The sequence below is a fragment of the Nocardia sp. NPDC003482 genome, assembly GCF_053588115.1.
On the sequence record NZ_JBSFPI010000008.1, the window covers coordinates 218,086 to 313,250 of the forward strand.

General features: G+C 69.9%; 97 protein-coding genes and 2 tRNA genes. 67 read left to right on the forward strand and 32 right to left on the reverse strand.

The window, feature by feature from the left end; genetic code table 11:
- Positions 1 to 44 precede the first annotated feature (44 nt).
- The 8 genes from ACWDSJ_RS15045 (at position 45) to ACWDSJ_RS15080 (ending at position 8,118) form a co-directional block, all read left to right on the forward strand.
- Positions 45 to 134, forward strand: coding sequence for an Ms4533A family Cys-rich leader peptide (locus ACWDSJ_RS15045; protein WP_342773471.1), 90 nt, complete (start codon positions 45 to 47; stop codon positions 132 to 134).
- Between the two features lie 194 nt (positions 135 to 328).
- Complete coding sequence (locus ACWDSJ_RS15050; RefSeq protein WP_450032354.1) at positions 329 to 1,372, forward strand: sulfate ABC transporter substrate-binding protein; 1,044 nt, start codon at positions 329 to 331, stop codon at positions 1,370 to 1,372.
- Between the two features lie 79 nt (positions 1,373 to 1,451).
- Entirely contained in the window at positions 1,452 to 2,246 is a 795-nt protein-coding gene (gene cysT / locus ACWDSJ_RS15055; RefSeq protein ID WP_450032507.1) for a sulfate ABC transporter permease subunit CysT, read from the forward strand.
- Positions 2,243 to 3,052, forward strand: coding sequence for a sulfate ABC transporter permease subunit CysW (gene cysW / locus ACWDSJ_RS15060; RefSeq protein ID WP_387368809.1), 810 nt, complete (start codon positions 2,243 to 2,245; stop codon positions 3,050 to 3,052). Before cysT ends, cysW begins: the two co-directional genes overlap by 4 nt.
- Complete coding sequence (locus ACWDSJ_RS15065) at positions 3,049 to 4,044, forward strand: sulfate/molybdate ABC transporter ATP-binding protein (RefSeq protein ID WP_387368811.1); 996 nt, start codon at positions 3,049 to 3,051, stop codon at positions 4,042 to 4,044. The genes cysW and ACWDSJ_RS15065 overlap by 4 nt, the downstream gene beginning before the upstream one ends.
- 195 nt (positions 4,045 to 4,239) lie before the next feature.
- Positions 4,240 to 5,355 (forward strand): Hsp70 family protein, encoded by a 1,116-nt coding sequence (locus tag ACWDSJ_RS15070; protein WP_450032357.1) that lies wholly within the window; start codon positions 4,240 to 4,242, stop codon positions 5,353 to 5,355.
- A 185-nt stretch (positions 5,356 to 5,540) separates the two neighbouring features.
- Positions 5,541 to 6,542, forward strand: a complete 1,002-nt coding sequence (locus ACWDSJ_RS15075) for an AurF N-oxygenase family protein (RefSeq protein ID WP_387369020.1) — start codon at positions 5,541 to 5,543, stop codon at positions 6,540 to 6,542.
- A gap of 16 nt (positions 6,543 to 6,558) precedes the next feature.
- On the forward strand, positions 6,559 to 8,118 hold the full coding sequence (locus tag ACWDSJ_RS15080; protein ID WP_450032359.1) for an FAD-dependent oxidoreductase: 1,560 nt from the start codon (positions 6,559 to 6,561) through the stop codon (positions 8,116 to 8,118).
- A gap of 113 nt (positions 8,119 to 8,231) precedes the next feature.
- On the opposite strand, the gene ACWDSJ_RS15085 is transcribed toward ACWDSJ_RS15080, so the two are convergent.
- Together ACWDSJ_RS15085 and ACWDSJ_RS15090 are read right to left on the reverse strand one after the other, a co-directional pair.
- Positions 8,232 to 8,714, reverse strand: coding sequence for a DJ-1/PfpI family protein (locus ACWDSJ_RS15085; RefSeq protein WP_450032361.1), 483 nt, complete (start codon positions 8,712 to 8,714; stop codon positions 8,232 to 8,234).
- Complete coding sequence (locus ACWDSJ_RS15090) at positions 8,648 to 8,872, reverse strand: hypothetical protein (RefSeq protein WP_450032363.1); 225 nt, start codon at positions 8,870 to 8,872, stop codon at positions 8,648 to 8,650. The genes ACWDSJ_RS15085 and ACWDSJ_RS15090 overlap by 67 nt, the downstream gene beginning before the upstream one ends.
- Before the next feature lie 553 nt (positions 8,873 to 9,425).
- Here ACWDSJ_RS15090 and ACWDSJ_RS15095 point away from each other — a divergent pair.
- Positions 9,426 to 11,567: an Hsp70 family protein gene (locus tag ACWDSJ_RS15095; RefSeq protein ID WP_450032365.1), complete on the forward strand. Its 2,142-nt coding sequence runs from the start codon at positions 9,426 to 9,428 to the stop codon at positions 11,565 to 11,567.
- Positions 11,568 to 11,826: 259 nt separating this feature from the next.
- Here ACWDSJ_RS15095 and ACWDSJ_RS15100 read toward each other — a convergent pair whose 3' ends face one another.
- Positions 11,827 to 12,096 carry a hypothetical protein gene (locus ACWDSJ_RS15100; RefSeq protein ID WP_450032367.1) on the reverse strand — a complete coding sequence of 90 codons (270 nt, stop codon included), beginning with the start codon at positions 12,094 to 12,096 and terminating at the stop codon, positions 11,827 to 11,829.
- Between the two features lie 366 nt (positions 12,097 to 12,462).
- Complete coding sequence (locus tag ACWDSJ_RS15105) at positions 12,463 to 13,224, reverse strand: SDR family NAD(P)-dependent oxidoreductase (protein WP_450032369.1); 762 nt, start codon at positions 13,222 to 13,224, stop codon at positions 12,463 to 12,465.
- 134 nt (positions 13,225 to 13,358) lie between these two features.
- Here ACWDSJ_RS15105 and ACWDSJ_RS15110 point away from each other — a divergent pair, with 134 nt between their 5' ends.
- Positions 13,359 to 14,057, forward strand: coding sequence for a TIGR00266 family protein (locus tag ACWDSJ_RS15110; RefSeq protein WP_450032371.1), 699 nt, complete (start codon positions 13,359 to 13,361; stop codon positions 14,055 to 14,057).
- A 120-nt stretch (positions 14,058 to 14,177) separates the two neighbouring features.
- Positions 14,178 to 14,975, forward strand: a complete 798-nt coding sequence (locus tag ACWDSJ_RS15115; protein ID WP_450032373.1) for an HAD family hydrolase — start codon at positions 14,178 to 14,180, stop codon at positions 14,973 to 14,975.
- 7 nt (positions 14,976 to 14,982) lie between these two features.
- Here ACWDSJ_RS15115 and ACWDSJ_RS15120 read toward each other — a convergent pair whose 3' ends face one another.
- From ACWDSJ_RS15120 to ACWDSJ_RS15145, 6 genes are all read right to left on the reverse strand, one after another.
- Entirely contained in the window at positions 14,983 to 15,729 is a 747-nt protein-coding gene (locus tag ACWDSJ_RS15120; RefSeq protein WP_450032375.1) for a sirohydrochlorin chelatase, read from the reverse strand.
- On the reverse strand, positions 15,722 to 17,023 hold the full coding sequence (locus ACWDSJ_RS15125) for a sulfate adenylyltransferase subunit 1 (RefSeq protein WP_450032377.1): 1,302 nt from the start codon (positions 17,021 to 17,023) through the stop codon (positions 15,722 to 15,724). Before ACWDSJ_RS15125 ends, ACWDSJ_RS15120 begins: the two co-directional genes overlap by 8 nt.
- Positions 17,023 to 17,937: a sulfate adenylyltransferase subunit CysD gene (gene cysD, locus ACWDSJ_RS15130; protein WP_387368835.1), complete on the reverse strand. Its 915-nt coding sequence runs from the start codon at positions 17,935 to 17,937 to the stop codon at positions 17,023 to 17,025. The genes ACWDSJ_RS15125 and cysD overlap by 1 nt, the downstream gene beginning before the upstream one ends.
- Positions 17,934 to 18,650, reverse strand: a complete 717-nt coding sequence (locus tag ACWDSJ_RS15135; RefSeq protein WP_450032379.1) for a phosphoadenylyl-sulfate reductase — start codon at positions 18,648 to 18,650, stop codon at positions 17,934 to 17,936. Before ACWDSJ_RS15135 ends, cysD begins: the two co-directional genes overlap by 4 nt.
- Positions 18,651 to 18,665: 15 nt before the next feature.
- Positions 18,666 to 20,453: a nitrite/sulfite reductase gene (locus ACWDSJ_RS15140; protein ID WP_450032381.1), complete on the reverse strand. Its 1,788-nt coding sequence runs from the start codon at positions 20,451 to 20,453 to the stop codon at positions 18,666 to 18,668.
- Between the two features lie 130 nt (positions 20,454 to 20,583).
- On the reverse strand, positions 20,584 to 20,676 hold the full coding sequence (locus ACWDSJ_RS15145) for an Ms4527A family Cys-rich leader peptide (protein WP_387368841.1): 93 nt from the start codon (positions 20,674 to 20,676) through the stop codon (positions 20,584 to 20,586).
- Positions 20,677 to 20,801: 125 nt separating this feature from the next.
- Between ACWDSJ_RS15145 and hemW the strand changes: the two genes are divergently transcribed.
- From hemW to ACWDSJ_RS15170, 5 genes are all read left to right on the forward strand, one after another.
- Positions 20,802 to 22,085, forward strand: coding sequence for a radical SAM family heme chaperone HemW (gene hemW, locus ACWDSJ_RS15150; protein ID WP_450032383.1), 1,284 nt, complete (start codon positions 20,802 to 20,804; stop codon positions 22,083 to 22,085).
- 121 nt (positions 22,086 to 22,206) lie between these two features.
- Positions 22,207 to 22,413 (forward strand): hypothetical protein, encoded by a 207-nt coding sequence (locus ACWDSJ_RS15155; RefSeq protein WP_387368845.1) that lies wholly within the window; start codon positions 22,207 to 22,209, stop codon positions 22,411 to 22,413.
- A 162-nt stretch (positions 22,414 to 22,575) separates the two neighbouring features.
- On the forward strand, positions 22,576 to 23,610 hold the full coding sequence (gene hrcA, locus ACWDSJ_RS15160; protein ID WP_387368847.1) for a heat-inducible transcriptional repressor HrcA: 1,035 nt from the start codon (positions 22,576 to 22,578) through the stop codon (positions 23,608 to 23,610).
- 76 nt (positions 23,611 to 23,686) lie between these two features.
- Positions 23,687 to 24,835, forward strand: a complete 1,149-nt coding sequence (dnaJ, locus tag ACWDSJ_RS15165; protein WP_387368849.1) for a molecular chaperone DnaJ — start codon at positions 23,687 to 23,689, stop codon at positions 24,833 to 24,835.
- Positions 24,836 to 25,576 carry a 16S rRNA (uracil(1498)-N(3))-methyltransferase gene (locus tag ACWDSJ_RS15170; RefSeq protein ID WP_450032386.1) on the forward strand — a complete coding sequence of 247 codons (741 nt, stop codon included), beginning with the start codon at positions 24,836 to 24,838 and terminating at the stop codon, positions 25,574 to 25,576.
- Positions 25,577 to 25,812: 236 nt separating this feature from the next.
- On the opposite strand, the gene ACWDSJ_RS15175 is transcribed toward ACWDSJ_RS15170, so the two are convergent.
- Positions 25,813 to 26,559, reverse strand: coding sequence for an MBL fold metallo-hydrolase (locus tag ACWDSJ_RS15175; RefSeq protein ID WP_450032388.1), 747 nt, complete (start codon positions 26,557 to 26,559; stop codon positions 25,813 to 25,815).
- A gap of 70 nt (positions 26,560 to 26,629) precedes the next feature.
- On the opposite strand from ACWDSJ_RS15175, the gene ACWDSJ_RS15180 reads away from it, so the two are divergent.
- Entirely contained in the window at positions 26,630 to 27,235 is a 606-nt protein-coding gene (locus ACWDSJ_RS15180; protein WP_450032390.1) for a TetR/AcrR family transcriptional regulator, read from the forward strand.
- Position 27,236: 1 nt separating this feature from the next.
- Here ACWDSJ_RS15180 and mraY read toward each other — a convergent pair whose 3' ends face one another.
- Both mraY and ACWDSJ_RS15190 read right to left on the reverse strand, forming a co-directional pair.
- Positions 27,237 to 28,313 carry a phospho-N-acetylmuramoyl-pentapeptide-transferase gene (mraY, locus tag ACWDSJ_RS15185; RefSeq protein WP_387368857.1) on the reverse strand — a complete coding sequence of 359 codons (1,077 nt, stop codon included), beginning with the start codon at positions 28,311 to 28,313 and terminating at the stop codon, positions 27,237 to 27,239.
- A 33-nt stretch (positions 28,314 to 28,346) separates the two neighbouring features.
- On the reverse strand, positions 28,347 to 29,546 hold the full coding sequence (locus tag ACWDSJ_RS15190) for an MFS transporter (RefSeq protein ID WP_450032392.1): 1,200 nt from the start codon (positions 29,544 to 29,546) through the stop codon (positions 28,347 to 28,349).
- Positions 29,547 to 29,648: 102 nt separating this feature from the next.
- Here ACWDSJ_RS15190 and ACWDSJ_RS15195 point away from each other — a divergent pair, with 102 nt between their 5' ends.
- From ACWDSJ_RS15195 to era, 6 genes are all read left to right on the forward strand, one after another.
- Positions 29,649 to 30,536 carry a LysR family transcriptional regulator gene (locus ACWDSJ_RS15195; protein ID WP_450032394.1) on the forward strand — a complete coding sequence of 296 codons (888 nt, stop codon included), beginning with the start codon at positions 29,649 to 29,651 and terminating at the stop codon, positions 30,534 to 30,536.
- 169 nt (positions 30,537 to 30,705) lie between these two features.
- On the forward strand, positions 30,706 to 31,770 hold the full coding sequence (locus ACWDSJ_RS15200) for a PhoH family protein (RefSeq protein WP_387369022.1): 1,065 nt from the start codon (positions 30,706 to 30,708) through the stop codon (positions 31,768 to 31,770).
- Between the two features lie 51 nt (positions 31,771 to 31,821).
- Positions 31,822 to 32,376, forward strand: coding sequence for an rRNA maturation RNase YbeY (ybeY, locus tag ACWDSJ_RS15205; protein WP_450032396.1), 555 nt, complete (start codon positions 31,822 to 31,824; stop codon positions 32,374 to 32,376).
- Positions 32,373 to 33,743, forward strand: a complete 1,371-nt coding sequence (locus ACWDSJ_RS15210) for a hemolysin family protein (RefSeq protein WP_450032398.1) — start codon at positions 32,373 to 32,375, stop codon at positions 33,741 to 33,743. The genes ybeY and ACWDSJ_RS15210 overlap by 4 nt, the downstream gene beginning before the upstream one ends.
- Positions 33,730 to 34,113, forward strand: a complete 384-nt coding sequence (locus ACWDSJ_RS15215) for a cytidine deaminase (RefSeq protein ID WP_387368867.1) — start codon at positions 33,730 to 33,732, stop codon at positions 34,111 to 34,113. The genes ACWDSJ_RS15210 and ACWDSJ_RS15215 overlap by 14 nt, the downstream gene beginning before the upstream one ends.
- Positions 34,110 to 35,012 carry a GTPase Era gene (era, locus tag ACWDSJ_RS15220; RefSeq protein ID WP_450032400.1) on the forward strand — a complete coding sequence of 301 codons (903 nt, stop codon included), beginning with the start codon at positions 34,110 to 34,112 and terminating at the stop codon, positions 35,010 to 35,012. The genes ACWDSJ_RS15215 and era overlap by 4 nt, the downstream gene beginning before the upstream one ends.
- Here era and ACWDSJ_RS15225 read toward each other — a convergent pair.
- A complete protein-coding gene (locus ACWDSJ_RS15225) occupies positions 35,009 to 36,424 on the reverse strand; it encodes an amidase (protein ID WP_450032402.1) in 1,416 nt (471 codons plus the stop codon). The genes era and ACWDSJ_RS15225 overlap by 4 nt on opposite strands.
- A 177-nt stretch (positions 36,425 to 36,601) precedes the next feature.
- Here ACWDSJ_RS15225 and ACWDSJ_RS15230 point away from each other — a divergent pair, with 177 nt between their 5' ends.
- The 4 genes from ACWDSJ_RS15230 to ACWDSJ_RS15245 all read left to right on the forward strand — a co-directional run bounded on the left by ACWDSJ_RS15230 (position 36,602) and on the right by ACWDSJ_RS15245 (position 39,150).
- Positions 36,602 to 37,009 carry a hypothetical protein gene (locus tag ACWDSJ_RS15230; RefSeq protein WP_387368873.1) on the forward strand — a complete coding sequence of 136 codons (408 nt, stop codon included), beginning with the start codon at positions 36,602 to 36,604 and terminating at the stop codon, positions 37,007 to 37,009.
- Between the two features lie 42 nt (positions 37,010 to 37,051).
- A complete protein-coding gene (gene recO / locus ACWDSJ_RS15235; RefSeq protein ID WP_387368875.1) occupies positions 37,052 to 37,816 on the forward strand; it encodes a DNA repair protein RecO in 765 nt (254 codons plus the stop codon).
- Between the two features lie 231 nt (positions 37,817 to 38,047).
- A complete protein-coding gene (locus ACWDSJ_RS15240; protein WP_387369024.1) occupies positions 38,048 to 38,752 on the forward strand; it encodes an isoprenyl transferase in 705 nt (234 codons plus the stop codon).
- Complete coding sequence (locus ACWDSJ_RS15245) at positions 38,749 to 39,150, forward strand: hypothetical protein (protein WP_387368877.1); 402 nt, start codon at positions 38,749 to 38,751, stop codon at positions 39,148 to 39,150. Before ACWDSJ_RS15240 ends, ACWDSJ_RS15245 begins: the two co-directional genes overlap by 4 nt.
- Here the strand turns inward: ACWDSJ_RS15245 and ACWDSJ_RS15250 are convergent.
- Complete coding sequence (locus ACWDSJ_RS15250; protein ID WP_450032405.1) at positions 39,147 to 39,746, reverse strand: TetR/AcrR family transcriptional regulator; 600 nt, start codon at positions 39,744 to 39,746, stop codon at positions 39,147 to 39,149. The genes ACWDSJ_RS15245 and ACWDSJ_RS15250 overlap by 4 nt on opposite strands.
- Positions 39,747 to 39,849: 103 nt before the next feature.
- Between ACWDSJ_RS15250 and ACWDSJ_RS15255 the strand changes: the two genes are divergently transcribed.
- Positions 39,850 to 40,803: a hypothetical protein gene (locus ACWDSJ_RS15255; RefSeq protein ID WP_450032407.1), complete on the forward strand. Its 954-nt coding sequence runs from the start codon at positions 39,850 to 39,852 to the stop codon at positions 40,801 to 40,803.
- 115 nt (positions 40,804 to 40,918) lie between these two features.
- On the opposite strand, the gene ACWDSJ_RS15260 is transcribed toward ACWDSJ_RS15255, so the two are convergent.
- Positions 40,919 to 41,332: a Fur family transcriptional regulator gene (locus ACWDSJ_RS15260; RefSeq protein ID WP_387368883.1), complete on the reverse strand. Its 414-nt coding sequence runs from the start codon at positions 41,330 to 41,332 to the stop codon at positions 40,919 to 40,921.
- 3 nt (positions 41,333 to 41,335) lie between these two features.
- Positions 41,336 to 41,731, reverse strand: coding sequence for an ArsR/SmtB family transcription factor (locus tag ACWDSJ_RS15265; RefSeq protein WP_387368885.1), 396 nt, complete (start codon positions 41,729 to 41,731; stop codon positions 41,336 to 41,338).
- 169 nt (positions 41,732 to 41,900) lie between these two features.
- Here ACWDSJ_RS15265 and ACWDSJ_RS15270 point away from each other — a divergent pair, with 169 nt between their 5' ends.
- Together ACWDSJ_RS15270 and ACWDSJ_RS15275 are read left to right on the forward strand one after the other, a co-directional pair.
- Positions 41,901 to 43,292 (forward strand): glycine--tRNA ligase, encoded by a 1,392-nt coding sequence (locus ACWDSJ_RS15270; RefSeq protein ID WP_387368887.1) that lies wholly within the window; start codon positions 41,901 to 41,903, stop codon positions 43,290 to 43,292.
- Between the two features lie 9 nt (positions 43,293 to 43,301).
- Positions 43,302 to 44,204 carry a serine hydrolase gene (locus tag ACWDSJ_RS15275; protein WP_450032410.1) on the forward strand — a complete coding sequence of 301 codons (903 nt, stop codon included), beginning with the start codon at positions 43,302 to 43,304 and terminating at the stop codon, positions 44,202 to 44,204.
- 6 nt (positions 44,205 to 44,210) lie between these two features.
- Here the strand turns inward: ACWDSJ_RS15275 and ACWDSJ_RS15280 are convergent, their stop codons facing one another.
- Positions 44,211 to 45,161, reverse strand: a complete 951-nt coding sequence (locus ACWDSJ_RS15280) for a LysR family transcriptional regulator (RefSeq protein ID WP_450032412.1) — start codon at positions 45,159 to 45,161, stop codon at positions 44,211 to 44,213.
- An 84-nt stretch (positions 45,162 to 45,245) separates the two neighbouring features.
- Between ACWDSJ_RS15280 and ACWDSJ_RS15285 the strand changes: the two genes are divergently transcribed.
- The 12 genes from ACWDSJ_RS15285 (at position 45,246) to dnaG (ending at position 57,306) form a co-directional block, all read left to right on the forward strand.
- Complete coding sequence (locus tag ACWDSJ_RS15285; RefSeq protein ID WP_450032414.1) at positions 45,246 to 46,199, forward strand: MBL fold metallo-hydrolase; 954 nt, start codon at positions 45,246 to 45,248, stop codon at positions 46,197 to 46,199.
- Between the two features lie 67 nt (positions 46,200 to 46,266).
- The gene (locus tag ACWDSJ_RS15290; protein WP_450032416.1) at positions 46,267 to 47,187 is read left to right on the forward strand and encodes an NADP-dependent oxidoreductase; all 921 of its coding nucleotides are present in this window, start codon (positions 46,267 to 46,269) and stop codon (positions 47,185 to 47,187) included.
- Between the two features lie 96 nt (positions 47,188 to 47,283).
- Positions 47,284 to 47,598 carry a hypothetical protein gene (locus ACWDSJ_RS15295; RefSeq protein ID WP_450032418.1) on the forward strand — a complete coding sequence of 105 codons (315 nt, stop codon included), beginning with the start codon at positions 47,284 to 47,286 and terminating at the stop codon, positions 47,596 to 47,598.
- A 75-nt stretch (positions 47,599 to 47,673) separates the two neighbouring features.
- A complete protein-coding gene (locus ACWDSJ_RS15300) occupies positions 47,674 to 48,567 on the forward strand; it encodes an ABC transporter ATP-binding protein (protein WP_450032420.1) in 894 nt (297 codons plus the stop codon).
- A gap of 1 nt (position 48,568) precedes the next feature.
- Positions 48,569 to 49,318 carry an ABC transporter permease gene (locus ACWDSJ_RS15305; RefSeq protein ID WP_450032422.1) on the forward strand — a complete coding sequence of 250 codons (750 nt, stop codon included), beginning with the start codon at positions 48,569 to 48,571 and terminating at the stop codon, positions 49,316 to 49,318.
- 14 nt (positions 49,319 to 49,332) lie between these two features.
- Positions 49,333 to 50,532, forward strand: a complete 1,200-nt coding sequence (locus ACWDSJ_RS15310) for a sensor histidine kinase (protein WP_450032424.1) — start codon at positions 49,333 to 49,335, stop codon at positions 50,530 to 50,532.
- A 44-nt stretch (positions 50,533 to 50,576) separates the two neighbouring features.
- Positions 50,577 to 51,185, forward strand: coding sequence for a response regulator (locus ACWDSJ_RS15315; RefSeq protein ID WP_450032426.1), 609 nt, complete (start codon positions 50,577 to 50,579; stop codon positions 51,183 to 51,185).
- A 255-nt stretch (positions 51,186 to 51,440) separates the two neighbouring features.
- Positions 51,441 to 52,634 carry an alcohol dehydrogenase catalytic domain-containing protein gene (locus ACWDSJ_RS15320; RefSeq protein ID WP_450032428.1) on the forward strand — a complete coding sequence of 398 codons (1,194 nt, stop codon included), beginning with the start codon at positions 51,441 to 51,443 and terminating at the stop codon, positions 52,632 to 52,634.
- A gap of 23 nt (positions 52,635 to 52,657) precedes the next feature.
- On the forward strand, positions 52,658 to 53,353 hold the full coding sequence (locus ACWDSJ_RS15325; protein WP_450032430.1) for an MBL fold metallo-hydrolase: 696 nt from the start codon (positions 52,658 to 52,660) through the stop codon (positions 53,351 to 53,353).
- A 68-nt stretch (positions 53,354 to 53,421) separates the two neighbouring features.
- The gene (locus ACWDSJ_RS15330) at positions 53,422 to 54,114 is read left to right on the forward strand and encodes a YdcF family protein (RefSeq protein ID WP_450032432.1); all 693 of its coding nucleotides are present in this window, start codon (positions 53,422 to 53,424) and stop codon (positions 54,112 to 54,114) included.
- The gene (locus ACWDSJ_RS15335; RefSeq protein ID WP_450032433.1) at positions 54,111 to 55,385 is read left to right on the forward strand and encodes a deoxyguanosinetriphosphate triphosphohydrolase; all 1,275 of its coding nucleotides are present in this window, start codon (positions 54,111 to 54,113) and stop codon (positions 55,383 to 55,385) included. The genes ACWDSJ_RS15330 and ACWDSJ_RS15335 overlap by 4 nt, the downstream gene beginning before the upstream one ends.
- Positions 55,366 to 57,306, forward strand: coding sequence for a DNA primase (dnaG, locus tag ACWDSJ_RS15340; RefSeq protein ID WP_450032435.1), 1,941 nt, complete (start codon positions 55,366 to 55,368; stop codon positions 57,304 to 57,306). The genes ACWDSJ_RS15335 and dnaG overlap by 20 nt, the downstream gene beginning before the upstream one ends.
- Here dnaG and ACWDSJ_RS15345 read toward each other — a convergent pair whose 3' ends face one another.
- Entirely contained in the window at positions 57,307 to 57,552 is a 246-nt protein-coding gene (locus ACWDSJ_RS15345) for a hypothetical protein (protein ID WP_387368916.1), read from the reverse strand.
- A gap of 279 nt (positions 57,553 to 57,831) precedes the next feature.
- On the opposite strand from ACWDSJ_RS15345, the gene ACWDSJ_RS15350 reads away from it, so the two are divergent.
- Together ACWDSJ_RS15350 and ACWDSJ_RS15355 are read left to right on the forward strand one after the other, a co-directional pair.
- Positions 57,832 to 59,826 (forward strand): CocE/NonD family hydrolase, encoded by a 1,995-nt coding sequence (locus tag ACWDSJ_RS15350; RefSeq protein WP_450032437.1) that lies wholly within the window; start codon positions 57,832 to 57,834, stop codon positions 59,824 to 59,826.
- Between the two features lie 77 nt (positions 59,827 to 59,903).
- Positions 59,904 to 59,976: transfer RNA gene (locus ACWDSJ_RS15355), tRNA-Asn, on the forward strand.
- 63 nt (positions 59,977 to 60,039) lie between these two features.
- Here the strand turns inward: ACWDSJ_RS15355 and ACWDSJ_RS15360 are convergent.
- Complete coding sequence (locus ACWDSJ_RS15360; RefSeq protein WP_450032439.1) at positions 60,040 to 60,942, reverse strand: alpha/beta hydrolase family protein; 903 nt, start codon at positions 60,940 to 60,942, stop codon at positions 60,040 to 60,042.
- A gap of 127 nt (positions 60,943 to 61,069) precedes the next feature.
- Between ACWDSJ_RS15360 and ACWDSJ_RS15365 the strand changes: the two genes are divergently transcribed.
- Positions 61,070 to 61,645, forward strand: a complete 576-nt coding sequence (locus tag ACWDSJ_RS15365) for a TetR/AcrR family transcriptional regulator (RefSeq protein WP_450032441.1) — start codon at positions 61,070 to 61,072, stop codon at positions 61,643 to 61,645.
- Here ACWDSJ_RS15365 and ACWDSJ_RS15370 read toward each other — a convergent pair.
- The 3 genes from ACWDSJ_RS15370 to ACWDSJ_RS15380 are packed head-to-tail and all read right to left on the reverse strand — an operon-like array spanning position 61,637 to position 63,907.
- Positions 61,637 to 62,464: a hypothetical protein gene (locus ACWDSJ_RS15370; RefSeq protein WP_450032442.1), complete on the reverse strand. Its 828-nt coding sequence runs from the start codon at positions 62,462 to 62,464 to the stop codon at positions 61,637 to 61,639. The two genes, ACWDSJ_RS15365 and ACWDSJ_RS15370, sit on opposite strands and share 9 nt — an antisense overlap.
- Before the next feature lie 31 nt (positions 62,465 to 62,495).
- Complete coding sequence (locus ACWDSJ_RS15375) at positions 62,496 to 62,978, reverse strand: diadenosine tetraphosphate hydrolase (RefSeq protein WP_450032444.1); 483 nt, start codon at positions 62,976 to 62,978, stop codon at positions 62,496 to 62,498.
- Between the two features lie 8 nt (positions 62,979 to 62,986).
- Positions 62,987 to 63,907 (reverse strand): AraC family transcriptional regulator, encoded by a 921-nt coding sequence (locus ACWDSJ_RS15380; RefSeq protein ID WP_450032446.1) that lies wholly within the window; start codon positions 63,905 to 63,907, stop codon positions 62,987 to 62,989.
- Positions 63,908 to 63,988: 81 nt separating this feature from the next.
- Between ACWDSJ_RS15380 and ACWDSJ_RS15385 the strand changes: the two genes are divergently transcribed.
- Positions 63,989 to 64,660, forward strand: coding sequence for an NAD(P)H oxidoreductase (locus ACWDSJ_RS15385; protein WP_450032447.1), 672 nt, complete (start codon positions 63,989 to 63,991; stop codon positions 64,658 to 64,660).
- 49 nt (positions 64,661 to 64,709) lie between these two features.
- Here the strand turns inward: ACWDSJ_RS15385 and ACWDSJ_RS15390 are convergent, their stop codons facing one another.
- Complete coding sequence (locus ACWDSJ_RS15390) at positions 64,710 to 65,168, reverse strand: DUF6194 family protein (protein WP_450032449.1); 459 nt, start codon at positions 65,166 to 65,168, stop codon at positions 64,710 to 64,712.
- Positions 65,169 to 65,382: 214 nt separating this feature from the next.
- On the opposite strand from ACWDSJ_RS15390, the gene ACWDSJ_RS15395 reads away from it, so the two are divergent.
- On the forward strand, positions 65,383 to 65,910 hold the full coding sequence (locus ACWDSJ_RS15395; protein WP_450032451.1) for a hypothetical protein: 528 nt from the start codon (positions 65,383 to 65,385) through the stop codon (positions 65,908 to 65,910).
- On the opposite strand, the gene ACWDSJ_RS15400 is transcribed toward ACWDSJ_RS15395, so the two are convergent.
- Positions 65,868 to 67,262: a metallophosphoesterase gene (locus tag ACWDSJ_RS15400; RefSeq protein WP_450032453.1), complete on the reverse strand. Its 1,395-nt coding sequence runs from the start codon at positions 67,260 to 67,262 to the stop codon at positions 65,868 to 65,870. The genes ACWDSJ_RS15395 and ACWDSJ_RS15400 overlap by 43 nt on opposite strands.
- 170 nt (positions 67,263 to 67,432) lie before the next feature.
- Here ACWDSJ_RS15400 and ACWDSJ_RS15405 point away from each other — a divergent pair, with 170 nt between their 5' ends.
- Entirely contained in the window at positions 67,433 to 68,356 is a 924-nt protein-coding gene (locus ACWDSJ_RS15405; protein WP_450032455.1) for a TIGR03564 family F420-dependent LLM class oxidoreductase, read from the forward strand.
- Positions 68,357 to 68,570: 214 nt separating this feature from the next.
- A complete protein-coding gene (car, locus tag ACWDSJ_RS15410) occupies positions 68,571 to 72,098 on the forward strand; it encodes a carboxylic acid reductase (RefSeq protein ID WP_450032457.1) in 3,528 nt (1,175 codons plus the stop codon).
- 22 nt (positions 72,099 to 72,120) lie between these two features.
- On the opposite strand, the gene pnuC is transcribed toward car, so the two are convergent.
- Positions 72,121 to 72,756 carry a nicotinamide riboside transporter PnuC gene (gene pnuC / locus ACWDSJ_RS15415; protein WP_387368968.1) on the reverse strand — a complete coding sequence of 212 codons (636 nt, stop codon included), beginning with the start codon at positions 72,754 to 72,756 and terminating at the stop codon, positions 72,121 to 72,123.
- A gap of 138 nt (positions 72,757 to 72,894) precedes the next feature.
- Here pnuC and ACWDSJ_RS15420 point away from each other — a divergent pair, with 138 nt between their 5' ends.
- Positions 72,895 to 73,350 (forward strand): SRPBCC family protein, encoded by a 456-nt coding sequence (locus ACWDSJ_RS15420; protein ID WP_450032459.1) that lies wholly within the window; start codon positions 72,895 to 72,897, stop codon positions 73,348 to 73,350.
- A gap of 32 nt (positions 73,351 to 73,382) precedes the next feature.
- Here ACWDSJ_RS15420 and ACWDSJ_RS15425 read toward each other — a convergent pair whose 3' ends face one another.
- Entirely contained in the window at positions 73,383 to 74,882 is a 1,500-nt protein-coding gene (locus ACWDSJ_RS15425) for a PucR family transcriptional regulator (RefSeq protein WP_450032461.1), read from the reverse strand.
- A 143-nt stretch (positions 74,883 to 75,025) separates the two neighbouring features.
- On the opposite strand from ACWDSJ_RS15425, the gene ACWDSJ_RS15430 reads away from it, so the two are divergent.
- The 5 genes from ACWDSJ_RS15430 to ACWDSJ_RS15450 are packed head-to-tail and all read left to right on the forward strand — an operon-like array spanning position 75,026 to position 81,180.
- On the forward strand, positions 75,026 to 75,895 hold the full coding sequence (locus ACWDSJ_RS15430; protein WP_450032463.1) for an FAD binding domain-containing protein: 870 nt from the start codon (positions 75,026 to 75,028) through the stop codon (positions 75,893 to 75,895).
- Complete coding sequence (locus ACWDSJ_RS15435) at positions 75,895 to 76,365, forward strand: (2Fe-2S)-binding protein (RefSeq protein WP_450032510.1); 471 nt, start codon at positions 75,895 to 75,897, stop codon at positions 76,363 to 76,365. Before ACWDSJ_RS15430 ends, ACWDSJ_RS15435 begins: the two co-directional genes overlap by 1 nt.
- Entirely contained in the window at positions 76,366 to 77,724 is a 1,359-nt protein-coding gene (locus tag ACWDSJ_RS15440; protein ID WP_450032465.1) for an 8-oxoguanine deaminase, read from the forward strand.
- Positions 77,721 to 80,045, forward strand: a complete 2,325-nt coding sequence (locus tag ACWDSJ_RS15445; RefSeq protein WP_450032467.1) for a molybdopterin cofactor-binding domain-containing protein — start codon at positions 77,721 to 77,723, stop codon at positions 80,043 to 80,045. The genes ACWDSJ_RS15440 and ACWDSJ_RS15445 overlap by 4 nt, the downstream gene beginning before the upstream one ends.
- Complete coding sequence (locus ACWDSJ_RS15450; protein WP_450032469.1) at positions 80,038 to 81,180, forward strand: XdhC family protein; 1,143 nt, start codon at positions 80,038 to 80,040, stop codon at positions 81,178 to 81,180. The genes ACWDSJ_RS15445 and ACWDSJ_RS15450 overlap by 8 nt, the downstream gene beginning before the upstream one ends.
- Here the strand turns inward: ACWDSJ_RS15450 and ACWDSJ_RS15455 are convergent.
- Positions 81,131 to 82,099 carry an LLM class flavin-dependent oxidoreductase gene (locus tag ACWDSJ_RS15455; protein ID WP_450032471.1) on the reverse strand — a complete coding sequence of 323 codons (969 nt, stop codon included), beginning with the start codon at positions 82,097 to 82,099 and terminating at the stop codon, positions 81,131 to 81,133. The genes ACWDSJ_RS15450 and ACWDSJ_RS15455 overlap by 50 nt on opposite strands.
- Before the next feature lie 94 nt (positions 82,100 to 82,193).
- Between ACWDSJ_RS15455 and ACWDSJ_RS15460 the strand changes: the two genes are divergently transcribed.
- Complete coding sequence (locus ACWDSJ_RS15460) at positions 82,194 to 82,973, forward strand: enoyl-CoA hydratase-related protein (RefSeq protein WP_450032473.1); 780 nt, start codon at positions 82,194 to 82,196, stop codon at positions 82,971 to 82,973.
- Here the strand turns inward: ACWDSJ_RS15460 and ACWDSJ_RS15465 are convergent, their stop codons facing one another.
- Positions 82,974 to 83,711 carry an SDR family oxidoreductase gene (locus ACWDSJ_RS15465; protein WP_450032474.1) on the reverse strand — a complete coding sequence of 246 codons (738 nt, stop codon included), beginning with the start codon at positions 83,709 to 83,711 and terminating at the stop codon, positions 82,974 to 82,976.
- Positions 83,712 to 83,763: 52 nt separating this feature from the next.
- On the opposite strand from ACWDSJ_RS15465, the gene ACWDSJ_RS15470 reads away from it, so the two are divergent.
- The 5 genes from ACWDSJ_RS15470 to ACWDSJ_RS15490 all read left to right on the forward strand — a co-directional run bounded on the left by ACWDSJ_RS15470 (position 83,764) and on the right by ACWDSJ_RS15490 (position 88,462).
- Positions 83,764 to 84,111, forward strand: coding sequence for a winged helix-turn-helix transcriptional regulator (locus ACWDSJ_RS15470; protein WP_450032476.1), 348 nt, complete (start codon positions 83,764 to 83,766; stop codon positions 84,109 to 84,111).
- Between the two features lie 27 nt (positions 84,112 to 84,138).
- Positions 84,139 to 84,570 carry a hypothetical protein gene (locus ACWDSJ_RS15475; protein WP_387368990.1) on the forward strand — a complete coding sequence of 144 codons (432 nt, stop codon included), beginning with the start codon at positions 84,139 to 84,141 and terminating at the stop codon, positions 84,568 to 84,570.
- A gap of 105 nt (positions 84,571 to 84,675) precedes the next feature.
- A complete protein-coding gene (locus ACWDSJ_RS15480) occupies positions 84,676 to 85,581 on the forward strand; it encodes a metal-dependent hydrolase (protein WP_450032478.1) in 906 nt (301 codons plus the stop codon).
- The gene (locus ACWDSJ_RS15485; protein ID WP_450032480.1) at positions 85,578 to 86,687 is read left to right on the forward strand and encodes a PDR/VanB family oxidoreductase; all 1,110 of its coding nucleotides are present in this window, start codon (positions 85,578 to 85,580) and stop codon (positions 86,685 to 86,687) included. The genes ACWDSJ_RS15480 and ACWDSJ_RS15485 overlap by 4 nt, the downstream gene beginning before the upstream one ends.
- Positions 86,688 to 86,698: 11 nt before the next feature.
- Positions 86,699 to 88,462 (forward strand): SDR family oxidoreductase, encoded by a 1,764-nt coding sequence (locus ACWDSJ_RS15490; RefSeq protein ID WP_450032482.1) that lies wholly within the window; start codon positions 86,699 to 86,701, stop codon positions 88,460 to 88,462.
- Here the strand turns inward: ACWDSJ_RS15490 and ACWDSJ_RS15495 are convergent.
- Positions 88,459 to 89,472: a TerC/Alx family metal homeostasis membrane protein gene (locus ACWDSJ_RS15495; RefSeq protein WP_450032484.1), complete on the reverse strand. Its 1,014-nt coding sequence runs from the start codon at positions 89,470 to 89,472 to the stop codon at positions 88,459 to 88,461. The genes ACWDSJ_RS15490 and ACWDSJ_RS15495 overlap by 4 nt on opposite strands.
- 239 nt (positions 89,473 to 89,711) lie before the next feature.
- On the opposite strand from ACWDSJ_RS15495, the gene ACWDSJ_RS15500 reads away from it, so the two are divergent.
- Positions 89,712 to 90,683 (forward strand): zinc-binding dehydrogenase, encoded by a 972-nt coding sequence (locus tag ACWDSJ_RS15500; RefSeq protein ID WP_450032486.1) that lies wholly within the window; start codon positions 89,712 to 89,714, stop codon positions 90,681 to 90,683.
- A 1-nt stretch (position 90,684) separates the two neighbouring features.
- On the opposite strand, the gene ACWDSJ_RS15505 is transcribed toward ACWDSJ_RS15500, so the two are convergent.
- The gene (locus ACWDSJ_RS15505) at positions 90,685 to 91,110 is read right to left on the reverse strand and encodes a nitroreductase family deazaflavin-dependent oxidoreductase (RefSeq protein WP_387369002.1); all 426 of its coding nucleotides are present in this window, start codon (positions 91,108 to 91,110) and stop codon (positions 90,685 to 90,687) included.
- A 112-nt stretch (positions 91,111 to 91,222) separates the two neighbouring features.
- On the opposite strand from ACWDSJ_RS15505, the gene ACWDSJ_RS15510 reads away from it, so the two are divergent.
- Positions 91,223 to 91,296: transfer RNA gene (locus ACWDSJ_RS15510), tRNA-Ile, on the forward strand.
- Positions 91,297 to 91,922: 626 nt separating this feature from the next.
- Here ACWDSJ_RS15510 and ACWDSJ_RS15515 read toward each other — a convergent pair.
- On the reverse strand, positions 91,923 to 92,507 hold the full coding sequence (locus ACWDSJ_RS15515; protein WP_450032488.1) for a hypothetical protein: 585 nt from the start codon (positions 92,505 to 92,507) through the stop codon (positions 91,923 to 91,925).
- 222 nt (positions 92,508 to 92,729) lie between these two features.
- Between ACWDSJ_RS15515 and ACWDSJ_RS15520 the strand changes: the two genes are divergently transcribed.
- The 4 genes from ACWDSJ_RS15520 to ACWDSJ_RS15535 all read left to right on the forward strand — a co-directional run bounded on the left by ACWDSJ_RS15520 (position 92,730) and on the right by ACWDSJ_RS15535 (position 95,088).
- Positions 92,730 to 93,197, forward strand: a complete 468-nt coding sequence (locus ACWDSJ_RS15520) for a hypothetical protein (RefSeq protein ID WP_450032490.1) — start codon at positions 92,730 to 92,732, stop codon at positions 93,195 to 93,197.
- The gene (locus tag ACWDSJ_RS15525) at positions 93,181 to 94,008 is read left to right on the forward strand and encodes a hypothetical protein (protein WP_450032492.1); all 828 of its coding nucleotides are present in this window, start codon (positions 93,181 to 93,183) and stop codon (positions 94,006 to 94,008) included. The genes ACWDSJ_RS15520 and ACWDSJ_RS15525 overlap by 17 nt, the downstream gene beginning before the upstream one ends.
- 104 nt (positions 94,009 to 94,112) lie before the next feature.
- Positions 94,113 to 94,802 (forward strand): hypothetical protein, encoded by a 690-nt coding sequence (locus tag ACWDSJ_RS15530; protein ID WP_450032494.1) that lies wholly within the window; start codon positions 94,113 to 94,115, stop codon positions 94,800 to 94,802.
- Complete coding sequence (locus ACWDSJ_RS15535; protein WP_450032496.1) at positions 94,780 to 95,088, forward strand: hypothetical protein; 309 nt, start codon at positions 94,780 to 94,782, stop codon at positions 95,086 to 95,088. The genes ACWDSJ_RS15530 and ACWDSJ_RS15535 overlap by 23 nt, the downstream gene beginning before the upstream one ends.
- Positions 95,089 to 95,165 lie beyond the last annotated feature (77 nt).

Below are 95,165 nucleotides of genomic sequence, written 5' to 3' on the forward strand. Positions count from 1 at the left end.
CGGGTGATTCGCGAGGTTCGTGCCCGCTCTGTTAAGGTTTGCCCGTGTCATCGAGCGTTGTGCCGCAGGTCCGCCACGAATTGGCGTTGATCGCGGTGCGTTGTCTCGTGGTCGCCGATATCTACTGTCGCTGAATTCGCACCGGGTTCGGCTGCGCGTAACTCCCGTTAGAATTGGCGCGCACTTTCGCAGACCGAACCCGTTCCCGCGGCGTCAGCCGTAGCCGCGCCACTGCCGCACGACCCGTGCGGCGGATCCTCTCGGCATCCCCAACGTTCCGCCACGACTCTCGTATCCGTGCTGGCGGGCAGCAGGAAAGGTTCACCCGATGTCTCGCAGTTCCCGGCTCTTCTCGCGTCGACGTACCGCCGCCGTCGCGCTCACCGCGCTGGCGGCCGTCGCCCTGACCGCCTGCGGTGGCGGAGCCAGCGACACCTCCGGCGGCAACGGGGGCGGCAGCAGCAGCTCGCTGACGCTGTTCGCCTACTCGGTCGCCAAGCCCGGTTTCGACAAGGTCATCCCCGAGTTCAACAAGACCGAGGGCGGCAAGGGCGTCGGCGTGCAGGCGAGCTACGGCGCGTCGGGTGACCAGTCCCGCAAGGTCAAGGACGGGGCCGAGGCCGATGTGGTGAACTTCTCCGTCGAGCCCGACATCACCCGGCTGGTCGACTCCGGTCAGGTCGACGCGAGCTGGAATGCCGACGCGCACAAGGGAATTCCGTTCGGTTCGGTGGTCGTGATCGCGGTCCGCAAGGGCAACCCCAAGGGCATCAAGGACTGGGACGATCTGCTCAAGCCGGGCGTCGAGGTGGTCACCCCCAACCCGTTCAGCTCCGGTTCGGCCAAGTGGAACCTGCTCGCCCCGTACGCGGCCAAGAGCGAGGGCGGCAAGAACCCGCAGGCGGGCCTGGACTACCTGAGCCAGCTCATCTCCAAGGATCACATCAAGGTGCAGCCCAAGTCGGGCCGCGAGGCGACCGACACCTTCCTCCAGGGCACCGGTGACGTGCTGCTCAGCTACGAGAACGAGGCGCTGTTCTCCGAGCGCAACGGCGACCCGATCGAGCACGTGCTGCCGCCGACCACCTTCAAGATCGAGAACCCGGTCGCGGTGCTGAAGAACTCCAAGAACCTCGACAAGGCCGTGAAGTTCAAGGACTTCCTGTTCACCGAGGCTGGCCAGAAGGCGTTCGCGCAGGCCGATTTCCGGCCCGTCGACCCGAAGGTCACCAGCGAGTTCGCCAAGGACTTCCCGACGCCGGGCAAGGTGTGGACCATCGCCGACCTGGGCGGGTGGAAGCAGGTCGACAAGGACCTGTTCACCCCCAACACGGGCAGTGTCGCGGTGATCTACGACAAGGCCACCAAGTAGCGCAGGGACCACTCGGGAATACTCGACGATCGTGACCGACAGCAGTATCGGACAACGACCACGCCGCTCCTGGCTGCGGATGACCGGTTCGGTCGGGCCGCTCGGCATCGCCACCGCGGTGTTGTGGCTCAGCCTGATCGTGTTGCTCCCGCTGGCCGCGCTGACCTTCCACTCCTTCGACGAGGGCTGGTCGGGGTTCTGGGACGCCGTCACCGCACCCGCCGCGCTGGACGCGCTGCGGGTGACGGTGCTCGTCTCGGTGGTGGTGGCCCTGGTCAACGTCGTGATGGGCACCCTGGTCGCCTGGGTGCTCGTGCGCGACGAGTTCCCGGGCAAGGGCGTCGTCAACGCGCTGATCGACCTGCCCTTCGCGCTGCCCACGATCGTCGCCAGCATCGTGCTGCTGTCGCTCTACGGCCCGGAGAGCCCGGTGGGTGTGCACTTCAACGCCACCCAGCCGGGCCTGGTGGTGGCGCTGACCTTCGTCACGCTGCCGTTCGTGGTCCGCTCGGTGCAGCCGGTGCTGATCGAGACCGACAAGGAGGTGGAGCAGGCCGCGGCCTCGCTGGGCGCGGACAACCTCACCACCTTCCGCAAGATCGTGCTGCCCACGCTCGCCCCGGCGATCATCTCCGGCGGCGGCCTCGCCTTCGCCCGGGCCATCGGCGAATACGGTTCGGTCGTGCTCATCGGCGGCAACATCCCCCGCCACACCCAGGTGGCCTCGCAGTACATCCAGCAGCAGATCGAGGTGGACCGGCCGATGAACGCCGCGGCGGTGTCGGTGGCGCTGCTGGTGATCTCCTTCGCCACCCTGCTGGTGCTGCGGGTCGTCGCCGACCGGACGGCACGCAAGGAGCAGTCGACGCGATGAAACTGTCCACCCCGACCCGGCTCTCGCTGCGCGTGCTCGCGCTGGCGTACCTGTTCGTGCTGCTGGTGGCGCCGCTGATCATCATCCTGTGGCGCAGCTTCGAACGCGGCCTCGGCGCGTTCTTCGAATCCATCACCACCCCGGCCGCCATCTCCGCGTTCGATCTGTCGCTGCTGATCGTGGCGATCGTGGTCCCGCTCAACGTGGTGTTCGGCGTGATCACCGCGATCGCGCTGGTGCGCGGAAACTTCCCGGGCCGCACGCTGATTCAGGGCGTGGTGGATCTGCCGTTCGCGGTTTCGCCTGTGGTGGTGGGTGTTTCGCTGATCATGCTGTGGGGTGTGCACGGCTGGTTCGGCGGTGTGGAGAACCTCGGCTTCAAGGTGATCTTCGGGCTGCCGGGCATGGTGCTGGCCACCATCTTCGTGACGCTGCCGTTCGTGGTCAGCGAGGTCGTGCCGGTGCTGCACGAGATCGGCGACGATCAGGAACAGGCCGCGGCCACCCTGGGCGCGACGCGCTGGCAGACGTTCTGGCGGATCACCCTGCCCGCCATCCGCTGGGGCCTGACCTACGGCATCGTGCTCACCGTCGCGCGCGCCCTCGGCGAATTCGGCGGCGTGATCATGGTGTCCTCGGCGCTGCCCGGCATCTCGCAGACGCTGACGCTGCTGGTGCACGGCCGATACATCAACGACCACAACACCTTCGGCGCGTACTGCGCGGCGACCCTGCTGATGGGCCTGGCGCTCGTCACCCTGATCCTGATGACCCTCCTCGAACGCAAGCGGGGCACTGCGAAATGATCACCGTCACCAACGCGAACAAACGCTACGGTTCGTTCGCCGCCCTCGACGACGTGAGTCTCGAGATCCCCTCCGGCGAGCTGACCGCGCTGCTCGGCCCGTCCGGTTCGGGCAAGTCGACGCTGCTGCGCTCGATCGCCGGACTGGAATCGCTGGATTCGGGCCTGGTGGTCATCGCCGACCGGGACGTGACCCGGGTGCCGCCGCAGAAGCGCGACATCGGGTTCGTGTTCCAGCACTACGCGGCGTTCAAGCACATGACCGTGCGCGACAACGTGGCCTTCGGCCTGAAGATCCGCAAGCGGCCCAAGCGCGAGATCACCCGGCGCGTGGACGAATTGCTGGGCATCGTCGGCCTCGACGGCTTCCAGCACCGCTACCCCTCGCAGCTGTCGGGCGGGCAGCGTCAGCGCATGGCCCTGGCCCGCGCGCTGGCCGTGGACCCGCAGGTGCTGCTGCTCGACGAGCCGTTCGGCGCGCTCGACGCGAAGGTGCGCCACGATCTGCGCACCTGGCTGCGGCGGCTGCACGAGGAGGTGCACGTCACCACCGTGCTGGTCACCCACGATCAGGAGGAGGCGCTCGACGTCGCCGACCGGATCGCGGTGATGAACAAGGGGCGCATCGAACAGGTCGGCACGCCCGAGGACGTGTACGACCGTCCCGCAAACGATTTCGTGATGTCGTTCCTCGGCGCGGTCGCCAAGCTGAACGGACATCTGGTGCGCCCGCACGACATCCGCATCGGCCGCGATCCGAGCATGGCGCTGGCCGAACACGAGGGCACCGCCGAATCCGCCGGCGTCACCCGGGCGACGGTCGAGCGCGTCGTGCACCTCGGCTTCGAGGTGCGCCTGGAACTGCGCAACGCCGCCACCGGCGACCTGTTCACCGCCCAGGTGACCCGCGGCGACGCGGAAGCCTTGCGGCTCAACGACGGTGAGACCGTCTACGCCCGCGCCACCCGAATCCCGGACCTGCCCAGCGCCTGACACCCGCCCGGACAACCCCGTGTCCTCTGCTTGGCAAACCCCCAGCAAGGTGATTGCCTTGATACGGGTCACGGTTCGGTAAACGGCTTCTCGACGCGATCGCCTGCTACGGGTCACTTCGGGTAGACCGCTTCTCGGCGTGATCGGCTCCATACGGTCATTGCGGGCAAACGGCTCTCGAACGAGGTGGGTGTGATGACGGTTGGGCTCGGCGTGAGTATCGGCACGGTCAACACGGTCTGCGCCGTGACGGGCGGCGGTCGCGCCGAACGGAAGTCGCGCGGCGGCCCACCGCACACCTGGCGCACCACGCTCACCTTCGACAGCACCGGCGCCGCGCGGGTCGGGCGCATCCCGCGCCACGGCCGGGCCATCACCGAATTCGCCGATCTCACCGAGGGTTCGGCGGTCTCGGCCCGGGTGGGGCATCGCGCGCTGTCGGCCGCGGATCTGGTGGCCACCGTCGCCGACAGCGTCATCGCCACCGCGCTGGGCGCGAAAGGCGATGCGGGCGTGGGCATTACGATCACCCATCCGATCCACTACCCGCCCGAGCGGGTGGCCGACCTGCGCGCCGCGCTCGACGCGGCCGGACTGGACCGGGCCGCGCTGGTCGCCGAACCCGTCGCGGCCGCGGCCTGGCTCGAACACCGGCACGGACCGCTCATGCCGGGCCTGGCGCTGGTCTACGACCTCGGCGGGTCCGGGTTGACCGTCACCCTGGTACGGGTCGGCGCGGGCCGCCCGGACGATCCGATCGTCGGAGAGCCGTTGCGCTCCAAGGCATTCGGCGGCCGGGCGTTCGGCGACCTGATGGCCCGGCGGGCGCGCTGGCACGCCACCGACGCACCCACCCTGGTCGGGGTGCTGTCCGATACCACCATCACCGAACTGCGCGCCGCGCACATTCGTCGATCCCTGGGGTTGGTCTACGAATGTCTGCGCGTCGCCGACGTCACGATGGCCGACGTCGATCGGGTGCTGGTGGTGGGCGGGGCCGCGCGCCCGCCGGAGGTGGCCGGGGCGCTGGCGGACGCCCTGGCCCGTCCGGTCTTCGTCGCCGCCGATCCGGAGCGGACCATCGCCGAGGGCGCGGCGCTCCTGGCGTCCCGCGCGGCCGCCCCGCCGGACGCGGTCGCCGAACGCCGGGCCGCCCGCGCGGGCTTGCGGCGCCGATTCGCCCGCGCCGCGGTGACCGCCGCCGTCGCGGCCGGGGGAGCGCTGTTCGCGGCGACCGCGGTGGCCAGCGACGGGGCCGCCGCCGCGCTCATCGACGCGAACGGGATGTGCTTCGTCCAACCCGCGCCCTGACGCCGTTGTTATCTGTGACACACCCATAGCGGACCTACTCGCGGGTACCCCCAGTTCGGGTGTACGTCTGTGCACCGAACCTCGAAATCGGGCGCTCACCCTCCGATCGGCTAGTTGACGTGACTCGGTGTTGGTGTAACCATGGGACACAGTTACTAGTGCGAGATGGAGAGGCTGTGACGACGATGTCCGTTGCCGCGACGCCCAACGACCCCGTGGTCGCCCAGGCTCAGGAGTACGCCCAGAAGTTGATGCTGCTCTCGGAGGGCTCGGTCAACAAGCACTTCGATCCGTTCGACGACATCGACTGGGACAACCCCGATTTCGCGCCCGACGCCGGTGAGGAGCGGTGGGTGCTGCCCGTCTCCGGTGACGCCCTCGGCCGCCACCCCTGGTACCAGGCCCTGCCGCTGGAGCGGAAGATCGCCATCGGCAAGTACCGCCAGGCCAATGTCGCCAAGGTCGGCCTCCAGTTCGAGTCCATCCTCATCAGCGGCATGGTGACGCACAACTTCGGCCTGCCCAACGGCTCGCCCGAGTTCCGGTACTGCTCCCACGAGATGATCGAGGAGCACAACCACACCCTGATGTTCCAGGAGATGGTCAACCGGATCGGCATCGACGTGCCCGGGATGGGCCCGCTGGTCAGCAAGTTCAAGTACATCGGCGCGCCCGTGGCCGCGCTGTTCCCGAACCTGTTCTTCATGGCCGTGCTCGCCGGCGAGGAGCCGATCGACCACATCCAGAAGGCGATCCTGCGCTCGGGCGAAGAGGTGCATCCGATCATGCGCGGCGTCATGTCCATTCACGTGGCCGAGGAGGCGCGGCACATCTCGTTCGCGCACGAGTTCCTCAAGAACCACGTGCCGGAGACCAACGCCGCCAACAAGTTCGTGCTCTCGCTGCTGATGCCGGTCGTGATGTGGATCCTCGGCCGCTCGATCTACACCCCGCCGCGGTCGTTCTGGCGCGAGTTCGACATTCCGGACTACGTGCGCAAGGAGCTGTTCTACGGCACCAAGGAGGCCAAGCAGGACTTCGCCGACTTCTTCGGCGACGTGCGCACGCTGGCCAAGGAGATCGGCCTGATGAACCCGATTGCCCGCGGTGTGTGGAAGCTGCTGAAGATCGACGGCCACACCACCCGCTACCGCTCGGAGCCGCTGCGCGCCGTGCGGGCGCACTGAACGACGGCGGTCATCGATGCCCTACGTCGTCACCCAGTCCTGTTGCAGCGACGCCTCGTGCGTGTACGCCTGCCCGGTCAACTGCATCCATCCCACGCCCGACGAACCGGACTTCCGGACGGCGGAGATGCTGTACGTCGACCCGCAGGCGTGCGTGGACTGCGGCGCCTGCGCCACCGCGTGCCCGGTGGACGCCATCACCTCCTCGAAGAAGCTGACGCCGGAACAGCAGCCGTTCATCGAGATCAACGCCGACTTCTACCGGCAGGTCCGGCCGCGTCCGACGCTCGCCAAACCCATTCCGGCGCCGGAGGTTTCGCGCGAGCGCGGCCCGCTGCGAGTGGCGATCGTCGGTTCGGGGCCGTCGGCGATGTACGCGGCCGACGAGTTGCTCACCCAGCGTGACGTCACGGTGACGGTTCTCGATCGGCTCCCGGTGCCCTACGGCCTGGCCCGGCACGGTGTCGCCCCCGATCACACCCGCACCCGGCAGGTGAGCCGGTTGTTCGACGTCATCTCGGCCCAGCCCGGCTTCGGCTCGTATCTGAATGTCGCCGTGGGCGAACACATTTCGCACGCGGATCTGCTGCGGCACTTCCACGCGGTGATCTACGCCGTGGGCGCGTCGGCCGACCGCAAACTGGGCATCCCCGGCGAGGGCCTGCCCGGCAGCGTCTCGGCGACGGAGTTCGTGGCCTGGTACAACGGCCATCCCGACCACGCCGACCGCGAGTTCGACCTGTCGCACCGGCGCGCGGTGATCGTCGGCAACGGCAATGTCGCCCTGGACGTGGCCCGCATCCTCACCGCCGATCCCGAACTGCTCGCCGACACCGACGTCTCCCCGCGTGCCCTGGAAGCGCTGCGGCACAGCAAGATCGAGGAGGTCGTCATCGTCGGCCGCCGCGGCCCCGCCGAATCGGCCTTCACGGTCCCGGAATTCGTGGGCCTGCTCGGTTCCGACATCGACATCGTCGTGGAAGGCGAAGTCCCCGAACCGATTCCGGGTATGCCGCAGAAGGTGGAACACAAACTCCGCCTCCTCCACCAGGTCGCCGACCGCCCCGTCGGTTCCCGCAAACGCATCGTCCTGCGCTACCTGTCCTCCCCCGTGGCCCTCACCGGCACCGACCGCGTGACCGGAATCGAACTGGCCCACAACACCCTCGCCACCGACCCCGACGGCACCGTCCGCGCGGTCCCCACCGGCGATACGGAAACCCTGGACACCGGCCTGGTCCTGGCCTCGGTCGGCTACCGCGGCACCCCCCTCCCCGACCTCCCCTTCGACGAAGCCCGAGGCGTCATCCCCAATACAGACGGCCGAGTCGAACCCGGCACCTACGTCACCGGCTGGATCAAACGAGGCCCCACGGGCTTCATCGGCACCAACAAATCCTGCGCCCAGGAAACAGTCCGCCACCTGGTCGACGACTTCAACGCAGGCACCCTCCCCACCCCACCCGCCTCGCTGGCCGACTTCGACACCTTGATCACCACCCGCCGCCCCACCGCCATCCGCGGCGGCACCTCCAGCGAACCCTGGTGGAAACGAAAACTCCTCACCCGCACCTGACCCCAGCTACACGAACCCAGCCGCACCCTTTATCCGGATCCGCACCCCCTTCAGAGCCCTGAAGGGGGTGCGGATCCGAACAAGGGGTGCGGCTGGGTTCGTATGCCTGGGGGTCAGGTCCATGCGGAGTCGTCGGTGGTTGGGGGCCAGTCGGTGGCGGGTGGGGGGTCGGGGTCGTATTGGACTATGCGGCGGATCTGGCGGGCTCGTTGGGGTCCGGCGAGGCGTTGGATCAGGTGCAGGGACATATCCATTCCGGCGGAAACGCCTGCGGCGGTGATGATTTCGCCGTCGTCGACGTAGCGGTCGGAGGGGCGGGGCTCGATGGTGGGGTCGAGGGTGGTGAGGTGTTTCAGGGAGCGCCAGTGGGTGGTCGCGGGGCGGCCGGAGAGCAGGCCCGCGGCGGCGAGGACAAGGGAACCGGTGCAGACGCTGGTGATCAGGGGGGTGGCTTCCCGTTGTCGGCGTATCCAGTCGAGGTGGTCGGGGTCCTTGGCGAGGGCGCGGGTGCCCGCGCCGCCGGGATGGATCAGTACGTCGCGAGGCGGGGCGGATCGGAGGCTGTGGTGGGGGTGATCGTCATGCCCTTCGCGCATTCGACGGGCTCGGCCGTTGTGGCGAAGGTGAACACCTTGACGTCGTCGCCGGGGTAGTACTCGGCCCAGCTCGCCAGGATCTCCCAGGGGCCGATCGCGTCCAGCTCCTCGACACCGGGGAACAGGAGGATTCCGATGCGCTTCGTCTGATCGGCCACGGCCGGACCCCCATCGTTCAGCGGGGGCACGCCCCACGTCGCCCACTGATGGTTTCACGCTCGCCGTCCGCAGCGCGTGTTCGACGAGCCATCCAAGCCGAGCAGGGGTAACGGGCTGGGTTCATGAGTCGACTTCCGGTGTGGGGGAAGCGTTTTGCCGACCGAGTGGTATCGGGTGGGTGATGTGTCCGGAAAGACTGGCGCTGGTAGGTCTAGCTACTATCCAGCCATTTGGTAACGGTCGGTTGTTTTCGGGATCGGAGTGATCAACTCGGGGGTATGGCAGCGCACCGGTCGGTTTTTCGTGAGAATTACTGTGCGGTAGCTGGTTTCGGGGGTTAATGGTCGGTTGAGTGGGGATTTGGGGGTGGGGGATGGATGGAGATGGGCTTCTATCTGCGTATTCGTGATACGTACCAAAGGGTTTGAAACCTTTTCTCCGCATTCGGTATTCGTGATCGACAAGTGCCAGCTAACCTGAGTTCGCTGTTTGGTAAACGACCGCGACCACATGGCGCTATCCATGGGGCCGTGGTCTCGGTGCGTTGACGGGATGGCAATGACTGTTGGCTTCGGCATGAGCATCGGCACAGTGAACTCGGTGTGGGCGGCGGTCGCCGGGGAACGCGAGCGGCCCGCGGTGCGGGTGCGGCGGACGGCGGTCACGTTCGACAGCGCGGGTGGGCCGCGCATCGGGGGCGTGCCCCGATTCGCCCCTGTGGTCACCGATTTCGCCGATCTGACGCGCGATGTCGAGCCGGTGCTGCTGGCGGGGCGTATTTGGACGCCCGCCGATCTGGTGGCCGCCGTCGTCTCCTGTCTCGTCACCGCCAACGAACCCGCCGAAGGTCCGGTCGCCACCTATCCGGCCTGCTATTCGGAACGTCAAGTGACGTCGCTGCGGCACGCGCTGGACTGGGCGGGCGCGCCCGACGTCGTGCTCATGCCCGAACCGGTGGCCGCGGTGGAATGGCTCGACGCCGAGCACGGGGTCTCGGAGAACGGGTTGACGCTGGTCTACGATCTGGGCGGCAACTGCCTCGACGTCGCCGTCGTACGCACCGAGGCCGACCGCGAGGAGCGCGGCGTGCTCGGCGCGCCGGTGCGGTCGCACGACTACGGCGGCCGTCCGCTCGGCACGATCCTCGCCCGATACGCGCGGGCGCTGTCCCCGGGCGCGCCGTCGCCGGTGTCGAAGGTGGTGCCCGCCATCGACACTCAGCGCCTGCGGGTCTGGCATGTCCGCAATTCCCTTCGCGTCGTGCGCAATTGCGTGCGCGGAGCGGGGCTGACGCTGCGGGACATCGATCGGGTGCTGCTGGTCGGCGGCGCGGTCCGGCCCGGCGAGGTCGCCGAGGTACTCGCCGAACTCGACCGGCCGATCGTGATGGCCCCCGATCCCGCGCACACGGTCGCCGTCGGGGCGGCCCTCGCCTCGGCGCGACTCGCCGACAGCGGGGTGAGCCTCGGGCGGTACGCGCGGGGCGCGGCCGTATTATCCAGCGCCGCCGTGGTTTCCGCGGTGGCGATGTCCGCGGCCACCATGCTCGGCACCGGGCCGATCGGAACCGACGGTCCCGCATTGGAATTCGCGCCCGCGCTCGCGGGACCGGCCGATGGGGATCGGCAGGATCAGCGGGAGTTGGAGCTGTTCGACGGGTTGGCTCAGATGGCCGGGGTTCCGTCGAAGGCCGACGCATTGCTGACGCGGCTCACTCCTTATGTCGCGAAACAGCTGGTGTCGCAGTCGATCTCGGCTACGACGTCGATCGAGACGGTGATCCGCTCGCACGGCGCCGGGACCCGTTGTGATCCGCCCACCACCCGCGCGGTATACGCCGATCCTGCGCGCTTCCGCAATCCGCTGCCGTTCGCGCCGTCGGCCTCGCGCGTGTCCGGGCAGGCGGTGTCGGCGACGATTCCGTCGGTGAGCCTGCCCGGTCCCATCGCGATCCAGCCCGGTCAGTTGGATCCGATCGCGGCGACAGGGTCGATCGGCGCACCGGCTGAAGGTGTGCTCGCGGTGGGTGCGCCCGTTTCAGGGAGTGCGCCTGCTCCCGTGGGTGCGCCTGCGCCGGGTGCGGTTGGTGCACCCGCTTCTGGGGCGGCGGGTGCGCTCGCTCCAGGAAGCGCGCCGGGTTCGGTGGGTGCTCCCGGGGGTGTGCCGGGTTCCGTTAATGCGCCCGCTCCCGCGAGTGCGCCCGCGCCCGGTTCGGTCGACGCACCTGCCCCAGGAAATCCCCCCGCGCCGGGCTCCGTGGGTGCGCCTACCTCGGCTCCGGGGGCTGCACCCGCGTCGCCTGGCGCGCCCTCCGGCCCGGCCGCCTCTCCGAACGGTCCGTCCACCGCGGGCTCGTCGACGTCCGCTGGCTCCCAGCAGAACTCGCCCGGCGGTGCCGCGGGAGCGTCCAGTGGAACGAGCGGCCAAGCCAGCTCAACCGCGTCCGGTGGAACGACAACGGGCAATGGAATCGGCTCCGGGGCAACGAGTTCGGGAGCCGCGTCCACCGGGGGCTCGGCGGCCCAGGGTGGAACATCGATGTCGGGCCCGTCGAACGGCTCGGCCTCCGTGGGCGGTGCGTCCTCCGGAACTCGCTCGGGCACAACATCATCCGGCGGAATGTCGGGTGGATCCGGCGCGGGCAAATCGGGCGGCGGTTCCGGAGGCGGCTCGGGCGGCGGCAAAGGCCACTGAGGTCGCGCCTTTCCGCCGAGACGCCACCGGCTCGACACGCAGTAGCGAAGGCTCCCCGAAGCGGCAGGGGCCACTGCGGCCGTGCCTCTCCGCCCAGACGTCAGCGGCTCGACGCGCCGTAAGCGAAGACTCCCCGAAACCGACTGAGCCCGAACGAATACCCGGACGATTTCGTCGCGCCCGCTGACGAAACCGTCCCACCGCCCGACGACCTCGTGCCGCAAGATGAGGGGCGCCACGAGGTCGTCGGCCGGAGAGCTCAGCCGAGGCCCATGACTGACCGACGACGGGGACCGGGGGTCATGCCCGACCCCAAGGCCCGTGCCGCCGCCCTGCGCCCCGGGAAGATCCAGGTCGTCCCCTCGAGCGCTGGACCCTGCGGCGCGGGTGGCTGTCCCGGCGCTCCGGGGAGTTCCAGGTTGTCCTCGTCGAGCGCTGGGCCCTGCGGCGCGGGCGGCTGTCCCTGCGCGGCGGGCTGTCCCGGGGCGGGTAGCTGCTGCGCGGCCGACACCATCCCGACCGGCGGCACGAAGCCGAGCCCACATATTCACCATCATGATGTCGCGAATTTCACTGCGCCGCAGTGACTCTCGCGCAACTGGTGGTGCTCGCCGATGGACCATACGCAGCGATGCCGAACGTCCGGACGAAGGTGTCCAGCCCGAAGGCCGCACCCGGGCGAGGGGACGCCCGTCTACTGCGCGGCCGACACCATCCCAACTGGCGGCACGAAGCCGGGCCCACATGTTCACCATCATGCTGTCGCGAATTTCACTGTGCCGCAGAAACTCTCGCGCAACTGGTGGTGCTCACCGATGGACCATACGCAGCGATGCCGAACGTCCGGATGAAGGTATCCAGCCCGAAAGCTGGTCCCGGGCGATGGGACCCCCGTCTACTGCGCGGTGAACCCCCCGTCGATCGATACCACCGCACCGGTGATAAAGCTCGCCTCGTCACTGAGCAGATACGCACACAGCGAAGCGATCTCATCGGGCTTGGCGATGCGGCCGAGGGGATGCAGGGCGGCGACCGCGGCCGCACCCTCGGGCGTCGCACCCATCGAATTGCGGAAGGCAGGGGTGTCCACCGCACCGGAGGCGATGGCGTTCACCCGGACACCCTGGGCCGCGGTCTCCAGCGCCACGGCCCGGGTCAGGCCGACGACGCCGTGTTTGGCTGCCACATAGGGCGCCACCGAGCCCATCCCGACCACGCCGAGGTTGGACGCGTTGTTCAGGATCGCGCCGCCGCCCGAGGCCAGGATGGCCGGAACCTGATGGCGCAGACCGTGATACACGCTGTCGAGATTCAGTGCCAGATCCGCACGCCACCCGTCCTCGGCGATGTCCTGGACGGGGCCGAAGGCGTTGACCGCGCCCGCGTTGTTGAAGGCGGCGTCCAGGCGGCCGAATTCGGTCACGGCCGTGTCGGTCAGCCGGGCCACGTCGTCGGGCACGGTGACATCGGTCGGCACGAAGATCGCGCGGCCGCCCGCCGCGCGGATCCGCTCGACGATGCCGTCGCCCGCCTCCTTCCCGCGCGCGCCGAGCACCACGGCCGCGCCCTCGGCGGCGACCCGATGCGCCACCGCCGCGCCCACGCCCGATGTCGCGCCCGTGATCAGAACCACCTTCGAGTCGAACCGACCGGTCATCTCGTCCTCCATATCGTCTGTCGTGCTCGCCCTTTCGAGTCAACGCGACGGAAGGCGCTGCGGCTGGCGGAAACCGGACGTGTAATTGACGTGTCATCTATTGCCCGGGTCGGCTACGCGGGCACACTGGATTGATGGAGGCCAGAATCATCGGAACCGTGATGCCGGTGCTCGAGATCGGGCTCGCGCCGGGGGAGAGCGTGGTGGCCGAGGCGGGTCAGCTGTCGTGGATGACGGATTCGATTCGGTTGCACACGTCCTCGCGAGTGGGCGGCGGGATGTTCCGGGCGGTGAAGCGGGCCTTCGCGGGTACGGGTTTCTTCATGACCGAGTACGGGGCCGACCTGCGTCCGGGCATCGTGGCGTTCGCGGCGAAACTGCCCGGGCAGATCGTGCCGATCACCCTGGAACCGGGTGCGGACTATCTGGTGCACCGGCACGGATTCCTGTGCGGCGGCGGCGATGTCGCGGTGAGCGTGAGTTTCCAGCGGCGGCTGGGCGCGGGCATCTTCGGCGGCGCCGGATTCACCCTGGCCAAGGTGAGCGGCGCGGGTTACGCGTGGGTGGAGTTGTCGGGGGAGGTGGTGCAGTACGACCTCGCCCCCGGGGAAACCCTGCGCGTGCATCCCGGACACGTCGGAATGTTCGACGCCAGCGTCGATTTCGACATCACCCTCATCCGCGGCATCCGCAACATCCTCTTCGGCGGAGAGGGCCTGTTCCTGGCCGCCCTCACCGGCCCCGGCCGAGTATGGCTGCAATCACTGACCATCAGCAACCTCGCCCAAGCCCTGCTCCCGTACCTCCCGGTCCCGGAGCGCCACGAGCAATGAGTAGTGCTGCGCGGCAACCCCACCGCTCCCCGTGCGCAACGAGCAATGAGCCGGAACGAGTAGCCCACCGCTACCCATGCGCAACGGACGGGGTGTGTGTGCATCCGTAAGAATGGGCTGGTGGACACTGTACGCAGGCCCGAGTTGATAGCGCTGGATGTGGACGGCACGCTGCTGCAAACCGGGCAGCCGGTCTCGCCGCGGGTGCGCGCGGCGGTGCGTGCCGCGGCCGACGCCGGGGCGCACGTCGTGATCACCACCGGGCGGACGCTGCTCTCGACGCGGATGGTGGTGGAGGATCTCGGGCTCGGGGAGGGGCGGGCGTTGTGCTCCAACGGCGCTGTGCAGGTGGACATCTCGAATTGGCGGCCGTTGTCGATGCAGACCTTCGATCCGGAGCCGTCGGTCGGCGCGTTGCGGTCGCTGTTCCCCGACATCGTGTTGTCGGTGGAGAAGGTCGGCGTCGGGACCTGGACCACCGGGTACTTCCCGGGCAGTTTCCGGCTCGGCGAGTTCCGATTCGTGGAGGATCACGAGCTGAGCCTGGAACCCACCACCCGGCTCAGCGGCTGGTGGCCCGGCGGGACGCTCGCGGATATGGTGGCGCTGCTCGACGAGCTGGTGCTGCCCGGCGCGGGCTGGGTGCACGGGGAGTACGAACCCTTCCTGGTGGCGAGCAAACAGGGCGTCTCCAAGGGCTGGGCGCTCGAGCGGTTGCGGCGGCAGCTCGGCGTCGACCACGAGGCGACGCTCGCCATCGGCGACGGCTACAACGACCGCGAAATGCTCACGTGGGCAGGGCGTTCGGTGGCCATGGGCAATTCGGTGCTGCCCATCCTGGAGCTGGCCGACGAGGTGACCCTGGACGTTCGCGAGGACGGGGTGGCCGTCGTGCTGGAGCGGTGGTTCGGGAACTGAGGATCGCTCAGGCCGCGGCCGAATCGCGCCGCAGCCGCACCCGGGCCGAGGCGTAGCGGGCGAGAATCACATCGCCGACGAACGGATGGTCGCCGATCGGTTCGGCGTGGGTCGATCCCGGCGCGGCCGCCACCAGCCGATCGGTCAGCAACCCCGGCGCGAGGAACCACGGAGCGATCACGATATCGGTACACCCCCGCTCACGCAGCCGCGAAACCGCCTGGGGCACAGCCGGTTCGGTGGTGGCGAAACACACCGACGGACGCCAGGCCGTCCCCTCGGCGAGCAATCGGCCCACCCGCCGCGTGCGCCGATTGGCCGCCGCCGACGACGAACCGACCGCGGCCACCGCCACCCCCACCGACGGATCGAACGGATCGACGCCGGTGTCCCGAACCCGTTCCCGCAGTGCGGAAATCAGCCGCGCATCGGTACCGAGCACCTCGGCCTGCACCAACCGCAACCGCGGATGACGCCCCCGAGCCCGCGCCAGCAACCCCGGCAGATCGACCCGGGCGTGATACGCGCTCCCGAGCAACAGCGGCACCACCACCGCCTCGGTATGCCCTTGCGCCGCAACGGCGTCCACGACCTGCTCCACCGACGGCGTACTCAGATCGAGGAACGCCAGCCGGGCATCGATCCCCGGATGACGCGCCGCCAGATCCGCCACGACCGCCGAAACCGTTGCGGCGGAACGCGGATCGCGGCTGCCGTGGGCGACCGCGATCAGCGCCGGACCGGACTCAGACACCGGACCCGGAACCGACCTCGACCATGGTCAACACGTCGCCGACCAGACCGGCCGCCAGCGTATTGCCGCCCGCCTGATCGATGAGCAGGAAGCTGCCCGTGTGCCGGTTCACGCGATAGTCGTCGGCCACGATAGGATCAGCGACCCGGATCGAGATCCGCCCGATATCGTTGAGCGACAACGACTCCGGGGCCGGATCGGCGGCCAGGTTCTGTTCGTCGAAGCGCTCGACCAGCGCGCCGACGATGGCCTGCGTGGTGCGGGTGCCGTGCTTGAGCAGCAGGCGGGCGCCCGCGCGCAGCGGCTTGTCGCCGAGCCAGCACACCGTCGCGTCGAAGGCGTCGATCGGCTCGGGCGCGTCGGCGGCCGCGACGATGGTGTCGCCGCGGGAGACGTCCACGTCGTCGGCCAGCACCAGGGTGACGCTGCGGCCCGGCTGCGCGGTGACCAGTTCGCCGTCGGCGGTGTCGATCCGCTCCACCGTCGTGCGCACGCCCGACGGCAGGACCACCACCTCGTCGCCCTTGGCGACCACGCCCGCCGCGATCTGTCCGGCGTAGCCGCGGTAGTCGGGGTATTCGGCGGTGCGGGGCCGGATCACGTACTGCACGGGGAAGCGCAGGCCGATCGAGTGCCGACCCGAGCTGTAGGCGTCCACGGGCACCGACTCCAGGTGCTCGATGAGCGAGGGGCCGTCGTAGAACGGGGTGTTCGCCGAGCGGGAGGCGACATTGTCGCCGTGCAGCGCCGACACCGGGATCGCCACCACGTCGTCGCCGGTCCACCCGAGTTTCGTTGTCAGCTCGGTGAATTCGGTCGCGATCCGCTCGAAGACGCCCGCGGCGTCGTCCACCAGGTCGATCTTGTTCACGGCCAGCACCAGCTTCGGCACGCCCAGCAGCGCCATCACCGCGGCGTGGCGGCGGGTCTGCTCGATGACGCCCTTGCGCGCGTCGACCAGCAGGATCACCAGCTGCGCGGTGGACGCGCCGGACACCGTGTTGCGGGTGTACTGCACGTGGCCGGGGGTGTCGGCGAGCACGAAAGTCCGTGCGGGCGTGGCGAAATAGCGGTAGGCGACGTCGATCGTGATGCCCTGTTCCCGCTCGGCGCGCAGGCCGTCGACGAGCAGGGACAGATCGGGGGTGGCCAGGCCGCGGTCCACCGAGGCGCGGGTGACGGCGTCGATCTGGTCGGCCAGCACCGACTTGGTGTCGTAGAGCAGGCGTCCGACCAGTGTGGACTTGCCGTCGTCGACACTGCCGGCGGTGGCCAGTCGTAATAGGTCGGACATCAGAAATAACCTTCTCTCTTGCGGTCTTCCATCGCGGCCTCCGACACCCGGTCGTCGCCGCGGGTGGCGCCGCGTTCGGTCAGCCGGGACGCGGCGACCTCGGCGAGGATCTCCTCGTTGGTGGCGGCGGTGGAAAGCACCGCGCCCGTGGAGGATCCGTCGCCGACGGTGCGGTAGCGCACCGACTTGATCAGCAGTTCCTCGTCCTCGCGCGGGCCGCCCCAGGAGCCGGGGGTCATCCACATGCCGTCGCGCTGGTAGACCGGGCGCTCGTGGGCGTAGTAGATCGAGGCCAGATCGACGTCCTCGCGGGCGATGTAGCGCCAGATGTCGAGTTCGGTCCAGTTGCTCAGCGGGAACACCCGCACATGCTCACCCGGCGCGTGCCGCCCGTTGTACAGGTTCCACAGCTCGGGCCGCTGCCGCTTGGGATCCCAGCGCCCGAACGCGTCACGCAGCGAGAAGATCCGCTCCTTGGCCCGCGACCGCTCCTCGTCGCGCCGCCCGCCGCCGAACACCGCGTCGAACCGATTCGCCGCGATCGCGTCCAGCAACGGCACGGTCTGCAGCGGATTGCGAATCCCGTCCGGCCGCTCGGTCAACCGCCCGTCGGCGAGGTACTCCTCCACCGACGCCACATGCAGCCGCAGCCCGTACTTCGCCACCACCCGGTCCCGGAACTCCAGCACCTCGGGCAGATTGTGCCCGGTGTCGACGTGCAACAGCGCGAACGGCAACGGCGCGGGCCAGAACGCCTTGAGCGCCAGATGCAACAGCACCGTCGAGTCCTTGCCACCGGAGAACAGGATCACCGGCCGCTCGAACTCTCCCGCCACCTCGCGGAAGATGTGGATGGACTCCGACTCGAGGGCGGCCAGGGTATCGAATTCGGTATCGGTCACTGTGAGAGTCATGACTGGTGTAACCCGCATTCGGTCTTGGCGAGGCCGGCCCAGCGGCCGCTTCGCGGATCGGATCCCGGTTCCGGCTTCCGTGTGCACGGGGCGCAACCGATGGACGGATAGCCCTCCTCGACGAGGGGGTTGACGAGGATGCCGTGTTCGCTGATGTAGGCGGACATCTCGTCGTCGGACCAGGCGGCGATTGGGTTGATCTTGACCAGGCCGAATGCCTCGTCGAAGGAGATGAGGGGGGCGTTGGCGCGGGTGGGGGCCTCGACGCGGCGGATGCCGGTGACCCAGGCGTTGTAGCCGGACAGCGAGCGGGTCAGGGGGACGACCTTGCGGAGGCGGCAGCATTCGTTGGGCTCGCGGGCGAACAGGTCCTTGCCGAGGAGCCGATCCTGTTGCGCCACAGTGTGTTCGGGGGTCACGTTGATCACGTTCACCCCGTAGACGGCCTCGACCGCGTCGCGGGTGCCGATGGTCTCGGCGAAGTGGTAGCCGGTGTCGAGGAACAGCACGTCCACGCCGGGGCGGACCTTCGCGGCGAGGTGGACCAGCACCGCGTCCTGCATATTGGAGGCGACGATGTAGCCGGGGCCGAACGTCTCGTCGGTCCAGCGCAGCAGGTCGGTCGCCGAGGCGTCCGGGCCCAGCCGGGCCGCGCCGTCCGCGGCGATCTTGCGGAGTTCGTCCTCGGACAGCTTCTCCAAAGTGGTTGCCATAGCTCACATCTCCCGTTACCGAAGGTCGGCCTCGTCGGCGCGGACCGCCCACCGCGCGAACCGTTCGCCGGTGTCGCGGTTCTTGACGAAGTTGCGCACCACGCGCTCGATGTAGTCGCCGAGTTCGGCGCTGGTCACCTTGTGCTGGCGCAGCTTGCGGCCGAAACCGCTGTCGAGCCCGAGGCTGCCACCGAGATGAACCTGGTAGCCCTCCACCTGATTCCCCTCGCCGTCGTCGACCAGCTGCCCCTTGAAGCCGATGTCGGCGATCTGGGAGCGGCCGCAGGAGTTGGGGCAGCCGTTGATGTTGATGGTGATCGGGACGTCGAGCTGGGCGTTGATGTCGGCGAGGCGCTGCTCGAGTTCCGGCGCGAGCGCCTGCGAGCGCTTGCGGGTCTCCACGAACGACAGCTTGCAGAACTCGATCCCGCTGCACGCCAACAGGTTCCGCCGCCACATCGACGGCCGCGATTGCAGGCCCAGCGGCGCCAGCTCATCGATCAGCTGGTCGACCTTGTCGTCGGGCACGTCGAGCACGATCAGCTTCTGGTACGGGGTGAAGCGGATGCGGTCGGCCCCGACGCGCTCGACCGCGTCGGCGACCTTGGTCAAAATGGTGCCGGAGACGCGGCCCGCGATGGGGGAGAAGCCGACGGCGTTGAGCCCGTTGCGCAGGCGCTGCACGCCGACGTGATCGATCGGCCGCGCGGGCCGCTCCGGGGCGGGACCGTCGATCAGCTTGCGCTGCAAGTACTTCGTCTCGAGCACCTCGCGGAACTTCTCGATGCCCCAGTCCTTGATCAGGAACTTCAGCCGCGCCTTGGACCGCAACCGGCGATAGCCGTAGTCGCGGAACAGCGCGACGACCGCCTCCCACACCTCCGGCACCTCGTCGAGCGGCACCCACGCCCCGACCCGTTGGGCCAGCATGGGATTGGTGGACAGGCCGCCGCCGACCCACAGGTCGAAGCCGGGGCCGTGCTCGGGATGTTCGACGCCGACGAAGGCCACGTCGTTGATCTCGTGCACCACGTCCTGCTGACCGGAGATGGCGGTCTTGAACTTGCGGGGAAGGTTGGAGTACTCCTTCTTCCCGATGTAGCGGCGCACGATCTCCTCGATCGCCGGGGTGGCGTCGATGACCTCGTCGAGCGACTCACCGGCCAGCGGCGAACCGAGCACCACGCGCGGGCAGTCGCCGCACGCCTCGGTGGTCTGGAGGCCGACCGCCTCGATGCGCCGCCAGATCTCGGGGACGTTCTCGATCTCGATCCAGTGGTATTGCAGGTTCTCGCGATCGGAGAGATCGGCTGTGTCGCGGGCGAATTCGGTGGAGATCTGGCCGAGGGTGCGCAACTGCTCGACGTTCAGCGCGCCGCCGTCGCAGCGGATGCGCATCATGAAGTAGCGGGCCTCGAGCAGGTCGATGTTCTCGTCGCCGGTCCAGGTGCCGTCGTAGCCCTGCTCGCGCTGGGTGTACAGGCCCCACCAGCGGAACCGGCCGCGCAGGTCGGCCTTGTCGATGGAGTCGAAACCGCCCTTGGCGTAGATGTTCTCGATGCGGGCGCGGACGTTGAGCGGGTTGTCGTCCTTCTTGCTCTGCTCGTTGGGGTTGAGCGGTTCGCGGTAACCCAATGCCCACTGGCCCTCCGACCGGCGGCGTACGGGCTTGCCCGTGCGCTCGCGCGGGCCGGTGGGGGCCTCGCGGCGGGGGCGGTCGGGCCGGACGCGGCGCTCGGCGGCGGGACGCGCCGGGCGGGCGGATTCGGACGGGGTGTGACCGGCGTCGGTGCTCGACGTCATGGGGTCGCTCCTGCGGGTGGTGATCTGGCCTTGCGGCAGACGGGAGGGGCTGGCTCTCGCCTTCGGTATTCAGCGGCCGGGGACATCGGCGTCCGAAGAGGACGCCGGAACCGGGGGACGGGGGACCGAACTACCGGAGGCGTTCGGGCAGACAGCCCGCGCTGCACACACGCTTGAAGTCGACGTGGCGTCGCGCCACCAGTCGCACTCCAAGTCCGGTCATGAGAGTTATTGTGCCATGTCAGCGGGGTCCTTCCGACCGCCCGGGCGTATTTTCCGGGAAATCGAGGGAAATTCCCTGGACGCTCGACCTGATTTGTGAGATGGGTCATAGGTCAGACTGGAACGATGACGTCCACCGAGATTCCCGCCGCCGATGCCGCCGACGCGCGAGGGGTCCATGTGCGGGGACGGGCCGCCGACGCCGCCGCCGCGCGAGGGGTCGGCGTCACGGAGCGACCGCTGTTGCGGGACTTCGGGGGCGGGCCGTTCGGAATCTACGTGCACGTGCCGTTCTGCGCGACTCGCTGCGGCTACTGCGATTTCAACACCTACACCGCGGGGGAGTTGGGGACCTCGGCCTCGCCGCAGTCCTGGCTCGCCGCGCTGCGGGGCGAATTGGCCGAGGCGGCAAGGGTTTTCGGGGAGTTGCCGAGCGCGCAGCCGCCGGTGTCGACGGTGTTCGTGGGCGGGGGCACGCCCTCGCTGCTGGGCGGGGACGGGCTGGCCGAGGTGCTCGACGCGGTGCGCGAGCGTTTCCCGCTGGCCCCGGCGGCCGAGGTGACCACCGAATCCAATCCCGAATCGACCTCGCCGCGGTTCTTCGAACGGCTGCGTGCGGCCGGGTTCACCCGGATCTCACTGGGGATGCAGTCGGCGGCCGAGCACGTGCTACGGGTGCTCGACCGCACGCACACCCCCGGCCGGGCGGTGGCCGCGGCGCGGGAGGCGCGGGCCGCGGGATTCGAGCACGTGAATCTGGACCTGATCTACGGCACGCCGGGCGAACGTGACGAGGATCTCGACGCGAGCCTCGAGGCCGTGCTGGCCGCGGGCGTCGATCACGTCTCGGCGTACTCGCTGATCGTGGAGGACGGAACGGCCTTGGCGCGCAAGGTCCGTCGCGGTGAGCTGCCCGCCCCCGACGACGACGTGCTCGCGGCCCGCTACGAACGCATCGACGCGCGGCTGTCCGCGGCCGGGCTGACCTGGTACGAGGTGTCCAATTGGGCGGCGGGCGACGCCGCGCGCTGCCGCCACAACCTCGGGTACTGGGACGGCGGCGACTGGCTGGGCGCGGGGCCGGGCGCGCACAGCCACCTCGGCGGGGTGCGGTGGTGGAACGTCAAGCATCCGGCGCGCTACGCCGAGCGGGTGGCCGGGGGCGGTCTGCCCGCCGCGGGCTGGGAGGCGTTGACGGATGAGGAGCGGCACACCGAGCGCGTCATGCTGACCGCGCGGTTGCGCACCGGGCTGCCGGTAGCCGAGTTGACCGCGGCCGAACTGCGGGCCGTGGATCGCGTCGTCGCGGACGGGCTCGCGCTGCGCGCGGGAGATCGGTTGGTGCTCACGGCGAATGGCCGGCTGCTCGCCGACGGGGTCGTGCGTGAACTGCTGACCGCCGGAGGCTGACCGCCTCGGGACGAGATGTGATGGAAGTCGCATCGGCGTATCCTGACTCCCTTTTTGGCCGGGATACTCCCGCACGAGAGTAGTACTGGGCGTAGGGTCCGATGTGACCCCGAGGAGCCCCATGTTGCAGGCGCATCGCATCAGTCCCGTCCCCGACCAGAGCGAATTCGCCGAGTTGCGAGCCGCCGAGCGAGCCGAATCGGCTCGTTTGGGCGCGTTGGCCGCTCGTGCCGTCGCCAGTCACGCCACCGACGCCGAGGACTGCATGTCCCTGCTGGCCATGCTGGGGCTCGACGCCCGAGCCGGGCGGGACGCGTTCGACGTCTGAGGGTCCCAGCGGCCTTAGCACTGTTCCGGCACGTGTGCTAACGATTCGCCGTTCGCGCTCTAAACTGGAATCCGGATGACCCGGGATTCCGCGTAGTCGTGGCCGTACCGCGCCACCGCGCGCCCGGGCGGACCCGATGGCGAGCGAGGAGGTGTGGGACCGGTGTCGAGTACGGAGCAGCGGCGGCTCGAGGTCCTGCGTGCGATCGTCGCGGACTACATCGCGACCAAGGAACCGATCGGCTCGAAGACCCTTGTCGAGCGGCACAACCTGGGCGTGTCCAGTGCGACCGTGCGCAACGATATGGCCGTGTTGGAGGCGGAGGGCTACATCACCCAGCCGCACACCAGTTCCGGCCGGATCCCCACCGACAAGGGCTATCGCCAGTTCGTCGACAACATCGCCGAGGTGAAGCCGCTGTCCACGGCCGAGCGCCGGGCGATCCTCGAATTCCTGGAGAACGGCGTCGATCTCGACGACGTGCTGCGCCGCGGCGTGCGGTTGCTGGCGCAGCTGACCCGGCAGGTCGCCATGGTCCAGTACCCGACCGTGTCGGCCTCGACCGTGCGGCACATCGAGGTGGTCGCGCTCAACCCGGCCCGGCTGCTGCTGGTGGTCATCACCGACACCGGCCGCGTCGATCAACGCCTGGTCGATCTGGGCGCGGTGCTCGACGACGAGGATCTGGCCGTGCTGCGCGCGATGCTCGGCAAGGCGATGGACGGCAAGCGGCTCTCGGCGGCCTCGGCCGCGGTGGCCGAACTGCCCGAGCGCGCCCCGGCCCGGCTGCGCGAGGTGCTGGTCCGGGTGTCGACCGTGCTGGTGGAGACCCTCGTCGAACACCCCGAGGAGCGGCTCGTGCTCGGCGGCACCGCCAACCTCACCCGCAACGCCAACGACTTCGGCGTCTTCCCGGGCTCGCTGCGCGCGGTGCTCGAGGCGCTCGAGGAACAGGTGGTCGTGCTGAAACTGCTTGCGGCAGCGCAACAGCCGGGCATGGTCACCGTGCAGATCGGTGAGGAGACCCAGGTCGAGCAGATGCGCGGAACCTCCGTCGTCTCGACCGGGTACGGTGTGCCGGGCGCGGTTCTCGGCGCCATGGGGGTACTGGGTCCGACCCGGATGGACTACCCCGGGACCATCGCTTCGGTCGCCGCGGTCGCCCGTTACATCGGCGAGGTGCTCGCCGAACGATGAGCGACCAGCGGCATGGTTCGGCTGTGGAGCAGGGCAGATGCGATACACCTTCGGAACAGGACTAGAAGAGACACAAGTGGCACGGGACTACTACGGAATCCTCGGCGTCGGGCGCAACGCGACCGACCAGGAGATCAAGCGCGCCTACCGTCGGCTGGCGCGGGAATTGCACCCCGACGTCAACCCCGATCCGGACGCGCAGGAGAAGTTCCGCGATGTGTCGGCGGCCTACGAGGTGCTCAGCGATCCGGAGAAGCGGCGCGTCGTCGACATGGGCGGCGATCCGCTCGAAGGCGGCGGTGGCGCCGGCGGTTTCGCGGCCGGGTTCGGTGGTCTGGGTGACGTCTTCGAGGCGTTCTTCGGCGGCATGAGTTCGGCCGGGGGTTCGCGCAAGCCGCGCGGGCGGGTGCAGCCGGGAGCGGATTCGCTGCTGCGCACGCGACTTTCGCTGGCCGAGTGCGCGGTCGGGGTGACCAAACATCTGACCGTCGACACGGCCGTGCTGTGCGATGTGTGTCAGGGCGCGGGCACCAACGGCAACTCCAAGCCGGTGCGCTGTGAGACGTGTGGCGGCGCGGGCGAGATCCAGACGGTGCAGCGGTCGTTCCTGGGTCAGGTGATGACCTCGCGGCCGTGCCCGACCTGTCGCGGCGCGGGCGAGACCATCCCCGATCCGTGCCGCAAGTGCGGCGGCGACGGCCGGGTGCGCGCGCGCCGCGAGATCGCCGCGCCGATTCCCGCGGGTGTCGCCAACGGGATGCGGGTGCGGCTGGCCGCGCAGGGCGAGGTCGGTCCGGGCGGCGGCCCGGCCGGTGACCTGTACGTCGAGATCGTGGAGCAGCCGCACGACACGTTCGTGCGCGACGGGGACGATCTGCACTGCACGATCCGGGTGCCGATGGTCGACGCCGCGCTGGGCGCCACGGTCGTCATCGACACCATCCTCGACGGTCCCACCGAGCTGACCATTCCGCCGGGCACCCAGCCGGGGGAGGTGTCGGTGCTGCGCGGGCACGGCATGCCGAAGCTGCGGTCGAGCGCGCGCGGCGATCTGATCGCGCACCTCGACATCGTGGTGCCGACCAAACTCGACAGCAAGCAGACCGAACTGCTGCGCAAGTACAAGGCGTTGCGCGGCGGCGAGCGCACCGAGGTGCTGTCGGCGCAGTCCGAGCACAACAGCGGGTTGTTCGCCCGCCTGCGGGCCTCGTTCAGCGGGCGCTGAGTGGCCGCGACGGTCTTCTATCTCGACGAGATCCCGGAGCCCGGCGCGATCGCGGTCCTCGACGGCCCGGAGGGACGGCATGCCGCGACCGTGCGGCGGATCCGGGTGGGCGAGGCCGTCACGCTGTCCGACGGCGCGGGGTTGCTCGCCGCCTCGGAGGTGGTCGCCGCCGGGAAGGATCGGCTGGAGCTGAGGGTCCGCGATCGCGTTCGCGCGCAACTGGTTTCGCCGCCGGTGACGGTGGTGCAGGCGCTGCCCAAATCGGATCGCTCCGAGCTGGCCGTGGAACTCATGACCGAGGCCGGGGCGGACGTGATCGTGCCGTGGCAGGCGGCCCGGTGCGTGGCGAACTGGGAGGGCAAGGCGCGCAAGGGCGTCGACAAATGGCGCGCCGCCGCCCGGTCCGCGGCGCGGCAGTCCCGGCGCGCCTACATTCCCGAGGTCGCCGAGCCGCATCGCACCGCCGAGGTGCTCGAGTTGGTCCGGGAAGTGAAGGCGGACAACGGAATCGCGGCCGCATTGCACGAATCGGGGACAGCGCGGTTCGTGGACCTGCCGCTCGCGACGGCCACGCGGGTGGTGCTGATCGTCGGCCCCGAGGGCGGGTTGGACGACGCCGAATTGGACGCCCTGGCCGCGGCGGGCGCGGATATCGCCCTGCTCGGCCCGACCGTCCTGCGCACCTCCACCGCCGCGGCCGTCGCGCTGGGCGCGTTGGGGGCGTTGACGTCTCGCTGGTGATCCCGTCTCCCCGCGCGAATCCTGCTCGGCCCCTTCGGATCCCCGAGTCTCCTGGGATCCCACTGCCGACGGAAGGCCCGGGACGAGGGTGGGGATCGGGCGGCTGACACCGTCAGGGGCCGGCCCGGGACGAGGGTGGGTCGGGCGGCTCACCCGTCAGCGGCTGGCCCGGGGCGAGGGGGATCGGGCGGCTCACACCGCCAAAGACTGGCCCGGGACGAGGGGGATCGGGGAGCTCACACCGCCAACGGCTGGCCCGGATCCAGGATGTGGACCGTGGTGTCGGGGGCGTGGTCGGCGGTGGCGTCGCGGAACAGGTCGGGGCGGTTGCGGGTGGATTTGATCATGATGCGGTCGCCGAGCGGGCCCGCGGTGAAGGCGTAGTGGATCGGGACGGCCAGGCGGGGGCGGAGGATCGAGGTGAACTCGGCGGCCTCGGCGGCGTCCATGACCTCCTGGCGATTGCCCAGCGGGCGCACCCGCAGGCCGTTGACGGGCAGCAGCGCCAGATCGAATTCGCCGAAGCGGGACGGGATTTCGTCGAGATCGGCGATGCGGCGGGTGTCCGCGCCGAAATAGACGGTGTGCCCGTCGGATCGCAGGACGAAGGTCACCTCGGGGACGCCGTGGCTGGCCGGGGCGGCGGTCACCAGCACGGGGCCCAGCCGGGTCGACTCCCACGGGTCCAGCTCCACCACGTTCGGGAAGCCCGCCGAACGCACCTGCGCGGCAAGACCTTTCACGACCGCGAACGGCACGCGCTTGTCCGGATAGCTCGCCAGCGCGGCCAGATCGCAATGGTCGTAGTGGCCGTGGCTGATCACCACCCCCGCGAGCTCCGGCAGGTCGGCGGCGGTGGCCACGGCGCGCGGCTCGCCGGGGCGGTAGAAGGGACGCTCGGACAGCCACGGATCGGTGAGGATGCGGGCGCCGCCGAAATCGAGCAGCACGCTGGCGTGCACGACGCGGGTGACGGAGAGCATGGCGACTTCCTAACAAGACGGGCGTCTAGTGACAGATGTCAGTAGACGCCCGTCTTGTTATGCTGTCAAGGTGCCGGAGAAACAGAACGCGCGCAGCCGCAATCGCCGCGGGGAAGGGGCGCGGCTGCGGGCGGAGTTGGTGGCCGCGGCCAGCGCGCTGCTGGAGTCGCTCGACGGGCAGGAGGCGCTGTCACTGCGCGCGGTGGCCCGGCGGGCCGGGGTCGCGCCACAGAGCGTGTACTTGCATTTCGCCGATCGCCGGGCCCTGCTGACGGCGGTGTACCAGGCGCGTTTCGCCGAATTGCACGACGCGCTCACGACGGCCCGAGACGCCGTGCCCGGCAACGACTCCCGGGCCGCGCTGCGGGCGATCTGCCGGGCCTACTGCGGATACGGCGTGGCCCACCCCGGGCACTACCGCGTCCTGTTCGGGACCGCGGGGACGCCGGGCTGGGAGCCGGTCGAGGAGCAGCTGCCGGGCCTGCGCACGTTCGGCCTGCTCGTGGACGCCGTAACCGCCTGCGGCAGCGCCGATCCCACCGCCACCGCGACCTGTCTGTGGGCGGCGATGCACGGGCTGATCACGTTACGTCAGGACCGGCCGAGCTTTCCGTGGCCGGATCTCGACGACCTCGTCACGACCCTGGTGGACGCGCACCTCGCGGCCGTGCCGTGAATCATCCGATGGCAGCGAGGTATTCACCGTAGAACAGCGCCAACCCGAAGGCCGCGGCGATACCGCCCAATAGCCAGAACCGGATGATGACCGTGGTCTCGGCCCACTGCCCGAGTTCGAAGTGGTGATGGAACGGGGCCATCTTGAACAGTCGCCGCCCCGTGGTCCGGAACACCACGATCTGCAACAGCACCGACAGGATCTCGGCGAAGAACACCGCCCCGACGATCACCATGAGCAGTTCGGTCCGGGTGGTGACGGCCAACCCGGCCAGCAGGCCGCCGAGGGTCATGGATCCGGTGTCGCCCATGAAGATCTTCGCGGGAGCCGCGTTCCACCACAGGAATCCGATGCACGCCGCCGCGCCCGCCGAACACACCAGCGCCAGATCGAGGGGATCGCGCACCTGATAGCAGCCGACGCCCGGCTTGGTCGCGCACGCGTTGCTGTACTGCCAGAACGTGATGATGGTGTACGCGCCCAGCGCGAAACCCATCGAGCCCGCGGCGAGCCCGTCCAGGCCGTCGGTGAAGTTCACCGCGTTCGACCACGCGACCACCAGGAAGCACACGAAGATCAGGAAGAATCCGACCCAGAACGTGAGCGTGGCGTCGTCGCGCACGAACGACAGGTGACGGCTGCCCGGGGTCAGCCCGGTCGCGCCCGGAAACCGAAGGGCCAGAACGCCGAACACCACCGCGGCCCCCAGCTGCCCGAGGTACTTGCCCTTGGCGGTGAGCCCGAGATTGCGGCGCTTGCGCAGTTTGATGAAGTCGTCGAGGAAGCCGACCACGCCCAGCGCGGTGGCCAGGCCGAGGACCAGCAGGCCCGACGCGGTGACGCCCTCGGCGTCGTAGCGCAACCCGATCAGGTGCGCGCCCAGGTACCCCACCCACATGCCGACGATGATGGCGATACCGCCCATCGTCGGGGTGCCGCGCTTGGCCTGGTGGCTGGCCGGACCCTCCACCCGGATCTCCTGACCCATGCGGCGGCGCGCGAACAGTTTGATCAACAACGGCGTCAATGTGATCGAGACCGCCAGCGCGATCATCGCCGAGAACAGGATTAGCCTCATCGCCGTCGAATGATAACCAAGATCAGGCCGCGATCATCGGGCAGATGAGCTACTTCGGCCCAGCCGGATCGCCGCGACGGCCGCGGCCGCCACGAGAACGCCCGCGTAGGCGGTCAATCCGGCCCATCCGTGCCGGGCGTACCAGACGCCCGCCGCGCCGCCCGCGACCGAACTGCCGAGGTAGTAGAAGAACAGGTACAGCGAGGACGCCCCCGCGCGATCGTGCCGCGCCGCGGCCCCCACCCACGCGCTGGCCGTGGAGTGCGCGGCGAAGAATCCGACCGTGCACAGCAGCACGCCGACGAGCAGGACCGGCAACCGGTCGGGCAGGGTCAGCGCGAGACCCGCGGCCATCGTGACCAGCGCCGCGGCGAGCACCCGCCCGCGCCCGATCCGATCCGACAACCGGCCCGCCACGGTCGAGGACGCGGTGCCGCCCAGATACAGCACGAACACCGAACCCGCTGCGGCGGTGGACAATCCGAACGGCTCGCGGGTCAGCCGGTAGCCGAGGAAGTTGTAGACCGAGACGAATCCGCCCATCAGCACGAAGGCCAGCGCGAACAGCGCCGCCAGCGTCGGATTGCGCAGATGTCCGAGGAGATCCCGGATCAGGGCCGAGACCCGTAGGGGTTGCGCGACGAAGCCGCGCGAGGCCGGCAGCTCGCGCACGAACCAGACCGTGCACAGCGCGGCCGCGACGCCGAGCACGGCCGCACCCCACCGCCACGAGCCGCCCTCGAGCACGAACGCCGGGATCAGCCGCCCGGCGAGCCCGCCCACCGTGGTTCCCGAGACGTAGACGCCCATCGCCGCGCCGAGCCCGCCCGAGCCGATCTCCTCGGCCAGATACGCCATCGCCACCGCGGGCACCCCGGCCAGCGCCAGCCCTTGCAGGGCCCGACCGGCAAGCAGCACATCGAGCTTCGGGCTGACCGGCAGCAGCAGGCCCAGCACGGCGGCGGTCACGGCCGAGACGATCATCACCCGGGTCCGCCCGAACCGGCTCGACAGCACGCTCACCGGCACGATCGCCAGTGCCAGCGTGCCGGTGGTCAGCGACACCGCCAGCGCCGCGTGTGCGGGCGTGGCCCCGAAGGCCGCCGAGAGGGTGGGCAGCAGGGCCTGCGCGGAGTACATGGTGGCGAAGGTGGTCAGGCCCGCCGCGAACAGCGCCAGCGTGATTCTGCGGTCGTGGGCGGCGGTCTCGGCGGGGGCGGTCGCGACGGTCATATCGTCAGGATGGGCGCGGCGGGGCATCGAAAGGAAATGCATAATGGCTGAATTCGAAATGCGTATTCCGTATCAGTACTGGTCTCCGCGGGAGGTGGGCGCGTGCCGAGTGACGAGTGGCACTGGCTGCTGACCCTCGCCGAACTCGAGCACGTCGGGGCGGCCGCCGACCGCCTGGGCGTCTCGCAGCCGACGCTGTCGCGGACGCTGGCCCGATTGGAGGATCGGCTCGGCGTGCGGTTGTTCGACCGGCACGGAAAACGCCTGTCGCTCAACGACTTCGGCCGTGTCTACTACGAGCACGCGCGCCGCGCCCAGGCCGAACTCGACGCCGCGCGCCGGGCGCTGGCCGAGCTGTCCGATCCGGCCCGGGGCGTGGTGCGGCTGTCGTTCCTGCACTCGTTCGGGGCGCGGCTGGTGCCGGAGCTGATCGCCGCCTTCCGGCGCGGGTCGTGGCGGGTGGATTTCACCTTGAGCCAGGACGCGGCCGAGGCCGTCACGGCCCGGGTGCTCGACGGCGACGCCGATCTCGGCATCGTCTCGCCGCGGCCCGCGGCGGCCGGGCTCGGCTGGCGGACCCTGCTGCGGCAGCGGCTGGCGCTGGCCGTGCCCGCCGATCACCGGCTCGCCGGTCGACGTCAGGTGCGGCTGGCCGAGGCCGCCGACGCCGACTTCGTGACCATGCCCGCGGGCTTCGGCATGCGGCGCATCCTCGACGACCTCGCCGCGGCCGCCGACTTCCGCCCTCGCGTCGGGCTCGAGTCGAGCGATCTGGTGACGGTCGCCGGGCTCGTCGCGGCCGGGCTCGGGGTGGCGGTGCTGCCGCTCGAGGAAGGGCCCGTGCGCGGGCCGCGGCCCGGTCCGGCGCTGATCCCGCTCGCCGATCCGGGGGCCGCGCGGGCGGTCGGGCTGATCTGGTCCGCGGGCGCGCCCGCCGCCGACGCGGTCCGGCGGTTTCGCGACTTCGCCGCCGAGTGGGCGCAGCGCTGACCGGCACATGGCCGTGACCTGCGGGTTGCCATCTATTCACTGGGCGGTGTCGGTGCCGCGAGTTAAACTTTGTCCAACACACAGCACACGTTCGAGACCGGAAAGCAGGCCATAGGTCCTATTGCGAACCCAAGGTGAATTCGGCGACCCGACAACTCCCACGGCCGGCATCGGAGCCGGCGGCGACGCCTCGGGCCCCGCCGCACGGACCGTGCGTTCCAGCATCGAACTGGCCCCCGAATCGGTTTTCGGCTTCCTCGGCTCGGCCGACGAGAATCTGCGCGAACTCGAGCGACTGCTCGACGCGGACATCCACGTGCGCGGCAACTCCGTGACGCTCACCGGCAAGGCCGCCGACGTGGCGCTCGCCGAGCGGGTCGTCGAACAGCTGGTCGCGCTGACCGGGCGCAACCGCATGGTCACGCCCGAGGCCGTCCGGCACACCTACGCCATGCTCACCGAGGGATCCTCCGATTCCCCGGCCGAGGTGCTGAGCCTGGACATCCTGTCCCGCCGCGGCAAGACCATCCGGCCCAAGACGCTCAACCAGAAACGCTACGTCGACGCCATCGACGCGCACACCGTCGTGTTCGGCATCGGCCCCGCCGGTACCGGAAAGACGTATCTGGCCGTCGCCAAGGCCGTGCAGGCGTTGCAGACCAAGCAGGTCAACCGGATCATCCTCACCCGCCCCGCGGTCGAGGCGGGCGAGCGACTGGGCTTCCTGCCCGGCACGCTGAACGAGAAGATCGACCCCTACCTGCGCCCGCTCTACGACGCGCTGCACGACATGATGGACCCCGAGGCGATCCCGAAGCTCATGGCGTCCGGCGTGATCGAGGTCGCCCCGCTCGCCTATATGCGCGGCCGCAGCCTCAACGACTCGTTCATCATCCTCGACGAGGCCCAGAACACCACCCCCGAGCAGATGAAGATGTTCCTGACCCGCCTGGGCTTCGGCTCCAAGATCGTGGTCACCGGCGACATCACCCAGATCGACCTGCCCGGCGGCACCCAGTCCGGCCTGCGCGTGGTCAGCGACATCCTCGCCGACGTCGACGACATCCACTTCGCCGAACTCACCTCGAGCGACGTCGTCCGCCATCGCCTCGTCGCCGACATCGTCGACGCCTACGACCGCTACGAGGCCGAAACCCGCCCCCAGGTGGGCACGCCGCACTACCCGGGCAACCGGGCGCAGCGCCGCGCGGCCGGGCGCGGGGGGCGACGGTAGGACACGCCCACCGGACCCGTCCGCGCGACACCCGGCCGATAGGCTGACGGGGTGAGCATCGAGATCGCCAACGAGTCGGGTATGGACGTATCCGAGGAAGAACTGGTCAGTGTCGCGCGGTTCGCGATAGCGCAGATGGATGTGCATCCGGCCGCCGAACTGTCGATGGTGCTGGTCGATCTCGACACCATGGCGGATCTGCACATGCGGTGGATGGATCTGCCGGGGCCGACGGATGTCATGTCGTTCCCGATGGACGAGCTCGAGCCGGGCGGGCGGCCCGACAGCGCCGAGCCGGGGCCGTCGATGCTGGGGGACATCGTGCTGTGCCCCGAGTTCGCGGCGGGACAGGCCGAGAAGGCCGGGCATTCGGTCGATCACGAGCTCGCGCTGCTGACCGTGCACGGCATCCTGCACCTGCTCGGCTACGACCACGCCGAGCCGGAGGAGGAGAAGGAGATGTTCGGCCTCCAGGCGCGGCTGCTCGCGGACTGGTACGAGAGCCTGCGCGAGGCGCAGCGCCGCGCCGAACTCGCCGAACGCGACCGCAGGCTGCTGGGCAAGACCGGATTCACCGACGCCGGTGATCCGTTGGGCCCGGCGTGAATTCGCTGATCCTGCTGCTCCTGGCGATCGTGCTGGTCCCGGCGGGCGGCGTCTTCGCGGCCCTCGACGCGGCGCTGGTGACGATCTCCCCGGCCCGCGTGGACGATCTGGTGCGCGCCGACCGCACGGGCGCGCGGCGGCTCGCGCGGCTGGTGGTCGACCGGCCGCGCTACGTGAATCTCATGGTGCTGCTGCGGGTGGTGTGCGAGATCACCGCGACCGTGCTGCTGGCCGCCGTCTTCGTCGACGTGCTGCCCGCGGGCTGGGCGCTGCTGGTGACCGCGGTCGTCATGGTGGTGGTCGACTACATGGTCATCGGGGTCGGCCCGCGCACCCTGGGCCGCCAGCACGCCTACTCCATCGCGCTCGGGGCGAGCCTGCCGTTGCAGGCCATCGGCGCGCTGCTCGGCCCGGTGAGCCGGTTGCTGATCGTGCTCGGCAACGCCATCACCCCCGGCCGCGGATTCCGCAACGGCCCCTTCGCCTCCGAGATCGAACTGCGCGAGGTCGTCGACATGGCCCAGCAGAGCGGCGTGGTGGACTCCGAGGAACGCCGCATGATCCAGTCGGTGTTCGAACTCGGCGACACCGCCGCCCGCGCGGTCATGGTGCCGCGCACCGAGATGGTGTGGATCGAGGCGGACAAGACCGCCGCGCAGGCGATGTCGCTGGCCGTGCGGTCCGGACATTCGCGGATCCCGGTGGTCGGTGAGAACGTCGACGACATCCTCGGCGTGGTCTACCTGAAAGACCTTGTGCCGTACGCGGATCGGGGCAAGAAGGTGCGGGTGCGCGAGGTCATGCGCCCGGCGGTGTTCGTGCCCGACTCCAAACCGCTGGACGCCCTGCTCGACGAGATGCAGCGCCGCCGCAACCACATGGCCCTGCTGGTCGACGAGTACGGCGGCATCGCGGGCCTGGTGACCATCGAGGACGTGCTCGAGGAGATCGTCGGGGAGATCGCCGACGAGTACGACACCGACGAGATCGCCCCCGTCGAGGACCTCGGAAACGGCAAATACCGCGTGGCGGCGCGACTTTCGGTGGAAGATCTCGGCGAACTGTTCGACATGGACATCGATGAGGAGGACGTCGACACCGTCGGCGGCCTGCTCGCGCACGCGCTCGGCCGGGTGCCCCTGCCCGGCTCCAAGGCCGTCGTGCACGGCCTGCAACTGCGCGGCGAGGGCGGCGCCGACGCGCGCGGCCGGGTCCGCGTGCACACGGTCCTGGTGAAGCGGGCGCCGGAGAAGCGCGCGCCGGAGGACGGGTCGAGTGAGGCGGACGAGACGCCGGGCGGCGGGGAACGCGCGCCGGGCGACGAGCAGGAAGCGGTGGGTACCGAGGATGGAGATGGCGATGAGTGAACGCGATGCCGCCGGGCTGGACGCGGAGGACAACAAGCTGCTGGTGCTCGCGCGGGGCGCGCTGGGCCGCACCGGCGGCGCGAGCGGCGCGGCGGTGCGCGACACCGACGGGCGCACCTACGCGGCGGGGGAGGTGGCGCTGAAAGCGTTGCGGCTCACGGCGTTGCAGTCGGCGGTGGCCGCGGCCATGTCCAGCGGCGCGGAGGGCTTCGAGGCGGCCGTGGTGGTCGGCGCGCAGCTGCGCGACCCGGGAGTGGCCGCCGTACAAGAGGTTTCGTCGACCGCGCGGATCATCTTCGCCGACCGCAAGGGCGCGATCTACGACACCGTCGAGGACGGCTTCGGCGCCCGATCCGAGGTCGTCGAATGAGCGAGGAGTTCCGGTCCGGCTTCGTCTGTTTCGTGGGCCGCCCCAACACGGGCAAGTCCACGCTCACCAATGCCATGGTGGGCCAGAAGATCGCGATCACCTCCTCCCGCCCGCAGACCACCCGCCACACCATCCGCGGCATCGTCCATCGCGAGCACGCCCAGCTGATCCTGGTCGACACCCCCGGCCTGCACCGGCCCCGCACCCTGCTCGGGCAGCGGCTCAACGACCTGGTCCGCGACACCTACTCCGAGGTCGACGTCATCGCGATCTGCATCCCCGCCGACGAGAGGATCGGCCCCGGCGACCGCTGGATCGCCCAGCAGATCGAGCAGATGGCGCCCAAGACCACCCGCATCGGCGTGGTCACCAAGATCGACAAGGTGAGCCGCGACCGGATCGCCGAACAACTGCTCGCCGTCGCCGAGCTGCTCGGCCCCGACGCCGAGGTGGTGCCGGTGTCGGCGGTCGAGAACGAGCAGGTCGACGTCCTCATCGACGTCATCGCGTCGAAAATGCCGGAGGGCCCGGCCTTCTACCCCGACGGCGAGCTGACCGACGAGCCCGAGGAAACCCTCATGGCCGAGCTCATCCGCGAGGCCGCGCTCGAGGGGGTGCGCGACGAGCTGCCGCATTCGCTGGCCGTGGTCATCGAGGAGGTGCTGCCGCGCGAGGAGAGCGAGGGCATGCTCGACGTGCACGCCATCCTCTACGTGGAACGGCCGAGCCAGAAGGCCATCGTCATCGGCAAGGGCGGCAACCGCCTCAAGGAGGTCGGCACCGCCGCGCGCAAGCAGATCGAGAACATCCTCGGCACCCGCATCTACCTGCATCTGCATGTGAAGGTCGCCAAGGACTGGCAGCGCGATCCGAAACAGTTGGGGCGCTTGGGTTTCTAACGCTCCCACCAGGGGTCGGGGCGCTGCCGGTCCCAGCGCAGCTCCGATTCCAGTTGTGCCGCGAGCGAAACCAGCCGCGGTTCGGCGCAGGCCGGGCCCATGAGTTGCGCGCCGACCGGCAGGCCCGCGTCGGTGATGCCCGCGGGCACGTTCACGCTCGGCCAGCCCAGTACGTTCCACGGCCAGGTGTAGGGGCAGGCGGCGGTGATCAGCGCGTCGGTCGCCGAGACGCCCAGGCCCTGCATGGCCGTCACCGGCGGCGGCGGGGTCGCGGTGGTGGGGGCGAGGACGACATCGTAGTCGTCGAAGAAGCGGCCGATCCGCCTGTGCAGCAACGGTTCCACCGCGCGCGCCGCGAACAGCGCCGGACCGCCGAGCAGCAGGCCCAGGCGGGCGTTGCAGCGGGTGCGCGGATCGACTTGCGCCCCTTGCAGTTTCGCGAGCTCGGTGCGGATGCCGACCATGGAGCGGGGCAGGAAGCTCGCCCCGATCAGCAGGCCGTAGTGCAGATCGGCGACGGTCACCTCGTGGCCGAGGCGGCGCAGCGTGTCCGCGACGCCGCGCACGTGGGCCGCCACCTCGGGATCCAGCGCGGTTCGGGTGGCGGTGAACGGGATTCGCAACGACAGCGCGATGCGCAGCCGCCCCGGATCGCGGCCCACGGCGTCGGAGACGGTGAGCGCGGGCGGGGTGTGCCGGTCGCCCGGATGCGCGCCCGCCGCGACGTCGAGCAGCAGCGCCGCGTCGGCGACCGTGCGGGCCAGCGGACCGTGCACGGTCAGGCCGTGGAACGACTCGGGCAGCGGCCAGGTCGAGATGCGCCCGCGCTGCGGCTTGATGCCCACCAGATTCGTCCACGAGGCGGGTATGCGCACCGACCCCGCCCCGTCGGAACCCAGTGCGGCGGGCACCAATCCGGCCGCCACCGCCGCGGCCGACCCGCCCGAGGAGCCGCCCGGGGTGTGTTCGGCGTCCCACGGATTGCGGGTGTAGCCGAAGGATTCGGCGTCGGTGAACGGCCACTGCCCGATCTCGCAGGTGTTGGTCTTGCCGACGATCACCGCGCCCGCCGCCCGCAACCGCCGCACCACCTCGGCGTCCTCGGTCTTGGCCGGGAACTCGCCGCCGCAGCCGAAAGCCGTTGGCTCCCCGGTGATATCGGTGTCGTCCTTGATCGCGATCGGCACGCCCAGCAGCGGCGCCCGCTCCCCGGCGGCGACGCGCCGATCCGCCGCGGCGGCCTCGGCCAGGGCGCGTTCGCGGCGCACGATCCGGAACGCGTTGAGCGTGTCGCGGCTCGCCTCGACGCGGTCGAGCGCGTCGGTGGTCGCGGCCACCGAGGTGGTGTCGCCGCGCGTGATCGCGGCGGCGAGCTCGGCCAATCCGAGGTCACGGGTGGACGCCGTCGTCATGTGAGCTCCGTCTCGTCGGTCCTTGCCCCGAACGGTAACGCGGAGTTGGTCGGACGTCCACATCCGGCTTTCGAGGTGCGCTGTTTTCAAATTGTGATGTCCCCGGCCGCCGTTTTCCCAGGAGCGCGCCGGGTGCGCCCCGGCACGGACCGAGCGACCGGCCTACCATCCATTCGCGTGAAGTGGATGTCCCGGGCGTTCGGATCGAAAGAGCTACCGTTGCAATTGCGTTCGGCGCTGGAGTCGGACGGCATCATCGTCTTCGGTCCCATCAGCGGCTCGGTGGCCCGGCGCAGTTATCGCACCGCGCTGCACTACGCGTCCTCGAGCTGGACCGATATCGCGGCGGGCACGGTGGCGATGAGCAAGCGCCGACTGATCGTGTGGGGCAATCGCGAGGCGCTCGTGGACGTCCCGCTCGGACATCCGGCGGTGACGATGGAACTCCAGGGTCCCGAGCGGATGCTCGTGGAGGCCGACAACTTCGGCATCGATCGCACCCGCACCGGCTGGACCACGCTGCTGCTGCGCACGATTCACGCGCCGCGCATCGAGCAGCTCTACAGCGAGAATCGCGTGCGGTAGTGTTCCGGCCGCCGCGCGGGGCGGGCATGCGAGGATGGGTCCGTGCGTCTTTACCGTGACCATGCGATCGTGCTGCGCCAGCACAAGCTCGGCGAGGCCGATCGCATCGTCACGCTGCTGACCCGCCAGCACGGCCTGGTCCGCGCGGTCGCCAAGGGCGTGCGGCGCACCCGTTCGCGGTTCGGGGCCCGGCTCGAGCCCTTCGCCTACGTCGACATCCAGCTCTATCCCGGCCGCAATCTGGACACCGTCACCCAGGTGCACACGGTCGAGGCGTTCGCCGCCGACATCGTCGCCGACTACGGCCGCTACACCACCGCCTGCGCGGTCCTCGAGACCGCCGAACGCCTCGCCGGTGAGGAACGGGCGCCCGCGCCCCGGCTGCACACGCTCACCGCGGGGGCGTTGCGCGCCATCGCCGCCCACCAGCGTCCGCACGAGCTGATCCTGGACGCGTTCCTGTTGCGCGCCATGGGTTTCGCGGGCTGGGCCCCGGCGCTGGACGAGTGCGCGCGCTGTGCCACCCCCGGTCCGCATCGCGCCTTCCACGTCGCGGCCGGGGGAGCGGTGTGCGTGCACTGCCGCCCGCCGGGCTCGGCCACGCCCGCGGTGGGGGTGCTGGATCTGATGAGCGCGCTGAATCGGGGGGACTGGTCGGGGCTGGACGCGGTGCCGGAGGGGGTGCGGCGGCAGGCCAGCGGGCTCACCGCGGCGCATTTGCAGTGGCATCTCGAGCGGCAGTTGCGGACCTTGCCGTTGATCGAGCGGACCCGGCCGCACGAGGACGCGGATACGCGGGTGGGGTGAGTCGCGCGTCGGCGTGGCGTCGCGCTTCGGGCCGAGGTGCGGTGAGCGGAAGCGGAGTCGCCGGACCCGGAACCCGGGCGGAGGGGGCGAGAATTCCGGGTCGTGGTCACGGGCTCCGGCGCGTGATGCAGGATTGGGGGCGTGATCGGTAATCGCACCTCGACCGCTCAGGGCCGCACCGTTCGTCCGCCGTCGCCGCATCCGTCCGGGGCGCGGCCGCCCGAACTGCCGATGGAGTTCGTGCCCAGGCACGTCGCGCTCGTCATGGACGGCAACGGGCGCTGGGCGCAGGAGCGGGGGCTGCCGCGCACCGCGGGGCACGAGCGCGGCGAGGCGGTGCTCATGGACACCGTGGAGGGGTGCATCGAGATCGGCGTGAAATGGCTGTCGGCGTACGCCTTTTCGACCGAGAACTGGCGGCGCAGCCCCGACGAGGTGCGCTTCCTCATGGGCTTCAACCGCGACGTCATCCGCCGCCGCCGCGACGAGATGCACGAGATGGGGGTGCGGGTCCGCTGGGCCGGGCGGCGACCGCGGTTGTGGCGCAGCGTGATCAAGGAACTCGAGATCGCCGAGGAGCTCACCAAGGACAACACGGTGATGACCCTCACCATGTGCGTCAACTACGGCGGCCGGGCCGAGATCGCCGACGCCGCACGGGAAATCGCGCGCCTCGCCGCGGCGGGGGAGCTGAATCCGGAGAAGATCACCGAGGAGACCTTCGCCCGCTACCTCGACGAACCCGATATGCCGGACGTCGACCTGTTCCTGCGCCCCTCCGGCGAGTTGCGCAGCTCCAACTTCCTCATCTGGCAGTCGGCCTACGCCGAATTCGTCTACCAGCACACGCTTTTCCCCGATTTCGACCGGCGCAACCTGTGGGAGGCGTGCGTGGAGTACGCCAAGCGCGACCGGCGTTTCGGCGGGGTGAAATGAGCCCGACCACGGCCGAGGAGTTGCAGGCCCGCGCCGGTGCGTGCCTGACCGGATGCGATATCGCGGTGCGGGTCGAGGACGGCGGGCTGGGCTTCGAATTCGAGGGCGCGCTGTGCTCGTTGCGCGGGGTCACCCTCGCGGAGGGCCTCGATGTGCTCACGCTGACCTGCGTGCTGGCTTGGGACCGGCCGCTCAAACCGCAGTTGCACAAGCGGGTGGCCGATCGGAACAACGCGTTGCAGTTCGGTTCGCTCACCGTGATCGGGCACGACAAGCTGGCCGATGTGATCCTGCGCTATACCTTCCCGGCCGCCGGACTGTCGGACGCGGCGTTGACGACCATGCTGCTGCTGGTGTTGTCGGGTGCGGGGCGGGCGCGAAAAGGGTTGCTGCCCTAGCGTTTTCGAAAGTTAAACAGGAGTTCCATCCCGCGTGCCATGGCCTCGGGATCGGTGTCGCCGAGCAGCACGTGCTGGAGCAGGAAGCCGGGCATGATGCCGAGCAGGGTCTTGGCCACGGCGTCGGTGTCGGCGTCGGGGGCCAGCCACCCGGCCGCGCGCATCCGGTCGGCGTACTCGCGCCAGCGCTCGCGGAACATGCCGATGGCCGCGCCGACGTACGGGTGCCCCTCGGGATCGATTGCCGCGAGCGCCCACGCCTGCGGGGCCAGGCGCACCCGGCCGCTGGATTCGCCGATGCGCACGATCTCGCTGGTCAGGGTGCCGATGACCGCGCTCGGGGTGGGCAGCGGATCGCGCTGGACGAGTTCGGCCATGACACCGCCGATGAGCACCATGGCGTCGGCGGCGAGGGCGGCGATCAGATCGTCCTTGCTCTTGAAGTAGCGGTAGACCGCCCCCGCCGACAGGCCGGACTCGGCGAAAACGTCCTGCATCGAGGTGGCGTGAAAACCCTTGCGGGCGAAGCATTCCTGCGCGGCGTCGAGGATCTGGCGGCGGCGGCGCTCGAGGTGTTCCGCGCTGACTCGGGGCATGGTCTCCAAAATAAAACGAATGTTCGTTCTTGACAAGCTTCGACGGGAGGTGTCACGGTGGGAGCTCAAAGAGAACGAACCTCCGATTTTCTGGGGAGCCCTCATGAACGCCATGTCACGCGCGATCGCCGTGGGCCTGGCCGCGGCCGTCCTGCAAGCCGTCATGCTGATCGCCTTCGCCTGGCCCGCCGCCAACCTGAAGCCCCGCGACCTCCCCCTCGTCGTGACCGGCCCCCAGGCCGCCACCGTCGCGGACAAACTCACCCAACACGACCCCGCCGCCTTCGCCATCACCACGGTCCCCGACGAGCCCGCCGCCCGCTCGGCCCTGGAACACCGCGACGCCTACGGCGCGATCGTCACCGGGGGCGGCCAACCCCGCCTTCTGGTCGCCTCAGCGGCGAGTCCTGTTGTGGCGCAGTTGTTTACGCAGATGGGGCAACAGTTGGCAAGTGCCCCTGGTGGTCCGAGTAACCCCATCGAGGACATCGTCCCCGCCGACTCCCACGACCCCCGCGGCGCGGCCTTCGGGGCCATGGTCCTGCCCCTGGTGATGGCGGGTACCGCCGCGGGCGCTCTCCTGAGCCTGCTCATCCCCACCCTCGCCGCGCGAGTGGCGGGGTTGTTCACCTTCGCTGTGGCGGCGGGGCTGTTGAGCATGTCCGTGGTCCAGGGTTGGCTCGACATCCTCCCCGGCTCCTACCTGACTCTCGCCGCCGTAGCCGCCCTGGTCTCCTTCGCCGTCGCCGGTTCGGTGGTCGGGCTGGCGGCGGTCGTCGGTCGGCCCGGCATAGGCATCGCCGCCCTGCTCCTCCTCCTGATCGGCAACCCCTTCTCCGCCGCCACCTCCGCCCCCGAACTCCTCCCCACCTTCTGGGGCTCCCTCGGCCAATACCTCCCCCCGGGCGCCGCCGCCACCCTCCTCCGCTCGGTCGCCTTCTTCGACTCCCACGCCCTCACCACCCCCTTGACGGTCCTCTTCACCTGGTCCGCCGCCGCCCTCATCCTCATCACCCTCGCCACCCTCCGCCCCCAACCAGCCCCCACCCCCGCCTGAATCCCCAAGCACGGCAACCCAATCCGCACCCTTTATATGGATCCGCACCCCTTGCAGGGCTCTACAAGGGGTGCGGATTCGAATAAAGGGTGCGGCTGGGGTGCCGTGCCTGGGGTCAGGTGCAGCGGTGGCAGATGCCGAAGACTTCCAGGGTGTGGCTGATCTGGGTGAAACCATGTTGGGCGGCGATGGATTCGGCCCAGGCTTCGACGGTGGGGCCTTCCACTTCGACCGTGCTGCCGCAGTGGCGGCAGACCAGGTGGTGGTGATGGCCCTTGGAGCATTGGCGGTAGACCGATTCGCCGGTGTCGGTGCGCAGGACGTCGACCTTGCCCGCCTCGGCGAGGGATTGGAGCGTGCGGTAGACCGTGGTGAGGCCGATGCCCTCGCCGCGGCGGCGGAGTTCGTCGTGGAGTTCCTGGGCGGAACGGAACTCATCGATGTCGCCGAGCAGCGCGGCGATCGCGCTGCGCTGGCGGGTACTGCGAATACCGACCGTCTTTTCGGTTGTGCCCGTCTTGTCCGGCACGGATCACCCTTCCTCGGCGTGTGCGACGGCGTCGACGACGATGCGCGCCAAGTGGTCGTCGACCAGCTCGTAGATCACCTCGCGGCCGGTTCGCTCGCCACGCACCACGCCCGCCGACTTGAGGATGCGCAGATGCTGGCTGACCAGCGGCTGGGTCACGCCCAGCGTATCGACCAATTCGTGCACACAGCGCGGCGACTCGCGCAGCTGCAACACGATGGCGATGCGCACGGGCGCGGCCAACGCGCGCAGCAGCTCGCCCGCGTTGTCCAGAATCGCGCGCGGCGGAACCGCGGGTGCGCTCGGCGCGCGGTACGGGTACGGGTCGTGCGGAATCGGGGTGGGCGCCTCCACGGCGACGCGACTGCGACGAAGGGGGGCACCGCTGTCGGTGGTCATCGAACCAACTCCTTATTGGAAACCGATGCCATTATTGGTATGCACAGGTGCGCATGTCAATCTTGACCCCCGGTGTGTCGAACCGATACTGCTTCCACGCCCCCGCGCGCCCCTCGATAGGCTGGTTCGAATCGCCCACCACCCATCATCCAGAGGGAGAGCTTCAGCAGTGGCACCCAAGTCGAAGATCGACACCGTCGCCAACCTCGCCAAGCGTCGCGGCCTGGTGTACCCCAGCGGTGAGATCTACGGAGGTACCCGCTCGGCGTGGGACTACGGGCCGCTCGGCGTGGAGCTCAAGGAGAACATCAAGAAGCAGTGGTGGCGTGCCATGGTCATCAGCCGCGACGACGTGGTGGGCCTGGACTCCGCGATCATCCTGCCCCGGCAGGTGTGGGTCGCCTCGGGCCACGTGAGCGTCTTCAACGACCCGCTCGTGGAATGCCTCAACTGCCACAAGCGGCACCGGCAGGACCACCTGCAGGAGAACTACGCCGAGAAGAACAAGATCGACGACCCGGATTCGGTCTCGATGGAGGTCATCGCGTGCCCCGACTGCGGCACCGTCGGCAAGTGGACCGAGCCGCGCGATTTCAACATGATGCTCAAGACCTACCTCGGCCCGATCGAGTCCGAGGAGGGCCTGCACTATCTGCGCCCGGAGACCGCGCAGGGCATCTTCGTCAACTTCGCCAATGTGATGACCACCGCGCGCAAGAAGCCGCCGTTCGGTATCGCCCAGATCGGCAAGAGCTTCCGCAACGAGATCACCCCGGGCAACTTCATCTTCCGCACCCGCGAGTTCGAGCAGATGGAGATGGAGTTCTTCGTCAAGCCCGGCGAGGACGAGCAGTGGCATCAGTACTGGATCGACACCCGGCTGGCCTGGTACACCGACCTCGGCATCGATCCGGAGAACCTGCGGCTCTACGAGCACCCGAAGGAGAAGCTGTCGCACTACTCGACCCGCACGGTCGACATCGAGTACCGCTTCCACTTCCAGGGCAGCGAATGGGGTGAGCTCGAGGGTGTCGCGAACCGCACCGACTTCGACCTCAAGACGCACTCCGAGCATTCGGGCACCGAGCTGAACTACTTCGACCAGAACACCGGCGAGCGCTACACCCCCTACGTCATCGAGCCCGCGGCGGGCCTGACCCGTTCGCTCATGGCGTTCCTCATCGACGCCTACACCGAGGACGAGGCCCCGAATGCCAAGGGCGTCATGGAGAAACGCACCGTGCTGCGCCTGGACCGCCGCCTGGCCCCGGTGAAGGCCGCGGTCCTGCCGCTGTCGCGCAACGCCGATCTCTCGCCCAAGGCCAAGGACCTCGCGACCCGGCTGCGCAGGAACTGGAACGTCGACTTCGACGACGCGGGCGCGATCGGCCGCCGCTACCGCCGGCAGGACGAGATCGGCACGCCGTTCTGTGTCACCGTCGATTTCGACACCCTCGAGGATCAGGCCGTCACGGTCCGCGAGCGCGATTCGATGACGCAGGAGCGGATTTCGCTGGATCAGGTGGAGGGGTACCTGGCCCAGCGGCTGCTGGGGGCGTAGCGGGCGGCGGTGCGTCGAACCGAGTCCGAGGAGATCTTCGCGCGAGCGGGCGTGCAGGGCTGGTCGCACGTCCGCTGCCTGGAATGCGGAGCCGAAACCGGTTGGCGCGCGGACGAACTCGTGGTCCTGTCGTCGGTGGTCAAGGTGCCGCTGGTGCTCGAGCTGGCCCGGCAGATCGCGGCCGGGCAGCTGGACCCCACCGACCGGGTGCGCGCGAGCGCCGCGGACCGGCTCGGCGGCCCCGGCACCTCGGGCTGTCGCGACGACGTGGAATACAGCCTGCGCGACGCCGCCTGGCTCGCCCTGACCGTCAGCGACAACACCGCCGCCGACCTGCTGTTCGACCGCGTCGGCCTGGAGAATGTGCGCGCGCTGACGAGCGAGCTGGGGCTGTCGCGCACGAGAATCGTGGGCGCGCTGCGGGATCTGCTCGCGTCCATGGCCGAGGACATGGGCGTCGCCGACGCCGCCGAATTCGCCCGCCGCTATCGGGAGATGCCCGCCGAGGAGATCCTCGGGCTGCGCATCCTGGACCCCCGCCGCACGTCCGCGAGCACTCCCCGCGACATGACCCGTCTGCTGGAACTCGTCGCCCGCCACGAGGCCGCCCCGCCGCCCGCCTGCGCGTGGCTGCTCGAGCTGATGTCGGCCCAGCTCAACCACCACCGCATCGGCTCCGCCTTCGACGACGAGATCGCCGTGCGGGGCAAGACCGGAACGCTACCGGGCGTGCGCAACGAGATAGCCGTTGTGGAGTATCCGGACGGAACTCGGTATGCCGCAGCCGTTTTCACCCGAACCACCGATCTCGCCCATCGCCTGCCGCGCGTGGATCGGGCGATCGGCGCCGTCGCCCGCGCCGCCGTCGAATCCCTCGACCACCCCTGCCGATCGGGAATCACCGCCCACTGACGAGCATCACCGCCGCTCGACCAGCACCTGCCACGGCCGCACGTCGTCTCCTGCCGGTACTGGTCGCGAAACCCCGTCCGCGCCAAGGACTTCCACGATCAACTCCGCGAAACCCGATGCGGCAGGATGCGGCGCGGCCGTCGGCCAGGCGAGGGACAGGCGGCGGCGCACGGGTTCGTCGCGCAGCGGGCGCCACACCACCCGGGCCTCCTTGCGCGCGACCGTCCCCTGTTCGAACGCGACGCCGTGGCCCGAGAGAACCAGTCCCAGAACGAATTCCGGATTCCGGGCGTGCACCACCCGACCGGGCCGGAAGCCCTGTTCCCAGCAGATGCGCAGAATCGCGTCGTAGGGTCCGGGAGCGGCGGCGCGGGGCGGCATGACCAGGCCGTGCCCGGCCAGATCACTCAGGGCCAGTTCGGTTTTCGAGGCGAGCGGCGATTCGCGGCGGAGCACCACACCCAGCGGGGTGTCGATCGCCGGGCCCAGCCGCAGACCCGTCACATCCACCGGATGCTCCAGCAGCCCGGCGTCGAGTTGCCGCTCGGCGAGCAGGGCCAGTTGTTCGGTCGTCGTCAACTCCTGTAGATCCAGCCGCACCTCCGGACGCGCCCGCTCGAAGGCCGTCAGCAGCGCGGCCAGCGTCCGTCCGGCCAGGTCCGGCGGCACCCCGACGCGCAGCGCGTCCGTCTCGCCGCGATGCGCGCGGCCCACCAGGGCGACCGTCCGATCCCAGCGGGCGAGCAGGTCGCGGGATTCGGCGAGCAGGACCTGCCCGGCCTCGGTGAGGGTGACCGTGCGGCCGCGGTCGAACAGCCGTGCGCCCAGATCCCGCTCCAGTTCGCGGATGCGCTGGCTCAGCGGCGGCTGGGCGATGCCGAGACGTTCCGCGGCCCGGCCGAAATGCGATTCCTCGGCGACGGCGACGAAGTAGCGGAGCTTGCGCAGGGGGTCCACGCTGCGACGATATCGGTTCCGATATCGGAAGATCGAGCGGTTGATCTTGGACAGCGGCCCGGTGGCCGTGATGTCGTGCCCGGCATGAGCAGTGTGAGCAGACGAGGGTTGCTCGGCGCGGCGGCGGTGCTGGCCGCCGGATGCGCGGTCGAGCGCCGCGGACCGAGCGCGACGACCCCGGCACCGGCGGCCGGTTCCACGGTGACCGTGCGCTGGTGGGGCAACAACGGGTGGGAGATCACCGACGGCACGAAGACCGTGCTGATCGACCCGTGGCTCACCCGCTTCCACACCGGCACCTACACCCCGGCGGGCGCCGACCCGCGAACCCCGATCTCGGTCGACACCGCCCTGATCGACTCCTATGTCGACTCCGGCCGCCTGCGCGCCGACCACATCCTGGTCACCCACGGCCACTACGACCACCTCACCGACGTGCCCTACATCGCCCAGCGCACCGGGGCCACCGTGCTCGGCACCGAGACCCACCTGAACCTGATGGCCGCGCTCGGCGCGCCCGAGAAACAGCTCGCCCTGGCGACCGGCGGCGAGGACCTCGCCTTCGACGGCTACCGCGTCCGCGTGCTGCGTTCCCTGCACTCCATGACCGGCCCGCGCGCCCAGATCGCCTATCCCGGAACGAGACCCGGCCTCGGCGCGACGAATTGGCCACGGCCCCAGGTGATCAGCGATCTGGTCGAGGGCGGCACGCTCGCCTACCACGTCACCATGGGCGCGGTCGGCGTGCTGAACTTCGGCGGCGCCAACTACATCGAATCCGAACTCGCCGGGCTGCGGCCGGATGTGCTGTTGCTGCCCGCGGGCGGCACCCTGATCCGCGACTACGTGCCCCGCCTGCTGCGCACGCTCGGGAATCCGCGCTATGTGGTGCCGACGCATTGGGACGATTTCGATCTTCCGCTGAGCGAACCCGCCCGCGACGCCGGCGGCCTGGAACCGTTGCGCCGGGCCGTGACCGCGGCGAGTCCCGGCAGCCGCTTCGTCGTGTTGGATCATCTGGAGACTCTCACCCCCTGACCGGAAATATCCGTGTCGTCGCGGTCGTTCGCCACCGACAAAGAGTCCCGAACGGAAGAGGTGCGGTATGGCCCACGCGGTCCGGTTCGATGAGTACGGTGACGTCGATGTGCTGAACGTGGTCGAGGTGCCCGATCCGGCGCCCGGCCCGGGGGAGGTGCTGGTGGCCGTGGTCGCCGCCGGGATCAATCCGGGCGAGTCGAAGATTCGCGCGGGCCTGTTGCACGACCGCTGGCCCGCGACCTTCCCCTCCGGCCAGGGCACCGATTTCGCGGGCCGGGTGGCCGCGCTCGGCGACGGGGTGAGCGGCATCGCCGTCGGTGACGAGGTGCTCGGCTTCACCAACAACCGGGCCAGCCACGCCACCCACGTCGTGGTGCCCGCCGAGCAGGTCACCCCCAAACCCGCGGACCTGTCCTGGGACATCGCGGGCGCGCTGTTCGTCGCGGGCACCACCGCCTTCGCCGCGGTGCGCGCGGTGAGCCCCGAGGCGGGGGAGACCATCGCGGTGTCCGGCGCGTCCGGCGGCGTGGGATCGATTGTGGTGCAACTGCTTCGGGCTCGCGACGTCACCGTGCTGGGCATCGCCGGACCCGCCAAGCACGACTGGTTGCGCGCCCACGGCGTCACCCCGATCGCCTACGGCGAGGGCCTGGCCGAACGCCTGCGCACCGCCGCCCCCGACGGCATCGACGCCTTCATCGACACCTACGGCTCCGGCTACGTGGAACTCGCCCTGGAACTGGGCGTGAAACCGGACCGCATCAACACCATCATCGACTTCCCCGCCGTCGAGAAGTACGGCGTGAAGTCCGAGGGCAACGCCGCCGCCGACACCATCGACGTGCTCGCCGAACTGGCCGACCTGGCCGCCGCGGGCACCCTCGAGATCCCCATCGCGGCGACCTACCCGCTCACCGCGGTACGCGCGGCGTACCGCGAACTCGAACGCGACCACACCCACGGCAAGATCGTGCTGCGGCCCTGAGTTGTGGGACAAACGTTCACATCCAGGAAATGGATGAGCGTTCCTTCCGGGCGGTAGGGTGTCCGCGAAAGGTGTTGGCACGTCGAGGGAGTGGTGGTGCGTCGGCTCCTCGACTTCTGGGTCGCGCTGGCGGCGCTGGCGGGCATGATGCTCACCGGGGCCGCCGCGATCGCGGCCGCGCAGGCGGGAGCGTGGGCGTCGGCCGCGCTGTTCGCGCAGCCCGCGGTGGCGTGCCTGCTGGTCGTGGTCGTCAACATCCTGGCCGAGATCGCGACGGCCGTGCTGAATCTGCTGGCCGCGCTGGCGGCCCCGCTGCTGGCGATCCCGCCGGTGCGGCGGCGGGTCCGCCGGGCGCGGTTGCGGCGCAACGCCTCTCGGGGGCAGCTGGTCGGGGGTAGGTGGGAGGCGTGACCGTGACAGTTGTCATGGTCGCATCGTGACGCTTGAGCGAGGCGTGCCCAGCCGCGACGCGCGAGAGTCGTAGGCATGACATCAGCCATCGAGATACGAGGGCTCACCAAGGCGTTCCGCACCCCGGCCGGAATCGTGCGGGCGGTGGACGGCCTCGACCTGACCGTGGCGCCGGGCGAGGTCGTCGCCTTCCTCGGCCCCAACGGCGCGGGCAAATCCACGACCCTCGACACGCTGCTGGGCCTGCTGCGGCCCGACTCCGGACACGTCGCGCTGTTCGGCGGCCCGCCGGACCGCGCGATCGCCGCGGGCCGGGTCTCGGCCGTCCTGCAATCGGGTGGGCTGCTGCCCGACCTCACCGTCGCCGAGACGGTGCGGCTGGTGGCCTGCCTGCACGCGAACCCCCGCCCGGCGCGAGAGGTGTTGCTGCGCGCGGGAATCGACGACATCGCCGAGCGCATGGTCGGCAAATGCTCCGGGGGACAACAGCAACGGCTGCGGTTCGCGCTGGCACTGCTGCCCAATCCGGATCTGCTCGTGCTCGACGAGCCGACCACCGGTATGGACGTCGAGGGCCGCCGCGACTTCTGGAACGCCATCCGCGCCGACGCGCGGGCGGGCCGCACCGTGCTGTTCGCCACCCACTACCTGGACGAGGCCGACGCCTACGCCGATCGAATCGTGTTGGTGCGCAACGGAACCGTCGTGGCGGACGGCAGCGCCGCCGAGATCAAGAACCTCGCCTCCGGCCGCGTGGTGAGCGCCACCCTGCCGGACGCGGACCGCGAACGGCTGCTCGCGCTGCCCGGGGTGGATTCGGTCGAAACGAGGGGTGACCGAATCCTGGTGCACACCAAGGACTCCGACGCCGTCGCCCGTTATCTGCTGCACGCCACCGCGGCCGTCGACCTGGAGGTCACCGGCCGCAATCTCGAGGACGCCTTCCTCACCCTGACCGGAGGACACTGATATGCACACCGCGCTCGGCGGCTTCAGCACCGAATTCCTCGGCCTGGAGCTGCGCCGGATGTTGCGCAACAAGCGCACCGGCATCTTCGCCCTGATCATGCCCGCGGTGGTGTTCGTCGCCGTGGGCACCAACTCCTCGTATCGCGGCGAGGCGTACGGGTCCGGCAATCTCACCGCGTATCTGATGATCTCGATGGCCGTCTACGGCGCGATGTTCGCCACCGCGTCGGGCGGGGCGATCGTCGCGGTGGAGCGCGGGCACGGCTGGAACCGGCAGTTGCGGCTGACCCCGCTGCGGCCGGTCACCTATGTGGCCACCAAGGTCATGGTCGCCATGGTGCTCGGATTGCTCTCCGTGACAGCGGTTTTCACGCTCGGCGCGATCTTCGGGGCGCGGCTGACGCCGGTGGCGTGGGTGAGTTGTTTCGTGCTGTCCTGGGTGGGGTCGCTGGTGTTCGCGGCCTTCGGTCTGTTCCTCGGCTATCTGCTGCCCGCGGAGAACGTCATGCAGCTGCTCGGGTTGGCGCTGGCGGCGCTGGGCTTCGGCGGCGGGTTGTTCGTGCCGCCCAGTGGCTGGTTCGAGACGGTGTCGCGGATCTTCCCCACCAATGGCATCGCCACGCTCGCGCGGCTGCCGATGGGGCAGGAGAGTCTCGGGTCGATCGGGATCGCGCTGGTCAATGTCGTGGTGTGGACGGCCGTGTTCGGCGGGGGAGCCGCGTACCTGTTCCGCCGCGACACGGCGCGCTGAGGTAGCGTCCGCTCGTGACCGGCCGATCATCCCTCGACCCCCGCGGGCTGGAACGCGTCCATGTCCTCGATGTCGTCTCGCGGCTGCTGGATCGGGCCGCCGCCGACCCGGTCCGGCCGAGCCGCTGGCGGCGGGCGGGGTGGGGGGCGTTCCTGGCGGTGGCGTGGCTGGTGTACCTCATCGGGCCGATCAGCGGTCACCTCGGCGCCGGGCATCGGGTGCGCGGCGGTGTGGCCGCCGCGGCCGCGATCGCGCTGCTGGCGCTCATCGTGATCACCTTCGCGCTGTTCCGTCGCGCCGACGACGACGTGCTGGCCGAACCCGATCCGGTGGACCACCGATTGTGGCTGCTGCTGGCGGCGATGTCGGTGCTGAGCGTCGCGTTGCTGACCACGTTGGGGCCCACCGCCTTTCCCACCACCATGTACGTCGCCGCGGTGGCCATCATGGTGCTGCCCAGCCGGCAGTCCGGCTACGTGGTGCTGATCGTGGTGACGGCGACCGTGCTGCTGGCCGTGACCGTGCCGGGCCTGCACATCGGCGGCGGCCTGCTGCTGGTGTGCCTGGTGCCCGTGGGCATCTGGTTCGGTCGCGAGATCGGCCAGCGCGGCAAGCGGTTACGCGAGCTGGCCCGTCGTCAGCAGGGTGAACTGGCCATCGTCGAGGAACGCAATCGCGTCGCCCGCGACGTCCACGACATCCTCGGTCACTCACTCACCGTCATCACCGTGAAAACCGAACTGGCCGGGCGCCTGGTCGACCTCGACCCCGCCCGCGCCAAGGCCGAGATCGCCGAGGTCGAACGCCTCGCCCGCGAAGCCCTCGCCGGGGTCCGCGAAACCGTCGGCGGTCTGCGCGAGATGTCGCTGGCGGCCGAACTCGCCACCGCGCGAACGGCCTTGCACGCCAGCGAAATCGACGCCGACCTCCCGGACTCGGTCGACGTGCCGCCGCGCCAGAGCATCCTGTTCGGCTGGGTCCTGCGCGAGGCCGTCACCAATATCGTCCGCCACAGCCAGGCCCACCACTGCACCGTCCGCGTCACCCCCACCACGATCGAGATCACCGACGACGGCGTGGGCCTGCCCGACACCACCCCCTCCGGCAACGGCCTCGCGGGCCTCCGCGAACGCGTCCGCGCCGCGGGCGGCAGCCTCGAAATCACCACGCGGTCCGGCGGAGGTGTGCGCTTGCGCGCAACCCTCGCCCCCTGAGCCGTGAGCGCGACTGCCGGGCACGCCGCTATCGTCTGTGGGCGATGACGATCAAGCTGTTGCTCGCCGATGATCAGGCGCTGGTGCGTGGGGCGCTGGCCGCGTTGCTCGGGTTGGAGTCCGATCTCGAGGTGGTGGGCGAGGTGGGGCGGGGGGACGAGGTGCTCGCCGCGGTGGAGCGGACCGGGCCCGATGTCGTGCTGTTGGATGTGGAGATGCCGGGGATGGACGGGATCGCGGTCGCGGGGCAGTTGCACGCGGCGCACCCGGGTGTGCGAATCCTCATGGTGACCACCTTCGGGCGCCCGGGCTACCTGCGGCGCGCCATCGATGCCGGGGCCGACGGTTTCCTCGTGAAGGACACGCCCGCAAGGGAATTGGCCGACGCCGTCCGCCGCGTCCACATGGGCCTGCGCGTGGTCGACCCCGCGCTGGCCACCGAAACCCTCACCTCCGGCACCTCCCCCCTGACCGCCCGCGAACGCGAGGTCCTCTCCGCCGCCGCCGACGGCTCCACCGCCGCCGCCATAGCCGCCCGCCTCCACCTCTCCGAGGGCACCGTCCGCAACCACCTCTCCGCCGCCATCGGCAAAACCGGCACCCGCACCCGAGCCGAGGCCGTCCGCACCGCCGAACGCCTGGGCTGGCTGTAGCGCCCCCGCACCGAGGCAATGCACGCCGAACCCCTGCGCTGGCTATAGCTCCGCGCGGCGAGGCAGTGCGGGTCGAACCCCGGCCTGGCTGTGGCTGGCCCCGCCGAGGTAGTCGCGTCGAACACCGGGGCCGGGCATAGCGCCCCTCGCGCCGAGGCCGTCCGCCCGCCGAACGCCTGGGCTGGCTGTAGCCCGCTGTTTTCCTCTCCGCCCGCCGGGTAGTGCGCAGGGACAACCCACGGATGAGGAGTGCGTATGCGGGCAGTGACGTGGCAGGGGCGGCGGAAGGTGTCGGTCGACGAGGTTCCCGATCCCAAGATCGAGGAGCCTACGGACGCGATCATCAAGGTGACCTCGTCTGCCATCTGCGGGTCCGATCTGCATCTGTACGAGGTGTTGGGGGCCTTCATGAGTGAGGGCGACATTCTGGGGCACGAGCCGATCGGGATCGTCGAGGAGACGGGGCCGGGCGTGACCGATCTCGCCCCGGGGGACCGCGTCGTCGTGCCGTTCAACATCAGCTGCGGCCACTGCTACATGTGCGGCACCGGGCTGCCCAGCCAGTGCGAGACCACCCAGGTCCGCGAATACGGTTCGGGCGCGGCGCTTTTCGGCTACTCCAAACTCTACGGCCAGGTGCCCGGCGGGCAGGCGGAATACCTGCGGGTGCCGCACGCGGACTTCACCCACGTCAAGGTGCCGCACGGCCCGCAGGACACCCGCTATCTGTTCCTGTCCGATGTGCTGCCGACCGCCTGGCAGGCCGTGGAATACGCCGCGATCCCCGACGGCGGCTCGGTGACCGTGCTCGGCCTCGGCCCGATCGGCGATATGGCGGCCCGGGTCGCGCGGCACCGCGGGTACCGCGTCATCGGCGTCGACCTGGTGCCCGAACGGCTGGCCCGCGCGGCCGCGCGCGGCGTGGAGATCGTGGACCTGTCGGCCGTCGACGCCCCCGTCGGCGACATCATCCGGGAGATGACCGACGGGCGCGGCACCGATTCGGTGATCGACGCGGTCGGCATGGAGGCGCACGGCTCCCCGATCGCCTCGGCGGCGCAGCTGTCGGCGTCGCTGCTGCCGGACGCGGTGGCGCGCAAGGTGATCGACACCGCGGGTGTGGACCGGATGGCTGCGCTGCACAGCGCGATCGACATCGTGCGCCGCGGCGGCACCATCTCGCTGTCGGGCGTCTACGGCGGCATGGTCGATCCGATGCCGATGAAGGTGCTGTTCGACAAGCAGATCCAACTGCGCATGGGCCAGGCCAACGTCAAACGCTGGATCGACGACATCCTGCCGCTGCTCGACGACGACGATCCGCTCGGCGTGGACGACTTCGCCACCCACCGGCTCCCGATGGCCGCCGCGCCCGAGGCGTACGCCATGTTCCAGCGCAAGGCCGACGGCGCGGTGAAGATCGTGCTGGATCCCGCCCTGGCCACCTGACGCCGGGACCCGTGTCGGTGCGCATGACTACCATCGAAACCGTGATCACGATCGATCGTCCCTACACCGGCCACGTCGCACCGGGCGAGAACCCCCAGCAGCGGGACGTGCCCGGCGCGCGCATCGTGAAGATGTCGGTCGGCCCGATGGACAACAACGTCTACCTCGTGCAGGACACCGCGTCCGGCGACGCGGTGCTGATCGACGCGGCCAACGAACCGGACCGCATCCTCGAGCTGATCCGGCAGGAGACGCCGGACCGGCTGCGCCTGATCCTCACCACCCACCAGCATTTCGACCACTGGCAGGGTCTGGAGAAGGTCGCCGCCGAGACCGCCGTGCCCACCGCCGCGCACGGCCTCGACGCCGAACCGCTGCCGGTACGGCCGGAACGCGTTCTGGCCGAAGGGGATTCGGTGCGCGTCGGCGAACTCGACCTCGAGGTCATCCACCTGCGCGGGCACACCCCGGGTTCGGTGGCGCTGGCCCTCACCGACGGCGACGGCCGGGTACACCTGTTCACCGGCGATTCCCTGTTCCCCGGCGGTGTGGGCCGCACCACCTCGCCGGAGGATTTCGACTCGCTCTACACCGACGTGACCGGCAAACTGTTCGACCGCTTCGGCGACGACACCGCCGTCTATCCCGGCCACGGCGACGACACCACCCTCGGCGCCGAACGCCCGCACCTGGCCGAGTGGCGGCAGCGCGGTTGGTGACCACCGGTCGCGGATCGCGCCCGGATCACCGCAATCCCGGCGTGACCGAATCCTGGCAGACTCGGGTCATGTCGTCCGCTCCGACCCGACCCGTGCCTGTCCGCAGCGCCGCATCCGGCTCGACCCGGCCGGGATCGCCGGTGCTGCGCTGGATTCGCCGGTTGATCGCCGGAACCCTCCTGTTCGGCGTCGTGGTGGTGGGCGGCACCGCCTTTCGGGTATGGCAGGTGGCACGGATCAACGACTACTCGCACGCCGACGCGATCGTGGTGCTCGGCGCGGCGCAGTACGACGGCACGCCCTCGTCGGTGTTCGAGGCCCGGCTCGCGCAGGCGTACCACCTGTACACCAAAGGCGTTGCGCCGCTGGTCATCACGGTCGGCGGCAAACAGGTCGGCGACAACTACACCGAGGCCGCCTCGGGGCGGAACTACCTGCGCGATCGCGGCGTGCCCGCCGACCACCTCCTCGCGGTGGAGACCGGATCGGACACCTTGCAGAGCATCGAGGCCGTGGCCGACGCCATGCGCGCCCGCGACCTGTCCTCCGCCGTGCTGGTCAGCGACCCCTGGCATTCGCTGCGCACCCGAACCATGGCGCGGGACGCGGGATTACAGGCGTGGACCGCACCCACCCGCACCGGCCCCGCCGTCTACACCCGCGAATCGCAGGCGCACGGGATCGCGCGCGAAACCGGTGCGCTGCTGTGGTATCAGATCACCCACGTCTCCGCCGACTTCAAATACACCGCGGAGCAATGACTTTGGCCGACTACATCGACCAGGACCGCGAACGCATGGTGCCGGAGAACTCCGACACCGCGGGCCTGAGCTGGTCGCCCTGTCCCGCCCGGCGCAGCGACTACGCCCGCGACCGCGCCCGCGTGCTGCATTCGGCGGCGCTGCGCCGACTGGCCGACAAGACGCAGGTCATGGGTCCGCGCGAGGGCGACACCCCGCGCACCCGGCTCACCCACTCGCTCGAGGTCGCCCAGATCGGCCGCAGCATCGCCGAGGGGCTGGGCTGCGACCCGGATCTGGTGGATCTGGCCGGGCTCGCCCACGACATCGGGCATCCGCCCTACGGCCACAACGGCGAACGCGCGCTGGACGAATTCGCCGACGCGCACGGCGGATTCGAGGGCAACGCCCAGAACCTGCGTATCCTCACCCGGCTCGAACCCAAGGTGTTCGACGCGACGGGCGAGAGCTTCGGACTCAACCTCACCCGCGCGGCGCTCGACGCGTGCGTCAAATACCCGTGGGGCCGAACCGAATCCGCGACCAAATTCGGCGCGTACGAGGTGGATCTGGAGCGGCTGGGCTGGGTGCGCAAGGGCGCGCCGGACCGGCGGCAGTGCCTGGAATCGCAGGTGATGGACTGGTCCGACGACGTCGCCTACTCGGTGCACGACGTCGAGGACGGCGTCATCGCGGGCCGAATCGACCTGCGCGCCTTGGCCGATCCCGCCGAACAGTCCGCGCTCGCGGCGCTCGGCCACGCCCAGCATCCGGGGCTGACCATCGACGATCTCGTCGCCGCGGCCGAACGGCTGTCCGGGCTGCCGGTCATCGCAGCGGCCGCCGGATACGACGGCACGCTGCGCGCCTCGGTCGCGCTCAAGCGACTCACCAGCGATCTGGTCGGCCGGTTCGCCACCGCCGCCGTGGAGGCGACCCGGCAGGCGTGGGGCGGTCGCAGCCTGTGCCGCTACGGGGCCGACCTCGAGGTGCCGCGCATCGTGGCCGCGGAGGTCGCGGTGCTCAAGACCGTCGCGCTGCGCTACGTCATGTCCGATCCGGAACACCGCCAGCGCCAAGCCGATCAACGCGACCGCGTCCACCGGGTCGCCGCGCACCTGCTCGCCGTCGCGCCGGACGGGTTGGATCCGGTGCTGCTGCCCTGGTGGGAGGAGGCGGGCGACGACACCGCGCGAGTGCGGGTGGTGGTGGACCAGATCGCCTCCTACACCGAGAGCCGCCTCGAGCGGGTGGCGGCTAGACTCGGTGATCGTGGCCGGACGACTCCCTGATCGCGATATCGCGGCAATTCGTGAACGCGTACGCATCGAGGACGTCGTGGGTGAGTACGTGGCGCTCAAGCGCGCCGGGGCCGACTCGCTGAAGGGCCTGTGCCCCTTCCACGACGAGAAGTCGCCCTCGTTCCATGTGCGCCCGAACCACAGCCACTTCCACTGCTTCGGCTGCGGCGAGAGCGGCGACGTCTTCGCGTTCCTCCAGAAGATCGATCACATCGGCTTCGTAGAGGCGGTCGAGCAGCTGGCCGACCGCATCGGATACAAGATCAATTACGAGGGCGGCGGCACCTCGGTGCAGCGCGATCGCGGCACCCGCTCGCGGCTGGTCGCCGCGAACGCCGCCGCGCACGAGTTCTACGTGGCCCAGCTCGCCGAGCCAGAGGCCGCCGCGGCGCGGAACTACCTGACCGAGCGGAACTTCGACGCCGCCGCGGCCCGGCACTTCGGCTGCGGTTTCGCCCCCGGCGGCTGGGACAGCCTCACCAAGCATCTGCTGCGCCGCGGTTTCGACATCAAGGAGCTGGAGGCGGCGGGGCTGTCCAAACCGGGCAGACACGGGCCGATCGACCGGTTCCATCGCCGATTGCTGTGGCCGATCCGCAATCTCAGCGGCGATGTCATCGGCTTCGGCGCGCGGCGGTTGTTCGACGACGACCAGATGACGGCCAAGTACATCAATACGCCGGAAACGGTGCTGTACAAGAAGTCTCAGGTGCTGTTCGGGCTGGATCTGGCCAAGCGCGAGATCGCCAAGAGCCATCAGGCGGTGGTGGTCGAGGGCTACACGGATGTGATGGCCATGCATCTGGCGGGTGTGAAAACCGCTGTGGCGTCCTGTGGTACGGCCTTCGGCGACGAGCATCTGGCGGTGCTGCGCCGGTTGCTGATGGACGACACGTGGATGCGCGGGGAGATCATCTACACCTTCGACGGCGACGAGGCCGGGCAGGCCGCGGCGCTCAAGGCGTTCTCCGGCGATCAGCGCATCGCCATGCAGACCTACATCGCGGTCGCGCCGGACGGTCAGGACCCGTGCGAACTGCGGCAGCGGTCCGGCGACACCGTGCTGAAGGATCTGGTCGCGCGGCGGGTTCCGTTGTACGAGTTCGCGATTCGCGGCATCGTCGAGAAGTACTACGACGATCCGGTGCGCAAGGACATGGGCCCCGACAAGCAGGTGCAGGCGCTGCGCGAGGCGGTGCCGCTGGTGGCGCAGATCAAGGATCCGGTGCACCGCAAGGCCTACGGGCTCAAGGTCGCGGCGCTGGTGGGCTGGCCGGACGAGCATCAGGTGGTGCGCCGGGTCGGCGAGGAGGCGCGGCGGGTGCGCAACGGCGCTCCGGCGCGGCCCGCGCGGTCCGGTGCGCCGGACATGTTGGACGGCAAGGCTTCCGAGCACGTCGCCGCGCGGCCCAATCCGAAGGATCCGGTGCTGCTGCCGCAGCGGCAGGCGCTCGCGGCGGCGTTGCAGTATCCGGCGCTGGCCGGGCCGGTGTTCGATTCGCTGGATCGGGAGGCGTTCACCCATCCCGCCTATGTCGCGGTGCGCTCGGCGATCCTCGAGGCCGGGGGGACGGCCGCCGGATTGGGTGGGGCGGAATGGGTTTCGCGGGTCAGCGATCACACCGACGATCTCACGCTGCGCGCGCTGGTGTCCGAGCTGGCCGTGGAGCAGTTGCCGGTGAAATCGCTCGACGACATCCGCCGGTTCGTCTCCGGTGTGCTCGCCCGGACCCAGGAGGCGTGGGTGGGTCGCCAGATCGCGGAACTGAAGTCGAGGTTGCAGCGGGTGTCCTCGACCGAGGAGCCGGACGCCTACATGGCGCTGTTCGGCGATCTGGTCGCGCTCGAGCAGTACCGCAAGAGCCTGCTCGCGCAGGCCATGGGCAACTCGGACGACTTCGCGCCCGCCTGATCAGCGGCGCAGCTGATCCTGCGGCACCAGCACGGTGGTGCGCTCGTCGATGGGTTCCATCGGCTCGAGCCGCGGCTGCGTGCTCAGCCGGTCCGACAGCTTCTGCCGGCCGACCATGACGAGTTTGCGAGTGACGGGACTGCTGGTGATCGCGCGGGTGGTCTTGCTGATCTGCTCGTAGCGGGCGCGACCCGCCTTGGCTCCGAGCACGTAACCGGCTGCGACGCCGATGATCAACCGCAGCATATTCTTGGGCTCCTCCCAGTAGCTGTCCGCGCCGTACATCCTGCCCGACGCGTGCGCGGGCTGTCGATTCAGGCCCCGGGTTCGCCCCGGGTTTCCGAGGATGCCAGAGGGGTCCGACAGGTGCCGTGACGCCGGAGATATGCACGGTGCACGAAACCCGTCGGCCGGATTCATGAGTTTGGCGATGGACGCCGCCGGGTCCTGTGCTGTGTGCTGAATCACGTTCGGGTGTCGACGGGACTGGAGGCCAACGTGATTCGCGGACGAGGACTCGCCGGTGTGGCGATCGCTATCGGCGTGTTGCTGTCGACGCCCGCGGCGGTGGCGGTCCCGCTGATCGGTCCGCCGGCGACCGCGCCCGCGGGCGTGGGGATTCCGGCCGGCTACTCGCCGCCCGCGCCCGCGTACGGGATCGGTGTGGATCCGGGACAGGTCGTGCCGCTCGCGGACGGGACGCGGCTCACGGCGACCGTGCGCTACCCCACCGATCCCGTGACCGGGCAGCGCGCGGCGGGACCGTTCCCGGTGATCGTCGACTACACGACGTATGTGGGATTGAACGGTGTCATCACCGCGGCGGTGCTCGGCGCGGTGCGCGGCGCGTTGGACAGTCTGGGGGTGCGGCTGCCGGACGAACTGGCGGATCTGAATCGCATTGCGCACCAAGGGATGAGCACCCAGGACGAATTGGTGCGGCGCGGGTACATCGAGGTGATCGCCGATGTGCGGGGGACGGGTTCGTCGACGGGGGAGTGGGATCCGGCCTCACCGCGCGACGGACAGGACGGTGTGGAACTAGTGGACTGGGCCGCGCGGCTGCCCGGTTCGAGCGGGGCCGTGGGCATGTTCGGGTACTCGTTCCCCGGTGTGTCGGGGATGTTGACCGCGGAGCGCAGCCGTCCCGGGTCGCCGTTGAAGGCGATGATGATGTTCACGGTGCCCAACGACGTGTTCAAGCACGTCGCGAGTCATGACGGCATGTTCAGCCCGATTCTGTTGACGGCGATCATTCCGGCCGTCGAGTTCCTGGGCGTGCTGGGACCGATGTTGAATCTGCCGCTGACACCGCAGGTGGCCGTGCAGGCGTTGTTCGATCACCTGCGGGCCGCGCTGGCCTCGCCGGACAGTCCGCTGGCGAAGCTCGTGGAGGGGTACGGGAACGGGACGTACGCGCACAAGGATTCGTGGTGGACCGCCCGCGACTTCGGGCCGGGCCTCCATGCCTTGGTGGACAACGACATTCCGACGTACTTCGTGGACGGGATCTGGGATCTGTACCAGGACGGCGCTTTCCAGAACTACGCGCAGTTGCAGAACCTGGCCGCCGGGCGCCCGCAGTACGGGCCGATGACGGCCGGGGCGCCGACCGATCCGCGGTTCCAGGTGTTGATGGGGCCCTGGTATCACGTCGGAATGGGGGCGGGCCCGTACGCGCGGCTCGATACGGATCCGGTGACGATCGCGTGGTTCGACCACTGGCTCAAGGGCGTCGACAACGGGATCGATCGGCCCGAGGGCACATTGCATGTGCTCGATCAGACCGGGGCCGGGGCGAACACCGACGCCTACCCGTTCGGGTTCGCGCGGCCGACGAGTCTCGCGCTGGGCTCCGGGACGCTGGGCGGCTCGCCGTCCGGTGAACCGGACCGGCTCCCCTACTCGCCCGTCGAGAACGTCTGCAACAGAGACAATTTCGAACAGTGGACGGCCGGGGTGCTGCAACTGGTGTTGAACCTGTTCGACGTGAACGACCCCTGCGCCGCCGGACAGGTCGGCCCCGCGTCCGGCATCGCCTACGTCGGCGAACCCGTGGCAGCGGACACCCTCGTGGCCGGGCCCGGCGCCGTGCACGCCTACCTCCGCTCCAGCGCCCCCGAGGCGGCCCTGCAAGCCCACCTGGACGACGTCGCCCCCGACGGCACCTCCGCCGAGATCACCGGCGGCGCCCAACTGGGCACCCTGCGCACCCTCGACGAAGCCAAGACCTGGCGCACCGACGACGGCACCGTCTACTCCCCGGAACACGACCTCTCCTCGGCCGCGGTGACCCCCTTCCCGCCCGGCGAGATCATCGAGGTCGACCTCCGCCTCCGCCCCACCTACTACCGCCTCCTCCCCGGCCACCGCCTCCGCCTGCGCCTCACCACCGGCAACTTCCCCTCCACCCTCGCCCCCCTCCCCGCGATCCCCACCCTCCTGGGCTCCACCCTCGACATCCTCCACGACCCCACCCACCCCACCACCCTCACCATCCCCCTGCATTCCCCCAGCTAGACCCCCGATTTGGGCCCCTCCCGCCCGATACGCTAAAGTTTCACCTCGGCCCGCCCGGTACGGAACGGGCCAGGCAGTCCCCTATAGCTCAATTGGCAGAGCAGCCGACTGTTAATCGGCAGGTTTCTGGTTCGAGTCCAGATGGGGGAGCGTCATACGGCCCCCTACCAGTGCGCATGGTAGCGGGCCGTTCGTATTTCCTTGGCGTTCCAGCTATTTCGAGTCGATTCGGCCCAGGGGGTCGTTCGTTTCCCTCAGGCTCGTTCGAAAGTCCTGCCACGCAACCTCATTCACGCCCAACGCTGTCAAAAGGTATGCCGCCGTGGCTTGTTGGACCAGGGCGACGCGCGCCGGGCTCTCGTCGGTGGTTCGGGTGTCGTGAGCGCCCTGGATGCCGCCGAGGCCGTGTTCCGCGCCGAACAGGGTGAGCAGGTCGGTGGCGCCGGGGGCGAGGTGGTAGCCGTCGGTGAACCAGTCCGGGCCGCGCACGGTCAGTGGTGATCGGTCGTGGTCGCCCGCGACGATCAGGCTGAGGGTCTTCAGGTCTGTGAAATCGGGGTTCATGAACGGGAAGTGTTCGGCGGCCATGGGGGAGAGGTCGGGGCCGCCGGAGCCGGGGAGGCTCAGCAGGACCGCGGCCGATACGCGGGGGTCGGTCATGCTCTCGCCCGGTGTGCCGTCGGTGACGACCCGGGCGCCCGCGACGGTGCTCGCGGTTTGCGCGCCCCACGAGTGTCCGGCGACCGCGATGCGTTCGTGGTCGACGCGACCGCTCAGGCCGGGGACCGTGGCCTCGATGGTGTCGAGGTTATCGAGGACGGTGGTCAGATCGTCTGTTCGGAGACGCCAGACGAGGGGAGCGCGGGGGTCGTCCGGGGCGAGACCGAGCGAGTCGAGGTGGGTGGGCTGGATGACGACGAATCCGTGTGCGGCCCAGAATCCGGCCAGTGGGGCGTAGTCGTCCATGGTCATGGTCATGCCGTGCGAGAAGACGATCAGCGGCAGTCGGTCGCCGGACAGCGGGGCGGTGACGCGGACCGGGATGGTGCGATCGGGGGTGGTCACCGTGATGGGCGCGACCGAGATGACGGGCGATGCGGGGGCGAGGGGATTCATGGGCGCGTGCCCTTCCTGGCGGGGTGCTGGTGAGATCGGGCGGCGGTCTGGGAGAATAGTTCCGGAGCGCCGCTCCGCTTCAAACATACGGAGCGTTGCTCCGCTTGGCAAGGTGGGAGGTTGCGTCATGTCATCGGCCGATGCGGCGCGGGACGGGGACGGTCGGCGCAAGCGATCCGACGCGCGCCGGAACGCGCAGACCCTGCTCGACGCGGCCGCGACCGTCTTCGCGCGCAGCGGCGTCCACGCTCCGGTGCGGGATATCGCGGCCGAGGCGGGGGTCGGCATGGGGACGGTGTACCGGCATTTCCCCACCCGCCCCGATCTGGTGGTCGCCGTCTTCCGGCATCAGGTCGACGCGCTCGCCGAGCCCCCCGAAGCCGCCGCGACCCCCGACGAGGCCCTGCGGTCCTGGGTGGACCGGTTCACCGAATTCCTCGTCACCAAGCACGGTCTGGCCGAGGCATTGCACTCCGACCAGGCCGGATTCGAAAGCCTGCACGCCGAATTCGTGGAGCGCCTGGTGCCCGTCCTCGACCGACTGCTGCGCGCGGGCGTCGACGCGGGCCGCATCCGCGCGGACGTCCGAGCCCTGGACCTGATGGTCGCGATCGGCAACCTGTGTATCGGTGCCGACACCTTTCCCGACTACCGCGCTCGGCACATGGTCGGCGTGCTCCTCGACGGCCTCAGCTCACCGTAGTCGCCAGCATTGAGCGCGGTCGGCGAGATTCCACCAGGAGACGAAGTCCGAATCCTCGGCCGCCAGTTTCCAGCGCCGCGCGAGTCCGTCGAAGAAGGCGTCGTCGGCGGTCTTGCCGCCCTTGGGTTCTCCGATGTAGACGAGGGTGTGGCCGCCGGTCGATTCGAACTCGGCGAGGGCGCGGGAAGCCATCGGATTGCCCCAGCCCGGGGGCCAGCACAGGAACAGGACGTCGTCCGGGCCGGTGCGGCCGAGTCGGTCGAGGCCGTCGACCGGGTGCCAGACGTCCGGTTGGTCCGGCGCTCCTCGGAACGAGAGGTTCTCGGCGCGGTCCGGAGGCTCGGCATCGAACGCCGCGACCGCCACCCCCGCCGCGGCCAACTGCGTGGCCCAATACCCTCGCCCGGCACCCAGTTCGACGACCCGTCGCCCTCGACAGAGGCCCGCGACCCAGCCGATGGTTTCCGGCGCAGGGATGGCATACGCGTACGCCCCTTGCAGAACGGTCTGCGCAAACCCAAGCCGCGCACTGCCATTCGCGCGTCCTCCATCGACCACCCGCCGCTCCCTTCGGTCGGAAACCGAAGCCTCCACAATCTCCCAGTACGGGTTCGCACTCACCACCCGACCACCGGTCATAAAGTGCACCAACCGAAGGTCGAACGCCCTATCCGCCCGATCGTCCCCCGTCCCCGGGAGCATCGACGCCGTATCCAAATACTCTGCGACCGTAGGAAATTCACCCCGAAGCCGATCCTGGTCCTCGAGCAGCGCGGCCAGTTCCTCGCGCCGCTCCGCCGTCAGCATCAACTCAGCCATGCCTCGATTCTCGATGATGCGAGCGGTCTCTTCAGCCGGTTCCGCGCACCCGATCCAGTGCTTCCGCTATGGCGTGTCGCAACGTGTCGTGCTCGGGGCCGAGGGCGTACTGCGGGTCGGCCCAGTCCGCGCACGGGCGCAGCCACACCGGCAGGGTGCGCAATTCCGTTGGCTCCCAATCATATCTGGGCCAGATGTGTGCGTGGAGGAAGTGATCGGCATTGCCCAGGATCTCCAGGTTCACCCGACGGAAAGCCGGGTCCAGACTCGCGCAGGCGTGTTCCACGGCCTGGCCGAGGTCGTCCATGTCGTTCAGGTAGGCGAGTCGTCTGGCCTTGGGGAGGTCGGAGAGGCGTTGAACGGCGGGGTCGTCGGCGAGTAGAACGCAGTAGCCGGGCAGGAATTGCACGTCTCCCATGACGGCGAAGCCCGCGGTCAGTCTGCGGAGGACGGTCGGGTTCTCGCCGCGCAGGGCGCTGCCGATTCGGTCGGCTCGGAAGTCGCTGGGCATCATCGAGCCGTTCAGGCGGTGAGTCGAAAAGCGCTGGGACTGTGGCCCTTCCAGCGTTTGAATGCCGCGCTGAAGCCGAAGGGGTCCGCGTAGCCTACCGCTCGTGCGATCTGGGCGATGGTCATGTTCGTGTCGAGGAGCAATGTGGTCGCTTCCTCCATGCGGAGTTCGGTGAGGTAGGTCAGTGGAGGTTGGTTCATCAAAGCGGTGAAGCGTTTGGCGAACAGGGCGCGGGAGACTCCGGCGTGGGCGGCCAGGGAGGCGACCGTCCAGGGGGAAGAGGGGTGGGCGTGGATGGCCTCGAGGGCCGGGCCTACTACGGGGTCGGTGAGGGTTCGGATCCAGTCGGGGGCGTCGGGGCCCGCGAACCAGGTGCGGAGGGTGCAGACGAGGGCCCAGTCGAGGAGGCGGTCCATGAGGGCTTGGGAGCCGGGGGTGCGGGTGGTGGCGTCGGTGGCGGTGGATTCGAGCCAGTCGCAGATCTCGGGGTCGTCGGTGACGGTCAGGATCGGGGGGAGGGCGCGCAGGAGGCGGTCGGGGCGGTGGCCGGAGGTGCGGTAGGCGGCGACGATCAGGGCGGTGGTGTCCTCGGGGGCGGCGCCCCAGTGGATGCCGTCGAGGTGGTGGGCGGTGCAGTCGGGGTCGTCCACGAAGCAGGAGATCTCGTACGCTTCGTGCGGGCCGGTCAGGGAGGCGGGGCTGTCGGCGAGGTGGAAGGGGGAGGGGCCGCGGACCACGGCCGTATCGCCTTGGCGGACAACGTGTTCGGTGCCATCGGCGAGGATCAGGGTGCCGCCGCCGTGCAGGACCGTCACCATGGTGAGGGGTGCGCGGTCGGCGAAGCGGAGGGTCCAGGGGGCGCGCAGCACGGCGTGGCTGGCCACCGAACCCTCGGCGCGCAGGCCGTTCAACAGGGAGCTCAAGGGATCCACCGCGTCCAGCGTAGACGAACTCCTATGCATCGGAGCTTTTCTCCCATGGATCGTCCACGCGGGGCTCGCTGTACTGGACACATGGAGAACAACGGAACCGCGCTCGTCGTACTCGCCCATCACCGGTCGGACTCGCTGACCGCGCACATCGCCCGCCGCACGGTCGCCCGCCTGGAGGCCGAGGGCTACCGCGTCGACCTGCTCGATCTGCATCGGGAGGGCTTCGATCCGCGCATGACCATCGAGGACCAACCCGATTGGGGGAACCGGGAGAAGGTCTATTCCGCCGAGGCGCGGGAGCACATGGCCCGGCTGCTCGCCGCGGATCGGGTGGTCGCGGTGTTCCCGGTGTACTGGATGAGCGTGCCCGCGGTACTGAAAGGCTGGATCGACCGGGTGTGGAACTACGGGTTCGCGTACGGGCGCAGCAAGCCTCGGCTCGCCGGGAAGCGGATCCTCTGGCTGGGCCTGGCGGGGGCCACCGCCGCGGACGCCGTCGTCGAGCCCATGCGGCACGTGCTCGAGAACCAGTTGAACGACGGCATCGCCTACTACTGCGGATTCGAGCGGTCCACCGTGGGTCTGCTGCCCGACGCGGAGGAACGGCCGCAGACCCTCGCCGCCGACGGCACCCTCGTGGTGGGCGACGCCGTGGCCGGGGCGGAACGCGACGCGCACTACGCCGAATTCGACCGGCGCGCAGCCGAAATCGTCGACGAGTTCCTCGCCACGCCGCTCCCCGCCCGAGCGTGACCGTCCATCAGCCTCGCCGCGCCGCTCCCCGCCCGAGCGTGACCGGTCCTCAGCCCCGCCGCGCCTCCCGATTGGCGTGCTTGCGGGCGGCGAAGTCGTACGCCTCGGCCACGAGCGCCAGGGCCGAATCCAGCGTCGCCGCATCGGGATTCACCACCGTCACCCAGTTCTGCCCGGCGTACACCGGGTGCGGCATCAGCACATCTCGGGCGGCGTAGTCGAAACCCGTGTCGTAGACGCCGTTTTCGTCCCGGTGGCCGGGGGCGGGGCCGAACAACGCGATGTACCGGTCGCGGGGCAATCCGAGATTGAGCCGGTACGAGCCGTCGCCCAGCGCGGAGACGGCGTCGTAGTTGTCCCCGGTCACCAGGGTCGCGAACGGCATCTGCAAGTTCGGGGGCAGGTCGCCGTCCGGGTCGAAGATGAAGAAGGTGTCCCCGAGATGTTCGGCCACCCGGAGGCCCGCGTAGCTCGTGGTGATGTGTCGCTTCATCTCGTCGGCGTTCATGCCGTCCCTTCCTTGTCGAAAACCCCCTTCAATCGTCTCATTGAAGTGTTTATTGGAACTTTCACAGCAGAAAGCGCGAATCATGGGCAAGAACCCTCAAATACCGGACGAAACCGTTTCAAGAGCAATCTGGCGGAAATATTCGGCAACGAATCGGCAATGCCGCTGTGGTGGGATGGGCCATCCGACGACCTGGTGCTCCGGGAGGCGCTCGATGTTCGAATCCTGTTACACCCCTGCCGATGTCGCGTATCTGCTGCGGTGCCGCTACGGATTGCCGATCGAATTCGTCGCCGCCCGCCCGGCGGTGACCTGCGGCCCCGGCATCGGGGCGGTGACCATGCCCGTCGATCTCGGCGACCGCGTGCTCACCCTGCTCGACGAGCGGTCACCGGTGGTCGCGAACCCGCGCGAGACCGCGTGGACCTTCCTCGTCGCGCCGGGTCCGCCGGATCAGGCGCCTCGGGTACACAATGCGCTCGTACCGGGGCCGCCGGGTCGGACGTCGCCGCGGACACCACGAGACCCGGCCGTGATCGTGCACGCCCCCGGCTACCGCGTGCTCATGCCGATGTCCGATCACGGCTTCGGGTGGCGCTGGGCGTGTGAGCCGATCGCGGGGCCGCCGCGGTTGCCGTCGTGTGGGCGGGTGCTCGACCTCGTGGCGGAGGCGACGGGGGGTGTGCTGGTGGGTGCGGGTCAGGCCGGGGCCAGGCCCGAGAAGTCGCGCAGCACAACGTGATTGCGGTCGTGGCAGCCGCCGAGCGCGTGATCGGGATGCAGGCCGAAGTACTGCCGCCGGGTGCGGGTGCTCCACCGGCGTGCGGCGTCGGTACGGGTCTTGTAGAAGTTCACCATGTAGCCGCCCTCGTACAGGCGCAGCAGCATGTAGCCGCCCGGGTACTCCTTGGCGGCGGCCACCTCGAGGAATTCCACCTCGATGCCGTCGTCGGGCCGCCCCAGCCGATTGCGATGGGTGTGCCCGCTGTGATGCAGGAACACCCCGGGCGCGCCGCGGTAGGCGGCTTGCAGACGCATGGCGGTCACCCGGTCCAGCACGAAACCGGGACCGCCCGGATTGCTCACGGCCGCTGAGGAAGTCACCGGATGATGGCCGAACACCAGCGTCGGGCGATCCGGATCCCCGGCCAGCACTTCGCGCAGATGGTCCAGCTGCGGGGCGACGATCGTGCCGCCGGAACCGCGCAGGCGGGTGGTGTCCAGCCCGATCAGGCGCAGCCCGCCCACGGTGTGCTCGGTCAGGCGCTGACGGCGGTGGAACGCCGTGCCCCAGTGGTCGTCCGGTTGCGGCGCGTCGTGATTGCCGCGGCAGACGAAGTAGTCGCGACCGAGCGCGCCCCAACCGTCCAGATGTCGCCGCACCGCCGCGCACTGCTCGAATGTGCCGGTGTCGGTGAGATCGCCCGCGACGATCAGGTTGTCCGCACCGCGATCCGGCAGCCGCAGATCCGACAGCAGCGAGTCGAGCATGAGCTCGGGATGGTCGGCGCCGTCGTGCCGCAGACCCGTCGGCAGCCCGGCCATGAGCAGCCCGCTCGACCGCTCGCCGACATGCAGATCGTTGGCCAGGGCCAGGGTGCGCAGCAGCCGCCCCGGCGGCGGCGTGAGCGTGGTGAAAACGCCTGTGCTCTCCGGTGATCCGGCCCGCCGCGTCACCAGGGTCCGCGAGGACACCGCGCGCTGCCCGGCCGAATACGCCTCGAACCGATACGACCGCCCGGGTTCGAGCCCGTCGATCTCCGCGTAGTGGAACGGCGTGGGCCGGGTGTCGTGGAAGCACTGCCGTGCCGGTCCGAGGACGTCCGCGGGCGCGATGCGGACCTCGGTGTCGGTGGGCACCGGCCGCAGCCGGCCCGCGCGGTCGCGCTCGCGGGTGGTCCAGGTCAGGATCACCGAGCGATCCGTCACCGTCACCACCTCGAGGTCCATGGCGATCATCGAATGATGCCGCGCCCCAACGGTTTCGACGCGATGTGCCAGATGCGGCCGCAGTGGTCCGGCGCCCACGGCCACCGCCGCGGTCGCCGTCGCCACATTCGCCAGCCACACGGTTCGCAGCCGCGCGTTCAGCATGAAGACCTCCGCCCAGGTTCGTCCCCTCGACGGTAGGGCCGCGGATTGAACGCGGGATTCCCTGCGCGTGACGGCTCGGCCCCGCGCGCTGAATAGTGAGAAACCCGCAGGTGAGCGGCAGTTGTCGCGACCACGGGAATCGTCCTGGCCCGCTACGGGTTCGCACGGGCATGGTTCCTCTCGGCGTATCGCTGTGGCCCCGCGTGGGCGTGGAAAACGACGTGACCGATGTGATCGAGCAGGCGCGCGCGGCCCGCGCGGCCGGGCTGCGGTCGGTGTGGTTCGGTCAGCGTTTCGATCTCGACTCGCTCGTGCTGGCCGGAGTCGTCGGCCACGCCGTCCCGGATCTCGGCGTCGGGACGTCGATCGTGCCGATCAACCCGCGCCATCCGATCGTGGTCGCCGGTCAGGCCCAGACGGTGCAGGCCGCCACCGGTGGCCGCTTCCGGCTCGGGCTCGGATTGGGCGCTCCGGCAACGGAATCGGCCGCCTTCGGCATCGACGAGGACAAGCCGGTGCTGCGGCTGCGCGAGTATCTGATCGCGCTGCGCGAGCTGATCGAGCACGGCGGCGCCGATTTCGCGGGCGAACGGCTGCGCGCGAACCCGCCGATGCCGACCACCGTGCACGGCGGCCAGGACATTCCCTTGCTGGTCGCGGCGATGGGGCCGCGGGCGCTGCGCGTCACCGGCGAACTCGCCGACGGCGTGCTGCCGCTGCTGGCCGGACCGCGCACGCTGGGTTCGCACATCGTGCCCCACCTCGAGCGGGCCCGGCCCGCGCGCCCGCTCCAGATCGTCGCCGGTGTCGTGACCGTGGTGACGGACCGGCCCGAGGAGGTCCGCGCGCACGCCACCGAGGTGATGGCCTTCTACGAGCGCGTGCCGTCCTACCGCGCCGTGCTCGACCGCGAGGGCGTCGAGCGTGCCGCCGACGTGGCGCTGATCGGTGACGAGGAGCATGTGGCGCGGGGCCTGCGCGCGTATGTGGACGCGGGCGCGACCGAATTGCTCGTGGCGCAAACGGATTTGGGCGGGCCGGCGGATCAGGCGCGCACCTGGCGGCTGCTCGGCGAATTGGCGGCGCGATCCTGATCCGGGCAAACGGCGCATACCTCACGGAGTGAGGAATCCGACAATCCGCGATGAACTGGGCCGGACGCCGCCGCGCCCGCGCGCTGCCTTGACATCGCCGGTGAACCCGGAGAACCCTGGAGATAGTTAGGCTCGGTAATTTAATTGTCGCGGGTGGAAGTACTCGTGTTTCTCGGAGTCGGCCCTCGCGAGTCGGGACAACCGGGAGGTCGGGATGAACGAGGAATTGCTGGCCGCGCTCGATCGGCGGGTCGCCGATCTGGTGGCTCGGGACGAGCAGGTCCGCGCGGCGCAACCCGTGGAGACCGTGGGCGAGGCGGTGCAGGCGCCGGACCTGAGCGTCGCGCGGGTCATCGACACGATCATGACGGCCTACGCGGACCGCCCCGCCCTGGGTGAGCGCGCGGTCGAGTTCGTGGCCGACGAGACGGGCCGTCGCCACGGGCGGCTGCTGCCACGCTTCGACACCCTCACCTATCGCGAGCTGTGGGAGCGGGTCGGCGCGCTCGCGGCCGCGTGGCACCACGATACCGAGAAGCCCACGCGGGCAGGCGATTTCGTCGCCATTCTCGGCTTCACGAGCGTCGGTTACACCATCGTCGACCTCGCCTGCACCTACCTCGGCGCGGTCGCGGTCCCATTGCAGGCGGGGGCGTCGCTCGCGCAACTGGGCCCGATCGTGGCCGAGACGCGACCGCGGGTGCTCGCCGTGGACGTCGAACAACTCGATGTCGCCGTCGAATTGGCGTCCACGGTCCACACCGTGCTCGTCTTCGGCTACCACGACCAGGACGACGACCACCGCGCCGCGCTCGAAACGGCCCGTAATCGCCTCGCGGACAAGGATATTCGCGTGGAGACCCTGGACGCGGCCCTGCGCCGCGGGCGGGAGCTGCCGCGCGCCCCGCTGCGCGCCGAGCCGGACGGCGACGAGCTGGCCCTGCTCATCTACACCTCCGGCAGCACCGGAACCCCCAAGGGCGCAATGTATCCCGCGTCGATGCTCGCCCGCTTCTGGCGCGCCACCGACGGTCGCCGCGACCGGACCGGCTTCCGCCTCGACGGCCGTGTCCCGATGCCGACCATCGGCCTGATGTACATGCCGATGAGCCACGTCGCCGGGCGCATCGGTCTGGTCAACGCCCTGTCCCGGGGCGGGACGATGTATTTCGCGGCGCGCAGCGATATGTCGACGCTGTTCGACGACATCGCCCTGGTGCGACCCACCGTGCAGTTCTTCGTACCGCGCGTGTGCGACATGGTCTTCCAGCGCTTCCAGAGCGAGGTCGAGCAGCGGCTGGCCGCCGGGGGCGAGCGCGCGACGATCGAGGACGAGGTGAAAACCGAACTGCGCGAACACTTCCTGGGCGGTCGCCTGCTCGCGGCCCTGTCCGGCAGCGCGCCGCTGTCGAAGGAGATGCACGCGTTCATGGAATCGGTGCTGGGCCTGCACCTCGGCGACGGGTACGGCGCGACCGAGACCGGCGGCGGCATCGTGGTCGACACCGTCGTGCAGCGTCCGCCGGTGCTGGACTACAAGCTCGTCGACGTCCCCGAACTGGGCTATTTCACCACCGACCAGCCGTATCCGCGGGGCGAGCTGCTGGTCCGGGCGGAGACGCTGATCCCCGGGTACTACCGGCGTCCGGAACTGAACGAGCAGATCTTCGACGCCGAGGGCTTCTACCGTACCGGCGACGTCATGGCGGAAATCGGCCCGGACCGGCTGGTGTACGTGGACCGGCGCAACAACGTGCTCAAACTGTCCCAGGGCGAATTCGTGGCGGTGTCGAAGCTGGAGGCGCTGTTCACGGCGAGCCCGCTGATCCGGCAGATCTATGTCTACGGGTCGAGCGAGCGCGCGTATCTGCTCGCCGTGATCGTCCCGACCGCCGAGGCGGTCGCCGCGCATCCCGACGTGGACGGGTTGAAGGCCGCCATCGCGACATCCCTCCAACAGGTCGCCAAGGACGCCGAGCTGAACTCCTACGAGATCCCGCGCGAATTCCTGCTCGAGACCGAACCGTTCAGCATGGCCAACGGGCTGCTGTCCGGAATCGGGAAGTTGTTGCGGCCCAAGCTGAAAGCGCGATACGGCGACCGGCTCGAGCGGCTCTACGCCGAGCTGGCCGCCGAACAGGCGGACGAGCTGACCGCCTTGCGCCGGGAGGCACGCGAGCTGCCGACGCCGGAGGTCGTGGCCCGCGCCGCCCGTGCCGTGCTGAGCCTGCCCGAGGGCGAGCTGCGGCCCGACGCGCGCTTCGCCGATCTGGGCGGGGATTCGCTGTCGGCGTTGAGCCTGTCCAACCTGCTCGGCGAGATCTTCGAGGTCGATGTGCCGGTCGGCGTCATCGTCAGCGCGGCCACCGATCTGCGGAGGTTGGCGGAACACATCGACGCCGAACGTGCTTCGGGCGGCTCGCGGCCGACCGTGGCGTCGGTCCACCCCGAGCCCGCCCGGCCGCGCGCCGCCGATCTCACCCTGGACAAATTCCTCGACCCCGCCACCCTCGCCGCCGCGCCCACCCTGCCGCGCGCGCCCGAACAGCCGCGCACCGTGCTGCTCACCGGAGCCAACGGCTACCTGGGCCGGTTCCTGTGCCTGGACTGGCTTCAGCGCCTGCATGATTCGGGCGGCACGCTGATCTGCGTCGTGCGCGGCGGCGACGCGGCGGCGGCCCGCGCGCGGCTCGACGACGCCTTCGACAGCGGCGATCCGGAGCTGTCGCGCCGGTATCGCGAACTGGCGGACGGCACCCTCGAGGTGCTGGCGGGCGATATCGGCGAGCCGAATCTCGGTGTGGGGGAGCGGGATTGGCGTCGGCTTGCCGAGACCGTCGACTCGATCGTGCATCCGGCCGCGCTGGTCAATCACGTCCTGCCCTACGCCCAGCTGTTCGGGCCGAATGTGGTGGGCACGGCGGAGATCATCCGGCTCGCGCTGACCCACACCGTCAAACCCGTCACCTATCTGTCGACCGTCGGTGTGGCCGACCAGATTCCGCCCGAGGCGTTCACCGAGGACGGTGACATCCGGGAGATCAGCGCGGTGCGCGCGGTCGGCGACGGATACGCCAACGGGTACGGCAACAGTAAGTGGGCCGGTGAGGTGTTGCTGCGGGAGGCGCACGAGCTGTGCGGGCTGCCGGGGGCGGTGTTCCGGTCGGACATGATCCTCGCGCACACCCGGTACGCGGGTCAGCTCAATGTGCCCGATATGTTCACCCGGCTGCTGCTGAGCGTGCTCGCCACCGGCATCGCGCCGAGGTCGTTCTATCGGCTCGACGCCGACGGGAACCGGCAACGGGCCCACTACGACGGTCTGCCCGCCGATTTCACCGCGGAATCGATCGTCACGCTCGGCGCGCGGGCCGATTCCGGCTACGAGACCTACGACGTGCTCAACCCGCACGACGACGGGCTCGGGCTGGACGAATTCGTGGACTGGCTCATCGAGGCGGGCCATCCCATCGAACGCCTCGACGACTACGCCGACTGGCTGTCCCGCTTCGAGACCGCGCTGCGCGCCCTGCCCGAGCGGCAGCGACAGCATTCGGTGCTGCCGCTGCTGCACGCCTATCGGCGGCCCGCGCCGCCGATCCGGGGCGCGCTGCTCCCGGCGAAGAAGTTCCAGGCCGCCGTCCAGGCGGCCGAACTCGGCGCGGATCGCGACATCCCGCACCTCGACCGGGCGTTGATCGAGAAGTACGCGACGGATCTGAGGCTACGGAACCTCCTGTGACGCAGGCCGTTCCGCGGGTCGCTCAGCGGCCCGCGGAAACCGTTGCGAGCGAAGCGGTCCGGTCGCGGTACTCCCGCCGCCAGCGGGCGAAGCCGAGCAGTACCAGAACGAAGAACAACCCGTACACCGCGCCCGACACGTACAGTCCGGACTTGAACGCGAGTGGTACCCCGGCCAGATCGACCAGCATCCAGATGATCCAGAAGTCGACCAGCGCCCGGCTCTGCGCGAAGGTGGCGACCGCGCTGCCGACGAAGATGTAGGCGTTCACCCACGGCGACCAGGCGATGTGCAGCCAGCTCAGGTGCACGAACAACTCGGCCACGCCGATCGTGCCCACGACGAGCACCGCGAGGAGGAACAGTCGTTCGCGGGCGGTGGCCGGGCGCACGAGTAGGTCGTGCCGGTCGCGGGTGCCGCGAGACCAGGTGAACCAGCCGTAGCAGGCCAGGACGCAGAACAGCAGCTGTTTGAGCGCGTTGCCGGGGACGTGCGCGTCGATCGAGGCGGCCAGCAGCAACAGCGCGCCCGCCAACTGCACCGGCCACGTCCACAGGGTCTTGCGCATCGCCAGCCACACCACGGCCAGCGAGGCGATATTGCCCACCAGATCGGTCCACAGGATGTGCTCACCCGCGACCGTGAACCCCGCATTCACCTCTCGGCCAACCCGTACCGCTGCGATTGTTATTCCCGTGGCGGCGGTTCGGGGCCAAGCGAATGTTTCGATCGTTGTTCCAGGGGTGGCGTATCCCCCGGGGTGGCGTTCGGGCCCGGCTAATGTTTCGATCACCGCATGACCGACAGCACCGAGGAGAACCGAATCGCCAGCGCGGAGCGCGAGATCGCCGCGCCCGCCGCCACGATCTTCGAACTGATCGCCGACCCCGCCCAGCAGCCGCGCTGGGACGGCAACGACAATCTCGCCGAGGCCGCGGCCGGGCAACGGGTGCGGGCCGCTGGCGAGGTGTTCCGCACGACCCTGACCGTGGGCGCGGTGCGGGAGAACCACGTCGAGGAGTTCACCGAGGGCCGCCTCATCGCCTGGCGTCCTGCCGAACCCGGGGCCACCCCGCCCGGTCATCTCTGGCGCTGGGAACTCGAACCGCTCGACGAGGGCCGCACTCTGGTCCGGCACACCTACGACTGGACGCGCTTGACCGACGAGAAGCGGCTCGCCCGCGCCCGCGCCACCACCCCGGACAAGTTGCGGGCGTCGCTGGACCGATTGGCCGAGCTGGCCGAGGGCTAGCCGGACGCCGAAAGCCGAACGGCCGCAGGCGCTTACGGGAGGGCCAGCGCCAGGAAGAAGTCGACGCGATCCTCCAGCCGGGACAGGTCGCGGCCGGTGAGTTCCTCGATGCGAGCGATGCGGTAGCGCAGGGTGTTGACGTGGACGTGCAGGAGGTCGGCGCTGCGCGTCCACGAGCCCGACGTCTCGAGGAAGGTGCGCAGGGTGTGTACGAGGTCGGCCCCGTTGTCCCGGTCGTAGGTGGTGAGGGGGTCGAGCAGGCGTAGGCGGAACATGCGGCGGACCTCGTCGGGGACGCTGGCGAGCGGCAGCATGTGAGTGGCGAGTTCGTCGTGGCCGACCACATCGGCGGTGCGGTCGCGGGCGGCGGCCATGCGGCGGGCGTAGCGGGCCTCCTCGATCGCGCCGCGCAGGCCCTCGCCGTCGACGACCCCGCTCACCCCGATCGAGAGCGGGTGGCCGCCGAGTCCGGGCTCGAGCGTGTCGAGCGCGGCGCGGACGCGGTCGAGCACCGATCGGTCCGTGGGCACCAGCGCGATCGCCTCGCCCTCGAGAACGCCCGCGGCCGGGCTTGTGCCCCAGAGTATTTCGCGGAGCAGGGCACGTAATTCCTTGGGGCGCAATATCGTATCGGCGGCGGCAGCCACCGCCACATAGCGTTCGGCCGTGCCGAGGCCGGTGAGTTCCAGCCGGGCGAGGATGTCCGCGGGTTTGGCGTCGGCGACGATGAGGCCGATCAGTTCCTCGGCCACCCGGCCCTGCGCGCTCTGCCGATCGTCCTGGCGGGCGCGTTCGAGCGAGACCACCGCGGCGAGTTCCCCGGCCAGCGCCCGGCGCTCCTCGGGCCAGTCGGCGCAGTCGCCCTCGAACACCAGCAGCCAGTCGGCCACGCGCGAGGTGCCGTGCTCGTCGACCGCGAACAGCGAGAAGCGCCGGTCCTCGACGTCGAGCACGAGCGGCAGGCGGTCGGCCGCGAGGAAGGCGGCCACGACGTTCGCGGGCGGCCGCCGGTCCGGTCCGTCGACCACGCGGCCGGTGGTGGTGAGCACCCAACAGCGAAGTCCCAGATCGCTTTCCAGCAGTCGCAGGATCGAACCGAGGCCGGTGCCCGCGACCAGTTGCCGATGCCGATCGAGGATCGCGCTCAGGTCGGCGGCGCGCCCGGTGGACAACAGGCGGGTGAGGCGTTCGGTGACCGTCGCGAAGGCCACCCGCTCGGGCACCCGGAACAGCGGGATCCGGTGTCGGCGGCAGGCGTCGATCACATCCTCGGGCGGCGCGCCGTACCGCGCGTCGCCGGTGGCCAGCCCCGCCACCCGCGCGCGGGCCAGCGCGGCCACGAAGACCTCGGTGTCGTGCGGGGTGTCGTGCCATTGCAGACCGGTGAGCACCAGTTCCCCGCCGGACAGGTAGCGGCTCGGATCGGGCAGATCCTGGGTGACCACCCAGCGCACGAACCGATCCAGTTCCCCCTCGCCGGTGACCAGCTCCAGACCGAGGTCGGGCATGGTGAGCAGGGCACGCAGACGCATGAAATCCGACGCTAACACGCTCGTCATCGCGTTTGGAGGTACCCACAATCGGCGCGGCGGGAACGGGCCCGCGGTTCGGAGTTCCGGTCGTGGCGGCGAGGGCGGGCGGCGAGTGTACTCAGGGGGACACCGAGGGAGGCCCGATGGATTTTCTGCGACCCGCCGACTGGGCGGAGGCGCTCGCGGCCAAGGCCGCGCGACCCCGGGCCATGCCCATCCAGGGCGGCACCGATGTCATGGTCGCGGTGAACTTCGGCGCCGCCCGTCCGGACGCGCTCCTGGATCTGAACGGGTGCCGGGAACTGCGCCGGATCGAGCGGAGTGCGGGACGGGTACGGATCGGCGCGGGCGTGCCGTACGCGACGATCGTGCGCGAGTCGACCCGGGCGACTCCGGCTTTGGCGCAGGCCGCCCGCACGGTCGGCTCGCCGCAGATCCGCAATCGGGGCACGGTCGGCGGCAATCTCGGGGCGGCCTCGCCCGCGGGGGACTGTCATCCGGCATTGCTGGCGGCGCGCGCGATCATCGAGGTGGAATCCGCGGCGCGGGGGCCGCGGGACATCGCCGTGGACGACTTCTATGTGGGGGTCAAGCGGAACGCGCTCGAGCCGGACGAACTGATTCGCGCGGTCCGGCTGGACGCGGCCGCGGGACCGCAGTACTTCGCCAAGGTCGGCACCCGCAACGCGATGGTGATCGCCGTGTGCTCGTTCGCGCTCGCCCTGTATCCCGAAACCCGCACGGCCGGAACGGGAATCGGCTCGGCGGGCCCGACGCCGTTGCGCGCGGACGCGGCCGAGTGCTACCTCGCCGAGACGCTGCCCTGGGACGACCCCGCGCCGCTGGCCGACGCCACGCTCCGCGAATTCGGCGCCCTGGTCGCGGCGGCGGCCCGGCCGATCGATGACGTGCGGGGCAGCGCCGACTACCGGACCCACGCCCTAGCGGTGCTGGCGCGCCGCACGCTGGGCTGGGCCTGGGACGACGTCGTGACGGCGAGGAGGGCGGCGTGATGCGGGTGCGTGTGGAGGTCAACGGCTCGACCGAGACCGTCGAGCGGGTCTGGGAGGGCGAGAGCCTGCTGTACCTCTTGCGGGAACGCCTGGGCCTGCCCGGCTCGAAGAACGCCTGCGAACAAGGCGAATGCGGTTCCTGCACAGTCTATCTGGACGGCACGCCGGTCTGCTCGTGCCTGGTGGCGGCGGGGCAGGCGCACGGGCGCGCGGTGCGGACGGTCGAGGGGCTGGCCGCCGGGGAACGCCTCGATCCGGTGCAGCGGGCGTTCGTGGAAGCCGGTGCGGTGCAATGCGGTTTCTGCACGCCCGGCCTGATCGTGCAGGCCCACGATCTGATCGACCGCGTCCCGGAACCCTCCGACGCCGAGATCCGGGAGGCGCTGGCGGGAAACCTGTGCCGCTGTACGGGTTACGAGAAGATCCTCGACGCCGTGCGGCTGGCGGCGCGGCGGAAGGGCGGTCGCTGAATGAGCGCGTTCGATACGATCCTCGAAAACGCCTACATCGCACCGGTTGTCGGCGAGGAGATCCCGAACGGTCACATCGTGATCGGGAACGGACGCATCACCGCGCTCGGTCCCGGCCCCGCACCGGAAAGTGAAGGCGCGCAACGGATCGACGCCACCGGCTGCCTCGTCACCCCGGGCCTGGTGAACACCCACCACCACCTGTACCAGTGGGCCACCCAGGGCCTGTTTCAGGACGCGACCCTGTTCGAATGGCTGACCGGGCTCTACCGGCTCTGGGCGGGCATGGACGCCGAGGTGGTGCACGACGCGGCGGGCGCGGGGCTGGCGTGGCTGGCGCTCACCGGATGCAGCACCGCCAGTGACCACCATTACATCTTCCCCACGGGCCGCGGCGACCTGTTCGACGCCGAGGTCCGCGCGGCGGCGGCGGTGGGGCTGCGGTTCCACCCGTGCCGGGGATCGATGGACCGCGGACAGTCCGAGGGCGGGCTGCCGCCGGACGAGGTGGTCGAGCGGACCGACGATATCCTCACCGCCACAGCGGAAGTCGTCGATCGCTATCACGATCCGTCGTTCGACTCCATGCTGCGGGTGGCGGTCGCCCCGTGCTCGCCGTTCTCGGTGAGCGAGACGCTGCTGCGCGAGTCGGCGGCACTGGCCCGCGACAAGGGGGTGCGTCTGCACACCCATCTCGCCGAGACCCTCGACGAGGACCGGTACTGCCGTACCCACATGGGATGCACGCCGGTCGAATACATGGAGAAGCTCGACTGGCTCGGCGCGGACGTGTGGTTCGCGCACGCGATCCACCTGCGCGACTGGGAAATTCGCCGTCTCGCCGACACGGGCACCGGCATCGCGCACTGCCCGAGCTCCAACGCGCGCCTCGGCGCGGGAATCGCCCGGGTGTCCGAGCTGCTGGCCGCGGGCGTGCCGGTCGGACTGGGCGTGGACGGGGCGGCGTCGAGCGAACTGACCTCGATGGCGGGGGAGATGCGGCAGGCGGTGCTGCTCCAGCGCGCGGTGCGCGGGCCGACGGCGCTCGGCGCGCGACAGGCGTTGCGGCTGGGCACGCTGGACGGCGCGCGAAACCTGGGGCGCGACACCGAGATCGGCAGCATCGAGGTCGGCAAGCTCGCCGATCTGGCCGTCTGGCGGATCGACGGATTCCGGGCCGCCGTCGCGGACCCGGTGTGCGCCTTGGTGTTCGGGCCGACCCCGCCGCTGGCCCGGCTGCTGGTCGGCGGCCGGACCGTGGTGGCCGACGGCGAATTGCGCACGGCCGCACAGGACGAACTGGCCGCCGCGGGAGTGCGCGCCCGTGCCCGGCTGCTGCGGGAGGAGGGATCCCGATGAGCATCACCCGCCTGCTCGCGCCCGGCACCGGCGGTGTCGGGGAGAGCGCGTCGCGTCCCGATGGGTCCCCGAAGGTGAAGGGGGAGTTCGCCTACGCGTCGGATCTGCGGGTGGACGGGATGCTGTGGGGCGCGACCCTGCGCAGCCCGCACCCCCGCGCCCGCATCGCGCGGATCGATACCGCGCCCGCGCTCGCCGTTCCCGGCGTGCACGCGGTGCTCACCCACGAGGATGTGCCGGGCCGCAAGGTGTACGGCCTCGATCACACCGCGGATCAGCCGGTGCTCGCCATCGGCGAGGTCCGCCATCAGGGTGAGCCGGTGGCGCTGGTGGCCGCCGACCATCCCGAGATCGCGCGCCGCGCCCTGGCGGCCATCGCCGTCGACTGGGAGGTGCTCGACCCGATCACCGATCCCGTTGCGGTGCTGGCGGATCCGGAGAATCTGCGGGTGCAGCCGCTCGGCGGCGTCGTGCGGCATCAGCCCGTGCGGGCCGGTGACCTCGCGGTGGGCCGGGCGCTCGCCGAGGTGGTCGTGACCCGGGACTACGAGGTCGGCATGCAGGATCAGGCGTTCCTCGGGCCGGAAGCGGGACTGGTCGTGCCCGGCGAGGACGGCGGTCTCGACTGCTACGTCGCCACCCAGTGGCTGCACAACGATCTGGCCCAGATCGCGCCGTGCCTGAATCTGCCGCCGGAGCGGATCCGGCTGACCCTCGCCGGGGTCGGCGGCGCGTTCGGCGGGCGCGAGGACCTGTCGATGCAGATCCACGCGGGCATGCTGGCGCTGCGCACGGGACGGCCGATCAAGATGGTGTACAACCGCGCGGAGTCGTTCTTCGGGCACGTGCACCGGCATCCGGCACGGCTGCGGTACGAGTTCGGCGCCACGCGCGCCGGTCGGCTCGTCTACGCGAAGGTGACGATCGTGCTCGACGGCGGCGCGTACACCTCCGCCACCCGCAATGTCACCGGCAACGCCGCCTCGCTGGCCCTGGGCCCCTACGACGTGCCGCATGTCGAGATCGACGCCTACGGCGTGTACACCAACAATCCGCCCTGCGGCGCGATGCGCGGTTTCGGTGCGGTGCAGGCGTGCTTCGCGTACGAGTCGATGATGGACGAGCTCGCCGCCGCGGTGGGCGTGGACCCGGTGGCGGTGCGGCAGCTCAACGCGGTGACGCGGGGGTCGCGCCTGGCGACCGGACAGGTCCTGCACGCGCCGACGCCGGTGCGCGACATGCTGGGGCGGCTTCGGGCGATGCCGCTCCCGGAAGCGTTGGACCGCAACGATATTCGCGATCTTCCGGGCGGGGTGTCGCAGGCCACGCACGGGGAGGGGGTGGTGCGCGGTGTCGGGTACGGGGTGGGCATCAAGAACATCTGCTTCTCCGAGGGTTTCGACGACTACTCGACCGCGCGGGTGCGGCTGGAGGTCGTCGGGGGCGAACCGGTCGCGCTGGTGCACACCGCGGCGGCGGAGGTCGGGCAGGGGCTGATCACGGTGGAGGCGCAGATCGCGCGGACCGAACTGGGGATCGAGCGGGTGGCGATCCATCCGGCGGACACCGGGGTCGGGGACGCGGGCTCGTCGTCGGCGTCACGGCAGACGTACATGACCGGTGGGGCGGTGCGGGCGGCCTGCGTGGCCGTGCGGGAGCGGGTGGTCGCGCTCGCGGCCGCCCAGGGGTATCACGGGGCAGCGAATATCGTTGGGGGCAAGGTGGTTTCGCGCACGGGCGCGGTGCTCGTCGCGCTGGCCGATGTGCTCGGCGGGGCGGCCGTCGAGGAGACCCGGGAGTTCCGGCACCGGCCGACCACACCGCTGGATCCGGTGACCGGGCAGGGCGAGAGCCACGTTCAGCTCGCGGTGTGCGTGCACCGGGCGGTGGTCGACGTCGATACCGAACTCGGATTGGTGAAGGTCGTGGCGCTGGACGCGGTGCAGGACGTCGGCCGGATCATGAACCGGCCGGCACTGGAGGGGCAGATCCACGGCGGCGCGGTGCAGGGTCTCGGACTGGCGGTGATGGAGGAGATCCAGGTGACCGGCGGCCGGGTGCGCAATCCGTCGTTCACCGACTACCTCATCCCGACCGTTCTCGACACCCCCGCCCAGCGCCTCGAGATCCTCGAAAACCCCGATCCGCGTGCGCCTTACGGGCTGCGGGGCGCGGGCGAACCGCCGACGCTCTCGGCCACCCCGGCCATCGTTGCGGCTATCCGCGCCGCGTGTCGCGCCGCCGGGGGCAGCGGCGAGCTCACCCGGGTGCCGGTGCGGCCGCAGGACATCATCGCCGCGGCGGGGTGCGGACATGCGTGAGCTGGCCGAGGAGTTGACGCGCTGGCAGCGGGCGGGCACACCGTACGCGGTGGCCAGCATTGTCGGCGTCACCGGCAGCGCGCCCCGGGCCGCGGGCGCGGCGATGGCCGTGAGCGCGGACGGGACGGTCGTCGGCAGCATCTCCGGCGGATGCGTGGAGGGCGCGGTGTACGAGCTGTGCCGGGCCGCGCTGCGCACCGGGCGGACGTGCCGGGAGACGTTCGGCTACAGCGATTCCGACGCGTTCGCGGTCGGATTGACCTGCGGCGGTGTCCTCGAGGTGCTCGTGCAGCCGGTCGGGCGCGAGCAGTGGCCGGGCATCGAGGCATTCCTCGGCGCCGACGGCCCGGTCGCGCTGGTGCGGGACACGGACACCGGTGCGGCGCTGGCGGTGGGGCCGGACTGGCGGATCGGGGCGGAGTTCGCCGACGATGTGGTGGGTGTCGCGCGGGGGATGCTCGCGGCCGGGGCCAGCGGGCTGCGAAGGATAGCTTGCGGCGCAACGTATTTCGTCGAGTCCCGGGTGCCGCCGCCGCGCATGATCGTCTTCGGGGGGATCGACTTCGCCGCCGCGATCGTGCGCATCGGCAAGTTCCTCGGCTACCACGTGACCGTGTGCGACGCCCGGCCGCTGTTCGCCACGGCTGCGCGCTTTCCCGACGCGGACGAGGTGGTCGTGGACTGGCCGCACCGGTATCTCGAACGGGCCGTGGTGGATTCGCGCACGGTGATCTGTGTGCTCACCCACGACGCCAAGTTCGACGTTCCGGTGCTGGAGGTCGCGCTGCGGCTGCCGGTGGCCTATGTCGGCGCGATGGGGTCCCGGCGTACCCACGCCGATCGCCTGGCCCGGCTCCGGGCCGCCGGTGTCCCGAAAACCGCTCTGGCGCAATTGCGTTCGCCCATCGGACTCGATCTCGGCGGCCACACCCCCGAGGAGACCGCCGTGGCGGTGGCCGCGGAGATCGTCGCGGTGCGCCGGGGCGGGAGCGGGCGGCCGCTGGCGGAGACCGAGGGGTCGATCCACCGCTTCGACATCGCGGCCGTCCCGCCGCCGATGGAATGCGTCGATACGCGGACCGATATCACCGCGACATCGTGGCCGCCGCCGGGAGGTGGGGCAGCAGGGCGGTGACGCGGTCCAGCTGGGTGGCGTACAGCGCCGGATCGATGGCGGCGATTCGCAGCAGGATGTGCCGGGCGCCCGCGTCGATGTACCTACGCAGTTGTGCCGCAACGCTTTCCGGGGAACCGGTGATCAGGACCTGGATACGCTCGACGGTCTCCAGGGGAAGGGCGTAGTTGGTCTCGGCGTAGTCGCGCAGTCCGGCGCGGCCGCGTTCGGGATCGTCGTCGACGTAGACCGTGGCGAAAAGCGCTGGGGTCACGGAGTTTTCGTCGCGGCCCGCCGTCGCGGCGTGTTCCCGGATGGTGGCCAGGCCGTCCCGGAAGTCGTCGACCTCGGGCGGATACGGGAGCCACCCGTCGTAGAGCCGGCCGGTGCGCCGCAAGGCGGCCGGGGTGATGCCGCCCAACCAGATCGGCGGGCCGCCGGCGCGATGCGGGCGCGGGGATTCGGGCAGCCAGTTGTAGCGGAGCACGGCGCCCTCGAACGGCTCCGAATTACCCGACCACAGTCGCCGCCACAGCCGGACGGTGTCGTCGAGGTGGGAGAAGCGGGTCTTGAACCGCACCCCGGACAGTTCGAATTCCGGTTCGCTGATGCCCGGAAAGCCGCCGCCCACAGCGAGAATCAACCGCCCCTCCGACAGGGCGTCGAGCGAGGCGATGGTCAGCGCCGCCTGCACCGGATTGCGGTAGGCGGGAATCAGCACGGCCGTGCCGAGGGTGATCCGCTCGGTCGCCGCGGCCGCCGCCGCCAGCAGGGTCAGCGGCTCCACGCGCGAGCGCAGCAGCGAATCGCCGACCCATGCCGAGGCGAAGCCGCGCCGTTCCGCGTCCGCCACCCGGTCGATCAGGCCGCGCGCCGAGGCGCCGGCCGTCAGCTGGGCCTGGCCGCTGGGAAGCAGTAATCCGTATCGAATCTCGTTCACGGCGTTCAGGATTCGCCGCCCGCGGGTCGGCGACAATTCCCCGCGGGGTATGAAACCGGGATCGGCGCTGGTCGAGGCCCGTACGGTAACGGGCATGACCGCCGTGGAATACCAGCATCTGCTCGTCGCCCGGGACGGCGACACCGTGCGCATCACCATGAACCGGCCCGCCCGCCGCAACGCGCTGTCCGGGGACCATCTCACCGAACTGCTGGCCGCGTTCCGCGCGGCGGGCGAGAGCGACGCGACCGGCATCGTGCTCGCCGGGGCCGGGCCGGTGTTCTCGGCCGGGCACGACTTCGCCGACGTCGCCGCCCGCGACCCGGCCGGGGTACGGGCGCTGCTCATCTTGTGTACGGAGGTGATGCGGACCGTGCAGGCCGTGCCGCAGGTGGTGATCGCGCGGGTGCACGGGCTGGCGACCGCGGCGGGCTGTCAGCTGGTGGCCTCCTGCGATCTGGCGGTGGCCGCCGAATCCGCGGGATTCGCGCTGCCCGGCGGCAAGGGCGGCTGGTTCTGCCACACCCCGGCCGTGCCGGTGGCCCGCGCGGTCGGGCGCAAACGCCTGATGGAACTGGCGCTCACCGGCGATCCGATCGACGCCCGCACGGCCGTGGAGTGGGGACTGATCAATCGCGCGGTGCCCGACACCGAATTGGACACCGCCGTGGCCGACCTGCTCGGCCGGGCCACGCGCGGCAGCCGCGCGTCCAAGGCCCTTGGCAAACGCACCCTCTACGCCCAACTCGACCGCCCCGAGGCCGACGCCTACGCCATCGCGGTGGCGGTCATGGCCGAGGCCGCGCAACTGCCGGGCGCGCGCGAGGGCATGGCGGCGTTCCTCGAAAAGCGGCAGCCGGTGTGGCCGGATTGATCAGCGTGAGGCCAGATAGTCCGGGCCGCCGATGTAGACGGTCGCGCCCGGGTCGGACGGGTTGGTGGTGGCGTCGGCGACGGCGGTGGCGAACTCGGGGACGGTGGGGAGTGGGCCGTGGGCGGTTCGCGCTGCCACTGCCGCTGGGTCGCGGCGGCCGAGCAGGCGGACGATGATGGTGCCGTCGATCATGTCGCCCGAGACGACCGTGAAACCGATTGCGCGGCGGTCGAATTCGGGGATCATCGCGCGCAGTGCGTCCTCTCCGGCCCGCTTGCTCGCCGCGATGGGCTCGTAGTCCGCGGGGACGGGCTTGCGGCCGTGGAAGTGCGCCTGGTGACTGGTGACGAATACGATGCGGCCGCCCGCGGACAGCCGGGGGAGCGCCGCCCGGGTCAGCCGCACCTGCGCGTCGCGGTTGATGGCCATGGCGTACCCGGGCGGTGCGCCCTGTTCGAGGCCGCCCGAGGCGTTGAGCACCAGCGCGTCGAGGCGGCCGAAGCGGGCCACGGTCGACTCGATCAGCTCCGTCGCCGCGGCGGCGTCGGACAGATCCGCGCCCGCGATCGACGCGCTGCCGCCCACCGCGCCGATCTCGTCCACGAGATCCTGTGCGCGCCTGCGCTTCTCGCGATAGTTGACGACGACATGATCGCCGCGAGCCGCCAGGATCCGGGCCGTCTGGGCGCCGATGCCCCGCGAGGCGCCGGTGATCAGGACGATGCGTCGCGAACTCATACCCACTCCCACTCGATCGCTTCTAATTCAGAACTAACTATGGTGGTTCGAAATGAGAAGTGCAAGGGAATCGGCAGCCGCCCGCGGTGCGGAGCCGTCGCGATCGGCCCGGCACGCCGCCATGGACCTGCTGGGTCAGCGCTGGATGCTGCGCGTGATCTGGGAGCTCGAGCCCGGCCCGCTGGGCTTTCTGGAACTGCGCCGCCGGATGGGCAACTGCTCGTCGAGCATGCTCTCCGCGCGCCTGCACACCCTGCAAGCCGCAGGGCTGGCGGAGAAGTTGCCGGACAAGAACTATCGCCTGACCGCCACCGGGGCCGCGCTCGGCCGCGCGCTGAATCCCGTGTGGGAGTGGTCGGACCGCTGGCAGGGGTCCGGTGAGGAACGTACCGACCGCTGAGTCCGGCGGTGTTACCCTGCCTGCACGATGCGAGGACGGATGGGTTCGATGTGCCGCCGCGCGCTGCCGATCGGGGGCGCGCTGCTGATCGCCGCCTGCGGCGCGAGCGGATCCGACACCCCCGCCCCCGTCGCGCAATCCCCCTCCCGGGATGTGGAAGTCATCGACTGTTCCTTCGGCAAACCGGCCGTCCGGCCCGCCGCGATGATCCTCGCCTGCGCCGACCTCGGCGCCCGCCTCGACCAACTCGCGTGGACGTCCTGGACCGCCGACCGGGCCGAGGGGGACGGCATCGAACGCGACAAGACGTGCGTCCCCGACTGCGCCACGGGCTCCAGCGTCACCAAACCCGTGCATGTCGTGCTGTCCGAGCCGATCGAGCCGGGGCACGTGTTCACCAAGGCCACGGTCGTGGACGCGGACGGGAAGGCCACCAGCTGGCCGTTGACGCGGCGCTGACCCCGCGGTCTTAGCTGTAACTCCGAGTCGCACGCATTGGTAGACTATTGCTACGCTCGCGAAGCAATGGCTGCGATGTAGGTGTGAGCTGGACCAGGAGTACCGATGAAGTTACTTCCCATTCGGGCGCGGGCCCGGACCATCGACCCGGGGGAGGTGGCCCTGGCCGCGCGCAATGTGCACTTCGACTGGCGGGATACGCCGCTGCACTGGATGGCGGACGAGCCGATCGCCTCGCACGTGATCAACGCGCTGAATCTGCTGCTGCCCGAGGGTGAGCGGATGTTCTGCCAGACGTTCTCCGAGGCGCTGCCGCTGGTCAAGGACGAGAAGTTGCGCGAGCAGATGCTCGGGTTCATCGGGCAGGAGTCCATGCACGCCGAGACCCACAACGGGGTGCTCGACGAGGTGCTGTCCGCGCACGGCATCGATGTGGACGCCTACGTGCGGCAGATGGAGTACCTGTTCCGCACCACGCTCGGCGCGCGCGAAAACGCCGACGCCACAAAGCAATTCCAGAATCTGGTGGAGCGGCTTGGGTTCATCGCGACCCTCGAGCACTTCTTCGCCTTCCTCGGTGACTGGGTGCTCAACGCCGATCTGGAGCGGTTCGGGGCCGACCCGCGGGTGCTGGACCTGTTCCGGTGGCACGGCGCGGAGGAGGTCGAGCATCGGTTCGTGGCCTACGACGTCGCCGAGTACTTCGAGATCGGGTACGTGCGGCGCTGCGCGCTGATGCTGATCGTGTTCCCGATCTTCCTGGCGCTGGTCGGCCGGGGAGCGAAATACCTGGTGCGACAGGATGATTCGCTGCCCGATCTGGGGTATCCGCGGTTGATCGCGCGGATTCTCGGGTCGATGTGGCGCGGTGCGCTGCCGGGGGTGCCGTCGCTGCTGTGGAGCGCGCTGTCGGTCTTCAAACCCGGGTACACGCCGGAGTCGGTCGGGTCGACCGCGCAGGCGGTGGCGTATCTGGCGAAGTCCCCGGCCGCGCGGGCGCTGGCGTCGTGACCGTCCGTCGCCCCGCCCCGGCCGGGTTGCCCGCCGATCTGTACGGAAAACGGCGGCGGGACAGGGCGATTCGCGTCTTCGACGCGGTCGCGCAGACCCGCTTCCGATGGACCGAGCTGGTGAACCGGCGCAACCCGGCGGGCCGGGTGGACGACCGCAGGCTGGCCTTGACCGTCGCCGAGCGGCGGGTGGAGGCGCACGACACCGACGTGATCAGCCTGTCGCTGGTCGCGCCGGACGGCCGGGAGCTGCCCGGGTGGCGGCCGGGGGCGCATCTGGATCTGGAGTTGCCCTCCGGGCGGTTGCGGCAGTACTCGCTGTGCGGCGATCCGGCCGATCGGCGGAGTTATCGAATCGCGGTGCGCCGCATCCCCGACGGCGGCGGCGGATCGCTGGAGGTGCACGAGGCGCTGCCGGTGGGCGCGCGGGTGACCGTGCGGGGGCCGCGCAACGCCTTCCCGTTCGTGCCGCCCGGCTACGGATCCGATACGGCCCGAGTACGGTTCGTGGCCGGCGGGATCGGGATCACGCCGATCCTGCCGATGATGCGCATGGCCGACCGGCTCGGGGTGGACTGGTCGATGATCTACACCGGCCGCACCCGCGACACCATTCCCTTCCTCGACGAGGTGGAGCGGTTCGGGGAGCGGGTCGTCGTCCGCACCGACGACGCGCACGGCCTGCCCACGGCGGCCGAACTGCTCGGCGACCTGAGGCCCGGGACCGCGCTCTACTGCTGCGGTCCGGTGCCGATGACCACGGCCGTCGCCGCCGGGGTGCGCGAGGTGCCCGAGGTGGAACTGCACTCCGAACGGTTCTCCGCGCCGCCGGTGCTCGACGGCAGGCCGTTCACCGTCGAGCTGGCGCGTACCGGCGAGATCGTGGAGGTGCCCGCCGACCGCTCGGCGCTCGACCGCATTCTGGCGGTGCGGCCCGACACCGCCTATTCGTGTCGGCAGGGGTTCTGCCGCACCTGCCGCGTGCGGGTGCTGGCGGGCGAGGTCGAGCACCGCGACACCGTGCTGACCCCCGACGAACGCGCCGCGGGCGACATGCTCGTCTGTGTATCCCGCTGCGGCGGTGACCATTTGGTGCTGGACCTGTGAAGGAGAACGTTGTGACCGATCGGATCCTCGCGCCGGAGGCCGAGCGCGTCGTCCGCAGTGGCGAATTCGAGCTGGCCGTCTACGAATACGGCGATCCGAGCGCCGAGACCGTGCTGCTGGTGCACGGGTGGCCCGACGACCATCACCTGTGGGATCGCGTGATTCCCTTGCTGGCCAAGCGTTTTCACGTCGTCGCCTACGATACGCGCGGGCACGGGCGCTCCACGCGGACCGAGCGCACCGCGGACTATCGGCTCGGTGAGTTCGCCGCGGACCTGTTCGCGGTGGCCGACGCGGTGAGCCCGGACCGGCCGGTGCACGTGCTCGCGCACGACTGGGGTTCGGTGCAGTCGTGGGAGGCGGTGTGCGAGCCGCGCGCGGTCGAGCGGATCGCGTCGTTCACCTCGGTGTCGGGACCCAATCTCGATCATCTCGGAAAGTGGTTGCGGGACAGGGTTTCCCGGGGCGCGGTGTGGGGGCCGTTCACGCAGTTGCTGTCGTCGGCGTACACGTTCCTGTTCATGACGCCGGGTGTGCCGCGGGTGGTGCTGCGGCCGCTGTCGGCGGAGAAGGTGTGGCAGCGGTTCGTCGGGCTGATGAACGAGACCGCGCCCGGCAATGTCCGGTTGGGACCGACGTTCCGCGAGGACTTCTTCGACGGGATGCGCATCTATCGCGCGAATATCGTTCCGCGCCTGCTGAATCCGCGCGAGCGCCGCACCGAGGTGCCGGTGCAGCTGATCATCGCGCGCCGCGACGTGGCCGTGCGCCCGGCCGGGTACGCGGATTCGCAGCGGTGGGCGCCGCGGCTGTGGCGGCGCGAGATCGCGGGCGGGCACTGGCTGCCGTTCTCGCATCCGGAGCTGTTGGTCACGGCCACAACGGAATTCGCGCAGGCGGTGAGCGGCGGCGAGGCGCCGCGCGCGCTGCGGCGGGCCGAGGTGGGGCGCGAGCGCGGGCGGTTCGAGGATCAGCTGGCGGTCATCACCGGCGGCGGCAGCGGGATCGGCCGGGAGACCGCGCTGGCGTTCGCGCGCCAGGGCGCGGAGATCGTGCTGTCGGACATCAACCTGGACGCGGCCAAGGAGACCGCCGAACTCGTCACCGCCGCAGGGGGAATCGCGCACGCCTACGCGGTCGACGTGTCCGACGAGGCGGCGATGGCCGAGCACGCGGCGGCGGTCATCGCCGCGCACGGGGTGCCGGACATCCTGGTCAACAATGCCGGGATCGGCCAGGCCGGGGACTTCTTCGACACCTCCGCCGCCGAGTTCGACCGGGTGCTGCGGGTCAATCTCGGCGGGGTGGTCAACGGCTGCCGCACCTTCGGGGCCGCCATGGCCGAGCGCGGGCTGGGCGGGCACATCGTGAATCTGTCCAGCATGGCCGCGTATACGCCGCAGCGCGGGTTCAGCGCCTATTCGACGAGCAAGTCGGCGGTGTTCATGTTCTCCGACTGCCTGCGAGCGGAGTTGGCGGGCAAGGGAATCGGCGTGAGCACGGTGTGCCCGGGGATCGTGGCGACGAATATCGTTGCCGCGACCCGTTTCTCGGGGCTGTCCGCCGACGAGGAGGCGCGCAAGCAGGCCGAGTACGACCGGTTGTACCGGCTGCGGAGTTACGGGCCGGAGAAGGTCGCGCGGCAGATCGTGCGGGCCGTCGAGCGCGGGCAGGCGGTGGTGCCGGTGACGCCGGAGGCGCACCTGCAATACCACTTCCACCGGTTCGCGCCCGGACTGCACCGGTTCATCGCCGCGCGGGTGAAGCTGACCTAGAGCGCGGCCCCGGTCACGGTGTTGTCCTCGTCGTCCCCGTTGCGGGTCGCCAGCAGGCTGGTCACCGTGACCACGCCCAGCGTCACGACGATCACGCCGAGCGAGGCCAGCGTCGGAATCTCCGGCACCCCGGGCCACACCTCGTGCGCCCAGTGCAGCACGAGTTTGAGGCCGATGAACGCCAGGATGACGGCCAACCCGTAGGCCAGGTGGACCAGCCGCGAGAGCACCGCCTGGAGCACGAAATACAGCGCGCGCAGGCCGAGCAGCGCGAAGGCGTTCGTGGCGAAGACGAGGTACGGGTCGCCCGTCACTCCGTACACGGCCGGTACCGAATCGACGGCGAAGACGAGGTCGGTCGCCATCACCGCGGTGACCACGAGGGCCAGCGGGGTGAGGGCCCGGCGGCCCGCCTCGCGCACCGTCATGCGCGTGCCACGGTAATCGTCGGTGACCGGCATCAGACGCCGCATGAACCGGACCGAGCGCATCGAGGAGATGTCGACCTGCTGTTCCTCGCCGCGGACGGCGTCCCGGAGCAGTTTGAGCGCGGTGATCAGCAGGATCAGCCCGAACAGCAGGAACGCCCAGTCCAGCGAGGCGAGCGCGGCCGCGCCGAGCGCGATGAAGATGCCGCGCAACGCCAACGCGCCCACGATGCCGAACAGCAGCACCCGCTGGGCGAGGGCCGCGGGCACCGCGAACGCCGACAGCAGCAGCATGAAGATGAAGAGGTTGTCGACCGACAGCGACTTCTCCAGCAGATAGCCGGTGAAGAACTCGGTGGCGGGCGTGCCGCCGTAGGCCCACCACACGCCGAGCCCGAACAGGACCGGCAGCGCCAGATAGAAGACGGTCCACCCGACGGCCTCGCGCATCGAGACCTCGTGCGGTTTGCGGGTGACCACGAAATCCAGGGCCAGCAGCACCAGCGCACCGGCGATGGTCGCCGCCCACAGCCAGGGGGAGCCGATCGTGTGCAGCGTGGCCGCGGACAGGTGCGTGGTCATAGATCTCCTCGGGTACGACAAGTCGCCCGAGGTCTCCTTCGCCCGGATCGGGCGGTCACCCGGGGACTCCGATGGCGGAATCCGTACTGACCGGCATGACGCTTGGGAAGTACTCCCCTCGTGTCCGATAGTAGCGATGTTTTTGCTCGAAACCAACCCGGCGTACCGGCTTGACCTGAAGTTCGGTTCAGGTTGGAGGCTGGTCCTCGTAATCGTTCGAGGAAGGGATGTGGCCGAAAATGCGTGTGGTCGAGGCGAAGTCGTTCGGTGGGCCGGAGGTCCTCGTGGTGAGCGAGGCGCCGGATCCGGTGGCCGGGCCGGGTGAGGTCGCGGTGGAGGTCTCGGCGGCGGACGTGATGTTCCTGGATGTGCGGTTGCGCAGTGGGTGGGGGCTGGATTTCTTCCCGGTCGAGCCGCCGTACGTGCCGGGCGGCGCGGTGGCCGGGGTCGTGTCGGCGGTCGGACCCGGGGTGGATCCGGGGTGGGTCGGCAAACGGGTGGCGACCCGGACGGCGGCCAGTGCGATCGGAGGTGGGGTGCCGACCGGGGGGTACGCGGAGCGGGCGTTGGCGTCGGCGGAGGCGCTGGACGAGCTGCCGGAGGGGTTGAGTGTCGTGCAGGGGGCGGCGTTGGTGCACGACGGGCGCACGGCCACCGCGGTGGCGGCCAAGGCCGAGGTGCGGCCCGGGGAGCGGGTGCTGATCACGGCGGCCGGTGGGGGCTTGGGGGCGTTGCTGATTCAGTTGGTGAAGGCGAGCGGGGGGCGGGTGATCGCCGCGGCGCGGGGTGCGGCGAAGCTCGAGCTGGCTCGTCGGCTGGGGGCGGACGAGGTCGTCGATTACGGCTCGGACGGGTGGGCCGAGCGGGTGCGGGAGGTGGGGCTCGTGCTGGACGGGGCCGGTGGGGAGATCGGGCAAGCGGCGTTGGGGACGCTGGTGCGGGGTGGGCGGTTCATCGGGTACGGGAATGCCGCGGGAGGGTTCACCGATACGGAACAGGCTGCGGCGCAAGGGGTTACCGTCGTCTCGTTGATGGATCTCACGCAGGGGGTCGCCGATTGGCGGGCCTTCGGTCGCAAGGCGCTCGCCGAGGCGGCGGCGGGGCGGTTGGAAGTCGTTGTGGGACAGACGTTTCCGCTGGAGGAGGCCGCCGCCGCCCACGCCGCCATCGAATCGCGGAGCGCTGTCGGCCGGACGATCCTGACCGTCTGACTCAGCGGGGCGTCAGCACTACGACGGCGATGGGGCGCGTGGTCATCTTCTGATACTGGGTGTATCGGCCGTGATTCACCTTGTCCACCAACGCCCACCGCCGGGCGTAGTCGGGGTCGTCGGGATAGGTGGCCGCGGCGGTCACCGCGATCCGCTTCGGCCCGACATTGATCTCACACTCCGGCTTCGCCTTCACATTCGCCAGCCACCCCGGCGGCTTCGCCGCTCCTCCGTTGGACGCGGTGACGAGGTAACTCTCCCCGTCCTCGGCATAGGTCAACGCACTGGTCCGCGGCTGCCCGCTCTTCCGCCCCACGGTGTGCAGCAACAGCGTCGGATTCCCGAACAGAACCCGGTGCCCCACCCACCCTTTCGACCGCTCGTACACCCACTGATGCACCTTCAGCACGTTCCCGAACAGACTCACCGGCCGCTCCTCCCATCGCCCCCTCCGTAGCGTTACCCTATCGCCCCGACCCGCCGAGTAGGCGGCAGCCGGGTGGACCCGGTACCATCGCCCAAGCTCACAGGTCGCATCGGGGGCGGTAGCTCAGTCGGTTAGAGCCGCGGACTCATAATCCGTTGGTCGTGGGTTCGAGCCCCACCCGCCCCACATTGGTCAATCCGTTTTCGACCAGACCTCGTACATCTTCCGCAGTGTGGTCACCTCCACCTCTTTGCCGATCGCCAGGGCGAGACGTGGTCGGCGGAACTTGCCGAGCGAAGGGAAACTGCCACAGTCGGCCGAGGGGACCGCCGAACGGGTTACCGGAATGCGCCCGGTGAAGTGCTGGTCCGTCGCCGGGCGTGTCCTTCGCTTGATAAGGGTGTCGTACAGCGCCGCATCCGTTCAGATGGCTTCGTCATCGAGGATTCAACAGCTCGGTCGGGTACCGGTTTCGATCTAATAGCAAAGAAACCGTCTGGTCGCTGTGGCTCTGCCGTTCGGAAAATTCCGAGAACCCATGATTTTCGATGTGTAACAGCGAATGTCGATGCGGGGATGTTCACGCCGTGAGGACCCTTCGTCGCTGTCTTGGGTTTATTCGCTGCGGTATGTTTCATCCGGCAGGTACGAGTATCCATTGCAACTCTCGTCGGAGGCCGCCATGGGCATCGACTTCCGCGGAGTGACAGGTACCCCGCTACTCGCGAGCTTTCTTTGCCTGGGGCGGAAAATCAATAGCCGCACAGTAAGTCACCGACCAGGAGGTCGGTTGTTTTTCGGAGGAAGCTTTGTCACTGCGAAATGAAGAGCGCCGTTTTCGGTGGATGGCGGCGCGGCCGGTGTTCTACGGCCCGTTCGCGAGGTGGGCCGATCGGCGGGCCGCCGTCGCCGATGCTCGTCACCGGGTATTCGAAACTCTCTTGACCACCGAGGATTTGGAACAGGTGGAACTGCGGCTCGTGCCGCCGTATGTAGAGCAGTTGAATCAGCGATTCGGTGAGCAGGCCGATGCGATCAGGTACCGACTGGACCGGTTGATCGAGGGACTCGAGGCCGAGCGCACGGCGTCGCACGATCGGATCAAAGTGCTCGATTCCCAACTCGGGCAGGTTCGCGCTCGATTGGCGGACTTTCCGCCGCTCGCACCTCCGGAGGTCCTGGAACAGCGCAACAGCCTGGAACTCGAGACGGACCGCGAGTTGGTGGCCGCCCGCAATCAGCGCCAATGGCGCGCCGAACGCGCCGTGCACGAGAAGGTCGAAGCGTCGTTGGACTCGCGCAAACACGCTCTGCTCGAACGAGTTTCGATCCTGAACGGAAAGATAGCGGCCGTCGAGAATGCCGGGGCATCCCTGGTCAGACGCCGCGGCGCCCACGCTCGTCGCCGCGCCCGCGCCTATCAGCGGTGGCTGCTGCTACGACACCCGGGCGGAGCGGCGCTGCTGAGGGTGCTGATTTTCGACGAATCCCCGCTCCCCGATTGGGTTTCGGATCAGCACACGGCCCCGCGTGGAAACACGGTCCCGCTGACGGTTTCGAGCATCACCGGTCCCAGCGCTCACAGCCGCCGGAACGCGGTCGGAGCGTAGGAGGACGATATGGCGAATTGGCGTTTCATAAAAGGAAGACGTCCCAACTGGTCTCGGGCAGGTAGCGGACATTCCGGTGCGGGCACCGGGCCTACTTTCGTCGACATCCCTGAAATCGACGGTTGGCGCTCCAAAGGCCACGCCCTGGCACCGACACCCGACCGCGAAGCGGTGATGCTGCGGGTACGGACCGAGGTGGAGCGGCTGGCGGACAGCATCGATGAGGGTACCGCCAGAGCGCTCGATCTGTTGATCGAATCCTGGGTCGCGCAGTGGCTGGCGGTGGTGGACACCGCGTACATCGACGCCTGTTCGGTCGTCGACGTGCACTACGGGCAGGCCGCGCAGTTGGCGGTCGAGGCGGAGAGCGCCCTCGAATTCGAGGGAGACCGGTTGGATCGGGCACGGCGGGATCTCGCGCATATCGAATCCGTATTGCTCGGGCGAGAAGGGAAATTCAATGGCCGAAACGGGTGACGAGCGCCGGGTTCGGCACGAAACCGGAAGCGTATCGCTGCTCGGCGAGGTGTCCCGGGTCGAGATCGTGGTGCATCTCACGGCATTGGCGCTGGGTTCGATGGCGGATCTGCTCGCCTTCAAGACGGTGGTGGATCTGTTGCTGGGCGCGGACGAGTGGATCTCCTGGGGCATCGCCGCCGGTGTCACCGGGCTCGCTTTGACTGCGGCGACCCTGATGGGTCCTCGGATCGACGAAGTAAGACACGGGAACCGCGCGGCGCGCCTGTACGCCATCCTCGCGGCGGTTGTGTGGGCGCTGCTCGGCATCATGCTCGTCGTCGTTCGTTGGTCGAGCCCGAGACCGACGGGTTCGGGTCTGGACTCCGGTGTCGACACCATCACCCTGGCCGCCGAAGTCGCCTCACGTGAGGCGCATCTGGGCGCATTGTTCTTCGGGTGTCTCTACCTGATCAGTGGTGTAGGCGCGGCCCTGGTTGCAATCCGGTTGGCGAACCCGGTGCACCGGGCGCGTGCAGATCTGCGGCGGCAGGAGGCGAGACTCACCCGGGCCCGCGGTCACGCGGAACGGGCTCAGGTCGCGCTGGCGCATCACTCCGGCGAGTTCGAGCGAGATCTCGCGCGCCGCAACCAGGCTCGGGCCGACCGGCAGGCACTCGGCGCTGAGGCCGCGCACTACGCCAGGGTCTTGATGGCGCAGTACATGAAGGATCCGCGCAAGACAGGGGTGACCGAATCCGGACCTCTGCCGGGCCCGGCACATCCCGTGCCCGAGCCGGGGTGGGACGGCGACGAGGGGAGCGCCGCGTGAACATCGGTGACGAGGTGCAGTCCGCGCGCATGGTTGCCTGTGGGACCCGGTCGGCGATACCGGCCGTACCCAACTTCGGACCCGGTCGCGATCGACTGCGGATCGTGGCGTCGGCGAAGCATCATCCCTCGGCACGGGTGGTGCCGATCCGTGGACCGGGCATCCTCCCGCCCACCCGCTGGCCCGCGGACTGGTGCTCGCTCAGTTATGGCGTCGACTACTCGTTTCTCTTCCGCCATCACGGTGTCTGGCCACGGTGGGCGCACGATGATCCGATCATCGTGCGGCTGCGCTCGGGTGACGACGAAATCTTTTGGTGCGTCAGGGCAGAACTCGTCGCGGCGCTCGAGGAGCTGCGGCTGCTGACCGGGTTGCCGCTGACACTGGGTGAGGATTTCGAGCGCGGGGATCCACCGGGCGCGTTCGTGACCTCCGAGATCCGGGTGTCCTGTGTTCCGGAGTGCTCCGAGGGTCCGGGCTGGCGGTGGCGGATGGGTGCCCTCGGCGCGGGCGGGATTCGTCTTCGCCCGGCGGACGGCCGTATTCACGCGGCATTCGCGTTGATCACAGCAGATCCGATCGCCGGGGATCGAGTGCCCGCGGACCCCGCGACCGTGCTCCGACACGAACTCGGGCATGCCCTGGGCCTCGGGCACGCACATCGCCAGGGGCTGGTCATGAACGACCGTGCCATGCACGGGAATTGGGGATTGGGTGACCGGCTGGGGCTGTCTCTCGCCGGCGGCCGACTTTCGATGAAGGAAAACGAAGATGAGATTTTCGAGAAGCGGTGACCGGGCGCGGGCCGCGTTCACACTGCTGGCCATCGGGCCACTCGTTGTGATCGCCGCCTGCGGGACCGGGGCCATGACGGTACCGCCTCGCCCGGCGGCCATGCCTCCCGGTTGCGGTCGTTCGGGTCCGGTCGTGCTCGCGGTGGGCGGCCATGCGAACACGCCCGCGCCCGCATTGTCGACCTCGATGGCCACAGCGGTCGACGATGCGGCCGCCATGGACGACGCCGCCCCGATCGGAGTTGTGAGCATCGAGGGCACTCCCCGCCTAGGGCGTGTCCTGTAAGTGGTTGTGTGGGTTTGGGTGAGTCGATGTGCTGGTTGTGTTAACGGTGTGGGGTGGTTGGTCGAGGTGAAGTGACG

What these genes read in the sequence shown, in the direction of transcription:
- ACWDSJ_RS15320 (WP_450032428.1), top strand. Translation starts at nt 51,441, where the DNA reads ATGCGGGCAGTGACGTGGCAGGGGCGGCGGAAGGTGTCGGTCGACGAG.
- ACWDSJ_RS15475 (WP_387368990.1), top strand. Translation starts at nt 84,139, where the DNA reads ATGCGAGGACGGATGGGTTCGATGTGCCGCCGCGCGCTGCCGATCGGG.
- ACWDSJ_RS15290 (WP_450032416.1), top strand. Translation starts at nt 46,267, where the DNA reads ATGGCCCACGCGGTCCGGTTCGATGAGTACGGTGACGTCGATGTGCTG.
- ACWDSJ_RS15050 (WP_450032354.1), top strand. Translation starts at nt 329, where the DNA reads ATGTCTCGCAGTTCCCGGCTCTTCTCGCGTCGACGTACCGCCGCCGTC.
- ACWDSJ_RS15325 (WP_450032430.1), top strand. Translation starts at nt 52,658, where the DNA reads ATGACTACCATCGAAACCGTGATCACGATCGATCGTCCCTACACCGGC.
- ACWDSJ_RS15265 (WP_387368885.1), bottom strand. Translation starts at nt 41,731, where the DNA reads ATGACCACCGACAGCGGTGCCCCCCTTCGTCGCAGTCGCGTCGCCGTG.
- car (WP_450032457.1), top strand. Translation starts at nt 68,571, where the DNA reads ATGAACGAGGAATTGCTGGCCGCGCTCGATCGGCGGGTCGCCGATCTG.
- era (WP_450032400.1), top strand. Translation starts at nt 34,110, where the DNA reads ATGAGCGAGGAGTTCCGGTCCGGCTTCGTCTGTTTCGTGGGCCGCCCC.
- ACWDSJ_RS15360 (WP_450032439.1), bottom strand. Translation starts at nt 60,942, where the DNA reads ATGAATCCCCTCGCCCCCGCATCGCCCGTCATCTCGGTCGCGCCCATC.
- mraY (WP_387368857.1), bottom strand. Translation starts at nt 28,313, where the DNA reads ATGAGGCTAATCCTGTTCTCGGCGATGATCGCGCTGGCGGTCTCGATC.
- ACWDSJ_RS15145 (WP_387368841.1), bottom strand. Translation starts at nt 20,676, where the DNA reads ATGACCGGACTTGGAGTGCGACTGGTGGCGCGACGCCACGTCGACTTC.
- ACWDSJ_RS15445 (WP_450032467.1), top strand. Translation starts at nt 77,721, where the DNA reads ATGAGCATCACCCGCCTGCTCGCGCCCGGCACCGGCGGTGTCGGGGAG.
- ACWDSJ_RS15105 (WP_450032369.1), bottom strand. Translation starts at nt 13,224, where the DNA reads ATGACCGGTCGGTTCGACTCGAAGGTGGTTCTGATCACGGGCGCGACA.
- ACWDSJ_RS15520 (WP_450032490.1), top strand. Translation starts at nt 92,730, where the DNA reads ATGGCGAATTGGCGTTTCATAAAAGGAAGACGTCCCAACTGGTCTCGG.
- ACWDSJ_RS15465 (WP_450032474.1), bottom strand. Translation starts at nt 83,711, where the DNA reads ATGAGTTCGCGACGCATCGTCCTGATCACCGGCGCCTCGCGGGGCATC.
- ACWDSJ_RS15365 (WP_450032441.1), top strand. Translation starts at nt 61,070, where the DNA reads ATGTCATCGGCCGATGCGGCGCGGGACGGGGACGGTCGGCGCAAGCGA.
- ACWDSJ_RS15450 (WP_450032469.1), top strand. Translation starts at nt 80,038, where the DNA reads ATGCGTGAGCTGGCCGAGGAGTTGACGCGCTGGCAGCGGGCGGGCACA.
- ACWDSJ_RS15390 (WP_450032449.1), bottom strand. Translation starts at nt 65,168, where the DNA reads ATGAACGCCGACGAGATGAAGCGACACATCACCACGAGCTACGCGGGC.
- ACWDSJ_RS15335 (WP_450032433.1), top strand. Translation starts at nt 54,111, where the DNA reads ATGACTTTGGCCGACTACATCGACCAGGACCGCGAACGCATGGTGCCG.
- ACWDSJ_RS15080 (WP_450032359.1), top strand. Translation starts at nt 6,559, where the DNA reads ATGCCCTACGTCGTCACCCAGTCCTGTTGCAGCGACGCCTCGTGCGTG.
- ACWDSJ_RS15315 (WP_450032426.1), top strand. Translation starts at nt 50,577, where the DNA reads ATGACGATCAAGCTGTTGCTCGCCGATGATCAGGCGCTGGTGCGTGGG.
- ACWDSJ_RS15440 (WP_450032465.1), top strand. Translation starts at nt 76,366, where the DNA reads ATGAGCGCGTTCGATACGATCCTCGAAAACGCCTACATCGCACCGGTT.
- ACWDSJ_RS15435 (WP_450032510.1), top strand. Translation starts at nt 75,895, where the DNA reads ATGCGGGTGCGTGTGGAGGTCAACGGCTCGACCGAGACCGTCGAGCGG.
- ACWDSJ_RS15370 (WP_450032442.1), bottom strand. Translation starts at nt 62,464, where the DNA reads ATGGCTGAGTTGATGCTGACGGCGGAGCGGCGCGAGGAACTGGCCGCG.
- ACWDSJ_RS15535 (WP_450032496.1), top strand. Translation starts at nt 94,780, where the DNA reads ATGAGATTTTCGAGAAGCGGTGACCGGGCGCGGGCCGCGTTCACACTG.
- ACWDSJ_RS15095 (WP_450032365.1), top strand. Translation starts at nt 9,426, where the DNA reads ATGGCAATGACTGTTGGCTTCGGCATGAGCATCGGCACAGTGAACTCG.
- hemW (WP_450032383.1), top strand. Translation starts at nt 20,802, where the DNA reads ATGACGTCCACCGAGATTCCCGCCGCCGATGCCGCCGACGCGCGAGGG.
- ACWDSJ_RS15135 (WP_450032379.1), bottom strand. Translation starts at nt 18,650, where the DNA reads ATGGCAACCACTTTGGAGAAGCTGTCCGAGGACGAACTCCGCAAGATC.
- ACWDSJ_RS15305 (WP_450032422.1), top strand. Translation starts at nt 48,569, where the DNA reads ATGCACACCGCGCTCGGCGGCTTCAGCACCGAATTCCTCGGCCTGGAG.
- ACWDSJ_RS15075 (WP_387369020.1), top strand. Translation starts at nt 5,541, where the DNA reads ATGTCCGTTGCCGCGACGCCCAACGACCCCGTGGTCGCCCAGGCTCAG.
- cysW (WP_387368809.1), top strand. Translation starts at nt 2,243, where the DNA reads ATGAAACTGTCCACCCCGACCCGGCTCTCGCTGCGCGTGCTCGCGCTG.
- cysD (WP_387368835.1), bottom strand. Translation starts at nt 17,937, where the DNA reads ATGACTCTCACAGTGACCGATACCGAATTCGATACCCTGGCCGCCCTC.
- ACWDSJ_RS15385 (WP_450032447.1), top strand. Translation starts at nt 63,989, where the DNA reads ATGGAGAACAACGGAACCGCGCTCGTCGTACTCGCCCATCACCGGTCG.
- ACWDSJ_RS15400 (WP_450032453.1), bottom strand. Translation starts at nt 67,262, where the DNA reads ATGCTGAACGCGCGGCTGCGAACCGTGTGGCTGGCGAATGTGGCGACG.
- ACWDSJ_RS15300 (WP_450032420.1), top strand. Translation starts at nt 47,674, where the DNA reads ATGACATCAGCCATCGAGATACGAGGGCTCACCAAGGCGTTCCGCACC.
- ACWDSJ_RS15525 (WP_450032492.1), top strand. Translation starts at nt 93,181, where the DNA reads ATGGCCGAAACGGGTGACGAGCGCCGGGTTCGGCACGAAACCGGAAGC.
- ACWDSJ_RS15190 (WP_450032392.1), bottom strand. Translation starts at nt 29,546, where the DNA reads ATGACCGTCGCGACCGCCCCCGCCGAGACCGCCGCCCACGACCGCAGA.
- ACWDSJ_RS15225 (WP_450032402.1), bottom strand. Translation starts at nt 36,424, where the DNA reads ATGACGACGGCGTCCACCCGTGACCTCGGATTGGCCGAGCTCGCCGCC.
- cysT (WP_450032507.1), top strand. Translation starts at nt 1,452, where the DNA reads ATGACCGGTTCGGTCGGGCCGCTCGGCATCGCCACCGCGGTGTTGTGG.
- ACWDSJ_RS15110 (WP_450032371.1), top strand. Translation starts at nt 13,359, where the DNA reads ATGGAGGCCAGAATCATCGGAACCGTGATGCCGGTGCTCGAGATCGGG.
- ACWDSJ_RS15375 (WP_450032444.1), bottom strand. Translation starts at nt 62,978, where the DNA reads ATGATGCCCAGCGACTTCCGAGCCGACCGAATCGGCAGCGCCCTGCGC.
- ACWDSJ_RS15245 (WP_387368877.1), top strand. Translation starts at nt 38,749, where the DNA reads ATGAGCCCGACCACGGCCGAGGAGTTGCAGGCCCGCGCCGGTGCGTGC.
- ACWDSJ_RS15345 (WP_387368916.1), bottom strand. Translation starts at nt 57,552, where the DNA reads ATGCTGCGGTTGATCATCGGCGTCGCAGCCGGTTACGTGCTCGGAGCC.
- ACWDSJ_RS15070 (WP_450032357.1), top strand. Translation starts at nt 4,240, where the DNA reads ATGACGGTTGGGCTCGGCGTGAGTATCGGCACGGTCAACACGGTCTGC.
- ACWDSJ_RS15240 (WP_387369024.1), top strand. Translation starts at nt 38,048, where the DNA reads ATGGAGTTCGTGCCCAGGCACGTCGCGCTCGTCATGGACGGCAACGGG.
- ACWDSJ_RS15085 (WP_450032361.1), bottom strand. Translation starts at nt 8,714, where the DNA reads ATGCGCGAAGGGCATGACGATCACCCCCACCACAGCCTCCGATCCGCC.
- ACWDSJ_RS15395 (WP_450032451.1), top strand. Translation starts at nt 65,383, where the DNA reads ATGTTCGAATCCTGTTACACCCCTGCCGATGTCGCGTATCTGCTGCGG.
- ACWDSJ_RS15330 (WP_450032432.1), top strand. Translation starts at nt 53,422, where the DNA reads ATGTCGTCCGCTCCGACCCGACCCGTGCCTGTCCGCAGCGCCGCATCC.
- ACWDSJ_RS15285 (WP_450032414.1), top strand. Translation starts at nt 45,246, where the DNA reads ATGAGCAGTGTGAGCAGACGAGGGTTGCTCGGCGCGGCGGCGGTGCTG.
- ACWDSJ_RS15155 (WP_387368845.1), top strand. Translation starts at nt 22,207, where the DNA reads ATGTTGCAGGCGCATCGCATCAGTCCCGTCCCCGACCAGAGCGAATTC.
- ACWDSJ_RS15430 (WP_450032463.1), top strand. Translation starts at nt 75,026, where the DNA reads ATGGATTTTCTGCGACCCGCCGACTGGGCGGAGGCGCTCGCGGCCAAG.
- ACWDSJ_RS15215 (WP_387368867.1), top strand. Translation starts at nt 33,730, where the DNA reads ATGGCGATGAGTGAACGCGATGCCGCCGGGCTGGACGCGGAGGACAAC.
- ACWDSJ_RS15460 (WP_450032473.1), top strand. Translation starts at nt 82,194, where the DNA reads ATGACCGCCGTGGAATACCAGCATCTGCTCGTCGCCCGGGACGGCGAC.
- ACWDSJ_RS15250 (WP_450032405.1), bottom strand. Translation starts at nt 39,746, where the DNA reads ATGCCCCGAGTCAGCGCGGAACACCTCGAGCGCCGCCGCCGCCAGATC.
- ACWDSJ_RS15495 (WP_450032484.1), bottom strand. Translation starts at nt 89,472, where the DNA reads ATGACCACGCACCTGTCCGCGGCCACGCTGCACACGATCGGCTCCCCC.
- ACWDSJ_RS15405 (WP_450032455.1), top strand. Translation starts at nt 67,433, where the DNA reads ATGGTTCCTCTCGGCGTATCGCTGTGGCCCCGCGTGGGCGTGGAAAAC.
- ACWDSJ_RS15255 (WP_450032407.1), top strand. Translation starts at nt 39,850, where the DNA reads ATGAACGCCATGTCACGCGCGATCGCCGTGGGCCTGGCCGCGGCCGTC.
- ACWDSJ_RS15470 (WP_450032476.1), top strand. Translation starts at nt 83,764, where the DNA reads ATGAGAAGTGCAAGGGAATCGGCAGCCGCCCGCGGTGCGGAGCCGTCG.
- ACWDSJ_RS15500 (WP_450032486.1), top strand. Translation starts at nt 89,712, where the DNA reads ATGCGTGTGGTCGAGGCGAAGTCGTTCGGTGGGCCGGAGGTCCTCGTG.
- ACWDSJ_RS15140 (WP_450032381.1), bottom strand. Translation starts at nt 20,453, where the DNA reads ATGACGTCGAGCACCGACGCCGGTCACACCCCGTCCGAATCCGCCCGC.
- ACWDSJ_RS15480 (WP_450032478.1), top strand. Translation starts at nt 84,676, where the DNA reads ATGAAGTTACTTCCCATTCGGGCGCGGGCCCGGACCATCGACCCGGGG.
- ACWDSJ_RS15175 (WP_450032388.1), bottom strand. Translation starts at nt 26,559, where the DNA reads ATGCTCTCCGTCACCCGCGTCGTGCACGCCAGCGTGCTGCTCGATTTC.
- ACWDSJ_RS15425 (WP_450032461.1), bottom strand. Translation starts at nt 74,882, where the DNA reads ATGCGTCTGCGTGCCCTGCTCACCATGCCCGACCTCGGTCTGGAGCTG.
- ACWDSJ_RS15420 (WP_450032459.1), top strand. Translation starts at nt 72,895, where the DNA reads ATGACCGACAGCACCGAGGAGAACCGAATCGCCAGCGCGGAGCGCGAG.
- ACWDSJ_RS15065 (WP_387368811.1), top strand. Translation starts at nt 3,049, where the DNA reads ATGATCACCGTCACCAACGCGAACAAACGCTACGGTTCGTTCGCCGCC.
- ACWDSJ_RS15125 (WP_450032377.1), bottom strand. Translation starts at nt 17,023, where the DNA reads ATGTCCGACCTATTACGACTGGCCACCGCCGGCAGTGTCGACGACGGC.